This is a genomic window from Natronincola peptidivorans, assembly GCF_900111615.1.
In the GTDB taxonomy this organism is placed as follows: domain Bacteria; phylum Bacillota; class Clostridia; order Peptostreptococcales; family Natronincolaceae; genus Natronincola_A; species Natronincola_A peptidivorans.
Genome location: NZ_FOHU01000007.1, coordinates 1 through 115,343 on the forward strand (window position 1 = coordinate 1; position 115,343 = coordinate 115,343).

At 35.9% G+C, this 115,343-nt stretch carries 109 protein-coding genes, 1 pseudogene and 2 other annotated features (1 of these 112 running past the window's edge); of the genes and pseudogenes, 19 read left to right on the forward strand and 91 right to left on the reverse strand.

Annotation, left to right across the window (positions count from 1 at the left end; all coding sequences use genetic code 11):
* Nucleotides 1–380 precede the first annotated feature (380 nt).
* Complete coding sequence (locus BMX10_RS09015; protein ID WP_090442682.1) at nt 381–2,012, forward strand: MBL fold metallo-hydrolase RNA specificity domain-containing protein; 1,632 nt, start codon at nt 381–383, stop codon at nt 2,010–2,012.
* A 102-nt stretch (nt 2,013–2,114) separates the two neighbouring features.
* Here the strand turns inward: BMX10_RS09015 and BMX10_RS09020 are convergent, their stop codons facing one another.
* The 7 genes from BMX10_RS09020 to BMX10_RS09045 form a co-directional block, all read right to left on the reverse strand.
* On the reverse strand, nt 2,115–3,713 hold the full coding sequence (locus BMX10_RS09020; protein WP_170834754.1) for a sensor histidine kinase: 1,599 nt from the start codon (nt 3,711–3,713) through the stop codon (nt 2,115–2,117).
* A 221-nt stretch (nt 3,714–3,934) separates the two neighbouring features.
* On the reverse strand, nt 3,935–4,069 hold the full coding sequence (locus BMX10_RS18445) for a hypothetical protein (RefSeq protein WP_280140761.1): 135 nt from the start codon (nt 4,067–4,069) through the stop codon (nt 3,935–3,937).
* A gap of 162 nt (nt 4,070–4,231) precedes the next feature.
* A complete protein-coding gene (locus tag BMX10_RS09025) occupies nt 4,232–6,676 on the reverse strand; it encodes a homocysteine S-methyltransferase family protein (RefSeq protein WP_208976134.1) in 2,445 nt (814 codons plus the stop codon).
* A 166-nt stretch (nt 6,677–6,842) separates the two neighbouring features.
* Complete coding sequence (locus BMX10_RS09030) at nt 6,843–8,291, reverse strand: TrkH family potassium uptake protein (protein ID WP_090442688.1); 1,449 nt, start codon at nt 8,289–8,291, stop codon at nt 6,843–6,845.
* Entirely contained in the window at nt 8,242–9,648 is a 1,407-nt protein-coding gene (gene trkA / locus BMX10_RS09035) for a Trk system potassium transporter TrkA (protein WP_170834755.1), read from the reverse strand. Before trkA ends, BMX10_RS09030 begins: the two co-directional genes overlap by 50 nt.
* Nucleotides 9,649–9,985: 337 nt before the next feature.
* On the reverse strand, nt 9,986–10,828 hold the full coding sequence (locus BMX10_RS09040; RefSeq protein ID WP_090442694.1) for a L,D-transpeptidase family protein: 843 nt from the start codon (nt 10,826–10,828) through the stop codon (nt 9,986–9,988).
* Between the two features lie 151 nt (nt 10,829–10,979).
* Nucleotides 10,980–11,726 (reverse strand): FMN-binding protein, encoded by a 747-nt coding sequence (locus BMX10_RS09045; protein WP_090442701.1) that lies wholly within the window; start codon nt 11,724–11,726, stop codon nt 10,980–10,982.
* A gap of 305 nt (nt 11,727–12,031) precedes the next feature.
* On the opposite strand from BMX10_RS09045, the gene BMX10_RS09050 reads away from it, so the two are divergent.
* Entirely contained in the window at nt 12,032–13,105 is a 1,074-nt protein-coding gene (locus BMX10_RS09050) for an FAD:protein FMN transferase (RefSeq protein WP_244272683.1), read from the forward strand.
* A 60-nt stretch (nt 13,106–13,165) separates the two neighbouring features.
* Here BMX10_RS09050 and BMX10_RS09055 read toward each other — a convergent pair whose 3' ends face one another.
* From BMX10_RS09055 to cuyB, 5 genes are all read right to left on the reverse strand, one after another.
* Nucleotides 13,166–13,891, reverse strand: a complete 726-nt coding sequence (locus BMX10_RS09055; RefSeq protein ID WP_090442707.1) for an HAD family hydrolase — start codon at nt 13,889–13,891, stop codon at nt 13,166–13,168.
* A 235-nt stretch (nt 13,892–14,126) separates the two neighbouring features.
* Nucleotides 14,127–16,796, reverse strand: a complete 2,670-nt coding sequence (gene cphA, locus BMX10_RS09060) for a cyanophycin synthetase (RefSeq protein ID WP_090442710.1) — start codon at nt 16,794–16,796, stop codon at nt 14,127–14,129.
* Complete coding sequence (locus tag BMX10_RS09065; protein ID WP_090442713.1) at nt 16,793–17,635, reverse strand: cyanophycinase; 843 nt, start codon at nt 17,633–17,635, stop codon at nt 16,793–16,795. Before BMX10_RS09065 ends, cphA begins: the two co-directional genes overlap by 4 nt.
* A gap of 228 nt (nt 17,636–17,863) precedes the next feature.
* Nucleotides 17,864–19,477 carry a Na/Pi cotransporter family protein gene (locus BMX10_RS09070; protein WP_090442716.1) on the reverse strand — a complete coding sequence of 538 codons (1,614 nt, stop codon included), beginning with the start codon at nt 19,475–19,477 and terminating at the stop codon, nt 17,864–17,866.
* A gap of 248 nt (nt 19,478–19,725) precedes the next feature.
* On the reverse strand, nt 19,726–20,430 hold the full coding sequence (cuyB, locus tag BMX10_RS09075) for a cysteate racemase (protein WP_090442719.1): 705 nt from the start codon (nt 20,428–20,430) through the stop codon (nt 19,726–19,728).
* A gap of 274 nt (nt 20,431–20,704) precedes the next feature.
* Between cuyB and acpP the strand changes: the two genes are divergently transcribed.
* Together acpP and BMX10_RS09085 are read left to right on the forward strand one after the other, a co-directional pair.
* Nucleotides 20,705–20,935 carry an acyl carrier protein gene (gene acpP / locus BMX10_RS09080; RefSeq protein WP_090442722.1) on the forward strand — a complete coding sequence of 77 codons (231 nt, stop codon included), beginning with the start codon at nt 20,705–20,707 and terminating at the stop codon, nt 20,933–20,935.
* 265 nt (nt 20,936–21,200) lie between these two features.
* Nucleotides 21,201–21,617 carry a hypothetical protein gene (locus BMX10_RS09085; RefSeq protein ID WP_090442725.1) on the forward strand — a complete coding sequence of 139 codons (417 nt, stop codon included), beginning with the start codon at nt 21,201–21,203 and terminating at the stop codon, nt 21,615–21,617.
* Between the two features lie 85 nt (nt 21,618–21,702).
* On the opposite strand, the gene BMX10_RS09090 is transcribed toward BMX10_RS09085, so the two are convergent.
* From BMX10_RS09090 to BMX10_RS09105, 4 genes are all read right to left on the reverse strand, one after another.
* Complete coding sequence (locus BMX10_RS09090) at nt 21,703–22,065, reverse strand: Asp23/Gls24 family envelope stress response protein (RefSeq protein WP_244272684.1); 363 nt, start codon at nt 22,063–22,065, stop codon at nt 21,703–21,705.
* A gap of 29 nt (nt 22,066–22,094) precedes the next feature.
* Nucleotides 22,095–22,697, reverse strand: coding sequence for a molybdenum cofactor guanylyltransferase (gene mobA, locus BMX10_RS09095; protein WP_090442728.1), 603 nt, complete (start codon nt 22,695–22,697; stop codon nt 22,095–22,097).
* A 5-nt stretch (nt 22,698–22,702) separates the two neighbouring features.
* The gene (locus BMX10_RS09100; protein ID WP_090442730.1) at nt 22,703–23,020 is read right to left on the reverse strand and encodes a hypothetical protein; all 318 of its coding nucleotides are present in this window, start codon (nt 23,018–23,020) and stop codon (nt 22,703–22,705) included.
* A 166-nt stretch (nt 23,021–23,186) separates the two neighbouring features.
* On the reverse strand, nt 23,187–23,900 hold the full coding sequence (locus BMX10_RS09105; RefSeq protein WP_090442733.1) for an HAD family hydrolase: 714 nt from the start codon (nt 23,898–23,900) through the stop codon (nt 23,187–23,189).
* 200 nt (nt 23,901–24,100) lie between these two features.
* Here BMX10_RS09105 and BMX10_RS09110 point away from each other — a divergent pair, with 200 nt between their 5' ends.
* Nucleotides 24,101–24,847: an AzlC family ABC transporter permease gene (locus BMX10_RS09110; RefSeq protein WP_090442736.1), complete on the forward strand. Its 747-nt coding sequence runs from the start codon at nt 24,101–24,103 to the stop codon at nt 24,845–24,847.
* Between the two features lie 4 nt (nt 24,848–24,851).
* Entirely contained in the window at nt 24,852–25,160 is a 309-nt protein-coding gene (locus tag BMX10_RS09115; protein WP_090442740.1) for an AzlD domain-containing protein, read from the forward strand.
* Here BMX10_RS09115 and BMX10_RS09120 read toward each other — a convergent pair.
* The 18 genes from BMX10_RS09120 to BMX10_RS09205 form a co-directional block, all read right to left on the reverse strand.
* Complete coding sequence (locus tag BMX10_RS09120; RefSeq protein WP_090442743.1) at nt 25,152–25,898, reverse strand: metal-dependent hydrolase; 747 nt, start codon at nt 25,896–25,898, stop codon at nt 25,152–25,154. The genes BMX10_RS09115 and BMX10_RS09120 overlap by 9 nt on opposite strands.
* Before the next feature lie 138 nt (nt 25,899–26,036).
* The gene (locus BMX10_RS09125) at nt 26,037–26,693 is read right to left on the reverse strand and encodes a 3-oxoacid CoA-transferase subunit B (RefSeq protein WP_090442746.1); all 657 of its coding nucleotides are present in this window, start codon (nt 26,691–26,693) and stop codon (nt 26,037–26,039) included.
* A complete protein-coding gene (atoD, locus tag BMX10_RS09130) occupies nt 26,693–27,346 on the reverse strand; it encodes an acetate CoA-transferase subunit alpha (protein ID WP_090442751.1) in 654 nt (217 codons plus the stop codon). The genes BMX10_RS09125 and atoD overlap by 1 nt, the downstream gene beginning before the upstream one ends.
* Nucleotides 27,347–27,544: 198 nt before the next feature.
* Nucleotides 27,545–28,966 (reverse strand): sigma-54 interaction domain-containing protein, encoded by a 1,422-nt coding sequence (locus tag BMX10_RS09135; RefSeq protein WP_090442753.1) that lies wholly within the window; start codon nt 28,964–28,966, stop codon nt 27,545–27,547.
* A gap of 258 nt (nt 28,967–29,224) precedes the next feature.
* Nucleotides 29,225–30,472 (reverse strand): competence/damage-inducible protein A, encoded by a 1,248-nt coding sequence (locus tag BMX10_RS09140; RefSeq protein WP_090442757.1) that lies wholly within the window; start codon nt 30,470–30,472, stop codon nt 29,225–29,227.
* Nucleotides 30,473–31,059: 587 nt separating this feature from the next.
* The gene (locus BMX10_RS09145; RefSeq protein WP_090442760.1) at nt 31,060–32,265 is read right to left on the reverse strand and encodes a sugar ABC transporter permease; all 1,206 of its coding nucleotides are present in this window, start codon (nt 32,263–32,265) and stop codon (nt 31,060–31,062) included.
* A gap of 25 nt (nt 32,266–32,290) precedes the next feature.
* Nucleotides 32,291–33,823 carry a xylose ABC transporter ATP-binding protein gene (locus tag BMX10_RS09150; protein WP_090442763.1) on the reverse strand — a complete coding sequence of 511 codons (1,533 nt, stop codon included), beginning with the start codon at nt 33,821–33,823 and terminating at the stop codon, nt 32,291–32,293.
* Nucleotides 33,824–34,007: 184 nt separating this feature from the next.
* Nucleotides 34,008–35,069 carry a sugar ABC transporter substrate-binding protein gene (locus BMX10_RS09155; RefSeq protein ID WP_090442766.1) on the reverse strand — a complete coding sequence of 354 codons (1,062 nt, stop codon included), beginning with the start codon at nt 35,067–35,069 and terminating at the stop codon, nt 34,008–34,010.
* Nucleotides 35,070–35,361: 292 nt separating this feature from the next.
* The gene (locus BMX10_RS09160) at nt 35,362–36,447 is read right to left on the reverse strand and encodes a sugar ABC transporter substrate-binding protein (RefSeq protein WP_090442769.1); all 1,086 of its coding nucleotides are present in this window, start codon (nt 36,445–36,447) and stop codon (nt 35,362–35,364) included.
* Nucleotides 36,447–38,051, reverse strand: coding sequence for a response regulator transcription factor (locus tag BMX10_RS09165; protein WP_090442772.1), 1,605 nt, complete (start codon nt 38,049–38,051; stop codon nt 36,447–36,449). Before BMX10_RS09165 ends, BMX10_RS09160 begins: the two co-directional genes overlap by 1 nt.
* Nucleotides 38,029–39,555, reverse strand: coding sequence for a sensor histidine kinase (locus tag BMX10_RS09170; RefSeq protein ID WP_090442776.1), 1,527 nt, complete (start codon nt 39,553–39,555; stop codon nt 38,029–38,031). The genes BMX10_RS09165 and BMX10_RS09170 overlap by 23 nt, the downstream gene beginning before the upstream one ends.
* Nucleotides 39,556–39,566: 11 nt before the next feature.
* A complete protein-coding gene (locus tag BMX10_RS09175) occupies nt 39,567–40,574 on the reverse strand; it encodes a sugar-binding protein (RefSeq protein WP_090442779.1) in 1,008 nt (335 codons plus the stop codon).
* Between the two features lie 395 nt (nt 40,575–40,969).
* Nucleotides 40,970–42,031, reverse strand: coding sequence for an oxidoreductase (locus BMX10_RS09180; protein ID WP_090442781.1), 1,062 nt, complete (start codon nt 42,029–42,031; stop codon nt 40,970–40,972).
* Nucleotides 42,032–42,055: 24 nt separating this feature from the next.
* Nucleotides 42,056–43,012, reverse strand: a complete 957-nt coding sequence (locus tag BMX10_RS09185; protein WP_090442784.1) for an ROK family protein — start codon at nt 43,010–43,012, stop codon at nt 42,056–42,058.
* Between the two features lie 389 nt (nt 43,013–43,401).
* Entirely contained in the window at nt 43,402–44,238 is an 837-nt protein-coding gene (gene speE, locus BMX10_RS09190) for a polyamine aminopropyltransferase (protein ID WP_244272685.1), read from the reverse strand.
* Nucleotides 44,239–44,366: 128 nt separating this feature from the next.
* Nucleotides 44,367–45,281 (reverse strand): agmatinase, encoded by a 915-nt coding sequence (gene speB, locus BMX10_RS09195; protein WP_090442791.1) that lies wholly within the window; start codon nt 45,279–45,281, stop codon nt 44,367–44,369.
* Nucleotides 45,282–45,499: 218 nt separating this feature from the next.
* Nucleotides 45,500–47,119 carry a sodium:solute symporter family transporter gene (locus tag BMX10_RS09200; RefSeq protein WP_090442793.1) on the reverse strand — a complete coding sequence of 540 codons (1,620 nt, stop codon included), beginning with the start codon at nt 47,117–47,119 and terminating at the stop codon, nt 45,500–45,502.
* 648 nt (nt 47,120–47,767) lie between these two features.
* Nucleotides 47,768–48,370 carry a hypothetical protein gene (locus tag BMX10_RS09205; RefSeq protein WP_090442796.1) on the reverse strand — a complete coding sequence of 201 codons (603 nt, stop codon included), beginning with the start codon at nt 48,368–48,370 and terminating at the stop codon, nt 47,768–47,770.
* Nucleotides 48,371–48,585: 215 nt separating this feature from the next.
* Between BMX10_RS09205 and BMX10_RS09210 the strand changes: the two genes are divergently transcribed.
* Nucleotides 48,586–48,858, forward strand: a complete 273-nt coding sequence (locus tag BMX10_RS09210; RefSeq protein ID WP_090442799.1) for a hypothetical protein — start codon at nt 48,586–48,588, stop codon at nt 48,856–48,858.
* Nucleotides 48,859–49,091: 233 nt separating this feature from the next.
* Entirely contained in the window at nt 49,092–49,253 is a 162-nt protein-coding gene (locus BMX10_RS18005; RefSeq protein WP_170834756.1) for a hypothetical protein, read from the forward strand.
* A gap of 69 nt (nt 49,254–49,322) precedes the next feature.
* On the opposite strand, the gene BMX10_RS09215 is transcribed toward BMX10_RS18005, so the two are convergent.
* The 13 genes and pseudogenes from BMX10_RS09215 to BMX10_RS09270 all read right to left on the reverse strand — a co-directional run bounded on the left by BMX10_RS09215 (nt 49,323) and on the right by BMX10_RS09270 (nt 57,850).
* Entirely contained in the window at nt 49,323–50,033 is a 711-nt protein-coding gene (locus BMX10_RS09215; protein ID WP_090442802.1) for a DUF881 domain-containing protein, read from the reverse strand.
* 226 nt (nt 50,034–50,259) lie between these two features.
* Entirely contained in the window at nt 50,260–50,442 is a 183-nt protein-coding gene (locus BMX10_RS09220) for an alpha/beta-type small acid-soluble spore protein (protein ID WP_090442805.1), read from the reverse strand.
* Between the two features lie 65 nt (nt 50,443–50,507).
* On the reverse strand, nt 50,508–51,197 hold the full coding sequence (locus tag BMX10_RS09225) for a YczE/YyaS/YitT family protein (protein WP_090442810.1): 690 nt from the start codon (nt 51,195–51,197) through the stop codon (nt 50,508–50,510).
* Nucleotides 51,198–51,213: 16 nt separating this feature from the next.
* The gene (trpS, locus tag BMX10_RS09230; protein ID WP_456298992.1) at nt 51,214–52,206 is read right to left on the reverse strand and encodes a tryptophan--tRNA ligase; all 993 of its coding nucleotides are present in this window, start codon (nt 52,204–52,206) and stop codon (nt 51,214–51,216) included.
* 58 nt (nt 52,207–52,264) lie between these two features.
* Nucleotides 52,265–52,497: a binding site (T-box leader), on the reverse strand.
* 77 nt (nt 52,498–52,574) lie between these two features.
* Nucleotides 52,575–52,766: a hypothetical protein gene (locus BMX10_RS09235; protein ID WP_090442815.1), complete on the reverse strand. Its 192-nt coding sequence runs from the start codon at nt 52,764–52,766 to the stop codon at nt 52,575–52,577.
* Nucleotides 52,767–53,018: 252 nt separating this feature from the next.
* The gene (locus BMX10_RS09240; protein WP_090442818.1) at nt 53,019–53,249 is read right to left on the reverse strand and encodes a glutaredoxin family protein; all 231 of its coding nucleotides are present in this window, start codon (nt 53,247–53,249) and stop codon (nt 53,019–53,021) included.
* Nucleotides 53,250–53,435: 186 nt separating this feature from the next.
* Entirely contained in the window at nt 53,436–53,642 is a 207-nt protein-coding gene (locus BMX10_RS09245) for a hypothetical protein (RefSeq protein WP_090442821.1), read from the reverse strand.
* A gap of 384 nt (nt 53,643–54,026) precedes the next feature.
* Nucleotides 54,027–55,097: an ACR3 family arsenite efflux transporter gene (arsB, locus tag BMX10_RS09250; RefSeq protein ID WP_090442823.1), complete on the reverse strand. Its 1,071-nt coding sequence runs from the start codon at nt 55,095–55,097 to the stop codon at nt 54,027–54,029.
* A gap of 83 nt (nt 55,098–55,180) precedes the next feature.
* Nucleotides 55,181–55,372, reverse strand: a pseudogene (locus BMX10_RS18590) (hypothetical protein); the annotation flags it as partial.
* A gap of 125 nt (nt 55,373–55,497) precedes the next feature.
* A complete protein-coding gene (locus BMX10_RS09255) occupies nt 55,498–55,824 on the reverse strand; it encodes an ArsR/SmtB family transcription factor (RefSeq protein WP_090442826.1) in 327 nt (108 codons plus the stop codon).
* A 168-nt stretch (nt 55,825–55,992) separates the two neighbouring features.
* Nucleotides 55,993–56,253, reverse strand: coding sequence for a metal-sensitive transcriptional regulator (locus BMX10_RS09260; RefSeq protein ID WP_090442829.1), 261 nt, complete (start codon nt 56,251–56,253; stop codon nt 55,993–55,995).
* A 147-nt stretch (nt 56,254–56,400) separates the two neighbouring features.
* Nucleotides 56,401–57,087: a Crp/Fnr family transcriptional regulator gene (locus tag BMX10_RS09265; RefSeq protein WP_090442832.1), complete on the reverse strand. Its 687-nt coding sequence runs from the start codon at nt 57,085–57,087 to the stop codon at nt 56,401–56,403.
* Nucleotides 57,088–57,109: 22 nt separating this feature from the next.
* Nucleotides 57,110–57,850 (reverse strand): methyltransferase domain-containing protein, encoded by a 741-nt coding sequence (locus BMX10_RS09270; RefSeq protein ID WP_170834757.1) that lies wholly within the window; start codon nt 57,848–57,850, stop codon nt 57,110–57,112.
* A 188-nt stretch (nt 57,851–58,038) separates the two neighbouring features.
* Between BMX10_RS09270 and cooS the strand changes: the two genes are divergently transcribed.
* Together cooS and BMX10_RS09280 are read left to right on the forward strand one after the other, a co-directional pair.
* A complete protein-coding gene (gene cooS / locus BMX10_RS09275; protein WP_090442838.1) occupies nt 58,039–60,165 on the forward strand; it encodes an anaerobic carbon-monoxide dehydrogenase catalytic subunit in 2,127 nt (708 codons plus the stop codon).
* A 131-nt stretch (nt 60,166–60,296) separates the two neighbouring features.
* Nucleotides 60,297–60,482, forward strand: coding sequence for a DUF1858 domain-containing protein (locus BMX10_RS09280; protein ID WP_090442841.1), 186 nt, complete (start codon nt 60,297–60,299; stop codon nt 60,480–60,482).
* A gap of 72 nt (nt 60,483–60,554) precedes the next feature.
* On the opposite strand, the gene BMX10_RS09285 is transcribed toward BMX10_RS09280, so the two are convergent.
* From BMX10_RS09285 to BMX10_RS09320, 8 genes are all read right to left on the reverse strand, one after another.
* Entirely contained in the window at nt 60,555–61,550 is a 996-nt protein-coding gene (locus BMX10_RS09285; protein WP_090442844.1) for a molybdopterin molybdotransferase MoeA, read from the reverse strand.
* 11 nt (nt 61,551–61,561) lie between these two features.
* Nucleotides 61,562–62,584 (reverse strand): molybdopterin-binding protein, encoded by a 1,023-nt coding sequence (locus BMX10_RS09290; protein WP_090442847.1) that lies wholly within the window; start codon nt 62,582–62,584, stop codon nt 61,562–61,564.
* A gap of 206 nt (nt 62,585–62,790) precedes the next feature.
* A complete protein-coding gene (locus BMX10_RS09295) occupies nt 62,791–62,991 on the reverse strand; it encodes a hypothetical protein (protein ID WP_139176409.1) in 201 nt (66 codons plus the stop codon).
* Between the two features lie 136 nt (nt 62,992–63,127).
* Complete coding sequence (locus BMX10_RS09300; protein ID WP_090442854.1) at nt 63,128–64,039, reverse strand: ArsA family ATPase; 912 nt, start codon at nt 64,037–64,039, stop codon at nt 63,128–63,130.
* Entirely contained in the window at nt 64,032–64,919 is an 888-nt protein-coding gene (locus tag BMX10_RS09305) for an ArsA family ATPase (RefSeq protein WP_090442856.1), read from the reverse strand. The genes BMX10_RS09300 and BMX10_RS09305 overlap by 8 nt, the downstream gene beginning before the upstream one ends.
* A gap of 2 nt (nt 64,920–64,921) precedes the next feature.
* The gene (gene arsD / locus BMX10_RS09310) at nt 64,922–65,224 is read right to left on the reverse strand and encodes an arsenite efflux transporter metallochaperone ArsD (RefSeq protein ID WP_090442858.1); all 303 of its coding nucleotides are present in this window, start codon (nt 65,222–65,224) and stop codon (nt 64,922–64,924) included.
* A gap of 49 nt (nt 65,225–65,273) precedes the next feature.
* Nucleotides 65,274–65,642, reverse strand: a complete 369-nt coding sequence (locus tag BMX10_RS09315) for an ArsR/SmtB family transcription factor (protein ID WP_090442861.1) — start codon at nt 65,640–65,642, stop codon at nt 65,274–65,276.
* 134 nt (nt 65,643–65,776) lie between these two features.
* Entirely contained in the window at nt 65,777–66,175 is a 399-nt protein-coding gene (locus BMX10_RS09320) for an arsenate reductase ArsC (protein WP_090442864.1), read from the reverse strand.
* Between the two features lie 432 nt (nt 66,176–66,607).
* On the opposite strand from BMX10_RS09320, the gene BMX10_RS09325 reads away from it, so the two are divergent.
* Nucleotides 66,608–67,255 (forward strand): PHP domain-containing protein, encoded by a 648-nt coding sequence (locus BMX10_RS09325; RefSeq protein WP_090442867.1) that lies wholly within the window; start codon nt 66,608–66,610, stop codon nt 67,253–67,255.
* A gap of 54 nt (nt 67,256–67,309) precedes the next feature.
* Here BMX10_RS09325 and BMX10_RS09330 read toward each other — a convergent pair whose 3' ends face one another.
* The 5 genes from BMX10_RS09330 to BMX10_RS09350 all read right to left on the reverse strand — a co-directional run bounded on the left by BMX10_RS09330 (nt 67,310) and on the right by BMX10_RS09350 (nt 72,215).
* Nucleotides 67,310–68,572 (reverse strand): BPG-independent phosphoglycerate mutase family protein, encoded by a 1,263-nt coding sequence (locus BMX10_RS09330; RefSeq protein ID WP_090442870.1) that lies wholly within the window; start codon nt 68,570–68,572, stop codon nt 67,310–67,312.
* A complete protein-coding gene (locus BMX10_RS09335) occupies nt 68,569–69,372 on the reverse strand; it encodes a hypothetical protein (protein WP_090442873.1) in 804 nt (267 codons plus the stop codon). Before BMX10_RS09335 ends, BMX10_RS09330 begins: the two co-directional genes overlap by 4 nt.
* Nucleotides 69,373–69,594: 222 nt before the next feature.
* Nucleotides 69,595–70,449: a metal ABC transporter permease gene (locus BMX10_RS09340; RefSeq protein ID WP_090442876.1), complete on the reverse strand. Its 855-nt coding sequence runs from the start codon at nt 70,447–70,449 to the stop codon at nt 69,595–69,597.
* Nucleotides 70,450–70,469: 20 nt separating this feature from the next.
* The gene (locus BMX10_RS09345) at nt 70,470–71,216 is read right to left on the reverse strand and encodes a metal ABC transporter ATP-binding protein (protein WP_090442879.1); all 747 of its coding nucleotides are present in this window, start codon (nt 71,214–71,216) and stop codon (nt 70,470–70,472) included.
* Nucleotides 71,217–72,215: a metal ABC transporter solute-binding protein, Zn/Mn family gene (locus BMX10_RS09350; protein ID WP_090442881.1), complete on the reverse strand. Its 999-nt coding sequence runs from the start codon at nt 72,213–72,215 to the stop codon at nt 71,217–71,219. It lies immediately after the preceding gene.
* A gap of 190 nt (nt 72,216–72,405) precedes the next feature.
* Between BMX10_RS09350 and BMX10_RS09355 the strand changes: the two genes are divergently transcribed.
* A complete protein-coding gene (locus BMX10_RS09355; RefSeq protein WP_170834758.1) occupies nt 72,406–73,416 on the forward strand; it encodes a YeiH family protein in 1,011 nt (336 codons plus the stop codon).
* A 91-nt stretch (nt 73,417–73,507) separates the two neighbouring features.
* Here BMX10_RS09355 and BMX10_RS09360 read toward each other — a convergent pair whose 3' ends face one another.
* The 11 genes from BMX10_RS09360 to cls all read right to left on the reverse strand — a co-directional run bounded on the left by BMX10_RS09360 (nt 73,508) and on the right by cls (nt 84,992).
* A complete protein-coding gene (locus BMX10_RS09360) occupies nt 73,508–73,870 on the reverse strand; it encodes a DUF1667 domain-containing protein (protein ID WP_090442887.1) in 363 nt (120 codons plus the stop codon).
* Between the two features lie 3 nt (nt 73,871–73,873).
* Nucleotides 73,874–75,139: an NAD(P)/FAD-dependent oxidoreductase gene (locus tag BMX10_RS09365; RefSeq protein ID WP_170834759.1), complete on the reverse strand. Its 1,266-nt coding sequence runs from the start codon at nt 75,137–75,139 to the stop codon at nt 73,874–73,876.
* A gap of 35 nt (nt 75,140–75,174) precedes the next feature.
* Nucleotides 75,175–76,632, reverse strand: coding sequence for an NAD(P)/FAD-dependent oxidoreductase (locus tag BMX10_RS09370; protein ID WP_090442890.1), 1,458 nt, complete (start codon nt 76,630–76,632; stop codon nt 75,175–75,177).
* A gap of 249 nt (nt 76,633–76,881) precedes the next feature.
* Nucleotides 76,882–78,384: a glycerol kinase GlpK gene (gene glpK / locus BMX10_RS09375; protein WP_090442894.1), complete on the reverse strand. Its 1,503-nt coding sequence runs from the start codon at nt 78,382–78,384 to the stop codon at nt 76,882–76,884.
* Nucleotides 78,385–78,545: 161 nt separating this feature from the next.
* On the reverse strand, nt 78,546–78,881 hold the full coding sequence (locus BMX10_RS09380; protein WP_090442897.1) for a Lin0368 family putative glycerol transporter subunit: 336 nt from the start codon (nt 78,879–78,881) through the stop codon (nt 78,546–78,548).
* 32 nt (nt 78,882–78,913) lie between these two features.
* Nucleotides 78,914–79,288 carry a Lin0368 family putative glycerol transporter subunit gene (locus BMX10_RS09385; protein ID WP_090442900.1) on the reverse strand — a complete coding sequence of 125 codons (375 nt, stop codon included), beginning with the start codon at nt 79,286–79,288 and terminating at the stop codon, nt 78,914–78,916.
* 130 nt (nt 79,289–79,418) lie between these two features.
* The gene (locus tag BMX10_RS09390) at nt 79,419–79,985 is read right to left on the reverse strand and encodes a glycerol-3-phosphate responsive antiterminator (RefSeq protein ID WP_244272686.1); all 567 of its coding nucleotides are present in this window, start codon (nt 79,983–79,985) and stop codon (nt 79,419–79,421) included.
* 425 nt (nt 79,986–80,410) lie between these two features.
* Nucleotides 80,411–81,394, reverse strand: coding sequence for an acyl-CoA dehydratase activase (locus tag BMX10_RS09395; protein WP_090442905.1), 984 nt, complete (start codon nt 81,392–81,394; stop codon nt 80,411–80,413).
* Nucleotides 81,369–82,478, reverse strand: coding sequence for a CoA protein activase (locus tag BMX10_RS09400; RefSeq protein WP_090442908.1), 1,110 nt, complete (start codon nt 82,476–82,478; stop codon nt 81,369–81,371). Before BMX10_RS09400 ends, BMX10_RS09395 begins: the two co-directional genes overlap by 26 nt.
* Complete coding sequence (locus BMX10_RS09405; RefSeq protein ID WP_090442910.1) at nt 82,450–83,430, reverse strand: acyl-CoA dehydratase activase-related protein; 981 nt, start codon at nt 83,428–83,430, stop codon at nt 82,450–82,452. The genes BMX10_RS09400 and BMX10_RS09405 overlap by 29 nt, the downstream gene beginning before the upstream one ends.
* 59 nt (nt 83,431–83,489) lie before the next feature.
* Nucleotides 83,490–84,992, reverse strand: coding sequence for a cardiolipin synthase (gene cls, locus BMX10_RS09410; protein WP_170834760.1), 1,503 nt, complete (start codon nt 84,990–84,992; stop codon nt 83,490–83,492).
* A 160-nt stretch (nt 84,993–85,152) separates the two neighbouring features.
* On the opposite strand from cls, the gene BMX10_RS09415 reads away from it, so the two are divergent.
* Nucleotides 85,153–86,334: an MFS transporter gene (locus tag BMX10_RS09415; RefSeq protein ID WP_090442916.1), complete on the forward strand. Its 1,182-nt coding sequence runs from the start codon at nt 85,153–85,155 to the stop codon at nt 86,332–86,334.
* An 8-nt stretch (nt 86,335–86,342) separates the two neighbouring features.
* Here the strand turns inward: BMX10_RS09415 and BMX10_RS09420 are convergent, their stop codons facing one another.
* The gene (locus tag BMX10_RS09420; RefSeq protein ID WP_090442919.1) at nt 86,343–87,650 is read right to left on the reverse strand and encodes a methyl-accepting chemotaxis protein; all 1,308 of its coding nucleotides are present in this window, start codon (nt 87,648–87,650) and stop codon (nt 86,343–86,345) included.
* Nucleotides 87,651–87,845: 195 nt separating this feature from the next.
* Nucleotides 87,846–88,487: an HD-GYP domain-containing protein gene (locus BMX10_RS09425; RefSeq protein ID WP_090442921.1), complete on the reverse strand. Its 642-nt coding sequence runs from the start codon at nt 88,485–88,487 to the stop codon at nt 87,846–87,848.
* A gap of 284 nt (nt 88,488–88,771) precedes the next feature.
* Here BMX10_RS09425 and BMX10_RS09430 point away from each other — a divergent pair, with 284 nt between their 5' ends.
* Nucleotides 88,772–89,119 carry a helix-turn-helix domain-containing protein gene (locus BMX10_RS09430; RefSeq protein WP_090442924.1) on the forward strand — a complete coding sequence of 116 codons (348 nt, stop codon included), beginning with the start codon at nt 88,772–88,774 and terminating at the stop codon, nt 89,117–89,119.
* Nucleotides 89,120–89,140: 21 nt separating this feature from the next.
* Here BMX10_RS09430 and BMX10_RS18010 read toward each other — a convergent pair whose 3' ends face one another.
* Together BMX10_RS18010 and BMX10_RS09435 are read right to left on the reverse strand one after the other, a co-directional pair.
* The gene (locus tag BMX10_RS18010) at nt 89,141–89,317 is read right to left on the reverse strand and encodes a hypothetical protein (RefSeq protein WP_170834761.1); all 177 of its coding nucleotides are present in this window, start codon (nt 89,315–89,317) and stop codon (nt 89,141–89,143) included.
* A 571-nt stretch (nt 89,318–89,888) separates the two neighbouring features.
* On the reverse strand, nt 89,889–91,418 hold the full coding sequence (locus BMX10_RS09435) for an ADP-ribosylglycohydrolase family protein (protein WP_090442927.1): 1,530 nt from the start codon (nt 91,416–91,418) through the stop codon (nt 89,889–89,891).
* Between the two features lie 362 nt (nt 91,419–91,780).
* Here BMX10_RS09435 and pyrB point away from each other — a divergent pair, with 362 nt between their 5' ends.
* Nucleotides 91,781–92,716 carry an aspartate carbamoyltransferase gene (gene pyrB / locus BMX10_RS09440; protein ID WP_090442930.1) on the forward strand — a complete coding sequence of 312 codons (936 nt, stop codon included), beginning with the start codon at nt 91,781–91,783 and terminating at the stop codon, nt 92,714–92,716.
* Nucleotides 92,710–93,138 carry an aspartate carbamoyltransferase regulatory subunit gene (locus BMX10_RS09445; protein ID WP_090442932.1) on the forward strand — a complete coding sequence of 143 codons (429 nt, stop codon included), beginning with the start codon at nt 92,710–92,712 and terminating at the stop codon, nt 93,136–93,138. The genes pyrB and BMX10_RS09445 overlap by 7 nt, the downstream gene beginning before the upstream one ends.
* Nucleotides 93,139–93,436: 298 nt before the next feature.
* On the opposite strand, the gene proC is transcribed toward BMX10_RS09445, so the two are convergent.
* From proC to prdR, 13 genes are all read right to left on the reverse strand, one after another.
* Nucleotides 93,437–94,255 (reverse strand): pyrroline-5-carboxylate reductase, encoded by an 819-nt coding sequence (gene proC, locus BMX10_RS09450; RefSeq protein WP_408633593.1) that lies wholly within the window; start codon nt 94,253–94,255, stop codon nt 93,437–93,439.
* Nucleotides 94,256–94,259: 4 nt separating this feature from the next.
* Complete coding sequence (proB, locus tag BMX10_RS09455) at nt 94,260–95,054, reverse strand: glutamate 5-kinase (RefSeq protein WP_090442938.1); 795 nt, start codon at nt 95,052–95,054, stop codon at nt 94,260–94,262.
* A 9-nt stretch (nt 95,055–95,063) separates the two neighbouring features.
* Complete coding sequence (locus tag BMX10_RS09460) at nt 95,064–96,305, reverse strand: glutamate-5-semialdehyde dehydrogenase (protein WP_090442940.1); 1,242 nt, start codon at nt 96,303–96,305, stop codon at nt 95,064–95,066.
* 48 nt (nt 96,306–96,353) lie between these two features.
* Nucleotides 96,354–96,556, reverse strand: a binding site (T-box leader).
* Nucleotides 96,557–96,622: 66 nt separating this feature from the next.
* On the reverse strand, nt 96,623–98,641 hold the full coding sequence (locus tag BMX10_RS09465) for a methyl-accepting chemotaxis protein (RefSeq protein ID WP_090442943.1): 2,019 nt from the start codon (nt 98,639–98,641) through the stop codon (nt 96,623–96,625).
* Nucleotides 98,642–98,821: 180 nt separating this feature from the next.
* The gene (locus BMX10_RS09470) at nt 98,822–99,685 is read right to left on the reverse strand and encodes a TSUP family transporter (RefSeq protein WP_408633595.1); all 864 of its coding nucleotides are present in this window, start codon (nt 99,683–99,685) and stop codon (nt 98,822–98,824) included.
* A 44-nt stretch (nt 99,686–99,729) separates the two neighbouring features.
* On the reverse strand, nt 99,730–100,734 hold the full coding sequence (locus tag BMX10_RS09475; protein WP_090442948.1) for a proline racemase: 1,005 nt from the start codon (nt 100,732–100,734) through the stop codon (nt 99,730–99,732).
* A gap of 1 nt (nt 100,735) precedes the next feature.
* Nucleotides 100,736–101,203 (reverse strand): glycine/sarcosine/betaine reductase component B subunit, encoded by a 468-nt coding sequence (locus BMX10_RS09480; protein ID WP_090442951.1) that lies wholly within the window; start codon nt 101,201–101,203, stop codon nt 100,736–100,738.
* A gap of 13 nt (nt 101,204–101,216) precedes the next feature.
* Nucleotides 101,217–101,981 (reverse strand): proline reductase cluster protein PrdD, encoded by a 765-nt coding sequence (gene prdD, locus BMX10_RS09485; protein ID WP_090442954.1) that lies wholly within the window; start codon nt 101,979–101,981, stop codon nt 101,217–101,219.
* 78 nt (nt 101,982–102,059) lie between these two features.
* Nucleotides 102,060–102,788, reverse strand: coding sequence for a D-proline reductase (dithiol) protein PrdB (prdB, locus tag BMX10_RS09490; RefSeq protein ID WP_090442959.1), 729 nt, complete (start codon nt 102,786–102,788; stop codon nt 102,060–102,062).
* The gene (locus tag BMX10_RS09495) at nt 102,788–103,045 is read right to left on the reverse strand and encodes a CBO2463/CBO2479 domain-containing protein (protein ID WP_090442962.1); all 258 of its coding nucleotides are present in this window, start codon (nt 103,043–103,045) and stop codon (nt 102,788–102,790) included. The genes prdB and BMX10_RS09495 overlap by 1 nt, the downstream gene beginning before the upstream one ends.
* Before the next feature lie 55 nt (nt 103,046–103,100).
* Complete coding sequence (gene prdA / locus BMX10_RS09500) at nt 103,101–104,978, reverse strand: D-proline reductase (dithiol) proprotein PrdA (protein WP_090442965.1); 1,878 nt, start codon at nt 104,976–104,978, stop codon at nt 103,101–103,103.
* Nucleotides 104,979–105,026: 48 nt separating this feature from the next.
* Nucleotides 105,027–106,316 carry a proline reductase-associated electron transfer protein PrdC gene (gene prdC / locus BMX10_RS09505; RefSeq protein ID WP_244272687.1) on the reverse strand — a complete coding sequence of 430 codons (1,290 nt, stop codon included), beginning with the start codon at nt 106,314–106,316 and terminating at the stop codon, nt 105,027–105,029.
* A 377-nt stretch (nt 106,317–106,693) separates the two neighbouring features.
* A complete protein-coding gene (gene prdR, locus BMX10_RS09510; RefSeq protein WP_090442973.1) occupies nt 106,694–108,457 on the reverse strand; it encodes a sigma-54 dependent transcriptional regulator PrdR in 1,764 nt (587 codons plus the stop codon).
* 170 nt (nt 108,458–108,627) lie between these two features.
* Between prdR and rd the strand changes: the two genes are divergently transcribed.
* Nucleotides 108,628–108,789 (forward strand): rubredoxin, encoded by a 162-nt coding sequence (rd, locus tag BMX10_RS09515; protein WP_090442976.1) that lies wholly within the window; start codon nt 108,628–108,630, stop codon nt 108,787–108,789.
* Between the two features lie 174 nt (nt 108,790–108,963).
* Complete coding sequence (locus BMX10_RS09520; RefSeq protein WP_090442979.1) at nt 108,964–109,857, forward strand: DMT family transporter; 894 nt, start codon at nt 108,964–108,966, stop codon at nt 109,855–109,857.
* A gap of 133 nt (nt 109,858–109,990) precedes the next feature.
* Here BMX10_RS09520 and yihA read toward each other — a convergent pair whose 3' ends face one another.
* The 3 genes from yihA to lonB form a co-directional block, all read right to left on the reverse strand.
* Complete coding sequence (gene yihA / locus BMX10_RS09525; protein ID WP_090442984.1) at nt 109,991–110,617, reverse strand: ribosome biogenesis GTP-binding protein YihA/YsxC; 627 nt, start codon at nt 110,615–110,617, stop codon at nt 109,991–109,993.
* A complete protein-coding gene (lon, locus tag BMX10_RS09530; RefSeq protein ID WP_090442987.1) occupies nt 110,607–112,958 on the reverse strand; it encodes an endopeptidase La in 2,352 nt (783 codons plus the stop codon). Before lon ends, yihA begins: the two co-directional genes overlap by 11 nt.
* A 260-nt stretch (nt 112,959–113,218) precedes the next feature.
* On the reverse strand, nt 113,219–114,904 hold the full coding sequence (gene lonB, locus BMX10_RS09535) for an ATP-dependent protease LonB (protein WP_330387872.1): 1,686 nt from the start codon (nt 114,902–114,904) through the stop codon (nt 113,219–113,221).
* 167 nt (nt 114,905–115,071) lie between these two features.
* Between lonB and BMX10_RS09540 the strand changes: the two genes are divergently transcribed.
* Nucleotides 115,072–115,343, forward strand: partial view of a chromate transporter gene (locus BMX10_RS09540; RefSeq protein WP_090442993.1) — the 5' end (the start) only. Its footprint extends 277 nt past the window's final position; 272 of the gene's 549 nt are visible here — the first part of the coding sequence; it begins with the start codon at nt 115,072–115,074; its stop codon lies beyond the right edge, outside the window.

The window sequence follows — 115,343 nt, forward strand, 5'->3', positions numbered from 1 at the left end:
ATCCAGAAGGAAGCGATAATCTTGCATTTGAAACTTTAGAATTCTAGGGAGCTTATCAATCTTTAACTTCTGGTACTTAGGACTATTAGAGTCTTCAAAATTCAATTGGCGTAAAGGGATGTTTCTAGAGACAAAGATTAAAAGTGTATAAAGTTCTTTTTGTAGATATTGAATATATAGTACTAAATAAGATATAATGGAGTTCACAATGACCACCCTTTCTTTATTAATTGTGAGCTGGGAACTTCAATTATATCAAGAAATGGGGGGGCATTGTTTTTTTATACAAAAAAACTTTGAAACCTTTAAAATATAATGATTAGTTAGTAAAAAAAGAGTGTCAAACTTGACACTACGATCCTTGCAAAGGGGGCTGTAAAATGAAAATAGAATTTTTAGGTGCCGCTAAAGTAGTGACAGGTTCCAATATTTTAATCTCTACTGGGAAATACAAGATACTCTTGGATTGTGGTTTGTTTCAAGGTAGTAGGGATTTGGAAAGCTTAAACTATGAAGCCTTTCCCTTCAAGCCTAGTGAAATCGATTTTCTTCTGCTAAGCCATTCCCATATCGACCACAGCGGAAGAATCCCCAAGCTAGTTAAGGAGGGATTTCGGGGAAAAATTCTTTGTACCAAGGCAACAAAGGATTTAGCTGAAATCATGCTGGTGGATAGCGGCTATATCCAGGAAAATGATGTTGAATGGGAGAATAGAAAACGAAAAAGAGCCGGAAAGCCTCCTATAGAACCCTTATATACAGCTGCGGATGCTGAGATCAGCCTGCGATATTTTCAATCTGCTCTATATCAACAAAAAATAGCTTTAAATGATGATATATCAATACGTTTTAGAGATGCTGGTCATATCCTTGGTTCTTCCATCATTGAATTATGGATAACAGAGAGGGACGATACTGTAAAAATTGTTTTTTCTGGAGACATCGGCATGAAAAACAAACCATTAATTCGTGATCCCGAGATTATTGAGGAGGCGGATTATCTGATTCTAGAATCTACCTATGGTAATCGTATTCATGAAAATGTTGAAGAGAGAATGGAAAAACTTATGGAGATAATCAATACTACTGCTTTGAGAGGTGGTACTGTTATTATTCCCTCCTTTGCTGTAGGCAGAACACAAGAGCTTATTTATGAACTCAATAAATATTATGAGTATAATGATGAACTAGAAAACTTTCTTAGAATTCCTATTTATGTTGATAGTCCTATGGCTATCTCAGCTACAGAAATCTTTAAGCAGAACTCCTATTGTTTTGATGAAGAAGCAAAAAAACTTATACTTAGTGGAGACAATCCTTTGAATTTTGATAATCTTTATTTTGTACGAGATCATCAAGAATCTATGCGTTTAAATGAAGCCAACTATCCAAAGGTTATCATTTCTGCTAGTGGTATGTGTACTGCCGGTAGAATTCGTCATCATTTAAAGCATAATTTGTGGAAGGCAAAGAATAGCGTTGTTTTCGTAGGCTATCAAGCACAGGGAACCTTAGGAAGAATACTAAAGGATGGCGTGAAAAAAGTAAAGCTGCTGGGAGAAGAGATTGCAGTTTTAGCAGAGATCCATAGTATAGAGGGTTTTTCTGGTCATGGAGATCAAAAGGATCTATTGAGCTGGATTGCAGGATTCCGTAAAAAGCCAAGAAGAATTTTTCTAGTACATGGGGAAGAAGATGCTTCCACCACCCTTTCACAATTAATTACTTCAAAATATGGTATCCCTACTATTGTTCCAAACATGGGTTATACCTTCCAGCTAGAAAACGATATTTTAAAGGCATATTCAGGGGAAATACTAGAACCTATTCAAAGGAAAGAAAATATTCAGAAGGAGCTGCAGCGGGTATACGACCAATTTGAAAGCTTAGTTACTAAGACAAATCGTTTTATGGATGATGAGGTATTGCAAAAAGATTATGATAAAATAAAAAATAAGTTGCTCGAACTGCAAAGAGAACTGCTAGATGTCAGCATGCTTCTAGGTGACTAGCTAGAAAAGACCTTTTTACACTTAACTCCTAAAAAATACATTTATATTTATTATCTAGAAACTAAGCCCCTATCCATGTTTTTCATGGGCAGGGGCTTAGTTTTAATCATACAATACAGAAAATTCCAGGCTTATGCTTTCCCTTGTGGGCTGCAATTCTTCTATCATCGTATATTCTGTTGTATTTTTTAGCTTTTTTGGAAAGCTTAAAATGAATTCACTACCTTCTCCTGGGTGACTATTTACCTCAATCTTTCCTTCCATTAGCTGCATAAATCTTTTAACCAAAGATAGCCCTATACCCGTTCCTTCATTTAGCTTTTTTTCTGAACTACAGGAAATATAAAATCTGTCAAATATTTTATCTATTTCCTCTTCTGAAATTCCACTGCCGTTATCCTTGACTCCTACCTTTAAATACCTGTCATCCTCGTGTATATATACGTCTATCTTTCCTTCATACTGGGTGTATTTAACAGCATTTGATAATAAATTTAATAAAATTCTTTCATATTTTTCTATGTCTAAAACGATTCTTTTGGTACTGCAGGTGGAAGTAAAATTCAGCTGTATCTTTTTCTTTTCTACAACCGGCAGAATAGTTTTAACAAGATACTGGGTATACTTGACAAGATTAGCATTTACTTGTCTTAACTGCATAAACCCTGCTTCAGCTTTTGTAATGTCAAGAAAATTATTAACAAGCCTTAATAGTTTTCTGTTATTTCTTTGGGCTTTTTTTAACAGCTTTCTTGTCTTTTCATTTAATTCCCTTTTATAATAATCATCATTCAACATTTGAAAAATGGAGTGCATAACAGCAATAGGTGATCGAAGCTCATGGGAAATGGTAGCAAAAAATTCCTCCTTGGCTTTCGTTAAGGCTTCAGTATTTTCAAGAAGCACCACTTGGGATGTAATGTCCATTCCGATCCTTACGATATACATTTTGTCATTAGCACTATACTTTAGAGCAGTATGAAGCATTTGGTAATGCTTAGCTTCACCTTTAGGTGTTTTAAAGGAAATCATCTTCTCCTGGGTGGTCATAGGCTCCTTATAAATTTTCCCTAGTATTCCTTTAATAGCATCTGCACATGCTAAAGGCAGAATCTCACTAATGGTACTTCCTATTATGTCATTATGGTCAAGTGCTTTTCTTGTCATGGCTTTTAAGAACTCTACATACTCCTTATTTACAAATTCGTAAGTGCATCCGGGGTACGCAACTACAGCTACAGGTGTTGGCAAAGCTTGTATGATATTATTTATATATTCCTTCTGCTGTTGTATTTTTTCAGACTGCAGCATTAACTTTGTCATCTCATGAAGACATACAACTGTGTAAATTGCTTCCCCTTCCTCGTTACAAATAGGTTTGCAACTGAAACAAATATGCTTCCTTTCTCCTTTGCTGCTGATTGTACATATTTCATCATCAAAGCTTATGCCTTCTCTAACTTTTCCAATAATAAATTCATTGATATTAATATATGCATTATTCTTCTCCAGGTCATAGCTGTTCATTGCATCTTCCAGTACTCTACCTTCATAGGAAAGCATCTGACTGTAAGCATCATTCATCATGATAAATCTTCCCTCTTGGTCTAAAACAGCAATCCCTTCTGAAATCTTATTGAGAATAGCTCCCATTAATTCTCTTTCAGCTATCATATTTTTCCAATCAATATTTTTTTCCACCACCGCACCCCCTCTAGTGATTCGTGGCTTAATCATTAGAATAGCTTTTATTCCAATTCTTCTATTGTTCTTCAATTTCCTTATTCAACTTTTTTCCATTAATCCCTTTTTTTTCAGCGGATTTATATGTCGAATTTTTACTAAACAGTCTTAATCACACAAAAAAAGGCCCTTAGTCCTACTTGAGCCTCTTTATAGTCTTTATAATCTTTCATATTCTCTTAATTATTTTTCCACATTTCTAAGCGCTTTTCTCTATTTTCTTTCAATACCTTTTGGGCTTTATTTGATAAGATATTTTTGTCCTTTGGTTGGGTGGTATGATTCATCAACAATTTTACTTTTTTCTCCTTCAACAAAATACCCCTCCCTTTAGTAATCTATTCATAATGAGGATACATAGATTATTTTCTTCATCAAAGAAACTGATGAACTTTTTAACTATTTATACTTAGAAATGAATAAACATACATATATGTTTATAGTATATTCTTTTTTAAAGAAAGTCAATAGGGAAGTTATTTTTGTTGATAGGGTTCTATTTTTTTATTGTTATACATAATTTTATTGGCTGTTTTTACAGCTTCTATAGCATCAGCTGCATAATAAGCACCTATCTCCCTGGCATAATCTTCTGTCACAACGGCCCCACCCACCATCACTGGTATATGGATATTTCTAGCTTGTAAGGTTGCTACAACCTTCTTCATTTCCTGCATGGTTGTGGTCATTAAGGCACTCAATCCAATTATACTGGCATCTTCCTTTAAAGCTGTTTCGATAATAACCTCAGTGGCTATATCCTTTCCCAAATCGATTACATGAAATCCTTGGTTTTCTAGCATGATGGCTACAATGTTTTTCCCTATATCATGTATATCTCCTTTTACTGTAGCGATAACAACGGTGCCTAATTTTTTATCCGTGTCTTCCTTTACAAATTCCTTTAGATATTGAAATGCACTTTGAGCAGCTTCGGCTGCTAATAAAAGCTGGGGTAAAAAGTAGATTTGTTTTTCATAGTTTTCTCCCACCTTTTCCAATGCTGGAATGATACAGTTGTTTATGATCTCTACTGGCTCCATCCCTTCTTCCATCAATAGCTTTACTTGTGGAACTGCTACTGGCTTATCTCCTTGCTTAATTATTTTCATTAATTTCTCTGCTTCACTAGCTTTCTCTTTTTCTTTTGTTTCTTCTATTTCCTCTTTTGATGCTGTATTTTTATTTATATTGGACCATTGTATATAAGCTTTAGCATTTTTATCCTTTCCCACCAATACGTCAGTGCTTTTAATCACTGTCCAATTGTTATGATGATACGGGTTAATAATGGGTAAATCCAGTCCAGCCTGTAAAGCCATAGCTAAGAAAGCATTATTGACATAGCTCCTATTGGGTAATCCATGGGAAATATTTTCTACCCCAAGAACAGTTTTTACACCTAATTCCTTTTTCACTAGCCTAATGGCTTTTAAACATTCTAAAGCTAAATCCTGCTGAGCGCCAGCTGTCAAAACTAATGTATCAATATAAATATCTTCTTTTCTTAATCCCTTATCTAAAGCAGCTGTTACAATTTTTTCTGCAATCCTTACTCTATCTTCAGCCTTCTGGGGAATTCCTTTTTCATCCAAGGTCAAACCTACAACAGCTGCTCCATACCTCTTTGCCATATCTAACACTTGATGCAGTGCATCCTCTTTACCATTGGTAGAGTTTAGTAAAGCCTTTCCTTCTACTCCCTTTAACCCTTCCTCCATTGCATGATAGTTTACAGTATCTAATGCAATAGGGGCATCAATAGACCGCTGTATTTCTAAGACTGCATTTTTCATTACTTTACTTTCATCTAAGGTATCTACCCCTAGATTGATATTGATGATGTGGGCACCTGCCTCCACTTGTTTTGCAGCCTCTTGGCACAATACAGATGTGTTCTCAGATTTTATCATTTCAGTCAAATATTTTTTCCCAGTGGGATTAATATAACCACCTATTGTCCTAGTTTCATAGGTATCCCCTATGATTAAGGTTTTTCTAGCACTGGCTAGCTTAGAAAAGGATATTTTCTTCTTTTGTACAGGCTTCATCTCAGCTGCTTTATCAACGATTTGCTGTAAATGTTCAGGTGTTGTACCGCAGCAGCCTCCTATGATATTTGCTCCTAGTTGAATTAATCCTTCTACATAGCCTGCCATTTTCTCAGGAGATAAATCAAAAATAGTTTCTCCATCCACTAGCTTAGGTAACCCAGCATTTGGCTGCACCATTAAAAAACTGTCAGTTACCTGACTCATTCTTTTGATAATATCTATCATCATATCTGGGCCAAAGCCACAGTTGACCCCTAGCACATCTACACCTAAGGATTCTAGTACAGTAGCTACAGTTTCTGGATCCGCACCTGTCAGTGTTCTCATGTTTTCTTGAAAGGTCATGGTACAAGTGACAGGGATATCTCCAGCATCCTTTACTGCCATCACTGCTGCCTTTGCCTCCTTGATATCCGACATGGTTTCTATATTGATCAAATCCACTCCAGCTTCTATCAAGGCCTTTGCCTGCTGAAAAAATATCTGATAGATTTCCTCAAAGCTGTATTCTCCTAATGGATATACAAATTTCCCAGTAGGGCCAATGTCTCCTGCCACCAATCCTTTACCATAAGCTGCTTCTTTAGCAATAAGTACAGCTTGCCTATTGATTTCCTCTGTCTTATCACCGAGACCATATTGCTGAAGCTTTATTTTATTTGCACCAAAGGTATTGGTTTGGATAATGTGGCATCCTACTTCAAGATATTGCTGGTGAATGCTTTTAACTATTTCTCTATTATGTAGATTATATATTTCTGGACATTCACTGGTGCTTAGACCCATCCTTTGCAGCATTGTCCCCATAGCGCCGTCAAATGTTAAAACTTTTTTCTCCAGCATTTGTTTCAAATCTGATTTTTTCACCTGTCTACCTCCCTGTATATTTAATCTATATATTGCATATATTTTTCTTGTTTTATAACAATATAGCTACTTTTCCATAAGAAAAGTAGCTACAATAGTTTTGTGTTATATATGGCTGTTTATGTTATTTTAGTACATTAATTGTATTTCGTCAACATCCCTTTGCTTATATTCGTTCCTTCCAAAAAGCTGGCATTAATAAAATAAATATTGTATATAATTCCAATCTGCCAAATAGCATCATAAGAGATAGCAGCATCTTGCTGGCAACGCTAAAATCACTATAGGTCTGGGTAGGCCCTACAAAGCCAAAGCCCGGTCCTATATTTCCTAGCGTAGCCGCCACTGAACTAATAGAGCTAACCAGCCCAATTCCTTCTAATGAAATTAGTAGAGAACCCACCATTAATAATAATAGGTATAAGAAGAAAAAGCTGCTAACCCCTGCAATTACATCCGCAGATATCATTTTGCCATTGATTCGAATAGGAATTACTGCCCTAGGATGTAGTATTTTAGAGATCTCCCTTATTACCAGCTTTAATAGAATAAGTAAACGGATTATTTTAATAGATCCTCCCGTAGAACCTGCAGATCCCCCAGCAAACATTAGAAAGAATAAAATGCTTTGACTAAATCCAGGCCATTCCTCGTAATTTGTAGTTGTATAACCTGTAGTGGTGATAAAAGAACCAACTTGAAAGAATGCCTGCTTGAAGGTCTCAAATATATTGTCATAGACATTGCCATATAGATTTAAAGTTATTAATAAAACACTAATAGCTATGATAGATAAATATAGCTTAAGTTCAGAATTTTTATAAATCTCTTTAAAATTCTTTTTGTACAGTTCATAGTATAAAGAGAAGTTTACTCCAGAAGCTATCATAAATATAGCAATAACCATGACTACATAGCTGCTTTCATAAGCGCCTATACTGCTGTTGTAGGTAGAGAACCCCCCTGTGCCTACAGTACCAAAGGTATGTAGGGCAGATTCATATAGCGTCAGTCCTCCTGCTAAAAGAAGGATCATTTCCAAGATAGTAATTCCTAAATAAGCAGTATATAAAATCGTTGCAGTATTTCTCATTCTAGGTACCAGCTTGTCCGATACAGGACCAGGACTTTCTGCTTTGAAAATTTGAAATCCCCCTACCCCCAATGCAGGCAGCACTGCTAGGGTTAATACCAATATACCCATTCCACCTAACCAATGGGTGAAGGAGCGCCAAAACAAAATACTCCGAGGTAATACTTCAATATCATTAATAATAGTAGCCCCCGTTGTAGTCAGTCCAGATACAGTTTCAAAGAAAGCGTCTACCATAGAAGGAATACTACCATCCAATACAAAGGGTAAAGCACCAAAAAAAGAGACAAAAATCCATCCTCCGGCAACGATGCTTAAGCCTTCTCTAGCCTTTATTTGTTTAGAGGAGCTGGGAAATTTCCTCATCATTCCTCCCAATACAATTAAAATCAATATGGTGTACATAAAGGCTAGAACGCTACTTTCTTTATAATAAATTCCTACTGCTAATGGCAGCAGAAGAGCAACAGCTTCAAATAGCAGTAGATTTCCCAGTACCTTTAAAACTATTCCGTAGTTCATTTAATAGTCCCCCTTGAGGCCGATAAAAATATTTATTTAATGCCAGCACTTCAGATTGCAGACAAAAAACAATCACTCTGTCGCCTGGATGAATAATTGATTCACCATCTGGTATGATTACTTTATCCTCATGCAGAATTGAGCCTATAATGATGCCTTTTGGCAAACCAAGATTTGCTAGCTTTTTGCCAACAATCTTTGATTCTTTCCGGGCAATGATTTCTAGTACCTCAGCTTTTCCTCCTAATAGCAGAGAAATAGAGACCACCCTTCCACCTTGAATAAACCTTAGAATTTCACTGGCTGTAATCAAGATAGGATTTATAGCAACATCAATACCCAACTGTTCAATGATGGGTATATAATTGGAACGGCTTACTTTTGCAATAACCTTATTTACTCCATATTGCTTTGCTAATAATGTAATTAATAAATTTTCTTCATCTAAACCTGTCAGGGATACCAAAGCATCCATATCCGCAATATTTTCCTCCATAAGAAGGTTTATATCCGTACCGTCTCCATGGATCACTAAACCGCTCTTTAAATTTTCTGCTAAATACTTACACCTTTCTTTATCTTGCTCAATAATCTTTATATCGACACCATTATAGGTAAGCTTATTTGCTAAGTAATACCCAGCTTTTCCACCACCTAAAATCAGTACCTTTTTTACAGCTCTCATATCTATAGGAGCTCCATAGACTTTAGAAAAGTTATTAATACCTTCTTTTTGTCCCATAAGATAGATGGTATCTGTGGCTAGAATCTCTGTATCACCATGAGGAATAATCATCTCACCATTTCTGCAGATGGCTACGATTAATACTGGCCCTGCCATATCTAATTCCTTTATTTTTTTGCCATCTATCCCGGTTAGGTTTTGTACCCTAAAATCCACCATGCCTACTTTGCCTTTGGCAAAATTCTCCATGTATAGGGCCTGACCTTTTAACAAGTACTTAGCAACTTCTCTAGCCATTGATAGTTCAGGATTAACAATATAATCAATCTCCATATTCTCTTTAATAAATTCCACTTGATTAGCGTATTCAGGATTTCTAATACGTGCGATTACTTTTTTGCATCCTAATTTTTTCGCTATCACACTTACCAATACATTGGTTTCATCACTTCCCGTGACAGCAATAATCAAATCGCATTTCTCAATATGAAGCTGTTCCAGGGTCTGCAATTGAGCGCCATTTGCCTTAATAGTAAGCACATCCAAGTGATCGTTGATTCTCTGCAGAACCTGACTGTCAATGTCAATAACAATCACATCGTTTTCTTCCTGTGATAAGGATTCTGCTAGTTTATAGCCTAGCTTTCCCCCTCCAACAATTATTAAACGCATTATTTTCTTCCTTTCTAAAACGTTTTAGTCTTCGCCAATAAAAGACAATAATTAAAATAACTATATTATATTGTATAGTTATTCATCAGATAAGCAATCGTATATTCATTTAAAAAATCTGCTTTATCAGTAATGCATATAGCCTCTCTGTTTATCATACCATAAAGGTATGTTTTCTTTAATAGACTTTTTTGTCCTTTAATAGACTTTTTTGGCTCTTTTTTTGAATCCATATGCTATTATGACTATATTAGTTTATTGTATCATATAATTACGAGTTTGCGAGAAAAAATTAAGGATCATCTGAAGTTTTATGATGATCCTTTTAAAAACTCTCTTACGGTTCCCTGACTTCCAAGTATTGATCTCTTGCTAGCTGCAGTTCATTATAGGTTTCTACCCCCACAACACCATCTGCTACTATATTAAAATCCCTTTGGAAACTTGTTACAGCTTCTGCTATTTCTTCATCATAGATGCCATCTATTTCTCCATCATAATAGCCTAGCTCTGTTAAAGTAGTTTTTACTTCAAACACATCCGGCCCTGGCTCTACTCCTTCGCTTAGAACTCTTCCTGTAAATACATCTCCAATGATTTTTACAGGTGTTCCCAATGGAACAATATCATATAATTCATTGACATCTTCGTTAAACATCCTCACGCAGCCGCGGCTGGCAGCAGTCCCTATAGATTCTGGGGCATCAGTACCATGGATGCCATATCCCCCCCAAGGAACATTTATTCTCATCCACCGAGTACCAAAGGGTCCCCCTGGATTTGTTGTCTTTTGTATAATCTGCCAATCTCCTACAGGTGTAGGTGTAGAAGGCTTTCCTACAGCTACAGGATAGGTTTCTAGTGTCTCTGTAAATTGTTTAAGGGTTAATATTTTCCTCTCTAAATCTATCTCTATAGAATATCCCTCCGGCGGTATAGGATATCTCCTTTCAGGATCTAAACCTATAGCATTCCACGTATCTGGTCCCACGATTCCATCAGGGCTCAAGCCAAAATCTGCTTGAAAGCTTCTAACAGCTTCAAATAAATTTTCATCATATACGCCATCTATTTCATCTTCATAAAATCCTAAGCTTGTTAGTCTTTCTTGAACATGCATAACATCAGGACCCTCCATATAAGGATCTAATAATCTTAGATATCTACTAGACATTCTCATCAACATACCTCCTCTATTTACCATACATCCTTACTCTATAATACGTTGACTTCTTATAAAGTTGACAGTTGAAAGCTATTTATAGATTTTTTCTTAACAAAAAAACTTCCTAACCAAAGAATTTGGTTAGGAAGTTTTTTGTTTTTGTATATTATTTTCTTGCAGCTTCTAATGCATTTTCAACTGCTTCCATCCAGCCAGTACTTGAGCTTGTAGCTCCTGTATAGATTTCTACATCAGCACCATTTGCTTCAATAAATCTAGCTGGCATTTCTTCTAATGCCTCATGAAATGCTTCGAATGCATACTCTTCATCTTTATATTCTTCGTTATCATCTACAAATCTTGTTTCTTTTAATTCTACTTCTACAATTTTATCATTTTCAATCGTTACCCAAGCTAGCTTACGTCCTCTTTCACCTAGCTCAGTAGCCCCCATGAAGATACCATCGGAGTACTCAGCATCACTAGAAGCTTCAACTAAAGCTTTTTCTAAAGCTCTATCTAACGCTTGTGTCCATTTTGTACTTGAGCTAGTAGCTCCTGTGAAGACATCTACACCTTCAGTTCCATTAGCTGCTATATAAGCTTCTGTTAATTCTGCTTGTGCTTCATGGAATTCTCCATATGCATAGTCATCCCCTTTTTGCTCATTGAACCCAGTGTACTCAGTTAACTCTAATGCAACAATTTCATCATTTTCGATAGTAACAACTACTTTACCATATCCTCTAGGACCTGCATCAGATACTGCTTCGTAGGTACCATCATTATACTTACCTTCTACTACTTCTTCTGCTGGTGGTGCTGGATCTGGATCAGCAGTTGTAGGACTAGAGCAACCAACAACACTTACTACCATAAGCATTGCTAAAATTAGCATCAACACTTTTTTCATTAAAAATTTCCCCCTTGTTATAAGTACTATTATATTTTTTCTTCTGTTACAAGTTAATTATATATCAAACGAAATTGATTTTCAATAGTATTTTGTATTATTTTTTTTCTAAGATTTTCTATCTTTTAATAGTTGTTATTGGTTTGTGGTGTTGAATTTTAAATACTTTGATTCACCTCGCAATATTTTTGTTTCTTTTTTCTATAAAATGGCAATACTTCATGTGGTGTGATGCTATCTTTTGCATCCTTTACTTTTACATTTTTGCTTGCTATAATTATTTAGTGAAAGAGAGGTGTTTTATTGTGAAAATATTCATTCATAGAGCAAAGACCTTACTACTATTGTTGATGGTATCTTTTATCCTTATATCCTGTAGCGAAAAACCTGATGAGGTATTGACTGAGCAAAAGGAACAACAATTTGTTTTAAACACCCTTGCTGCTATACAGATATATAGTCCTTCTGATGAAGAGGGAAATAGAGCTTTAAGTAAGGCTTATCAAAGGGTTCACCAAATAGAAAATTCCATGAGTATTACCATTGAAGACAGTGATATTTATAAATTAAATGAAAAAGCAGGTATTGAGTCTGTTAAGGTATCAGATGAAACCCTTCAGGTATTAAAAAGCGGTATAGATTTTTATGAATTAACGGATGGTACCTTCAATATAGGTTTAGGTACATTAATAGAATTATGGAGGAAAAGTATCGAAGCCAGCGACTCTGATTATATTTCTCAAAAGCCTTCTATTGAAGAAGTTCAGTGGGCTAAAAATCATGTTGATCTACAGCAATTAGAAATTGATGGAAGCAAGGTTTATATTAGAGATCCACATATGATGATTAATCTAGGTGGTATTGCAAAGGGCTATGCCGTTGATGAAGCTGCTAGAATTTTAAAAGAAGAAGGTATAAAAAGTGGTTATGTAAATTTTGGTGGAGACATCTATGTGATGGGACCTAAACCTGATGGCAGCCCTTGGAGAATGGGTATTCAAAATCCTACTATTGGTGTTTCTGATGTAATCGCTAGTATTGAGTTAGTCAATAAGTCCATCGTATCCTCAGGCAATTATGAAAGATTTTTTATTGATGAGGAAACAGGTGAGCATTATCATCATATTATTGACTCAGAAACTGGCTATCCCACTGCCAATGAACTTGTTAGTGTATCTATCATCTCCAATACTTCCATGGAGGGTGATGTTTTTTCTACTGCTACCTTTGTTATGGGGCTGGAGGAAGGACTTCATTTCATTGAAAGTCTTCCTGATGTAGAAGGAATATTTGTTACTAAGGATCAAGATGTATATGTTACTTCTGGTATTAGGGATTCTGTTAGGATAGCAGATTCTTCATTTAGATTAGCTAACTAGATTATAGCAACAAAAAAGCTGTAGGACTCTTTCCTTCCTACAGCTTTTTTTAATTGTTGCTTATATGATATCTACATCTGCATTTAGTTGGTAGATCACATCTTTTCTTTCTATAATAATCGTAATCTTATCCTTTAGCTCCTGATCTGCTTTTACATTTAACAAGAGCTCCTTCGCTGGATTGATGGCCACTGGTTTTCCTACTAGCTTCATCATAGAAAAATCTCCATTGGTATCGCCATAGGAATAGCTCTCTTCTAAATCTATGTCATACATATCAGCAAATTCTAGTATAGCTTTATGTTTACTATCAGAATCCCACATTTGTATGATTTCTCCAGTAAATTTGTTGTTTTCATCTACCTGGTACTTAGTACCTCTATAGTCAGTGATATCATATTTCTCTGCCATTTTTGATACCAAATAGTCGGGACTTCCAGATATAAAGATAACCTTGTGCCCCTGTTCTTTATGCCATTCTATCTTATCTCTGGTATAACGATAGACTCTATCTCCCTTTATATTGATTACCTGATTGGTAATAAACTCTATATGCTGTTTGTTTTGTCCCTTCATGGAATCTAAGTATACCTCGGCTACATCTAATAGATAATCTTCATAGTTTCCACGTCTTTTGTCCCAGTCGTGAAAGGTCTTCTTAGCGATATTATGCCAAATAGCAGGATCTATCACTTCATATTTTATTAGTCTTTTAAAATGTGCTACCATCAAAGAATCTCTATATAGTGTTCCATCTACGTCAAAAAATGCGCCAATATTTTTCAATGCCATCCCTTCTCTCTAAAAAAAATAATATTTATCTTTAAATATACCCAAAACTACTTTAAATCTTTATTTTACTATAATAAATCATATGATAAAATATTACAACTAATTAGATAATTTATTATAGCATAATTAAGAATGGAATAAGCTTTAGAAGAAAACATAAAGAAAACCCATCAACCGCAGTATATTTAATAATACTTAGGGTAGTGGGTTTTGCGTCTGGATAAAATGGCTATGGACTAACCTTTGCTATGTTATTAGGCATCTGCACATCCATTGTAGCCGTTGATTGTCCAATATCTTTTCTGTTTTTAAAAGCTTCTATAGCACTGATTAATGGATGATAATTCTCGTAAAATACAACAATGATATCTCCTGCTTCTGCATTCTCCATTGCCTTTTTTAATGCACTAGTTTCACATAACTCTGTTTCCATATAACCATCATTTAACCCTCCAAGACTGCACCCTTTTTTTAGTATATCTGCTACCTCTCCAGCCTTTCTACCTCTTAGATCTTTATCCTCCTTAATATAAGCATAATCACAATGCTTTCCTGCTATTTCACCTACCTTTAAAACACTTATATCTGTTCTGTCTCCTGGTATCCCAATTACACCTATTAAGCGATTTTCTTTGATTTTACTTAATCCTTCTAACACTTTATTATACCCTTCAATATTATGTCCATAATCAACGATTACTTTAAAGTTCCTTACATTAAATACATTAAATCTACCGGGATTGTTTACAGTATCTGTGTAGAATTCGGTTAATGCCTTGTAAATTATTTTTTCTTCTATACCATATCCATGAGCAGCAGCTATGGCCGCCATGCTATTTTCAATATTATGTTCTAAAACCCCCCCAAAGGTGGCTGGGATTTCATGAACCTCTATAACAGCCCGTTCTTTTTTTCCATCAAAAATACAGATAGTTTTATCTCTTAGAAAAACAGCTTTCCCGCCAGACTTCATGTGATCTGTAACTGCTTTATTATTTTTTCCCTTTGTAAAAAAGATAATATTACATCTTACTCTTTCAGCTATTCTATCTACATAGGCATCATCAGCATTTAGGATGGCGTAGCCTTGTTTTTTCACCGCTTCAACAATTAATGCCTTTACATCTGCCATTTCCTCCAATGTATTGATACCATCTATACCTAAATGATCATCACTAATATTGGTAACGATGCCAATATCAGCAATATCGTATCCAAGCCCTTTGTTCACTATGCCTCCTCTGGCAGTTTCTAGCACTGCAACCTCTACTCTTTTATCCATCAGGATTGCCTGAGCACTTTTAGGTCCTGTAGTATCACCCTTTATTATTTCTTCCTCTTGCACATATACCCCTCCGGTACAGGTAGTTCCAACGATCAAACCTTTTTCTTTCAATATTTTTGCTAACATCCTAGTAGTAGTGGTTTTCCCATTGGTTCCAGTTACAGAAATAATTGGTATGGAGTGCCTTTGTCCCTCTGGAAATAAACTTTCTACAATGGCACTAGCTACATTTCTGCTCTTACCTTTAGATGGATAATGATGCATTCGAATGCCCGGTGAAGCATTTACTTCTATAATAGCGCCACCTTCCTCTAAAATAGACTTCTCTATATTTGGTGTAGTAATATCTACTCCTGCTACATCTAAATCAATCGCTCTAGCAGCATTTATAGCTAATCTAGCATTATCAGGATGAATATCGGCTGTTACATCTAAGGCGATGCCTCCAGTACTTAAATTGTCGTTTTCTCTTAGATATACAGTCTCACCTTTTTGGGGAATATCCTCTAGTTTTTTTCCAGTTTTATTTAATAGGAATAACATTACATCATCAATTTTAATCTTTGTTAATGGTTTTTCATGACCTTCTCCTCTAAGGGGATTTTGATTTTCTATATCAATTAATTCTTTGATAGTGTTTTTCCCATTCCCTATGATATGAGCAGCAATCCGTTCCGATACTGCTACAACCTTTTCCTGTACCACAGCAACACGATAATGCTTTCCCGGTATATATTTTTCTACTAGCACTTGCCAACTATAGCCTTGGGCTATACTAAAAGCTTTTCTTACCTCCCTCAAGGAATTCAGGTTTAATGAAACTCCCTTCCCTTGGTTTCCATTGTAGGGTTTCACCACAACCGGAAAACCTATTTTATCTATAACGTTTTTAACCTCTTCATAGGTATGGGCAACTTTTCCTTCGGGTACTGGTAATCCATGGATTCTTAGTATATGATTGGTTAGCTCCTTATCACAGGCGATATCTACTGCTATAGAATTGGTATTTCCTGTAATAGTTGCTTGTACTTTCTTTGCATACTTTCCATAACCCAGCTGTAGGAGGCTATGATTGCCAATTCTCATAACTGGGATTTTTCTTTTTTTTGCTTCCGCTGCAATAGCAGCAGTACTAGGTCCTAGTTCGTTAATAACAACTGCATTTTTAATTTGTTGTAATTGCTGATCTAAAGCTATTTCCTTGTTTTGCAAAATACTTTGTATAACTTCAAAGGCTAGATTTGCTGATTCTACTCCTGCGATTTCATGATCATAACCATAAATAATATAATATACAGTATCATTTTCTAAATACCTAGCTTTTCCAAAACTTATATCATATCCTAATAGTCTTTGAATTTCTAAAATAGTGTGTTCCATTACATGGGCTAGATAAGTACCCTTCTGCAGTCTTTTTACGAATCCACCCTTCATGCCATTGCTACATTTGTGTTCCTTTAATCCTGGTAACAATGATAACAGCTTTTCGTTAAAATTCTTAATGTCACATGTAGGTATATCCACATATTTTTCTATATCTACATCTACCCTTATTATTGGAAAATGCGCATATATATTTCTACCGGAGTATACCTTTGTCCTCACCAAATTCATTTACGATCCTCCTCTATTTCTTTTCTTTCTTGATCAAGGATGATGGCTGTTTTATTTTTTAAATTATATTTATATCCTGTGGGCAAAATATGCACCTTTACGTTCGTAATAGCCAATGGCTCATCTGGGTTTTGCTCAGAAATATTTGTATACCCTATATCTTTACCATCAACTATAGTAATAACACCTGAGCCAATTACTCTTAATTCTTTTTCTTTGTTAACAATAACGGCTGTATCTTCATCAATACCCAATCCTAGGGTATAGGGATTTTGTGCCACAGCCCCTAAAAGTCTACCAATTCTTCCTCTCTGATTAAAGTGCTGATCAATGATAACACCCTTTAAAAAGCCCATTCCAGGAGCCATCTTTACTGTGCATTTTCTCGGTGCATCCTCTTCGTCTCCCTCTACCACCATTACTTCACTCATCATAGAGGCACCAGCACTGGTTCCTGCGATAATCAAACCCTCTTCTATCTGTTTTTGTATATAATGATGAAACTCTGTTCCTCCCAATATACTAGAAATCCTTAATTGATCTCCTCCTACAAAAAAAACACAGTCTATATCCTTTAGACTTTTTACAATTTGTCGATGATTTGCTTCTTTTCTACTGGCTATATTTATGGTATCTACTCTATTGACTCCTAAATCATAAAACAGCCTTTTATATTCTTCTCCCACCTCCAATGGGTAATTGGTAGCAGTGGTAATCACCGCTATATTGGTTCTATCTTCACCAGATAGGCGTACAATTTCCTTTAATATTTCTTTATCGGTACGCTTATCTTCTCCTCCACCAATAATGATTAATTGAGTATTTCCTTCCTTTCCCATAATGTGCCCCTTTCAAATAAACTATTTTTAGTTTATCCCTTCAGCTTTTAAATATTCAATTATGTCTTAATAGAAGTGATAATTCCTAATTTTTTCTATTTTTTCCATAATTGTATATAAAAAAACAACCAAATTCTTAAAAATTTGGTTGTTTTTTTATCTTGCTAATATTTTAATAAGTCAATTTCTAGTTTTTTATTTATCTTCCATAAGCTACTTAGCTTCATTTCATTTTTTTGTTTTTACTTTATCCAATACTGCCATAGAGATATTAGCTGCATGGTCAGCAATCCGTTCTAGATTACTTATAATATCTAGGAAAATAACCCCTGAGGTTGGAACACATTGTTGGCTATTTAATCTATCAATATGATTTGCCCTTAAGGTTTTCTCCATAATATCCACTTGTCCTTCCAACTCAATCACCTTCATTGCTAAGCTTCCATCTAGATTTTTCATAGCAGTTAAAGCATTTTTATAGGCCTTAAATGTTACTGTAGCAATTTCATTTATTTCCTCTATAGCAGTATCAGAAAATATCAGCTGATTGTCTATTTTATATTGGGCTAGCTCCGCTATATTTTCAGCATGATCTCCAACTCTTTCTATATCATTGATGGTATTAAACAAACCATTGACAGTCTCTCTATTATCTAGGGAAATGTTTGTATTCGACAAGCTTACTAGATAAGCAGACATTTCTCGTTCCAATTCATTGACTACCTTTTCTAGCTTAAGGGTTTCATCAATTTTCTTTTGATTTCCTTCGATAAAAGCTTCAAGGGCACCTTCTAAGGATTTTTTTGCTACATTACCCATATGAAGGGCTTCTCGAATAGCACTTACGGTTGCAATAGAAGGTGTTGTCAAAAGACGATTATCAATGTATTTAATACCGTGACCAAGCTCCTCTTCCCCTGGAACAATTCTTTTTGCTATTTTCACTAGAATTCCGGCAAATGGTAATAACAAGAATGTAGTTGTTATATTAAACAATGTATGGGCGTTTGCTATTTGTCTTGGAATTTCATCAGGATTTAAATACGTAATAATCCTGTAGGTTGGTCCCTGTAAAAAGGCCACAAAAATTACAGTGCCCAACAGATTAAAGAGAAAGTGAAAGGCAGCTGCTCTTTTTGCTGTATTATTGGCTCCTATACTTGACAGCATTGCTGTTACTGTGGTTCCCATATTGATACCAAATAATATCGGCAGACCAGAGCTGATAGGAATCAGTCCTTCCATGGCTAAAGCTAGTAAAATACCTGTAGAAGCAGTACTACTTTGAACTGCTACGGTAATCAAAAACCCTGCAAAGATTCCAAGGAAAGGATGTTCTCCAAAACTTATCAACATTTCATTAAAAGGTTCATAGGTTCTCAATGGTCTTAAGGAATCTCCCATGAGCTGCATACCAATAAATAATATACCAAAACCAATAAAGGCCTCTGCCAGCTGTTTTACTTTACGGTTTTTGCTAAATAACCAAACCCCTACAGCAATTCCTACAATGATGGGTGCATATTTTTCAATCTTGAAGGTAATAATTTGGGCTGTAATGGTTGTCCCAATATTTGCCCCCATGATGACACCTACGGCTTGGGTCAATTTCATCATACCAGCATTAACAAATCCTACTACCATAACTGTGGAAGCACTACTGCTTTGTACGGTAGCAGTAACAATGGCTCCTACAATAACCGCCATAAACCTATTGGTGGTTAGCATACCAATAATTGCCTTTAATTTATCACCTGCGGCTTTTTGGAGGCCTGTGCTCATGACGTTCATACCATATAAGAATAAACCTAACCCACCTAGTAGCCCAAAAATGATTTCCATTAACATCCTCCCTTTTCTTCTGCTATAAAATAACCTTACACCTTAGCATTTACATACATAAGAAAATAATATACCCTCTCTATTAATTAAATGTTAAGGAATTGTTAAATTTGAGTTAAGTTTCTTAACATGAAATTAATGGAATATTAACCTAATACTCGCTTGCTATTATATCAGATGTCTCGATATATTTCTACAAAAAGAACAAAAAAGAGAAGCTGCATCAGTGAATTAATAGGAGTTTTGAACTATAGATTTTTTGCTAAGACAACCGCTGTTTTAGCAAGTACAGTCAATGGGTCAATCAGGGGAATATCTATATCCTTTGATGATAGAACCAATCCCACTTCTGTACAGCCAGCAATGATACCCTCCACTCCTTCTTCCTGTAGTTTTTCCACTACCTTAATGAACTTTTCCACCACTTCTACTGAAGTATTGCCTGCTTTTATGCCATTAATCCCATATATCGTATCCATCACTAAATTTTCCTGTTCCTTCTTTTCTGGTATGATCACTATCTTATTCTTTAATGCCTTTTGAAACAATCCCGTAGTAATAGTTCCAGTAGTAGCTAAAAGTCCTATCTTTTTCATGGAAGGGTATTGACTGTCGATATATTTATTTGTTTCCTTTAGAGCATTTATAATGGGAATGTCAATTGATTTTTCCAGCTCTTCTACAAAATAATGTGCTGTCATACATGGAATGATTAGAAAATCTGCTCCTGCAGTTTGTATTTTTCTGGCGGTTGCTACCATTTCATCAATAGGACTAATTCCATTTCCTAGTATTGCCCTGGTCCTGTCTGGAATCTTGGGATTACTGTCTATAATTACTCGAATATGTTCAGAATCAGTTTTTACTTTAGTAAATCTAATAATTCTTCTAAAAACATCACTAGTAGCTTCTGGTCCCATTCCTCCCAGTATACCAATGGTTTTTTCTCTCATACGCAACACCTCCAAAATGTAATCTAGGTATTATTTCTATAATTTTCTTCTCTTTTCCTTCTATAAATACATAATAAAAAAAGTCTTTCTTATTGTCTTAATTTTTTATAACTAAATATACACTTTTTTTATTTTTTATGGTATTCTAAATATAAACTTTTGCCTATAATATATAAGTAAAAGTTGTTACATAGTAAATTCAGAATATCTATTTAAATTATTTAAGGAGGTGAAATCCTGGATTGTACTATTATAATGCAAACCAGGAGGCTTTATGACATTTGAAAAAGTTAAAGAAATTATAGCTGAGCAGTTAGGCGTTAGTGATGTTGATTCTATTACACCATCTACATCATTACTGAATGATTTGGATGCAGACTCGCTGGATGCAGTAGAGATTATCATGGCTATTGAAGATGAGTTTGGTATTGAGATTCCCGACGAGGAAGCAGAAGGCTTTAAAAACATCGGAAATATAGTAGAATATGTTGACAATCATAAATAAAATACAGCTTAATTCATAGGTTTTTTTCCTGAGGATTGTAGTCTAAGTTATTTTATTTAATCTTTAAACTGTCCCTTGACAGAGGTCAAAGTTTTGCAATGATATGAAGGACAGCAGTTTTATCAGAATAAACCACTTGTTACCAGTAACAGGTGGTTTTTTTAGTTGTTTTCATCGGTCAAGTTTCCAAATGAGAAGCCTTTCATATTCTATTATTAAAGGAAATTAATGAATAAATCATATCTATACTATAGGAGGTTTTTTTATGGAAGCTAAAAAAGAAAATATGAAACACCCATCAATGGATGACTGTATGCATGGCCCTTATCCACCAGTGCCTATGCCTCCAGGTCATATGCCAGCTATGCCTATGCCAGGGGGACCAATGCCAGGTATGCCTATGCCTCCGGGCCACATGCCAGCTATGCCTATGCCAGGGGGACCAATGCCAGGTATGCCTATGCCCCCAGGCCACACACCAGCTATGCCCATGCCAGGTATGCCTATGCCGGGTATGCCTATGATGCCTGACATGCCAATGGATGAGCATCATTATGAGCATATGAAAAAGATGTACTATATGCATTTGCATATGGCTTATATGCATAAGGCAGAGGCTTATAAGCATAAAATGATGTACTATGAGCATCACCATGATTATCATGACCATAATGATTGCTAGTAGACTATTTGATTTCCTGTACATTTCAAGAAAAAACCACTGGTCTTTAAAATCTAGTGGTTTTTTTCCTTGTCAACTATTTAGATTATGTAATATTTATATCTTGAACAAAAACATTCACTTTAGATACTTGAACATCTGTCATTGATTCTACAGATTTTTTTACTTTTTCCTGAACTTTTCTTACGACCTCTGGAATCACAGTACCATAGTCCACTACAACAGAAAGATTAATTACTACCTGTGTCTCCTCATTTTCTATTTTAACACCCTTCTTTGCACTGGTTTTTTTGTTGAAAAGCTCTAAAATCCCACCAGGTAATCCACCTTTTATGGATATAATACCTTCCACCTCTTCAGCAGTATGACGAGCTATGGTCATGACGATATCATGAGCTATTTTTATTTTGCCCTGCTGGCCCATAATCTCCATAGGATCCTTAGACATACAACCATCACCTCCCTGGATTATTAATATTACTTCCAATCTTCTTGTATCTTTAAATAAGCATCATAAGTATTGACATTAAGAAAGCATTTCATATCCTTTGAAAACCTCATTATTGTTTCCTCATCTATGGTTTTTATTTTAACTTGTCCAAAAAAGCTTGTTATTTTATACCTTCTTTTCTCCAACAGCTCTTTTATAGGCTCTATACAGCCTTTTCCATAGATTGCATGTAGCGGCTGATAATGCCCTTCTATAAAGGGAATTACTATATCCTCTCCCTCCAACTGCTGAAGCATGTGTTGAATTAGATTCTGATCTAAGAAAGGCATATCGCAAGGAACAATAAATGCATAAGGATTTTTTGCTGCTAACAATCCTGTGTAAATGCCTACTAAAGAATTTTTTTCTTCTAATTTCATTTCATCCTTTACAAATAGTATATCCTTTATCATGGGATATTCTTCAGGATGATTGGTAATTACTATAATTTCATTAAATAATGGCTTTAAACCTTCAATAATCCTTTCTATCATTGTTTTGTCTCCAAGCTGTAACAATGCTTTATTTTGTCCCATTCTAGTGCTCCCCCCACCAGCCAGCACCACTGCTGATACACTTTCTTTCGTCATTTTTATCATCCACCCTTTTTTTGACTACAACCCCCGCAGCCTTTTTGACATTTATGCTTATTGTTTTTTGATACTTCACTGAAATCAGCTGACATATCAATATCTCTAGTTAAAAAAACTATATTTTCCTCTTCATTAAAAAAAACCACATCACAGTTTGTATTTCTACAAATATAATAGTTATCCTTCTGCACGAATCTTTGTAAATCCTGCTTAACCACAGGTTTTACTGCCATAAAATTAATATTTTTACTTTTTTCCTTGCATAATGGGCACTGTCTTTCTAATTCATCCGTTTGTCTATTGCATCCGCATGCTGTCATATTATTTTCCTCCAAACTCTTCATGTAGTACCAATAGTATATTATTGTAGAATAATAATTATTTAATATATATTGTATTAAACAAAATACATGTTTTGTAGGGGTAGGTTTCCACGCCGGGTTGGCACAGGGACCAACTCCTACGATGTGAAATCTTTAGTGCAAATTATATAGATGGCAGTGTCTTTACAAACTCATAAAAATCTTCATACTTTCCTATATAATCTATGCCTTCTATTTTTTGAGAACGTTGTATTTTATAATCTTCTATTAGGTAGGTTTTTATACCTAATTTTTTAGCTACCATATCTTCTTCTACATCATTTCCTACCATCATGCATTCCTCTGGTCTTCTATTAATTTTTTCTAGGATCTCTTCATAGAAATGTATATGAGGTTTGCAATAGTGCATTTCTTCAAAGCTTGTTATAAATACAAAATCTTCCTTATTTAAACCTGCCCATTGGATTCTATGCAAAATAGCCAGTTTAGGAAACAAGGGATTGGTGGCAACTACAAGTTCATATCCTTTTTCCTTTAATATAGTAATAGCATCAATAATGTTTTGATTTTGAGAGGCTGTTTCTTTTATTTTAGGAAAATCATTGATATAAAAATCATCAAATATAGGGTTAAGCTCTTCCGGTTTATGGGATACTTTACTAAAAAAATCTTCAAAAAAGGCTTCGGCATTTGTTTTCTCTTTATCTATATTCTTTACCATGTATTCTGTTGATCCCCATACAAGCTTTGCGAGTTCCTTAGGATGTATTAGATTCTGAAATTTCATACCTAATTCTTCAAAATATCTTTTTAGAAAATCCTCCATATTTAGTGGCAATAATGTTCCATCCAAATCAAAAAGTATTGTTTTTATCATGTTTTTCCCCCTTCATCAGTAGTTCCTGCTAATTCTATTATATACAAGCAGTATCCACAATACAATTGGTGTCCATTATTTTATTGATAATGGCTGTTGTTTTTTAAAAAGGAAAATGATATATTAAAATGTATGAAACATTGAAATTTGATAATTTATTAACGTTTTTTGTATTCTATAAACTTAAAAGGAGTTTTTCTATGGACACAAAAAATTCTTATACAGTTAACAATCCTTTAAATATTTCTTCGTCTATTGTCACTAAAAGAGCAGAATTTTTGAAGGGCATAAAAAAAGCCTTGCCCATTGTCATTGGTTATTTTCCTATTGCTGTTTCCTTTGGGGTTATTTCTGCTCAAACTGGAATCCCTTTATTCTATACAGTCCTTATGTCTTTTATGGTCTATGCTGGAGCTAGTCAATTCATGGCAGCGAATATGCTTGGAATGGGAATCCTAGGCTTTGAGGTTGTTTTTGCAACATTTATTTTAAATTTCCGTCATTTTATTATGAGTATGTCTCTGATGAATAAGCTTCAGCATCTTCCTATGCTGCAAAAAGTGCCTTTGTCCTTTGGTATTACGGATGAAACCTTTGCCCTGCTATCGATGGAAGGAAATGATGATGCTAAAGACATCACTAGCTTTTTTATCGCAGGTGTGATGCTTTCCGCCTACTTTTCCTGGGGATTAGGCACCCTCCTAGGAGGCTTATTATCCATGGTAATCCCTGCCTCCATCGGTGCCAGCATGTCTATTGGTCTTTATGCCATGTTTATTGGTTTGTTAATTCCTTCAGTAAAAGATAATTATAGGATAGGTATCTTAGCGGCTATCAGCGGTATATTATGCTATATTTTTAATATCTATCTCAACTCTGGTTGGGCTATCGTTATGGCTACCTTAGTTGGCAGCTTTATAGGCACCTTTATTGTACAAGGAGAGTGACAATATGCAATTATTTTTCATCATTTTGGGAATGGCAATCGTGACCTTTATACCAAGATTGCTGCCAGTTTTTATTATGAATAACCTAAAGCTCCCAGCTTGGGGAAACAAATGGTTAAAAGCCATTCCCTATGCAGCGCTAGGAGCATTAATATTTCCAGGTATCTTAACGGTAGAGGCAAATTTACCTATCGTTGGTCTATTGGGAGGTCTAGCAGCTATTTTATTAGCCTCTCTAAAGCTGCAGATCATATATATTGTGTTTGGTTCTATTGGTACTGTTATGCTGCTTAAATTTTTTATGCTACAATAGCCTTGCCAAACGAAATGCAATTAAGAAAGCAGCTAAAAAAATGATATTTTCAAGTTTCCCTCCGGTTTTTATGGTATAGGGAAACTTGATTCTTTTTTGACTAAATGGATAAAAAAGCATTACACCTGTTTTTGTAAGCATGTCGCCTATAATGTGAGACAGGATACTTACTGCAAACAATAAGCTATAATCCATGTAATCATAATAACTACTAATACTTTTGACCACTATATAGGTAATCGCCACAAATACAATAGAATGAGAAAGCCCACGATGCTTACTAAGTAATAGCAAAATCAAAATACATCCTATACCCACTAACGGTGGCTGTTGATAATAGTAACCTGCCCCTATAAAGCCTACCCCTATCATTCCCTGTACCAAATTCCTCAGGACATAATAGCCCTTCTTAGCAAAATCCTTTGAAAATACAGCCGCTAACAACAGCATAAACAAAACACCATAAAATATAGGTGTTTCTTTTAAGTATACAACCGTTATTGCTGCCAGTAGTATCAATACCACCAACCATATTTTCTGGATATGATTTGCCTTTAAAACACCAAATTTTCCTGCAAGTGCAGAGGTTCCCATATCTAAATCCGGTAAAAGAGCTGCTATTACAATAACCAGTAGAGTGATAGCATCTGGTCTATCTTTAAGATAGGAGGTACCTATAAGGGTAGCTGTAAACAATGCTGTTGTCAGACCTAGAGCTATGTGCGTTCTTGCTAGCATGCTTCCTACTCCTTTCCTACTACATAGTATTATTATAATGGGAACATATGTTTCGCGCAACTATATTAGAAAAAGAAAAAAAAAAATAGGTAAACCACACATCAAATGCTGTGTGATTTACCTATTATAGTGCTATTATTATAGACCTATATCCATTGTTTTTACATTTTCAGGGATAATTAATGCTGCTTCTGTTACCTCTTGAACATCCTCTACTGTTACACCTTCTGCGACTTCTTTTAAAACTAAGCCTTCTTTGGTTACCTCTATAACACAGATCTCAGTAACGATTAAATCCACTTCATTGACTGCTGTTAAAGGTAATGTACATTCCTTTAAAATTTTTGGTCTGCCTTTGGCAGTATGCTCCATAGCAATGATTACTTTCTTAGCTCCTACTACTAGGTCCATTGCTCCTCCCATGCCAGGAACCATTTTCCCAGGAATCATCCAACTGGCTAGATTGCCTTTTTCATCTACCTGTAATGCACCTAAAACAGTAGCATCCACATGTCCTCCTCTAATGATGCCAAAGGAAACAGCGCTATCAAAGAAGCTGGCACCAGTTTTCACAGTAACTGGCAATCCACCAGCATTTACGATATTGTCATCTTCCTGTCCTTCCTGTGGGGCTGGACCCATATAAACGAAACCGTTTTCAGACTGTAGAATAACCTCTACATCATCAGGAATAAAATCAGATACCTTCGTTGGCATTCCAATACCAAGATTTACTATATCTCCATCATTTAATTCCTTTGCCACTCTTCTAGCAATGATTTCTCTACTATCCATTATTTTTCCCCCTTTACAATATAATCAACAAAGATTCCTGGAGTTACCACGTTATTAGGATCAATCTCTCCTATTTCTACAATTTCTTCTGCTTCAACAATCACGATATCTGCAGCTGTAGCCATCATAGGGTTAAAATTTCTAGTGGCTCCCTCATACCACACATTTCCTGCCTTATCTACTTTGCTTCCTCTAATTAATGCAACATCTGCTTTAAGGGGCAATTCCAATAGGAATTGTTTTCCATCTACTTCAATTCGTTGTTTTCCTTCCTCTACAACAGTGCCAATTCCTGTGGGTGTTAAAACCCCCCCTAGTCCAGCACCACCAGCTCTGATTTTCTCTGCTAGTGTTCCTTGAGGAACTAAAGTAACATCTATTTCCCCAGCATTCATTTTTTCACCTGTAACCTTGTTTGTTCCAATATGAGAAGCAATTAGCTTTTTCACTCTATTATCTACAATTAACTTACCTATACCTCTTTCTGGCCTAGCTGTATCAGAGCAAATTACAAATAAATCCTTTACTCCCTTTTCAATCAATCCATCTACAAGGGTTTCTGGTGTCCCCACCCCCATGAAACCAGGAATCATAACCGTCATACCGTCTTTTACATTTTCTAATGCTTTTTCCAGAGTTACTATTTTGCTCATGTCACATCCTCCTCCTTATTATTTTTTATATAATTTATGTTTGCAACATTTATGCCAACTTTTAAAATCAATGGTCTTTTATGAAACCCTTTTTAAAGACTAGTAAATTCAAGTCTTCTACCTTCCCAATCGTTATTACGCTTAAAAAACTCCAGGAAACGTTTGATGCGTCATCACATCACTTTGAGGAATCTCCCTCTATAACTCAGGTTTTGATCGATGCATTTCTTCATCGTCTCGATGTTTTATTGCATCGTAGCTTAGGCTGTACTTCTTTATTTTTCTTACTAAGGTAGATTGATCAATGCCTAATTTTTTTGCTGCAGCTCTAGTAGATTTATAGTTTTTTAAAGCTTCTTTTATCAATTGTATTTCCAACTGTTTTACTGCATCCTTTAATTTTGCTGCATCCGTTGTAACCACCTTTTTACTCTTGAAGTTTAATATTTCGGCAACATCCTCCTCTGTAATTACCTCTTGATCTACTACTACAATCAGTCTTTCTACAATATTTTGCAGCTCTCTCACATTTCCTTTCCAATGATATTTTTCAAAAAACTCCAAGGTACTCTTTGTGAAGCTTTTTTGAAGATGATATTTCTTGTTAAAGATATTTGTAAAATAATCTATCAAAGGAATAATATCCTCTTTCCTATGCCTTAGGGGTGGGATTTTAATAGGCACCACATTTAATCTATAGTATAGGTCTTCTCTAAAGCTTCCCTTTCTTACCATTTCTTCAAGGTTTCTATTGGTAGCTGCAATTACTCTAGTATCAATTGAAATTTGTTTTGTACCACCTACCCGAATCACTTCTTTTTCTTGAATTACTCTTAACAGCTTGGCTTGTAAATGAATGGGGATTTCTGCGATTTCATCTAGAAAGATGGTTCCCTTTTCAGCTAACTCAAACATTCCTGGCTTTCCTTGCTTTTTAGCCCCCGTAAAGGATCCTTCTTCGTAACCAAAAAGCTCACTTTCCAGCAAATGCTCTGGTATAGCTGCACAGTTTATTTTTATATAACCGCCTTTGCAGCTGCTGGCATCATGAATAAGCTTTGCAATAACATCCTTTCCTACACCAGATTCTCCTAATATCAATATATTAGAGGTTACCTTAGAAGCCTTAAGGGCTAACTCCACCACTTGATCCATGGCTTTGCTATGAAAAATAAAATCCTCTTCTTTCTTTTCAGTGATTCTTTCTTTATCTAATGTTTGACTTTCTAAATGATATATTTCAGTTAAATCCCATACATTGTTGACGATTAACTTTATATTACCCTTTTCATCAAAAACCGGGACTCCTTTTGCCAAAAGACGCTTTCCCGTTTTTACTGTATACATAACTGTAGCAGCGGCTTTTAATTTCAACACCTGAATACTGGCAGATTCTGAAAAATAACCTTCCTTCACCAAGTCCTTCATATTCTTTCCAATTAATTCTTCCTTCTTTAGTCCCGACATTTTTTCATAGGTACTGTTTACTCTGAGGGTATTACCTTCCCCATCAGTAATATAGATACCATCACTAAGATTTTCTATGATATCATTCAGCATTTCTATATCTTGATTTGCTTTATGTAGTTTGAAATTAAGTTTCTCTATGGAATTCTTCATTATATCACCTTAATTTGTAATTTATATGTAATTAACAATCATATCAGTGTATTATTTAGTTATTATTCCTTTTTTTTCTTTATACTTATGATATCAAAAATATGAGGATTTGTCTAAATCATCACTTTATAAAATAGAACCCTAATCTACTCAACAGGGTTCTTTTATTATCTAAATTCTTGATGTTAAAGCAATTATTGTTTTTACTCCACTGAATATGGAGAGGATAGAGGTTTTCACCCTCTGATTTCCCTCCCTTTATTGACTGTAACCTTCTTCCATCAAGACTCTCCTTAACCAACACAAAGTCTGAGTTGTCGCAAAGTTCCTCAATTTCTGCCTATCACCCTTAAAAAACAGTTCTTTTGTTCGGGTCTTTCCCTTTAAATAAACTCCTACATAGATCAACCCTACTGGTTTTTCCTTTGTGCCTCCACCTGGGCCTGCTATTCCTGTTATAGATATCCCTATATCTGTTTTGCCAAGCTTTGCTACACCCTCTGCCATCTCAGCAGCGGTTTCCTGACTGACGGCACCAAATGCTTTTAATGTCTCTTCCTTTACGCCTAATCGTTCCATCTTAGCATGATTACTATAGGTAATGACACCCTCCATAAAAACTGAAGAGATACCAGGATGATTTACCAGTCTAGCAGCCAAGAGTCCACCGGTACATGATTCAGCAGTAGCGATTTTCAATTGATGATGAATCAATAGTTTTCCTACCGCTTCTTCTAGGGTAGTATCCCCTTCTCCATATATGTATTTTTCTACTCTACTTCGGATTTTTTCTTCTATTGGAACAATCAATCCTTCAGCTTCTCCTTTACAGCTTGCTTTTGCTGTAATCCTCAAAATCACTTCTCCTTCTTTTGCATAAGGAGCAATGGTTGGATTACTTTGATTCTCTATAATGTCTTTAATCTTTTCCTCTACATAGCTTTCTCCTATACCACATAATCTTAATACCTTAGAGACCAATACCCCATCTTGGTATTTACTTAAATATGGCAATACCTGTTGTTCTAGCATAGGAATCATTTCCCTTGGGGGGCCCGGCAAAAGAATTAATATTTTTCTATTTTCCTCAATAATGCATCCTGGGGCAGTCCCATGATGATTCTTTAAAATAATTGCTGCCTCAGGAATAAATGCCTGCTTTTTATTTCCCTCTGTAACCGGCTGATTTCTACGAAAAAGAAACTCTTTTATGCTATCAAGGGAAGCTTCATTAAGGATTAACTTCCTGCCAAAAAATTCTGCTGCCATTTCTTTTGTTAAATCATCCCTTGTGGGTCCTAATCCACCTGTAGCAATCACAAGATCAGCCCTACTAAAGGCTATATCATAAGCCTTCTTTATTCTATCTGGATTATCTCCCACCACTGATTGATGGTATAAAAAAATCCCCATATCCGCTAACCTTTTAGCTATGTATTGAGCATTGGTATTTACTATATCTCCCAATAATATTTCTGTTCCCACCGCTATTACTTCTGCCTTCATTTTTCCACCTCGTCTTATTTATTACATCTTTTACAGCCAGTTTCATATTATTAGTATAATCTTCTTTTATTGTATTAACAAGCTAGATAAAAAATAGCCTGCATACTATAAATTGAGACTTTCATTGGTTCTGTCTCATAATGTAAACCCTTTCTATTTAGCTGCATTCCTATTTTTTTTACAAAATCTTGTATCAATATTGATACTGCTTGCCCATAGTCTTTTCTTTAATCCTTGAAAGTATGCCACCCATTATGAATATTGCTTTGGTATAGTTTTTGCATTTTCTATTTTAAAAGGCTTTTTCTGAATTTTCTTTTAAATTTGAAATATATATAGAAAGTGATGATAGGTCCGGTAAGTGAGTACAAAAGAGAACTAATTTTTCAATAAAAAAGGAGGTTATTATGGGTATGAACAAAGGTAGAGGGATTGAGTAATACATCTGTTTATAGTACAGATTTTCTTATGCGATGCTTATATTATTGCATCTATAAAACAGCAAGGTGGCTTCTAAAAGCCACCTTGCTGTTTTCATGGGGGGAAAAATTATTTAACCTATATATTAAGAAGTAATAATAGCATATTTATGCATTTTTCTTACGGGAAACGATATCCACCCATACTGCAATTAATAATACCAAGCCTCTGACGATTAATCTTTGGGTAGTTCCCACATCTAAAAGTAACATTCCATTATTAAGAGTAGACATAACTAAGGCTCCAATGATGGCTCCTACGATGGTACCTTCTCCTCCTAATGTACTGGTACCTCCAATAATGGCAGCAGCTATTACATCCAGCTCCATTCCCATTCCACCAGAAGCTGCAGCTGAACCTACCCTTGCAGTAAAGATGATACCGCCGATAGCCCCTAATATGCCTGATGAAATAAATATCCATAGGGTTCTACTTTTGATATTGATACCAGATAATTTAGCTGCCTCTTTGCTACCACCAATGGCATATACATGTCGCCCAAAGGTAGTTTGTGTTGTAAGGAATGTATAAAACCCTCCTATGACCATTAAGATCATAATAGAATAAGGCATTCCTAGATAAAAGGCCATGATGGAAAATACTACTGAGATTAAAAGAATTACTAAGCTAAGTTTTACTACAAATAATGATTTAGGTAATATTTCAAAGTCATATTTTATTCTTTCTTTCCTACGATTAAATTCTAACCATAGATAGGCTGCAATCACCAGTGCCCAAATAATGACCGTTGTATCATGGGGAATCATATCCCTTGGTGTGCTTTCAAAGAAAAGAGTTGGAAAGTATCCCTGCCCGATTTTATTAAAGCTGGCACTTGTTGCTGTTGTCGCTCCTTTTGTAACCCCTATAATCATTCCTTCAAAAATAAGCTTTCCTGCCAAGGTCACAATAAAGGCCGGAACAGCACGATAGGCAACCCAGTAGCCCTGCCATAGTCCTATGAGTGCACCAACTGCCAGGGTAATCAGTATAGAAGGTACAAGTCCTATGCCATATCGAGCTGGCAGGATTGCAGCAATGGCGCCCGTTAAGCCAACTACAGCACCTATAGATAAATCAATATGTCCTGCTACAATTACCAGTACTACACCACAGGCCAATACGGCGATATGTGCAGTCTGTAGAAATAAGGTTGATAGATTTCTTGGAGTTAAAAATACATCGCTTAATAAAGAAAAAATAATCATAATACTAATTAGAGCTATGAACATGGTATATTGTCTAATATTGTTTCTAAGGGATAGCTTTATTATATCTATGGGATTTTGTTTATTCTCTGTTTTACTTATCATGAAATTAACCTCCTCTAATACATCATCATGATGTTGTTAAGTTTCCGCCAGTTGCATAATGCATAACATCCTCTTGACTTGTTCCCTGCCAATCTAGCTCTGCAGTAAACCTGCCTTCGTGCATTACTAAAATCCTATCACTCATCCCTAAAACTTCTGGTAGCTCTGAGGAAATCATAATAATGCTTACACCTTGCTCCACCAAATCATTCATGATGCTATATATTTCATATTTTGCCCCTACATCTATCCCTCTGGTTGGCTCGTCTAATATCAATATCTTTGGTGCTGCCATTAACCATTTTGCTATAACAACCTTTTGTTGGTTTCCTCCACTTAAGTTTCTTGTCTTCTGTTCAATAGATGGGGTTTTTATTTTTAAGGCATCTACATAGTAGTTTGTTGCCTTGATTTCTTCATTTTCATTGATTCCAACAATAGTGGATATTGTCTTTAAGCTAGAAAGAGTAATATTTTCTTTTACATCCATCATTAAAACCAAACCGGTTTTTTTTCTATCTTCCGAAAGATAGCATAAGCCTCTTTCAATAGCATCCCTTGGCTCCTTTACATCTGTTTTCTGATCTTCAATATATATTTCTCCGGATTTATTTATGCCATAGGCGCCAAATATACTCATCATAAGCTCTGTTCTTCCTGAACCCATCAATCCCGCAATCCCTAAGATTTCTCCTTTTCTCGCCTGAAAGCTAATGTTGTCTATTGCTTTTTTATCTGGTACCTCTGGATTGTATACTGTCCAATTCTTCACTTCTAATACTACATCTCCTGGGGTATGAGGCTTTCTAGGAAATAGTTGGGTTATTTCTCTACCTACCATCCCTGTTATGATTCTGTTTTGGTTTACCTCCTCATCATTAGAAAAGGTTTCTATGGTTTTTCCATCCCTAATAATGGTAATGGTATCCGCTATGCTTTTGACTTCCTTTAGTTTATGAGAAATGTAAATACAGCTTATACCTTCTTCTTTTAGTTTCTTGATGATATTCAATAGGTTCTCACTATCATCCTCATTCAATGCTGCAGTAGGCTCATCTAAAATTAAAATGTTAACGTTTTTTGATAAGGCTTTTGCAATCTCCACCATTTGCTGTCTACCTATACCTAGGTTGATTATCTTTGTATCAGGAGTTGATGTTAACCCTACTTCATTTAAAAGTCTTTGTGTTTCTGACATGGCTTTGTTCCAGTCAATGATTCCTAACTTATTGTGCTCACTGCCTAAAAATATATTTTCACAGATATTCATCTGCTTAACTAATGTCAATTCCTGATAAATGATCCCTACACCTGCTGCCTCACTATCGTTGGTATTGGCATATCTTTGTTCTTTTCCATTGATAAGAATTTTACCTTCATAGGTTCCATAAGGATATACTCCACTTAGAACCTTCATAAGGGTAGATTTCCCAGCACCGTTTTCTCCTACCAGTGCATGAATCTCTCCTTTTTTAACTTTAAAATTTACATTGTCAAGTGCTTTTACACCAGGGAATTCCTTCACGATATTCTGCATCTCCAAAATGTATTCACTCATAGGGCTATCCACCTTTCTAAAAAAGCTCCCGTTCCTGACCTTTTATGCAATCGCCATAGGAGGCTATATATACTTAAGCAGATGACGGAAATCTTTGATTTCGTCTGTCGCTTATGCAATGTGAAAAGAGGGAGGAATAACTATTAAGCTATTCCTCCGATAAAGTACTAAACAAAATTGATTACTACTGTAAATCTGCTTCTGTAATATATCCACTTCCTACTAATAATTCATGAACATTGTCAGAGGTAACAACATAAGGCTCTAACAATACAGAAGGAACTGCGAATACACCATTATCTACTTCACCGTTTGTAGCAACGGCTTCACCTTTTGCTAACTTGATAGCTATTTGAATAGCTTCTTCTCCTAGATCTCTTGTATCTTTAAAGATTGTCATTGACTGTGTTCCTTCAACGATTCTCTTTGCTGCAGCCACTTCTGAGTCCTGTCCTGTGATAGGAACTTCACCTGCTAAGCCTTGTGCCGCTAATGCTTGGATAGCTGCTCCAGCTGTACCATCATTTGGTGCTAAAATAGCATCTACTTCATTATTGTTTGCTGCCAATGCTGCTTCAACAATTCTTAGTGCATTTTCCGGCACCCAGTTTTCTACTGCTTGCTCTGCTATTACTTCGATTTTTCCAGCGTCAATTAGTGGTTGGATATACTTCATAGCACCTTGCTTAAACAGGGTAGCGTTGTTGTCTGTTGGAGCACCTGACATAATGATATATTTTCCTTCTGGCACTTGCTCTGTGATATACTTACCTTGTAATTCACCAACCTTTACGTTATCAAAGGATAAGTAAATGTCTACTTTGTCAGTATCAGTAATTAGACGGTCATAGGATATTACTGGAACACCTTCTTGATTTGCTTTTTCTACTAATGTTGCAACTGCTGATGCATCATGTGGTGCTAGGATTAATACATCAATTCCTTGAGTTAATAATGCTTCAACCTGATTGATTTGTTCTTGTAGGTTTGCATCAGAAACCCTAACAATCAATTCAATACCTGCCGCAGCAGCTGCTGCTTCCATTTTTTCCTTATCTCTTACCCATCTTTCTTCTCTTTGGGTAGGTAGAGATAAACCAACACGAATTGTCTCCTCTGCTGGTGCTGCTACTTCCTCTTCATCTGCTGGCTCTGTTGCAGGCTCCGCTGGACTGCTGCAAGCTGTAAATACTGTAAGCATCAATACAGCTACTAAAAATAATGATAATAGTTTACTTTTTTTCATTCTACAAATCCCCCTTAAATTTTTTATTTTAATTTATATTGACTTAATGTTTTTAAATCCCCTCATTAAATCAACACAATTAAAAACTAAGTTGTTGATAGAAACGTTTTCCAGTGCTTGCTTTTCCTTCTTCTTAATTAATCTGTATTGATAATTTCAACATTTCATACTGTTTTGCCTCTGTAGGATTTTAGGTTATTCTTTATTATTTTGTGTTCTTGCTTTTTTTCTTTATTTTGATAGTAATTTTTTGCCATAAAAAAAAGCGCCTATCGACGCTTTTGTTGTAATATCAATCTTTAGAAAGATTTCTATAAACTTCATCTATTCTATGAAATCCATCCTTGATAATGGTATCATCTATATTTTTTTTATCCACAGCAATTGGTTCCAGGACATAATATGGAACTTCATAGGTGCCATCATAGATAGTGTTTCTGATATTTGTTAATTCTCCTCCCTTTGCTAATTGTATAGCCATTCGTGCTGTTGCTTCAGCTAATTTTTCTATAGGCTTATACACCGTCATCAGTTGAGTACCCTCTACAATCCTTTGAGTAGCTGCTATGTCTGCATCTTGTCCTACCACAATCGTTTGTCCTGCCAGTCTGTATTGGGCTAGTGCTTGAATAACACCATCCGCTAAGCCATCGTTTCCTGCTATAATGGCATCAATTTTTTCACCTCTCTGTAGAATCTCATCCGTTACCTGAAAAGCATACTCCTTCATCCAATTAGGTGCCCATTCCTCAGCTAGAAGATTAATACTGCCATCCTCTATTTTTTGTCCGAGTATTCTATTGTATCCTTGTTTTATTTGCCTGGTGTTGTTATCACTGGTGGCTCCATTGATGATCAAAAGATTTCCATGGGCCATCTTGCCTAATACATGTTGGGCCATCAGTTCTCCCACTCTTTCATTATCAAAGGATATATATAAATCCACATTAGAGTTTAGCACCAATCTATCGTAGGAAATCACCTTTACTCCGTGTCTTTTTGCCAGCCCAACTGCTGCTGCTGCTTTACCATGATCATTGGGCACAAGCACTAACACATCAATATTTTGCTCCAATAAATACCTTACCTGCTTCAATTGATCTTGATCATCATTGTTGGCATTCAGTACAATAATATCTGCTCCTAGTTCCGTAACCTTTGCCATAAGGATATCTCTATCCTTCATCCATCGTTCTTCTTTCAATGTTCCTAGGGAAAACCCAATTTTTATGGTTTTAATTTCATCCTCTGATATGCTCTGCTGAATATTCTTTGTCTGGGTGTTTTTTAATAGCTCTACTGTTTGAAATACTAGTACCACTGCTATGATTGCAAGAAAAATAGCTATAATAGATTTCATTTTTATTTTCCTATGCATTATATCACCCCTTGTGATAATACACTATTTCTATATTCTGTTGGAGTCATTCCTGTAACTTTTTTAAATATTTTACTGAAATAATTTGGGTCACTGTATCCCACCATAAAGCATACTTCCTTTATATTTACAGTAACATCCTTTAGGATTTCTTTGGATTTTTGTATCCTTAAATCCGTTAAATAATCCACGAAATTTTTCCCTATAGATTCTTTAAAAAATCGGCTGAAATAATGATAACTCATATTCATATCTTCAGCTACATCATTAAGATTAATATTTTTATGCAGGTTTTTATCAATATATTTAATTGCTTTTGTAATTAGACCTTTTATCTCTTTTTCCTTTGAGTCCTCAAGATTTAAGATGGTTGTCTTTAAATAATTTGAATAGCTAAGCTTTAATTCCTCCATACTATTTATCTTTACAATTTGTAATAAGTAGTTTTCCTCTATTATAGAACTACTATTCATTATTTGAGGAATACTTCGCTGTATCAAAATTAACAACTCTATTAACTTAGACTTTACCTTATCCACATCCATTTCATAATGGCCTGTCATCCACCAGTAGATTTCCTCAAATACCCCTAGGGCCTCCTCCATATTACCTGTCAATATCTTATGTATTAGCATTTTTTCTTTACTAGCAGGATAGATATCTATGGAAGAAGAAGGTAGTTGAACATCTTCATAGTGAATAACTGTGTCTTGGTTGGATATACTGACAGCTATATAAGCCTCATTTGCTGATTGAGAAAAATAATCTATGTCATAGCTTTTACCTATACCGATTTTATAAGGAATACTAACAATTGGACGAAGTCTTTTTGCAATGCTTTTAGCATAAGTAATTGCTGCATTTCTTATTTGGTATGCATCAGCATCTTCCTCCACTGGTATGTAAGCTACTACTCTATCTAATAATGGGGGTGCCATTAAGCAAGGACACGCATTCTTTAACTCCATTTTAAAGGCATCATAAAACTTTTGCTTTACTAAGCTATTTTTTAAGTTATCTTCTTTTTTATCTAGTTTTATTTCCTCTAGAATTGCCATCATAACATAGCCTTTTTTTAGCTTCATACCAAAAATCTCTTCATAAAAGGTTATATCTTTTATGATATTACTGTTAAATAATTGAGAATACATAAACTGACCCTCTACATGAGGAAGAATTTTATCTATTTTTTCCCTCAGCATCATTTCTTTTTTAATAATTTCTCTTTTATGATAAATTACTTCGTGAATATCCTGCAAGGTCTTCATTACTTTGTGCTTGTTTAGAGGCTTTAGTAGATATTCAAATACCCCTAAGTTTACTGCATCCTTTGCGTGTTGAAAATATTCATAAGCAGTAATGATGACGAATAATACATCCTTATGGGAGGCTTGGATATGTCTTATAGCATCCATGCCATTAATACCTGGCATATGGATATCCATAAAGACTACATCTGGCTTTAGATTCAGTGTTTTTTCAATAGCCTCTCTACCGGATCTTGCTGTACCAACCACTTCTACTCCCTCTACATGCTTTTCAATGATAAATTTTAATGATTCAATCACGATATGCTCATCATCAACAATTAACAGTTTCACCATTTTCTAACACCTTCCCCTCATAAGGTATCTTCAATACAACCTTGGTGCCGTTGCCTACCCTACTATCTATTTCGATGATCTCTCTTATGTCATCAATATTATAAAAAAGTCTTAACCTATCAATAACATTATGCATACCTATACCTGTAGCATGCTTGTTGGCGGTGCGTTTTTCGTCCTCTGTTAAAATGAGGGCAAACACTTTTTCTTTCTCCATACCTATACCATTATCTATTACTTCTACTAAGATTTTATCTTGGTCAGCTTTTAGATTTAAGTATATTCTTCCCTTTCTTTCAAGATTTTCTAACCCATGGATGAAAGCGTTTTCAACAATTGGCTGTATAATAGTACAGGGAACCTTTACTTCTAATAAATTGTTATCAATATCTGTGAAAAACTCAATTTTATCTCCAAATCGTATTTTCAGGATGTACATATAATCTTTGACATAGTTTATTTCTTCTGCTAATGTCACTGGTTCATCCATTTTTCTTAAGTTATACCGAAAAAGCCCTGCAATTCTTTCGATGAACTCGGATGATTGGTCTGCCCCCTCCATCATAGCAAGCTGGGTAGCAGCATTTAATGTGTTAAAAAGGAAATGAGGATTAATCTGAGATTGTAAGGATTTTAATTCAGCGTCCTTTAAAAGACTCTTCATCCGAAAATTTTCCATTTCCTGCTGTTTTAATCTTGTCTCTACTTCTGCTTGCTTCTTTATCTCATCAATATAGATTTTGATACTAACTACCATCTTATTAAAGGCTCCTGCTAATACATGAATTTCATCATTGGTTTTAATGCTGATTGGTTGGATATCAAAGTTACCTTCTGATATTTCCTCAGCTGAATCAGCAAGCTCTATGATTGGTTTAGTCAATCTATAGGTAAAGAGAATTGCAAGGAAAATATTTAACATAATGGAAAACAGAATAAGAATAGCATTCATATAACTTATAAAGGTCATATTTTTTGTAATGTTATCGTATTTATCAGAACCATGCTGCAGCTTATTATCTAAGAGATTATTGATATAAAACTTAATGTGATCACTTATTTCAATAGACCTTGTAAAATGGGCAATATATTCAGAACTGATCCTCCCTCTTTTTGCTCTAACTGCATAGTCTGTCTCTATCAAAAGGTTGTCTACCATATTCCTTATGTTTTTTAGCTTTAAATCATCAGTATCATAGGAGGGATCCCTGTTAATATCCTCAATCTTTTCTTCGAGACTGTTATATATGGTGTAATAATTTAGCAGGGCATCGGAGGATTTGGTGGTTAAGTATTGTTCTACCTCTGTCATTAACAGCTGAACATCGTTATTTAGATCATTTAGATAAATATAATCAGTAATAATTGTCTTAAGTCCCGTCAAGACTATCCTGGCATTGTAGTAGGAAAACACACTAGTAATCCCTAATATCAATGTGGTTATTAGGAAATATATAATTAACTTTTTTCTTATCCCTGTAAAACGAAAAATACCTTTATCCATTTTTTCACCATCTATTCAAAAGTATCAATGATTTCTTCATATTCGTGAAGATTGCTTTGAGTAACGACTCTTACTCCTGTATCTATAAAGGTAGAGACATTGGTCTTTTCCTTGATATCTATAAGTGCCTTCAAGCTTTCGTAACCCATTTTATAAGGATCACTCATAACTGTCCCATAAATGATATTCATTTTAATATATCTTAAAATGTTTTCCATATCACCATAGCCAATAATTGAGATCTCTCCTACCTTATTATGATCCACGATAACTTGAGAAGCCCCTAAGGTATCAACATAATTAGTTGTCAGAATAGCATCCACTTCTGGTTGATTATTTATGATTGATTGTGTTATTTCTTCGGCACTTATTGTCCCAAGCTCTGAGGTATATATCTCTACCACCTTCATATTTGGATAGTCTTTAATATGACTTAAAAACCCATTGATTTTTAAGTTTTGGCTAGAGGTATCTAGCTCATAATCACTGCTTACGATAATAGCTATTTTAGCTTCTCCACCAGTAGCCTTTATCATTAGCTGCGCTGCTTCCCTGCCCAGTATAAAACTATTGGTCCCTACAAAAGCATTTCGATTACTGGTTTTACTGTCATTTTCAATAGTGACAAGGGGAATTCCCTTTTCATAGGCTTTATTGATCAATTCAACAACCCCGCTGCCATTTGAAACATGGGTAATAATACCATCCACATTAGAAGTAATAGCGATGTCTAGATATTTTAGCTCCTCCTCAGGATTATTAAATCGAGGTGCATTAAACTCTACCACTACATTGTAGTCCTCAGCTGCAGCTTCTATCCCCTGTCTAATTTGCTTCCACAATGGGTCCACTGAGTTTTGTCCAATAAAGTAGAAATGATATCTCGGCACCATTGAAATAGTACCCTGTTCTCTTTGGGATAGTTTATATAAAATTGCACCATTAATGATGATGATGATGAGTAAAATAAAAATAATATTTCTATTAATAAAATCAAAAACCACTTTTATTTTTTTCATATCTAAGGATTGCCTCCATTAAATTTTATCTAAATGTAATTATAATAGTTCGACAAATATAGTGTTATTCCTGTTAAAAGCATCTGCAAAACATTTCTTTACTAAAAAAAAGAAACCGTCCTTTCACTAGTTTAGTCATTGATTTATTTAAGCAACTAGGATAGACGGTCTATCATTTGTAGTGTGGATTACGGTAATAATCTCCTCTACTTGATTATGCTATTCATATTGAGTCTATGAATGATATTTCATTTTATCTCTTAACTTCATTTATACTGGAGGTAAGCCTCCTATTCCTCTATACTTTTTTGTATTTTAATGCTATTTTTTATCAGCATTCATACCACTTTGTTGGTTATAGTAATAATTTGTTGTGAAAAATTACAGATGATTCATTAAAGGAAGGGTATTGTACGCTTCTCTTTGTTGCTTTTTAATGCAAGCTCAATAATTTTTATTGTATCTCTTGCTTCCTGAGGCTTTACCTGTAATACTTCTTCTCCAATAATAGCTTTATATACATTCCTGTACAACTCTCTATAATCGCCTTTATTACTTTCTACCTTTCCTCTAAAATGACTGTCTGATACTTCTGTATTAAGGATGCCCCATATTTCCTCTGATTCTGTTCCCCATAGTTCATTATTATAAGGGAGTTCTCCTGCTTTTAATGCTTCCTCCTGTGGGTCCATCCCATACTTTACAAAGGAACCTTTGTCACCCAATACAATAAAGTGTGGTAATGCTTCTCTTACCAACATGCCTGCTCTAAGAACGGCCTTGTGTTTTTCATAATGCAATATAACGTGAAAGAAGTCCTCCACTTTTGCTTCCTCTCTTTGAATCCCTACATGAGCTGTTATTTCTTTAGGAATCCCGAATAAACACAATGCTTGATCAATCAAATGACTTCCCAAGTTATAAAGTATACCTGCCCCTGGCAAGCTTTCTTCTTTCCAATCATCTTTGTTTACTACATTTCTAAATCTGTCGAAATGGGCTTCATATTCTACAATATTTCCCAAGAAATTATTTTCAATTATTTTTTTAACCGTTAAAAAATCACTATCCCATCTTCTGTTTTGATTTACTGTAAGAATTTTATTCTGTTTTTCTGCCAGCTCTATCAATTCCTCTGCCTCTTTGGATGTATTTGTAAAGGGTTTTTCTACTACTACATGCTTATTAGCCAGCAAAGCCTTTTTTGCAAATTCTGTATGGGTAATATTAGGAGTAGCAATCACCACAAGTTCCAGCTCTTCGTCCTGCAAAAGACTGTCGATATCAGAAACAGTCTCCACACTAGGATATATTTTTTTGATATCTTCTATGGTTTCCTGTTTCCTTGCAACAATTTTTGTTAAGGATAGCCCTTCAATTCCTTGTATAATAGGTGCATGAAAAACCTTTCCTCCTTGGCCAAAACCAACAATTCCTACATTAATTTTTCTTTTCATAGCTTACCCCCTACTCGCCTATGTTTATCTAATAAGCTGGAGCTTAGCATACATAGCACTACCAATAATACCAGCATCATTTTTAAACTGGGCCAATTTGATTTCTGTAATATTCATGCTTTTTACATAGATATATTTTTTAACTTCTTCCTTTAAATCCTCTAGGAAAACATCCCCTGATTCAGAGATGCCACCTCCTATGGCAATAACATCAGGATCAAAGATATTAATAAAATTTCCTATGCCGATAGCTAAATAATGTATCATTCTATTTACAGTTTTTATTGCAATACTATCTCCTTCTCGTGCGCAGTCAAAAATAATACGTGCATTGATAGCTTCTAAGTCCCCTTCTACTCGATGATAAATCATGCTTTCTTTATTATCCTGCAACAGGCTTTTACAATGTTTTATAAGGGCAGTTGCTGAAACAAAGGTCTCTAGGCATCCATTGCTTCCACAGGTGCAATCATAAAAATTGTCTCCTACAATTACATGCCCCACTTCTGTACCAATACCATGACTACCAGAGAATACTTGATTGTTTATTATGATCCCACCCCCTAGGCCAGTTCCTAGGGTAAAAAAAATAGAGTTTTTTGTACCAGCTGTGGCCCCATTGGTATATTCTGCTACAGCAGCAACTGTTGCATCATTTTCTACGTATACCTTCATACCAGTTACTTCTTGTAGCTTTTCTCCAAACGGTACATTCTTCCAAAAGAGATTTGTTGCAAAATAAATAAATCCTTCTTCATTTGCTACTCCCGGCACCCCAACCCCAACTGCCTTAATGTCTTCTTTTTTTACTTCTGTTGTCTCCATCAGATTATGTATTAACTCTATTATTTTATTTGTTACCCCTTCATAACCCTTTTCTACAGGCGTTGCCCCACTATTTTTTTTGATAATACTTCCTGATTCTGTCACTAGTCCTACCTTTATGGAGGTTCCACCTAAATCCACACCGATATAGTACAATATAAGACACCTCTTTCACTGTTTTCATCGTAATCAATTTGTATTTTAGTATAGTATTTCTTTATATTCTTAAAAACTCCTTCAAAATTATTGAATTGTCAAAATAAAATAAGCCTTAACAATATCCAGAAGAGATACTCCCTATCCTTGATGGTATTCTTAACTAAAATTATAGTAATTTTCAGCTGTAGCTGTTGAAATTTTTTACCAGTCATCTCCTGAACCTTTACTTTTATAAGTACAACTGCCTTTATCATAGCTTCTAGATATTGAAAATTTACCTTTACCTACCTTTTCGTTGTAATAACTGTTTTATTAACTATATTTAGATATAGTAAAAGCTAGACCAAAATAACTTCTGATCTAGCTTTTCTTATGGGTTCAACTTGCTATTTATTAGATTCTAATACTTCCTTTATGAAATTTGGTAATGCAAAGCAAGCTTTAAATATATCATGGTTGTAATATTTAGTCTGTAGATCTTGTTTTTCAGCATCCATTCTATCATAAGGATCATACTTCTTGGATCCCATTGTATAGCCCCAAAGAAACCCTGGATAGGTAGGCGTAGTAGCAGTATATACTTTAGTAATAGGATATAACTTACTTATAGTATCGTATACTTTTTTGATTAGGTTTTGATGCAGAAATAGTGATTCACTTTGACATACAAATATACCATCTTCCTTCAATGCGTTATATACATTATGATAGAAATCCTTACCAAATAACTCTACAGCAGGACCTATTGGATCTGAGGAATCTATAATAATGACATCATATGTATTTGGATTATCTTTTATGAATTGAACACCATCCTTGGTGATTACATTTACTTTTGGATGATCATAAGAAACACTGGTTTCTGGCAAATACTCTCTGCAGGCCTCTATTACCTTCTCATCAATTTCACACATATCTACCTGTTTTACGCTTTCATGCTTTGCAGCTTCTCTAGCAGCACCACCATCGCCGCCACCAATAATAAGTACTTTTTCAGGAGCAGGATGGGTAAATAATGGTACATGGGTGATCATTTCGTTATATACAAATTCATCCTTAACGGTTACTTGGATAATATTGTCTAATACTAATGCTCTTCCCATCTCTTGTAGTTCAACGATGGCTACCTGTTGGAAATCTGATTTCTGTTGATATAAAACTTTATCTACTGTCCAGTTTAAAGAAAATCCTGAAGAGTGATGCTCGTTTAAAATGATTGGCAATTTTCTTCCTCCTTTAATACTTTTTTCCATTGTTATTTAAAAACAGGTAAATTATATCATATCTATTTCAGTATGTATATAATATGCTACTTGTTTTTCAAAATATTCTTCTTATTTCTTTAAAGCATCTACAAAATTCTTACATATTCATTTTTCTTTACATATACTGCACCCAAAACTTCATATATGGTTTTTAGTGCTGCCCAACTAGTAATATCAGAGGAATCTAGAGGAGGAGCAACCTCTACAATGTCCATTGCCTCCACCGGAAGTGATAAAATCATGTCCCTTACCAGCTCTATCAGTTCTCTAGTACTAAGTCCTCCGGCCTCTGGAGTACCCGTTCCAGGGGCAAAGGCTGGATCTAATACATCTATATCTAAAGTAATATAGATTTTCGTATAATCTTTATACTTTTCTTTAACAGTATTAATTACATAATCTATACCTTTTTTGTATACCTCCCTTGCACCTATAATCGTGATTTCTGGATGTTTTTCAAAGAACTTTACCTCTTCCTCCATGTAGGACCTTAGACCAATAAAAGTTAATCCCTCTGGCTGTATAGCATCTAATTCCAAAGCCCTTCTCTGGGTACAGGCATGGGACCATGGATGTCCATCATAGGTATCAATAATATCAGGATGAGAGTCAAAATGTATAATTCCTATTTTTTCACCTTTATTTACTTTTGCAAAAGCTGTTTCTAGTGGTATAGTGACAGCATGATCTCCCCCTATGAAGATGCAGAATTTTCCACTTTTTATAAGATTGGCAGCCTTTTCTTCTACTTCCTTAAAGTATTCTTGCCAGTCTAAGGTGATTTCAACATTGTCATCATCATATACTTTAAGATCTTTTAGTATCAATGCTTCTTCTGTAACTGGTGGTAAGATTCGAGACAATTCTCTAATTTTATCAGGTGCTTCCGCTGCACCCTTTCTATTGCTTACTGCACTGTCAAAGGGTATTCCTAAAATAACGACATCAGCTTTGCTAAAATCATCTGTATATAGCTCTCCCCAAGGTAAACGATACTTCATTTTTTTCCCTCCTTCTACTCATTACTGACTAGTATACCCTGTTTATTGCATATAAAATGCTTTGCCACCTTTTCATTTTAAAGAAGAGGTGGCAAATTCTTTCTCTCATATATTACTAAGATTATTGTTTAAGCCAGTGACAGTTTATGACTAAATAAAGAAACTTATGCTTCACTTCATCAGGAATAAAAATACCTTTAGTCTTAAGCCTCATTTTATTATGCTTTTTCTATCTTTTTATCCTTAGACCAGAAAAAGAGTTTATCATCCATTAATTCACCCTTAGCATTAACAAACGGTTTTGGTGGATCTGAGCTTTGGGTTTTTAAGGATACTGCAAAAATCAATACAAAGCCTACAATGGCAGCAGGGACCAATGCCATATAAAGAGCATCCCAAATCGCCCAATCCATCGCCACGCCAGCTTCGATCAATTCCTCTTCAAAATTAGCTTCCTTTGTAAAGGGAAGTAAAAGTGCAAAAGAAACTGCCCAGGTTGTTAAACCACCAAAGAAGGAGGCAATAGCACCTTTGCTGTTGGCTTTTTTCCAGAAGAAGCCAACCACATATGGTGCAACAATAGTTGCTAAGGAAACAGCACCGCTAAATACAATCAATTTATAAACAGCACCAAACATTAGTGCAATCAGCATAGCCACAATAGCTACTATGGGGATGGCTATTCTCATTGCTTTCAATTTATCCTTTTTGGTAACACCTGGTTTAAGGTGTTCATATAGGTTATGACCAATAAGGGTAGAAACAATTAAACAATTATCTCCCACAGTACTAATAATAGCTGCTGCTAAAGCTACAATAAAAATGGTTCCCGCCACAGGTGACATCATATAGTCAGCTACCCATGGTAATACCATCTCAGTTTGATCCAGGGGCAGTTCTAACCCGTAAGTGAACATAGCAATACCTATAGAAACAGGGATTAGACCTAAAACTAAGTATAAAACGCCACTAATGGCAAAGCCTCTAACGGCTGTTTTTTCGTCCTTAGCCGCCAATACTCTTTGTAATAACACCTGACTATTAATATCCCCTATACCTAGAGATGCCCAGGCAGCGATATAATACATAATTGCCAATAAACCCGCATACCATAAGTAACCACCATCGTCAGCGGCTACAGGAAAGATAGCGAAGGTTGGCAGCTCTCCCCAGTTCTCGGCAGTTGCCAAGAAGTTGCTAAAGCCGCCCACTTCTCCCATTACTACTGGGAACATTACCAGTAATCCCATGACAATTAAGATAAATCCAATAGCATCTACTCTTGATAATGCCCATAATCCTCCAAAGTACGTAACTAATGTTACAACAATGGTTGCAATCACTGTAGCTATTGTCATATTGAAGCCCGTGGTTAGATTTACAATGATCCCTAGTGCCACCAATTGTCCACCTAACCAGCCAGTAGCTGCTATAACCTGGATAATCATGTACAGCATACCCATTCTGGGGTTATATCTCTTATTAAAAAAGTCTACTACTGTACTATAACCAGCTCTACGGAGGCGAAAAGCAAAGAAAACCGCCACTATAAACATCATCAAAACAGGTCCAAATGGATCAAAAACAACACCTTGCAAACCAAATAAATAAGCTTCTCCTGCAGCACCCATAATAGCACCAGCGCAAATCCATGTTGCTACTATAGATGGCACCATAAACGGTAGTGTTAAGTTCCTTCCAGCTAGTGCCAGGTCATCCGACTCATGAATCTTACTAGAATACTTAAAGCCTAAAAACAGGATTAATACAATATAGGCAGCCAATAACCCCAATATCCAGTTAGAGGTTACAAAAACACTAATTAATGGATTTTCCACTATATCTCCCCCTTTAATTTTTTTGTTAGTCACTATTGTAATTCGTTTCAGAATAGTCTGATATTTTTTTAGCTTATCAGTTTATTTTACTATAATTTGTCGAATAATTAAACTACATTATTATTGTTTCTTCTATTTATGTGAGTGAGGATGTCTACCCACCAGAAACTAGCGGATAGATAGCTACCTCATCCTCATTACGTGATATACACATAAATGGTTCTTTTGCTTCATTCTTGGTTCCTAAAGCTAATTCTTCGTATATAAAGTTGAATACGTCCGTTTGCATATTAGATTAAATATTATCAATGTTGAGAAGATATGAAGGTTTTTTCTAGAAAAATCATTTTTCTAATTTAAGATTAATTTATCAACTGTGAGCCAAGAATCTCAATTTTGATACAGGTGAAAGCCAAATTGATGGTTTGAAAAGAACTAGGTAATTAAAAATCATAATTTCTAGACATAAAGAAAGTCCGCCACAAAAATAGCTTCTACTCCTTTTGCAATGGACTTCTTGGCTCATATGATATAGCGTTTTCTATTATTACAATCTATAGCTTTTAATTATGCAATTCTTTTTTATGATTTCTACCAAAGTTTTTTAGGGTTTCTTCTATCATTTCCAGTTTTTATTTCATCTAGCAGCTATTCTCCCTGCTTCTTTATGTACACAAACTGCATTGGTGCTCTTAAAATCCTTTCATAATCCTTTATCTTCCTAACTATTTTACCCCGATGAAAGGAAAAACTAGATATAGCCTCCCAAGCAAACACCCATCCTCCTACATAGAAGCCTTCTAATACTGTTATGAATACAGGACTTTCATAATCTATTATTACACTTTCTAGGATTGAGGCTATCAATATCAAAGAAAATGCTGTTACTACATATAATAATACTTTTTTAAATAAATCCTTTAAACATCTTCTTTCAGCCCTTAAATAGTGATTATACTGATGTTTAATACCTTTAACAATATTGACCTCTTTGTCATGATCCCTTTCATCCTCTGATACAGCAATTTTCAATTCAATGTCGTACTTCAATGGTATTTCCAGAGAGCATTCTTCTAAAAAAAAGATTAAGTCAGGATCCAAATCTCTTCTTTTAAAGGATGCATTATCCCATTCATTAAATAAATAGATATATTTTTCTAAAAGAATTTCTATGATGAGATTTCCTGTTATGGGGTTTTGTGGATATATTTCATTTAGAAATGTATCCTTTTCATAGTTTTTCCTTTTCATATTTTATCCTCTCACTTTTTATTAATCTACTTTTAAAATTAGCTTTTATATCAACATACCATCCCTAATCAAAGGTTTTTTTATTAAATTATGTAGTTTTTTCTTTATATACATAGTTGTAATATTGATTATGATATACTATAATAATATAATTCTATTAGAATTGTATACCTTTACTTATAAATCTATAATTGTTATAAGGAGTGTGATTTAGGATGGACTATGTGCATACTGGAGTTTTTCTCATGACAGAGTGGGTGAAAACTTTTTTAATCTTTACTATCGTTGATAGAATAATTGTCGGTCAAAAAATCATTGATAATTTTAAAAATCATAATACCTATATTGCATCCCTTTTGGTTGCAGCATTTTTGATTATTACTCGCACCCAACAATTATCTATCGGCTCCATGTTGTTTTGGGGAATTATCATTATGATTTGTTATCAAATAATTAAAAAAATAAAGGATGTCTTTATTAAATCTTGATAAAAAAAATCCTTTTACTACTATTTGGATAAATGCCCCCTAGAATTTACTTTGCTAAACAATTAAGAAATGTAAAACCTCCCTTAAATTGCATCTATATTTTTTGTTTTTTTTACAAAAAATATAGTCAATACAAACATATAATTCATCAAATATTATTTGTTTATAGTATTATAAATTAAGTCTTATTAATACACTACACAACAACCATCTTGGTTTAGGGAGGAATGATGATGCTTAACAGAATAATAGCTATTTTATTAATGGCCTTCACTATAACAGTTTTTAATATCCAAGAAATAAACACCTATAAAAGTCATGATTCAAAAACTTTGACTATTGAAGATACTATAGACTCTTTTAAGTCTCAAACAACCTTTCGAAAGATATGTTAGCAGCAACTATACAATCATACAACACACAAAAAAACAACAGGAGAAATGAAGTCTTGTTGTTTTTTTGTGCTAATTACCATTTCCAGTTATATCAAAAAATTGTATAGGCTTTTCTTTAGTCAGGGCTGGAATCTTCATTTCCTCTTCAAATTCTATAGTTGCATGAATTCCGTCTCCTTGCATTAAATCAAATAGTAAGGTTCTAAAATTTACATAACGACGAAATCCGTCCATATTTCCTATCGCTTTAATCGTATAAGGCGGTGCAATAGGCATTGTATTTACATTAATATGAATACCCGCTAGGGTTACTTCTGTTCTAGCAGTAATTCTATGATTATTAACAGCAATAACTTCAGCTCCAGACATCCTAAGCTCATTAATAAGATTAATTAAATATTTTTTTTGTTGTACAATGATGGCTATATTTTCTTCCAAAGTACTTTCTAAGGTTATTTTGATACCAGGCCCTATTGCTGCTTCATGACCTGCCAGCATCCTATTTTCATTTACCTTGGTCTTAAGGTTTTTTAATACAATATTTTCTGTAGCTCTTTCTTCTTCATAATTATTTATCTCTGTTCTTAATTCTTCTATTCTTGTCTTCATGTCTTGGTTAGCCTTCCTCAAATCCAAAACCTCTTGAACCTCTGTATCACCACTAAAGGGTAAGGGAAATTCTTCATTGATTTCCCCAAGCACATCTATATGGATACCTATAATTGTTCCAAATATCGTAAAGGCTACAAATGCAATAATAGAAAAATGGGGTTTTTTCAAGGTCTCACTTCCTTTAATCAACACAAAATATCGCTTCAATTTTCTCACATTTTTATCAATATTTTTTCTTCTTATTTTAAATAATAACTGTTCCTTAAAAAATAGTCAATAAAATCTAATCCTTAAAAAATTATTGTCAACTGCAAAATTATGAAAACCCAGCTGTCATAGTGTATCCGAAAATACAAGTATGTGCTGGGTTTTTAAAACAATCAAAAGATTTAAATTATGATCTTCCTAAATGTGTCAAGGATTTCTCTGCTTCCTCCACCATCTTTTTTACCATATTACCACCTACATGACCTGCATGGGTATCATTTTGCAACCCCAGTTCTCTGGCTACCTCTGTCTTAAAAGTATTTAATGCTTGTCTTGCCTCAGGCACTACAGGATTGTTTCTTTTTTTCATTCTTCATCACCTCTATATTTAGTATAGAGGCTCAATAAAATATTATTACTGGAAGGTTTTTGCAATTATTCTTTTGCTTTTATTTTTATATTTTTCCTTTGCTGCATCCAATTTTTTATCAACCTAATATCTTCATCAATATATCTATGCTTTATTTTTCTTATGTTAAATTTACATATCTTAAAGGCCAATTGAATAAAGTATCCTACTGATAAAGCCATAATCAAGGTTCCTATGCCTACTGTTCCTCCTAACAGATATCCTACAACTAAAACGGAGGCTTCGATACTGCTTCTAATAAGGCGCACGGATTGTGTTGTCCTCTTGGTGAAGGCCACCATGATGCCATCCCTTGGTCCTGCACCTAATCCTACTCCAATATATAAAGCGGAGCCAAGTCCAAGAAGAAACATACCAATGACTGCCATCACTAATGCCATTACAAAGCTGCTTCCTATCGGTATCATCTCCATTGACATAATAAAATCAATAAAAATACCTATAAATACGATATTAGCTATAGTTGCCCATCCTATTCTTTCTCCTAGGTAAAAGTTTATTGCTAGTAATAACAATCCCACAATAATACTAGCCTGCCCCAGTGTCAGACTTGTATTGATAGAAATACCCTGATGTAATACATCCCAAGGCTGCAACCCAAAGTTGGCATTTATAGTAGTGACAATACCTAATGCAAAGATAAATAGGCCTATATATAACCTTGCTATTTTTGGTAGGACTCCCTTTATTTTCATAGTATTCTCTCCTTCATTACACCAATCCTACTTTTTCTCTTACTTCTTGCATGGTTTTTTCTGCAATTTCTGCAGCTCTTTCAGCACCATTTTTGTATACTCCTATTATATAATCAGGGTTTGTCATATAGTCCTGATATTTTTCTTTAAAAGGCTTTAAACTCTCTACTACGATTTCTGCTAATTCTGTTTTAAAAGCTCCATAGCCTTTGCCTGCATATTTTTCTTCAACCTCTTGAACACTACAGTTCTGCAGCTTTGAATAGATGGTAATTAAGTTCTTGATACCTTTCTGTTCATCACGATATAACACTACATTTTCACTGTCAGTAACTGCACGTTTCATTTTTTTCACAATAACATCATTGCTATCCAGTAGAAAAATGGTTCCATTTACATTTTCATCAGATTTTGACATTTTATTCTCTGGTTCTTGAAGACTCATGATTCTTGCACCGACTTTACCAACATAAATATCCGGCAGCTGAAAGGTTTTCCCATAGGCGTTGTTAAATCGAATGGCTATATCCCTGGCTAATTCTATGTGCTGACGTTGATCCTCACCTACAGGTACCAAATTAGTTTGATACAATAAAATATCCGCTGCTTGAAGTACTGGATATGTATACAAGCCTGAATTGATATTATCCTTATGTCTTTCTGATTTTTCCTTAAATTGTGTCATTCTGTTAAGCTCTCCTAGATAAGTATTGCAGCCTAAAATCCAGTTAAGTTCAGTATGCTGACGAACATGTGATTGAAAGAAAAGGATATTTTTTTTATGATCTAATCCACAGGCTAAATACTGTGCCAAAAAAGATAAACAGGATTCTCTAAATTCCTTCGGATCATGTCGAATGGTTAAAGAATGTAAATCTACTATAGAGTAAAGACATTGATAATCATTTTCTAATGCCTTCCAGTTTTGTATCGCTCCAATGTAGTTACCTAAAGTTAAGCTTCCAGTAGGTTGTGCACCACTAAAAATCACTTTTTCTTTTTTCTCCATCATTTTGTTCCCTCCTACTTTATATTATATAAAAAACTCTTCATCTCATAAATTATCATTTAGAGACGAAGAGCTATTCTCCGCGGTACCACTCTAGTTAGTGTAAAACACTCCCTTAGCTGTTGAATGTATCAACCCTTCCCTAACGGTGGAAGTATCCGTCTTGACCTACTATGATTTCAGTCAGCACTCTTAAGTCCATTCAAAATAGTCTTTCTATCGATCTTTCACCATCATCGATTCGCTTTTTACTAAGGTACTATTTCTACTTGTCTTAATCATCGCTTTTCTTATATGTTTTTTTGTATTATAATTTAAAATCTATAGAGTGTCAATAAATATATTTTTTACGAAATTCAATAAATTAATTATCGATTCTCCTCCAATACTTCAATTCTTTTCTCTAAATCCCTTATCTTCTCAATAAGGTATTCCTCACTATCTACTGTGTTTTTAGATTTACCAAAATGCCGCAGCAGGATTACTGTCAGCGCTATAGGTGCTGCGAATAATACAATAATTAGTATTAAGTTGAAAAACTGATACAATATCCCCTGCATAGAAATCCCCTTCCTCAATATCACACTAAATATTATTCTCTTTTTATTATAGCATAATGTTAAAGAACCGTTAGGGTTTTTGTAAAAATCTGTTTTATAAATACTTTTTTTAACATCATTGTATTAAATCATTATTTATAATGTTTTTACAGATTATGCTATATGATATAGAATTGTGCGATGGATTTATGTAGGGTACTGTTGACTCTGCTACAGCTTTAAGGCAGAGCTTAATTGCTCTGCCTCCTTTATTTATCCTAATAGTTCTTCAATTTTATCTTTATCAAAGCCTACAACAGTTTCTCCGCCGATTTGAACCACTGGTACAGCCATAATCCCTTTTTGCATTAATTCCTTTCGAGCTGCTGGATCCGTCTGCACATTTTTTTCTACGAATTCTACACCTTTCTGTGAAAGAAACTCCTTCACTGTTCCACAATGTGGTCATGTGTTACTTGTAAAAACAATTACTTCTTGACTCATCATTATTCCTCCTCAATAGATTCTTTTTACTATTCATTAAATACCCTAATAAAAAAGCATTTAACAGACCTGTGCCAATAAAAACATAATACTATTTTCTCCAATTGACGCAGTCAACTTTGCTATGGTTCTATGTAGCATCTTACTTAACAAATGCCTTTATTATTTATATTATTACCATTTTTTTCATTCTTTTGTCAAATACTTTTTTATCCCTCTTCTTATTTCCTCTCTTGTATAGATAGGATTCCCAAATTCCTTCATGTTATAATACTGAATTAACTCTACAATAGCAGACATATTAAATTTGTTTACTTCCTCTACACCCTTAAAAAAATCATTTGCTTTATCCAGGTCTTCAATAAAGGACATCACATCTTTTCTTTCTTCCATACGATCACCCCATTACCTATATTCTAGTTTTTAGTGTGATACATTATAAAAAAATATATGCAATTTTTAGTAATAATAGTTTTTCCTCACAACAAAACCCACTACCTTAAGGGTATCTATCAATACCTACAGGTATTGATAAGCAATTTTGAGTTTAAATAAATAATACACACGTTACGGTTTCGCCCATGAATAACTCCTACAGCTCACTTCGATGAAAAATCCTACAATCTGCAACCTGGCTATCCTCAAACATACAGATTGCTTAACGTATTTCTCATCTACATTCACTGGGAGTTATGGTCATGTTCTGCAAATGTACCGCTTAGCATTATTTATTTAATCATAGGGTTGCTTATCTATAGTGGGTTTTTAAAATAAACTCTAGCTTCCCAGCTGTGATTCTCCAAACCAATGTCTTGTATTGTTGGCGATTCTTACTAATGCCAGCATTACTGGCACCTCCACCAGCACCCCTACTACTGTAGCCAAGGTAGCACCAGAATTCAATCCAAATAGAGCGATAGCCACTGCTACTGCTAGCTCAAAGAAGTTGCTGGCACCAATCATGGATGCTGGTGCAGCAATATTATGGGGCAATTTCCATGCCTTTGCCCACCCATAGGCGATTGCAAAGATGAAAAAGGTTTGGATAGTCAGAGGTATAGCGATCAACAAAATGTGTAGCGGATTTCCTAAGATAACGTCTCCTTGGAAGGTAAAAATGATAATTAACGTTAATAATAGACCAACAATGGTTACATTGTCAAATTTCCTTAGAAAAACATTCTCAAAATAATCTATTCCTTTTTCTTTTATAATATAGTTCCTAGACATATATCCACCTGCGAGAGGGATAACAATAAATAAAACAACAGATAAAAATAATGTATCATAAGGAACTATAACATCTGTTATACCTAGTAAAATTGCAACAATAGGTGTGAAGGCAAATAGAAGAATAATGTTATTGACTGCAACCTGGACTAAGGTATAGGCAGGATCACCCTTTGTTAAGTGACTCCAAACAAATACCATTGCTGTACAAGGTGCTGCTCCTAAAAGCACTGCGCCAGCTAAGTAGTCATTAGCTAAAGTCTCTGGGATAAAATTTTGAAATATTACCTTAAAGAAAAAGGCCGCAATTAAATACATAGTAAAGGGCTTAATTAACCAGTTTACTGTGCAGGTAACAATAAGACCCTTTGGCTTTTTCGTAGCCTCTACAATACTGCTAAAGTCTATTTTCAGCATCATAGGATAAATCATCAGCCAAATTAAAATCGCCACTGGTATAGATACCTGTGCATACTCAAATTGACTTAATACTTCAGGAACAATTGGTAAAAATTGTCCTATAGCTACACCTATGGCAATGCACAGTGCAACCCATACAGTCAAATAGGTTTCAAAGAATCCTAGTCCTCCTGACTTTTTCTTTTGATTTTGTGACATATAAACACTCCTTCTCAATTGTATTAAAGCTAATTTTTAGAAACACTGTATCCACTTAGCCTTCAGGGGAAGCATTAAAACAATTATATAATTTCTGCTCCTTCTAAAGTAAGCTTTTTCCAGCGTAATAATCTGGCTAGTTCTATTATTAATTCTCCATGAAAGGTTTTTATACGTTTATCGATATAAATCTGTATATTTTCTATAGGATAACAATAATAATCCTCCGGATTATCTTGGGGACTACCTAATTCTATAACAGGTACATAACGATCCCCACTATGACATCATCCTTTTTTACTATATCTTATGATGGCACTTTCACCATTGCAGATAATATACTCCACAGCATCCTTAGATATATTGATATGAAAATCCATATTTTTATCTAACATAAAGATCACTCCTTCTTCATCTGCTGATTATAACAATCCTGAGAGCTACCACATCCTCTTGCTTCACAAACCGTAGTGATTTCTTGCACTAGCTTACATAATTCATGGGCCTTCTGACTATTGATGGCATAGTACATCCATTTTCCTCTTCGATCAAGTCTGATTAAATCTGCTTTCTGCAACACCTTCATATGATGAGAAATAGTAGGCTGAGTTAATTCCAATTGTTCTTGAATGTCGTTAGCACATAACTCGCCATAGGTTAGCATTAATAAGATTTTTAACCTATTTTCATCAGATAATGCCTTAAATATTTCTACATATTTTTTCATCTAGTCCTCCCAATTATTCCACAAAGTATATTCTTATATTGGTACATAATCATATGTCTATGTTCAATTATTATAATAGTATATAATACAAATCCCTGTCAACCTATTTATTAGTGATTAAATCTTTTTGTAAATAAAAATGAGTCAAGCATTTTGACTCATTTTTATTTATTTTGCAAACTTAATCACTGTTTTTAAAATATTGTTTACTTCTTCCGGCGTAATATTGTCTTTCAGAAGACAATCCTTTGCATGCTCCTCCACAATCAAAGCACCAACTTTTTCTATAGAGGACTTTACTGCTGCAATCTGTAGTAATATATCCTCACAGGATTTATCCTCTGACACCATTTTTTCAATTCCTTGAATGTGTCCTTTTACAGTTTTAAGCCGATTTAAAATGTCCTTTCGTATTTGTTCCTGTTGCATTCTTTCACTTCCTTTATAGAGAATTAGCCACTACCAATTACTTGTTATATAGTTGTACACTTCCATTATTTCATTGCTAAACTATAGTCTGATGGGGAATACCCATACACAGCAAGCCTAAAATTCCAAACCTTATATCCACAATCCCTACTGAATCCAGTCTTTCAATTTCTCCATATTCTTTATAGTAATTTTCTTTCCTTCTATATCGATAGCTCCTTCTTTTTTAAATTGGCTCAAGGCACGACTCACAGTTTCTCTTGCAGTTCCTATCATATTGGCAAGCTCTTGTCTTGAGATATTTAACTTTATTTCTACCCCATCAGGAGTTTTTGTTCCATGCTCCTTGCCAAAGGTGATAAGATTTTTTGCTATTCGCATATAAGTGTCTCCCAATGCCAGCTCCTTTACCTTTTGCTGTGAATTAAAAAGCTTTTTGCTAAAAACCTTAATAATTTCTAGGGCAATTTCTGCATTGGTACGAATCAAATCTTCTAGGTCTTTGTTTTTGATCATGCCAATTTCTGCATCCTCTATTACCTCCGCTGAAGCAGGATAAGCTATGTCATTAAATAATGCTACCTCTGCAAAAACTCCTCCTGCTGATAAAATAGTAAAAATATGCTCCCTGCCATCTAGGGTTGTTTTATAGACCTTGACCTTCCCGGATTTAATAAAGTAAAAGGCCTCTCCAGGATCACCTTCCATAAAAATGATGGTGCCTTTTTTTAAGCTTCTCTCGATGGATATCTTGCTGATTTTTTCAATATCCTGCTGCTTAAGCTGGGAAAACACTGGTATCCCTTTTAAAATCTCTATGTTCATATTTTTCATGCTATCCTTCCCCCTTCCCCTCTTACTTTTCTGCCGCCACTACTGTAGCATAGCTTTCTTCCCTGTATTCTTCCTCCAAAAAGCTGCCATATAGCTGAATATTTTGAAAACCAGCTGTTTGAAGCATGCCCATTAGCTGTTGACTCTGTAATGGATATAGCGGTACGCTGTTGGAGTAGGTCTTCGTTGTATTTTCTTGTGCCACAACTAATTCTGTATTGAAATGAATAATTTTTTTCTCTTCTTCGTATTTATATTTTCTTATAAATTTTACCCCTGCATCTTTGTTTTCAATCGTGGGTAATCCATCAATATTGTATTTAGTAATTCTATCGTAATTGATAATTTGTAAAATCAAATACCCTCCTACCTTCAGGATACTATACATTTGATCTAAAGCCTGCTGGATTTCCTCTAGCTTTGTCAGGTGTACCAAAGAGTTTCCAATACAAAATACAGTATCAAAGCTTCCTTCTTTAAAATGGTTTTTTACTGTTTTCATATCTCCAGTTAAAGCTTCTAATGCCAGCCCCTTAGCTTTTACTTTGTCTTCCAACTGTTTAATCATCTCTGTATCAAGATCTAATGCTGCTACGAAAAATCCTTTTTCTGCAAGGGCTAGTGCATAATTTCCTGTTCCACAGGCGATATCTAATATTTTACCTTTAGGATTTGATGTCCTTTTCCTAATAAATTCCAATTGTGCATTTCCCATAGGAAAAACTATATCATAATACTTACTAAATTCTTGATAAAATCCCATATTATCTCCTCCCAAGTAGCTTGACCTGCATTTGATTAACTGTGGCTTTTTCCTATCATCTCTTGCTAAATCTTTAGCTTTCATTTTATTATAACCTATTCTTTTTAAAATACATAGTTTTGCATATTATTGAAAAAAATACTATAGATAAATTTTATTTATAATACTAGTACATGGAGGATGATTAGATGTCGGATTACAAGAAAGAAGATTTAAAAAACAGTACCAATCCCATTGGTAAGGGAAAGGTGGGATTAACTGCAGATGTGACTGGTGTCAGTGGTACCAATGATCCTACTTATCATGAGGATATTCATGATAAAGTAAAAATCAACTATGACAATATTAAGAAATCTCCCGCACCAGAAGAGGTCCATCAGTGGCAGAGGGAGCATATCAAAGTAGATGACCAAAGCCCCGAAGGTTACCCTTTAAATGTTATCGTAGATCCAGCAATGCGAGAAATGTATCAGGTAGTACATAATGCAACCTTAACCAATGTTTTTGATAGATTTTCTGAGCAACAGCCTCAATGCCGGTTTTGTGTGGAGGGCTTATCCTGTCAGCTTTGTGCCAATGGACCATGTAGAATTCATCCTAAGGCACCTCGTGGAGTTTGTGGTGTAGACGCCCATACTATGGTGGCCCGGAACTTTACCTACCGTCATGTGACCATAGGAACCTCTGCCAATATTTTTCACGCTCACCAGGCAGCCCGTACTTTGAAGGCAGCTGGAGAGCATCCTGAAAGTGGATTAAAAATCAGAGATGCTGAAAAGCTAAAGCAATATGCAGAGATGGCAGGCTTTAATCCTAATGATCCATTAGAAAAACTAGCTGTACAGTTTTCTGATTGGGTCATGGAGGATATTCATCGGCCCTTCCATGAGCCTTCCAAGCTAGTAGAAGCCTTTGCTCCTACAAAGCGGAAGGAATTGTGGAATAAGCTAGGTCTTTTCCCTGGGGGAGGCTATAGTGAAGTAGCTTTTGCCCAAACCAAATGTATGACCAATTTCACCTCTGATCCTGTGGATTTTCTATTGCATTGTGTCCGTCAGGGAGTAGCCAATGAGTATCAAGGACTATTTGCCTTAGATATCCTTCAGGAAATCTTAATGGGAACCCAAAAGATTGCAACACAGAAGCAAAATATGGGTCTTTTGAGTCCCGATATGGTCAACATCATCACCAATGGTCATATGCCTTTATTAGCCCATGTAGCCATCGAGATGGCTTCTACTGATGAGTGGCAGGAAAAAGCTAGGCAGGTAGGAGCCAATGGTATACAAATCTTTGGTCATGTTTGTGAAGGACAACAGCTGTTGAACTATGCTGGTACACAAAGCATGCGGGCCTATGGTGGTCAAGAGGGAGAATGGTTATCAGAAGAATATCTATTAGCAACAGGTGTAATTGACCTCTTTATGTTTGACTACAACTGTACAGTACCAACCTTGCCGGTATATGCAAAGCGTTTTGGTACCAAGCTGGTAAGCACCCATCCTGTTATCAAGCTGCAGGGTACAGAAACCTTGGACTTTGTACCAGAGAAAATGAATGAACAGGCAGAAAAAGTACTGAACATGGCTTTAGAAGCTTTCTCCAAAAGAAGAGATGAAAATAGAGAGGTTTATATACCTCCATATACCTCTGAATGTATGGTAGGCTTTAGTACAGAATCCATAAGAGATGCTTTAGGAGGTAGCTTTGATCCATTAATCGAACAAATTGCCAATGGTAATATCCGTGGTATTGCCACCATTGTTGGTTGTACTACAGCCCGTTATGGTCAAGGAGGAAGTAATATCTTTAAGATTACAAAGGGCTTAATCGAAAACAATATTTTGGTGCTATCTGGTGGATGCACATCCTCTGTTATGGAATATACAGGCTTGGCCCACCCATCTGCTGCTGAAGAAGCAGGAGATGGATTAAAGGCAGTCTGCCAACAGCTTGGTATTCCCCCAGTATTGTCCTATGGTGCTTGTGTTGATATTGGAAAGATGACTCATACAGCTATGGAACTGGCAGATGCCCTGAATGTAGATACTGATAAACTGCCTTTAGTAATAGGCGCCCCTGAGTATCTGGAGCAAAAAGCAGTTGCAGATGCTTGTACAGCCATAGCATTAGGATGGTTAGTCCATGTAGCCCCTGTACCATCTGTGACAGGCAGTGATGTGGTGGTAAAGACCTTAACAGAAACAACTGAAACCCTTGGATTAGGAAAGCTGATGGTTGAGCTGGATGCTGAAAAAACTATCCAAATCTATGTAGACCATATAGAGAAGAAACGAAAGGAATTAGGTATTTAATAGATAATCAGTCTCTTTATTCTCTATTGTGTGATAAGCATCACAGAAATTTGTGATATAAACTATGTTTTTTCATGCTAATAACCTTTATACTGATAGTAAATCAAGAAAAAATAAGGAGGCTATTACTTATGAAAATCACAAAGGATACATTAATCAGTGATGTATTAAAGATAAACCCTAATGCAGTTTCTATTTTGATGTCTTATGGTATGGGATGCCTTGGTTGCCCTTCCTCTCAAATGGAAACCGTAGGGCAGGCGGCAGCAGTACATGGTATCGATGCTGATGCCTTACTGGAAAAGCTTAATGCATAAAAGCCATACGAAAAATATAATTTTTTAGCATTAAAAAATCCACTATTTCTATATGAATGGTGGATTTTTATTTTATAAAGTATCCTCCTGCTCTATCCTTCCCATCATCTTTAGGATTACAGGTTTTACAATTTTTTCAAAAGCAGCATATGCTGCAGCAGGCTTTCCTGAGAGACCTATTAATAGTTTTTTTTGGTATTTTGCAACCACTATATATTTTGAAGAAGGCATTTTAACTCTCCAAAATAGCATGTCCGCTCCTATTTCTTGAAAAGCATCCTTCACCAAATCACAGTCCCCCACAGAGACTCCGCCTGTTGTAATAACTATATCTACTTTTGCTAAAGCTTCTTGAATCTTTTCTTTAATGATTTCTATGTCATCTATACATTTTCCTAACATGATTGGCTCCCCACCATTATTTTTCACTAGGGCAGCAATCACATAAGAATTGCTATTTCTTATTTTTCCTTCTATCAATGGCTGATGGATATCTATTAACTCATCTCCTGTAGAAAGGATGGCTACCTTTGGCTTTCTAAAAACCTTTGCATATGCCTTTCCTAGAGTAGCGAAAACCCCTATATCCTGTGCATCTATAACATCGCCTTGTTTTAAAACAATGTTTCCAACCTCCATATCTTCGCCGACTCTTACAATATTGGTGTTTGAGGGATAACCTTTATAAATAGTGACGGTTTCTTTGGTGAATTGTGTTTCTTCAAATTTTATAATTACATCAGCACCTTTTGGCAATTTAGCACCCGTCATAATACGTATAGCCTCTCCTTCACCTATCTCTTTAGAGGATACATGCCCTGCTGGAATAAAATCGATTACCTTCAGAGTTACAGGGAAGTCCTCTGTAGCATTATGAATATCATCTGATCGAACAGCATACCCGTCAAATGATGATTTTTTAAAGGGGGGCATATTCATGTCTGATACTATATCCTCTACCAGTACACCTCCTAAAGCATCTAGAATCGGTACATCAATGGCTTCTGTAGTAGTACTTTCTTTTAGCAGAACCTCTAGGGCCTCTTCTAAAGAAATATTGGTTCTCATAAACTTCCTCCTTAGCACTTACCAAAATGACAATTAGGGAAATTGCATACATTGCATTTAAGACATTGTCCCCCATAGCCCAAACTTATTATATCTCTTTTCACGATTTTTTCTCCAGCGAATATTCTAGGCAATAATAGATCAAATACCGTATTATGGGCAAACATTACACAACCTGGAAGACCTAAGACAGGTGTATCCCCTAAATAAGACATTAACAGCATCGCTCCTGGTAAAACTGGTGTTCCGTAGGAGATGATATCTGCTCCAGTAGATTTAATAGCTCCAGGCGTTTTATCATCCGGATCCACCGACATGCCTCCTGTTACGATGATGAACTCTAGTCCTTCTCTTTTATACTCCAGTATCGCTTTTTTGATAATTTCCATTTCATCAGGTACAATGGTCTTTTTAACTATTTTAGAATGAAATCCCCTCATCTTTTTTTCTATAACAGGACCAAATGTATCCTTGATCCTTTCTTTGTATACTTCACTACCGGTTATTATTAAGCCTACTGTAAGTTCGTTAAAGGGCTTTACCTCTATCAGGCTACCCCTTCCTTTTAATACTTTCTTAATTTCTACTATTTTCTTCTTCTTTATTACTAGAGGAATAACTCGGCATCCCCCTAATAACCCGTCCTTTTCAATAACACGATTCCCATGTATGGTGGCAAGACATATATCTCCTAAGTTGTTGATTTCGTAAAGTAGCTCTTTATCTATTTTTAACAACCCTTTTTGTTTAGCTATAATATTAATTTTCCCTTCATTGGTGTCGCTAAAACATACTCCATCGCCGCATACTAACTCTCCTATTATTAATGCCGCTTCATCCTCATGAAGTTCATCCTCCTGCAGCTCCATTGCATAGATATGCTCTTTCCCTATTCTCAAAAGTTTTTCTATATCCTCTTTTTTGATTACATGTCCTTTTCTAAAAGCCGCACCTTTAAACTCTCCTGGTACAATTTCTGTAACATCATGACCTATAACCATCCCTATTGCTTCTTGAGTTTTAATCCTTCTCATTGAATTCCCTCCACTCTCTTTTTAGGGTAATTATATTATTTCAAAATAGTACTGTTTTCATATCTACACAAGTATATATGTGCATTTGAGATGGCATAAAAATATAGAATCATTTTCTATTTCTTAGCATTATATTCCTTCTTTAAAGTATTTGCAAAGCCATTATTAGGCTGTTGAAAACCTACAATGGCTTTGCTCCTTATTGTTTAAATAAATTTTTTTACCTCTAAGTAGAGTCTATTACTATCTAATCCTCCAGCAGAAACAGCCTTTTCATTAATAAAGGTTATGGGTAATGGATATCCCTTCTCCAAAGTAGGTCTAGCATAGTCATAGGACTGTATGTCAGCCTCCATTAAATCTACGAATTCTATTTCTAATTGGTCCTTTAGATCGGTAGCTTCCATAGCCTTCACAAAATCTTTATAAAGATCTCCTATGGTTTGTTGTTGGTCCTCACCAGAACCGCAGCTTGTGCTGGGGCCTCAGCCGCAAGCTGCTTCAAATGGTTCATCCTTTACTCCAAAAACCTGTACTTTTACTTTACTCATTTCTATCCCCTCCATCAAATATTTTTTTTCCTATTTCAATTAACATTTCTAAACCCTTTATTTCGTCTTCAAACATTGGTACCTTTAATAATTCAGCATCTTCAAAAGTATTATTAATTTCTTCTATATATTCTAGCTGCATAGCTCTACGCTTTTTATAAAAAGGAGTCAAAGCCTGCTCCTCTGGTATAATTAGATTTGCCACCACTAGCTGGGTTTTTATATCTAAGGTTTCCAGTTCTTTAGAAGCTCTATAAGCTTCTATGATAGGGGTCTTTTCTGGGTACATAACAAAGGAAAAGGTAGTTGTTTTTTTATCCTTCATCATATCCAGCACCTTATCAAATCTTTCTTGTTGCTTCTTATCCTCCTCTGTCACATTTGTAGAGGCACCAGCCTTTAATTGAATCTGCTTACTCCAATCCATTGGCAGTTCCAGCAGCCTCAGGGTATGACCTGTAGGAGCTGTATCAAAGATAATTACTTGAAAATCATCCCTGCTAGCGAAATCCACAAATTTTTGAAAAGCGGCCATTTCCTCAGTACAAGGAGAATCTAATTCCTCCTTCATAGCCATAATGGTATGCTGATCAAATTTTCCTTCTGCATCCTGCAGCACCTTCTCTTTATAAGCTTGGGTAGCTTTCTTTTGATCAATTTTTACTGCATATAGATTCTCTAACCCATCTATTTTTGTGATTTCATCTGACACCGGTTTATCTAATACATTTCCAATATGTGCAGCAGGATCTGTTGTCATTAGTAGTGTTTTATATCCTTTTTTTGCTGTTTCTACTGCTGTAATACAAGCCATAGAGGTTTTTCCTACCCCTCCCTTACCAGAAAAGAAAAGATTTTTCCTCTCACCGTTTTGAGGGTATATTACAGTCTGTAGCCTATTCATTTTTATCACTTCCTACAAATAATTTACTTCCGCATTTTCTAAACATCTCTAAGCCCTTTAACTCAGCATCAAATAGCTCCATGGTTTGTATCTTTATACTGTTAAATATACTATTAGCTTTTTCTACATAATTTAATTGTCTCTCATGTTTCTTTTTAAAGAAAGGATTAATGGTTTCCTCTTTAGGGATTAGACCATTTATGATAACTCTTGTTGTTTTTATGCCAAGCTCCTGTAAATCATTAGAGGAACGTATGGTTTCCTCAAGAGAGGTTTCCTCAGGCTGCATCACAAAAACAAAATCTGTTTTGTGAAAATCCCTTAACTTACTAATAGCATCATCATACTTTTTTTTGCTATCTTCTATCAATGCCACAGGGCCCATACAGGTTTGCCCGCTGCCTTTAGCACTTTCCTCGATATGCTTGCTCCAATCTACAGGTAACTCTAACAGTCTTATGGTATGCCCCGTAGGAGCAGTATCAAAAATAACCACCTCATATTCATCTGTATCCATAAAATCAATAAACTTATCAAAGGCTGCCATTTCTTCTGTACAAGGTCCACTTAGCTGCTCCTCTGCCACCTTGATAAGATCTTCATCAAATAATTCTCGCATAGGGGCTAAAGACCGCTCCTTATACTCATCTGTTGCTTTATCTGGGTCTATTTCCATGGCAAATAAGTTATCTAACCCTTCAATCTTTGTAATTCTATGACCAATTTCCTGCTGAAAGACATCCGATAGATTAGCGGCAGGATCTGTTGTAACGATTAATGTCTTTTTTCCCTCATCTGCATAATGGACTGCAGTGGTGGAAGCCATAGATGTTTTTCCTACCCCTCCCTTACCGGAAAATAGTATGAATTTTGTTTCCAAATCTACTCAACTCCTAATTCTTTTTGTAGTTCTTCTAGTGTTGGATATTCACTGTGCTTGATAACTCTCCCATTGACTACAGTGATAGGCAATATCTCTCTTCCTTTTTCCTTTACCAGCCTATAAACCTCTTCATACTCTCTAAATTTTAAAGGCTGTTGCGTAATCATATACCTTTCTACCTCGAAGCCTTTTTTCTTTAAAATATCGATGTTTTCTGTTACCTTTACCAATTTTTCGTCAACACTTGGTCCACAGATCCCTGTGGGACAGCACATTGGCGGATCAAAAAATTCTACTTTCATTGTATTTCCTCCTTAATGTTATTGAAGTTTATAGTTACTATTGAATCCTTCACTCTATATCAAATAGGTTAATATTTTGCTTTATATCCTCACAGGTACCATTGTTTTCTTTAAATTTTTGCAGCCTTTCCGTATCTCTTCTATACTGCTTTTTTAGTATCTCAGCTAGATAATCATATAGCAGCTTATGTTGTCGGATAAATTTACTATCTATTTTATAATATACCCACTGAGCTTTTTTTTCATAGGTAATGATACCAGTGCTTCTCAATTTATTTAAATGTCTTGAAGCATTTGATTGGGTAATTCCTAATACAGCTTCAATCTCACAGACGCATAATTCTCCCATGATTAATAAATTTATAATCCGCCCTCTAGTTTCATCTCCTAAAGCTTTAAAAATATCTATCACATTCATTTTATCATCTTCTCCTTATCATTATATTCATCTATAATCATATAGTATTCATTCTTTTCTTATTTGTCAACATTTGATTTAAAATAAAATAAGAGCACATCATTTAATGTGCCCCCTTTGTTACAAAACTAGTATCATCCATTATTTTTTACTCTTTTGATTAAGTCCTCTACCTTTTCTTTTATGATATCCCTTGTTTTCCTATAGTCTTCTATTGGTCCACCTGAGGGATCTTCTAATCCCCAATCCTCACTATGACTGCAGGGTATAAATGGACAAACTACATTGCATCCCATCGTAATAAGAAAATCTACTTCCTCTGGTATATCACTTATCAGCTTGGGATAATGTTCACTCATATCCACTCCTGCTTCCTCCATCACTTGGACTGCTCCAGGCTTTACTTCTGGGTAGTCCTCTGTGCCTGCTGAGTATACCTCTAATACATCACTACCTAGTTTTTTTGCCCAACCTTCTGCCATTTGAGATCGACAGGAATTATGAACACATACAAAAGCAACCTTTTTCTTCATGATAACATACCTCCAAATTCTCCAGCCTTTTTTTATTATGATACTTTTTTCCCATAGCTATTATATCTAAACAATTTATTTTATATAATCTCAATTGTATCACCACATGATTCTATGTCAATTCCTTCCTCCATCATTTTACTTAAACTTAACAAAGTAACGTATATATACATAACCAAATGGAAAACCGCAGACCTGTGTGTTTCAAAATTGTGCTTAATCACTAACTATTTATATTATGCAAATAAAAAAATGTATATTTTAACTTCTTAGATTGGACATCTCTATATTTATTAATTATAGACATTTTCTATAAGAAACCAAATATCTATTAAAATATTTAATTTGATGGTAGAATAAGGATAGGCTACAATAAAAACTAGAGACATATACTATGTCTGCAGGCCATTTTCTTCATAAGGAGTTATAAAAATGATAATTGATATTCACATACATGAAAAAACCTATTCTGATGACAGCCTTCTATCCCTAAAGGAAATTATACCTCAAGCAAAGACAATGGGCTTAAACGGTATATGCATTACTGACCATGAAAGCATGGATATCGCCGACGAAGCCTATAGGCTTTCAAGAGAAGAAAATTTTCTTGTTTTGGTCGGGGCTGAGATCCTAACCTTTGAAGGGGATATGCTCGTTTTTGGATTACAGCAGCTTCCTAAAGAGATGATTCATGCAGCGGAGTTGATGGATATTGTCAAAAGGAATAAAGGAATTGCCATCAGTGCTCACCCCTTCCGCCAAAATAATCGAGGTATAGGATATAACAATAGAAAATTGCAAGGATTTTGGGGTATAGAAGCCTATAATGGAAGTACACCTCCCCACCATAACTTGCTGGCTCAACAGCTCTCTATGGAGCTTAATCTTCCAGCCCTAGGTGGAAGTGATGCCCATCACCTTCAACAGGTAGGCAAATATGCAACAAAATTTCCTGATGGTATTCGTGATGAACAGGATCTAATTCAGGCAATCATGGCTAGAGAGGTTTCTCCTGTAGCCTTTAGCAATGGTGTTTATCAGTCTATAAACTCTGTCAACACCTTTAATAAAGCAGTTTAAACAATATAGTCCCTCACCTTATTAATTTAAGTGAGGGACTTAATTATTACTATTTTATGGTTTTAGTTTTTTTATAGTTTTAGGGATATGATTTAGCCTTCTGCCACCTGGACGAAAGTTATAGAAAAGGGCTTTATCTGTGTAATTTAATACCATCTGCATTAAGTCATTACCCGTCATTCTGATACTTCCCTTAGTACAGCTTCTTTCACCAAAGCTGGCTACTTCGTCTACCCTCACATTTTTTCCTGCAAACATTATAGGTATAGCTTCGCCTGAATGAATCATGCCCCCGCTGCTGGGGGTAGTGTGATCTCCTGTCACGATCACCAGCATCTCTTGTTTTTTAACCGCCTCTACCAATGGCGCTATTTGTTTGTCTATTTCCTCAAGGACCTTTACCTTGTTGAAAGGATTTTTTGTGTGGGCTGCTTCATCTGGTTCTTTCGTATGTAAATGAAGGAATTCAAAGTCACTGTTTAATGCTGATCGAACTCCTTCCTGGAAGCTATTATAAGGAATATACTCCATGCCTAAAAGTTTTGCTATCCCATACATTAGCCTGCTGGCTCCGACAATAGCGCCCTTCATGCCATGCTTATCCTGAAAAGATAATAGGTTTGGTTTTTTACCTGCCCATTTTGTCAAAAGAAAATTAGCTGGTTTCTTTCCTTCCTGCACTCTTTTCTTATTTACTGGGTGATGCTTTAGCTGACGATAGACTTTCCTTAGATAAGTATTTATTGCCTGAGCTGTAATATAGGCTTTTTTCTCCTCTGTTTCAAAGGCCTCTACCTCCATCACATAGCCATCATCATAAAAAGGATCGCTATCAGAAATGGCTTCGCTAGCATTGTCTCCCTTTAAAGTCAAAACTCCATGAGGTCCAACGGAGTATTGCCAACAGAAGTAAATACCATCAATCATAGGTGGCAGCATGTCTTGCAGTTCCACTACTTCCTCCTTGGTTAGCTGACTGGTCCAACGTTCTTGGATGAATAGTCCTTCCTCTTCCTGCACTGATGCCCAAGAGGTAGCCAAATAGACGGCATTTTCCTCCACCTGAATATCCCTAGATAAAGCATTGATGATACCCCTCCCAGGGAATTCTCCCATGTCATAGCCAAAGAGGCAAAAATGAGCAGCTTCAGTACCCAAAGGCACACCTTGCCGCCAAGGAATCATCATACCAGTTTCCGCCATAGAGCATAGATTATCAAGGTTGGGTGTATAGGCAGCCTCAAGAGGAGTTCTCCCTCCCAACGCCTGCTGAGGTCGATCCCCTAAACCATCCAAAAGCAGCAGAATTGCTTTCATGCTATCTCCTCTATTTCCATGATGATTTTCACCATATCTACCTTACTGGAATCTTCTTTATTGACGATCAACTCTCCCAGTTGGATACATAGAGGCAATAAATAGCTTTCCAAAAAAGCCCTTACCTTCTCTTCATCATAGAGGGCTGTCCCTTCTATATCTCGATAATTCCCACTATAAATGCAATCAGGATGATTATCTCCCTCCTGCCAATTCCATCCGATTAGTCTTTCAACCTCTTCACCCTTATCCACATGTCTCAAAGGCATCAATAATTCTACCCCAAAATGTCTTGTAACTTCTTGATAGATATCAAGACAGCTCCCCAGCTGATTTACCTTCACTCTCCCATCATGATTTTCTCTTTCACCCGAAATGATTTTCCTTCCCAGCTTCAGAGCCATAGGGACCCGGAGAAGATGAAAGTATGCATGACATCCAATGCATGGTGTATAGAATCCAAATTTTCTATTAATCACTTCAACAAATCTGCCATTGATGATACTCCATAGATCAGGATTACTATAATAGATAAGAGGATGAATTTTTTTGTTATCTCCATATAGTGTCTTTACCCTTTCTACCATTTGCAGATAATTTTCTTCAAGACTTGTAGGATCTCCATACTCTGTAGCAGCAAAGGAGGCCACTGGAAGGATATCATTAATACCATTATCCTCCAATGCCTTTAGTATGGCGGCAACACTATCTCTTCCTGAAAACTCTCCAATGACTGTCTCCTTGGGTAATGCTTCCAGTATTTGCTGTATCTCTTTATCCTTGGTATTTTCTTTAATCAAGTGATATTCCCCCCTTTATATCTTGCAATTACTGTCATTCTATACTCCGTAAGATCCTTCGCTATTCCTCAAGATGACACCGGTTACAACCCTCAGATTTTTTTAATATCAACATTTATCATTAACATAGCTTAATATTTAACCACAGATTTTAGTAGGATTTTGTATTTAAAAGAACCTTATTCTCTATTATAAGGTTCTTCCACAATAAGAATCAAGTCATTATTTCTCTAGACTCTCTACTTTTGCACTTTTCGTAGATTTTGCTATGGTAAAGCTTTGTTTAAAACTTTTTAGTGTCACTACCACAAGTAAAATTCCGATGCTAGAAACTACAATGGTTCCTCCTGGGGCTAAGTCAGCATAAAAGGATGTAGTAAGACCAGTTAAAACAGCAATCAATCCAAAGACAAGCGAGTATAACCAGGCACTTTTAAAGCTTTTTGCAATTTGTAGGCTAGTAGCTACAGGGACTATCATTAGAGATGACACCAGTAAAATCCCTACGATTCGCATAGAAACTGCAATAGTAACAGCTATTAATATAATGAAATACAGATTCAACCCTTTTACTGGTACTCCTGATAAAGCTGCTGTTTCTTCATCAAAGGTAATATAAAACAATCCTCGATAAAGAAAAAGTATAGATGCCAATATGAAAAGGCTTAAAAATACTACTAAAAGAATGTCTCCTTCAGAAACCAAAGCAATACTACCAAATAGATAGCCAAATATAGCTGCGTTTCCACTTCCTAAACTGATTAAAATTGTGGCAACTCCTATACCCGCGGATAGTACAATGGCAATGGATAGTTCCGCGTAATCTTTATAGGCCTTTCTTAGTTTTTCAATCCCCAGTGCTGCTAGAACCGAAAAAATTAAGGCAGAATAAACTGGATAGAAGCCTCCCAGCATACCAGCAGCTACTCCAGCTAAAGCCACATGAGATAAAGTATCCCCTATCATGGACAACCTTCTCAAAACAATGAATATTCCGATGCTAGGACATATCAATGCTACCATGATCCCTGCAATAAATGCCCTTTGCATAAAACTATAGGTTAAAATCTCTGGCATATTTCTCTTCCCTCAGTTCTTTAATGTCTATGGTGTAATAGCTTTGCTTTTTCACCATAGACACTTTTAATATATTCTTCTTGATTAAAGGTTTTGGAATCATGGGTAAATACTTCTTGATTACCAAGACAAGCAACCCTATTGGTATGCTCTGTAATAACACCCAAATCGTGAGATACCATAATCAATGTGATCCCCATTTCTCTGTTGAGTTTATCCATTAAAGTATAAAATTTATCCTGTGAGGCTATGTCCACACCCACTAAAGGCTCATCCATAAAAATAACCTTGGGGTTGCTAATCAGGGTTCTTGCAATAAAGACCCTTTGCTGCTCCCCCCCAGACAAAGTACCAATAAGTCTTTTTTTGTAATCTGTCATATTAACAATTTCCAAAGCCCTATCAATTTTCTCATGATGCTTCTTCCTTAGAAATTTGAAAAATCCCATCTCATAGTAGAGGTTTGCAGCTATAATTTCTTCTACTGTTGCAGGAAACCCAACATTAAAATTTCGTACTTTCTGAGAAATATATCCTATTTTTTGCCAATCCTTAAACGCTTCTATGGGCTGTCCCATAATAGATATTTCTCCCTGCTGAGGTTTTAATAGCCCTAGCAATAGCTTGACTAATGTACTCTTTGCAGAGCCGTTAGGACCCACGATTCCCATGAAATCACCATCACAGATCGTAAGCTGTGCATCCTTTAAAACTGGTACTGTATCATATTGAAAGGACAAATTTTTAACCTCTACTATTGTTTTCATCTACTTCACCAAAGCTTTCTTTAAGGTTTCCAGATTTTTATACATAAGAGAAACATAATCCTCACCCGCTTCTCTAAGCTCCTTCGTTAATCCTTCCATATTGTATAATATCAATGGTTTTAAATCTGCTTCATTAGCCAAAACCTCTGCTGTTTTAGGGTTAGCTAGGACTTCAAAAAATATATATTCCAAATTGTTTTCCCTTGCCTTTTTTGTTAACTCAGCTAATCTTCCTGGACTTGGTTCAGCATGGGGAGAAACCCCAGCAACAGCTATTTCCTCTATACCATATCTATTAGCTAAATACCCAAATGCAGAATGGGAAACCAACATTTTTTTCTCCTGAATATTCTCCAACGCTTCTCTAAAAGCTTTATCTAATGCCTCTAAATCCTTCTGGAACATGCTGAAACTTTCTTCATAGTTATCTGTATTCTCAGCATCTATTTTAACAAAAGCGTCTTTAATCTTCTCCGAGATATCTTTTGCATTGATAGGATCTACCCAAATATGTGGATCATACTCTCCTTGGTCGTGATGGTGGTGATCCTCATGATCATGGTGGTGATGATCGTGATCATGATCATGGTCATCAAATTTAATCAGTTCTAATCCTTCACTGGCCTCTATAATGATGACATCCTTATTCTTTAGTATCTCTAAAACGCCATCAACCCAAGGTTCCATCCCTAGTCCATTATAGATAAATACATCTGCGGCTTCTATATCAGCAATCAATCTTGGAGAGGGCTCAAAGCTATGGGGGTCTGCTCCTTCAGATACCACTACCTGTACATCTGCTAAATCTCCGCCTACTTTTTTAGCAAAGTCATAGAAGGGATAAAAGCTAGCAAACACTTTAATTGGGTCCTTTTCTATTATTTCTGCTGCTATCTCCTGAGAGTCTTCTTCCTCCGTTGATGCTGCAGGAGTGCATCCTGTAACTACCATAGTTAAAATCATTAAAAATACGCCATATTTTAGTATTGTTTTTTTCATATCCTTACCTCCAATTTCTTAAATGCAAGTCTTTTGCATTTATAGTATTATTATATCCTTTTCTCCCTAAAGTAAACCCCTTCATGCAAATTATTACCAACTTCTCCATCTCTTAGACTTTACTTTGGATGCTCCTTCACTTAGAATGAAATGAGACTTCATTTAGAAGATATTTATAGGAGGGTTTCTGTTGCAAAAAAATATCAAAGGACTTATATTTACCATATTCATAGCAATATCTGCTACCATCACCAATCGTTATCTATTTGCTTTTATAGAAACATTAACCCTTGGAATTCTTTTCGCTATCATATGGAGAAATACGGTAGGAATAAGAACTGGTTATATTTCTGGTGTTAGTTACGCTGCAAAAGAAGTTCTTAAATGGGGAATTATTCTACTTGGCCTTCGTCTGAATTTTGTCACTCTATCTCAGCTGGGAGCCAGAGTCTTTGTTATAGTACTGACAGTGGTTGTCTTTGGACAGGCGGCTGCTTATTACTTAGGAAAAATCTTTGGTTTAAACAAAAAACTAGCTGTTCTTTTAGGTATAGGCTCCTCTATATGCGGCACTTCTGCTATTGTAGCTTTAGGACCTGTTATTGATGCAGGGGAAGAGGACACTACCATGGCCGCTGCTATTATCAGTATCATGGGAACCTTTGGGGTAATTATTTTTTCTTTTCTAGCTTTCCTTCTACCACTATCAGACATGGCCTTTGGGGTTTGGGCGGGAACCACCTTGCAAAATGTTCCTCATGCTATAGCAGGCGCCTTTGCACGTGGTGAGGCGGCAGGTGATGCAGGCACCTTAGTGAAAATGGGTAGAGTTGCACTATTGGCACCTACTGCCATTGTTTATAGCAGTATTTTTCAACAGCATGCCCATGACAAAAAGAAAAAAGCTAGAGTCCCCAGCTATGTTATTGGATTTCTTGTAGTAGGAATAATAGCTTCCCTCAATAATTATTTTCACTTGTTTCCTTGGAATTTTCCCATGGGCTCTTATGAAATCAATCTTTTTCAGATCCTTAGAGACTTAGGTAACTGGTTTGTTTTGATTGCTATGGTGGGGATGGGCTTGCAGGCAGATATCCGCAGCTTTAAAGCTGCTGGACTTAAAGCATTTGTCAGCTGTAGTCTATTATTTGTAATGATATGTATTTTCGGGCTGAGTTTAATAATCTTATTAAATCTTTAGAATACAAAACCATGTAATCTTTTCATTACATGGTTTCTTAAATTCAAGCTTTATTATGAACAGCCTTTATGATTCCCTTTCTCTCCTTGACCTACATGCTTCTAGAAGCGGTGATATCTACACCTGTATCCAATATATTGGCGATGATCACATCCCCCATCTTAACTGGTGCCTCAACCTCTACAGCGTTAATCTCCTCCATACATTCCTTTATGAGATATTTTGATATAACGCCATTGGTTTTTACTGGCAGCCTTTTTAAGTGAGCCCCCTTAATTTTCACAGTAGATGTTAAAACCCTAGTGGGGTTGGTAAATTCGTTGATTCCATACTCTTCTCCTCTTGGACACTTGTATCCTTCTATTTTGTATTTTCCTTCGGCTTCATCAATGGCTTCTATCTCCAGCTTGCATCCCAAAGGACAAACAATACATACCATTTCCTTACTCTTCATAGCTTATGCCTCCTCATTTTGAATTTCTACCGTGATTTTTTTAACCTCTTGTCCCTTTAAAATATGCATCGGTACCTTCACAGTTTCCATTTCTGCCGGCGTTGAAAAGACTTTCTTTATCTTTTTTATGGGTTTATCATCAGCTTTAACCACTATATGAATATCCTTATATATTTTATCTACTCTCATAAATAAGCTTAGTGCATTCTCAATATGATCCAATTTTATTCTTTGAGGAACTACATAACCTATACCTGTGCCAGCTTGGGTATAAACCTCTATACTATCTGAATGCAGCTGATTCTTTACATACTTAGCAGCGCTTTTTCCTGCCCTTTGACTTTCTTCTGTCACCCAGTCAACGATATCATGTACATGCACAACATTGCCGCAGGCAAATATACCTTCAGCCGAGGTTTCCATAGATTCATTGACTATAGGCCCTCCAGTAGCATCATCTAACTCTATTTCAGCACCTTTAGATAATTCATTTTCTGGAATCAAACCCACCGACAATAATAAGGTATCACATTCCACATATTTTTCTGTTCCAGCAATAGGTCTTCTGTTCTTATCTGTTTGTGCTATGATTACGCCCTTCAATCGATCCTTCCCCTCGATGCCAACAACTGTATGACTTAGTAGCAGTGGAATATTATAGTCTTCTAAGCATTGTACGACGTTTCTTGTTAATCCAGCGGGATAGCTTCTTCTGGCTAATACACCTAGAACCTCTGCTCCTTCTAAGACCATTCTTCTTGCCATAATAAGTCCAATGTCGCCAGTCCCTAGAATAACAACTTTTTTACCTACCATGTATCCCTCCATATTGACGAAGCGTTGTGCAGTTCCTGCCGTAAATACACCTGCAGGTCTTGAACCAGGAATATTGATCGCTCCCCTTGTTCTCTCTCTACATCCCATTGCAAGGACAATTGCTTTTGCGTCAATATCCATCAAACCATCACTGGTATTTATAGCTGTTACCTTTTTATCCTTTGTTATACTTAAGACCATCGTGTCCAGCTTATATTCAATACCCATTTCTTCTAATTCTATAATAAATCTTTCAGCATATTCCGGACCAGTTAATTCTTCTTTAAATACATGCAATCCAAATCCGTTGTGAATACATTGCTGTAGAATTCCTCCTAATTCTCTATCTCTTTCAATCACCAATATACTATCTATGCCATTTTTTTTGGCTTCTATGGCGGCGGCAAGTCCTGCAGGGCCTCCACCTATAACGACAACATCATAGTGCAACATAGTATTCCCCTCCAGTTTCCTTTTAATATCAATGATTAAGCCTCCTGCAATTGGACTTGTGGTTGTTTTGTAGCCTCTGTTAAAATATATGAATTCTTTCCGTCCTTTACTATTTCATTTATGTTTATATTCAATTCTCTTGCAAGGATTTCCATAACCCATGGACTGCAAAAGCCTCCCTGACATCTTCCTGAGCCTGGACGGGCTCTTCTTTTCACCCCATCAACTGTGGTTGCACCGGCATTTCTTTTGATAATGTCTACAATTTCTCCTTCAGTAATATTTTCACATCTGCATATAATCCTCCCATATCGTGGATCCTTCTCTATCAACTTCATCTTTTCTTCATCCGATAAGGCTGCAAACTGTACAGAGGGTCTGCGATTTGGCCTAAAATTCTTATTTATATTGAATTCACCAGCAATATCCTTTAATAAATTTACAACATATTCAGCGATAGCTGGGGCTGCAGTTAATCCTGGTGAATCAATGGCTGCTACATTAATAAACCCTTTTGCTCCTTTTGATTCTTCTATAATAAAATCCCCAGAAGGTGTTTTGGCTCTTAAGCCTGAAAAAGATGTAATCACCTCATTAAACCTTATTCCCTTCACAGATTCTTTTGCCTTTTCCTTTATAAAACCCATTCCTTCCTTACTGGTATCAAGAGCATCCTTACTGTCTACTGCTTCAGCATTTGGCCCTACTAGAAGATTATAATGAACTGTAGGTAAAACAACCACGCCTTTTCCATGTTTTGTAGGACATTGAAAGACAACAGTATTCACATGTTTGCCAGAGTTTTTGTCAAAAAGCTGATATTGTCCTCTATTAGGAATTATTTCAAAAGTAGGTGTGCTTACCATATTATGTATAGCGTCAGCAAATAATCCTGCTGCGTTAATTACATATTTTGTCTGAATCTCTCCACTTGCTGTAATCAGTCGGTAACTCTCCTCTAGCTTCTGAATATCTTTAACTTCGCTATTTAATCTTAACTCTACACCATTGTCAACAGCATTTTCTGCCAAAGCGATTGCAAACTCCCATGATCCTACAATCCCAGCTGTTGCTGCGTATAATGCCCCGGCTATATTATCACTCAAATTACTTTCTAACTTCTGTGCTTCTTCTTTACTCAGTATTTTCATATCAGGAACCCCATTGGCTTTCCCTTTCGCATATAACTGCTCTATTGTCTCCATGTCTTCCTCTTTAGTGGCTACTACTAAGGAACCTATTCTTCTAAAGGGCACCTCCAGCTCCCTACATAATTTCTCATACATCTCATTGCCTAAGACATTGAATTTTGCCTTTAATGTTCCTGGCTCTGCATCATAGCCTGCATGGACAATCCCACTGTTTGCTTTTGTTGTACCATTAGAAACATCATTGTCCTTTTCTAACAAAATAACTTTTAAATCATATTTCGATAATTCTCTAGCTATATTACTTCCTATAATACCAGCCCCAATAATAGCTGCATCGTACATTTTTATTCCTCCCTTTCCTTTCAGAGAAAGAATTCCATGATTTTTTTGTAAGCTCAAGAAAATAAAAGGGAGCCATGCTAATCATACCTATTTCCCAATAGATATATTTTCATGGCTCTCCATATCTCACCCATAATATTAAGTTATTATTCTTCACGTTTAACATAGACATCTGGTCCTATGAAGATACTATTACATATTATCTATCTTTTTTCAATGATTAACTTTCTCTATATCTCCTGCTTTTTCCTATTCTTCTAATTCCCACTTAAGAGCTCGGTTAACTGCTTTCTTCCAGCCTTTATAGAGTTTTTCTTTGTTTTCATCCTCCATAACTGGAGCAAACTTTCTCTCAACTGCCCATTTCTGAGCTATTTCTTCTTTACTATCCCAGAATCCAACCGCTAATCCTGCAAGATAGGCAGCACCAAGGGCTGTAGTTTCTGTAACCTCTGGTCTGTCAACCTCAACACCAAGGATATCAGACTGGAATTGCATTAAGAAGTTATTGGCAACAGCTCCGCCATCTACCTTTAATGTTTGAAGTTCAATTCCTGAGTCCTCTTGCATAGCCTCTAGAACGTCTCTTGTTTGATATGCAATGGATTCTAAAGTAGCTCTAATAAGATGCTCAGCTTTAGCTCCTCTTGTTAAGCCCACAATTGTACCTCTGGCATACATATCCCAATAGGGTGCACCCATACCTACAAAGGCAGGTACCATATAAACGCCATTTGAATCTTCTACCTTCGATGCAAGATACTCGGTCTCTTGTGCATCACGAATAATTTTTAGCTCGTCTCTTAACCACTGAACAGAAGCCCCCGCTACGAATATACTTCCTTCCAAAGCATACTCAACTTTACCATCAGCACCCCATGCTAGAGTAGTTAATAATCCATTGTTTGATGGTACAAATTTGTCTCCAGTATTCATAAGCATAAAACATCCTGTACCATAAGTATTTTTTGCCATGCCAGGTTCAAAGCACGCTTGACCAAACAAAGCAGCCTGTTGGTCTCCAGCAGCACCAGCGATTGGTATTTCAGCGCCACCAAAGGTTTGAGGATCTGTATATCCATAAACTGCGCTAGAAGGCTTAACTTCTGGCAGCATTGCAGCTGGGATATTTAATTCAGCAAGAATTTTCTCATCCCACTTTAATTCCTTTATATTATAAAGCATTGTTCTTGAAGCATTTGAATAATCAGTTACATGTACTTTTCCTCTTGTTAGATTCCAAATTAACCATGTATCAATGTTTCCGAACAATAATTCGCCTTTTTCTGCTTTTTCTCTAACTCCTTCTACATTATCAAGGATCCACTTAACTTTTGTTCCTGAGAAATAAGCATCTATCACAAGACCTGTATTGTCTCTAATATAACCTTCTAATCCTCTAGCCTTTAATTCATCACAAATACCAGCGGTTCTTCTACATTGCCAAACAATAGCATTGTAGACAGGCTTTCCTGTGGCTTTTTCCCAAACTACTGTTGTTTCTCTCTGATTTGTAATGCCGATGGCTGCTATTTCACGAGGGTCTGCACCAGTTTTTTCTAAAACTTCTCTAGCTACACCACTTTGGGAACCCCATATTTCCATTGCATCATGCTCTACCCAACCGGCCTTTGGATATATTTGTGTGAATTCCTTTTGTGCTACACCAGCTATTTTGCCATCATTATCAAATATTATTGCTCTAGAACTAGTTGTGCCTTGATCTAATGCTAAAATATACTTTTTTTCCATGTTTTCTCCCCCTTTTAAATTTGTTTTTTGAATGTACCTATAAATAGTATTCATATTGTTTTTGTAAGTAAAGAATTTCTTAGTAGTAGAATTGTAATTTTTGATTAATGAAAACCCCGCTAGTGTATGTTTACAATATCATTTATCATAGTAGCTTTTGATTAAATCATCATTGAAAGTATTAATCCTCCAATTGTCCCTCCGACGATGGCAAAGAAAGCATTTACTAAGCCTTTTCCTACATTGTCACCTGATAAAGCAGAAGCTACGAATAGTCCTGAAAATGCTGCAAAAGCCATGTCTACCCAAGCAGGCCCTGTTTGATACATCAATCCAACACCATGGTTCAGGGTCCAGGAAAGACCAACAATGAATCCAGCCGCCATATAGCCTCCTGCCATCCCCCATTCGTCTACCATTTTACCCCAAACTAATCTTATTAAAAATGGAAATATGAAACCTCCTGCCATAGTGGTAATCGCTAATGGTAAGGTCATTTTCTTTTCCTCCTCTCTTTATTATACTATTTTTATGCTGATTCTTCAGATGCTGCTGCTTTTTGCTGTTCTATATGCTTTTCTAGTTTGAAAGCAGTAAATCCACCAATCATTCCACCGATTAATACAAAAGCAAGTGTAGGTATAGATGCAATACCAGCTCCAGCACCTTGCTCAAAAACTACTCTCATAAAGCCAACTGTGCCAATGCCTAAGGCCATATCTACCCAAGCCCCGTCATTATTGTGAATGCCAACGTAATGATTGACTACCCACATGGTTCCAATAATAACTAGCCCAGCTAACCAGCCTCCAATAATGCCCCACTCAGCTGCAAAGGCACCCCATACAGTCATAACAAACATTCCAGCTATGGCTGTTCCAACAATAGTTCCCACATGTTTCATTTTTTCTCCTCCCTTCAAGAATTTATAATACATAGAGAATTACGTCTCTATTGTATTTCCTAAAAAAGTGCCATTCTATCCTTAAATCAATATTCATGCTTGTGTTTTGAAACAAGTTCTTCTGATTTTGCTACATATACCAAACCTCTTCTTTACTTGTGGAAATCGCCATGGCTCCTGCCTTAACAGATTGTATAGCGTCTTCTTTATTTTGAATTAGGCCGCCAGCCACTACAGCAGTACTAGTTTTTTCATGCACTGTTTTTATGATTTTAGGCATAATTCCTGGAAGCAGTTCCACTGCATCTGGTTTTGCAGAATGAATAGTTCTTATAGCTGTTTCCAGTGATAAAGAATCTAATATGAATAACCTTTGTATTGCAAAAATCTCCATTTCTTTGGCAATCTTAATTAGGCTGCTTTTTGTCGTTATGATTCCATCTGGTCCAATTTTTTCATTTATATACTTTAAAGCCATCATGTCTTTTGAAAATCCTCCCATCAAATCCAGATGTACATAGATATGCTTGTTGGCAGCCTTTACTGTATCAACAATTTCCTTTAAATTTAAAATATTACCTACTAGTAAAAAGATTATTTCTGAAGGGGATTCTATTGCCATCTGTAATTTATCTAAATCATTTACCGCTGCAATAATTGGATTATCCTGAGCCTTATGAAAAAAATGTTTTATCACCATTTATCCCCCTTATTTTCTTGGATCGTAAACATTTACCAAGAATTAAGCTCCTTTTCTTCCTGTGTTTCTCTTGTTTTCAGTCTTATCATTCTATGATTTTGCCCATTAAGTGTATGAATTTCTTGTAAAATATCAATTTCTTATATTGAAAAAGCTCTAATTATAAATGTTTCTTAAAGGTTTTTTCTTATATTAAAATTAGTTGTCCATATTGCTTCTAGTGCTATATCTTATGCTGTTATATCTTATTTTTAGAACAAGAATATAAAGATATTTTTAATGAATCATAATTTTTCTTAATGATGATTATTTATCTCCTGCAACTCCTCATAAAACCCACTAGTTCTTTGAAACTAGTGGGTTTTCCAGAAAGCAAACAACAAAAAACCTCTATATAGCTTTTTTATATAGAGGTCTAGATATCATGCCAGTTTTTCAGTTTCATTCTTCAATGCATTGTTCCATTTACCGCATTTATCTCCCCAACGGGCCATAATCCTACCATCCTGGTATATCTCTATTACCTCACACATATTGGCACAATCCTGGCATTCGATTCCCTTCACATTGTATCCAGAGTTGATGATTTCAAAACCGTTAAAGCTTGTTTGAGGATTTTTTACTGCATTCTCTTTTGCCAGTAGACAGCAGCCTATGGCCCCCATCACCTCATGGTGGGGAGGAACAAACACTTCCATTTCCAATGCTTCCTCAAAGGATTTCTTTATACCCACGTTGGCAGCTACTCCCCCTTGAAAAACAACAGGTCCTAAAATTTCTTTCCCCTTTGAAAGATTGTTCAGGAAGTTTCTTACTAATGCATCACACAGACCTTTAATGATATCCTCTTGATTATGTCCCAACTGCTGTTTATGAATCATATCCGACTCTGCAAATACAGCACACCTGCCAGCAATTCTAACTGGGTTTTTAGATTGCAGTGCAATTTCTCCTAGATCCTCTATTTCTATTCCCATTCTAGCTGCCTGTCTATCTAAAAAGGAGCCTGTTCCCGCTGCACATACAGTGTTCATAGCAAAATCACTGATAATATTGTCTCTTAATAAAATTATTTTTGAATCCTGTCCCCCTATTTCGATGATGGTCTTCACACCATCAACAAAGCTTAAAGCTGCTATACCGTGGGCAGTAATTTCATTTTTAACAACATCCCCACCAACAATCATAGAGGCCAAATGCCTTCCACTTCCGGTGGTCCCCACTCCTTTGATTTTAATATCCTCTTGCAAGCCAGCTTTTATTTCCTTTAGACCTCTTTGTATAGCATCAATAGGCTTCCCTTGTGTTTTTGTGTATACCTTCCCAAGAATCTCTTTATCTTCATCCATTAGCACGATATTGGTACTAACAGAACCAACATCAACACCTAAGTAACAATTCTTCACTTTCCTGTCTCTCCTTTCTGCGCCTTAACAGATCTATGAATGCCTCTAGTCTAGTAGTATATCCTGCCTCTCCTGTCATTTCATCTACGATTAGACACAGGTAAGGGATGTTATAATCCTTTTCCACTGTAGGTAGTATACTTTGGGCAACTATTTCTGGCATACAAGTTAAGGGGTATATTTGTATCACCCCATCAAATTTTCTTCTAGCATATCTTACAGTATAACCTATAGTTTCTCTTGCATGCCCACCAATCATCGTCCTCAAGTAAGGCTTTGCAGCCTTCCTAGTTTTGCCTTCACTGGTGAGCTTTAAAGGGTTCAAAAAAAGATGCTCTGTAAGCCAATGGCTTATTTTTAAAGATTTTTCTATTTCTACCCCCATTTCTCCAAGCTTTCTTTCAACATTAAGGTTTACAAATGGTTCAATAATGGTATAGATTTCCCCTACAATCCCCACTTTTAGAACTTCTCTACTAGGGTCTTCTTCAATATTCATGATGGATTCTTTGATTTCCTTAATTAACTGTGAGGTTTCTTTATAGCCGCAAACATTCCTTACCTCTTGATGAAATTTATCATAATAGATATCTACTTCTCCTATTGTCTTTTGCCTTGGTCTTTTATAGTGTGCCGCTGCATCTAAAGCATCTACCTGGTATAAAACCTGTACTCCCTTTCCTAAAGCTCTTAGAATTTTATATGGATTTCTGGTTTGAGCAAGTTTGTATATACGATTAATAAAGGTTTTATAGTCTCCTTGAGGTGGATCAAAGAGTATGAACTCCATATCATGTCCTAATTCCTTCAATATCTCTTTTTCTAGGATAGAATAATAGCCAAATCGACAAGGCCCGCAGCTTCCCGAAAACACAACAGTGTCAGCCCCATACTTTACACTTTCCATAAGGTTTCCTATATTTACCTTTAAAGGCAGGCAGATGGATTCTGGTGAGTGCTTTGTTCCAATATCTAAGGTGTTATGACTACATTGAGGCGCGATAACGGTATCTACCCCTAATTCCTCCAACATCACTTTTGTAGCAACATATTGATTACCCATGTGTGGAAAGGTTACTTTCATTTCTCTTCCTCCATTCAATCATGTCAATAAAAGCTTCAAGCCGTGTATTGACTCCCGCTTCTCCTGTATGTTCATCAACTGTTATCAATAAAAAAGGCATTCTTCCGTCCTTCCTAGCTTTTCTTTCTACTAACTCCTCTATAATAGAGTCAATTCCACAACCAAAGGAAGATAGATATACAATACCATCTATGGTTTTTGTGTCCGTAAGATGCATGGCGGTTCCCAGCAATTTTCTACCATAGCTCCAAAACATTTTTTTCTCCAATGTATCCGTATGTTGGTTAATGGTAGCATAATCCATCATCTCAGGGGTAATAATCTTGATTCCCATCTCTTCTAATTTATCAATTAAGCTCATGGAGCCGTATTTATCATAGATATTGTAGGAATGTCCCATCACAGCAATACTTATGCCTGATTTATTTTTATACCTTTCACAAAACTCACCATTGATAGGAAGATTGCCTTCCTTCATCCTGGCTTTATAGCTGCTATATTCTTCAACAGCTCTTTTATATGCCCTATGGATAGCAATAGGGTTTTTTGTAACATAGCTTCCGAAGCGATAAACTGTATTCATTAAGTGCTTTCTTGACCGATTGAAATTTATTTCTGTATCAATAATAGGTGGCAAGTCTTTTATAGAATGACTGACCATTTCTGGCAAACCACAGAACTTTGGACAAATGTATTCTTTTTCATAAACACTCATCATCTTTGGTACAAATAGATAATCCACTCGATCTTTTAAATCCAATACATGTCCATGAAATATTTTAACAGGCAAACAGGCTTCATCTACAGTATTTTTTACCCCTTTGTCTAAGATACTTTTATTGGTGGGACTTGATAAAATCACTTCCGCGCCTAACTCCTCGTAGAAGCTTTTCCAAAGAGGATAATAATCATAAAACCACAACCCTCTTGGAATCCCTATTTTTAGATGCATATAATTCCTCCCTTCAACATTTGTATATTATTTACAAAAGAATAGCATTGTATACTTTATTAGGTAAGGGGGATAATGAAACGTCCGATGAGTTCTTTTAATTTTTGAGCAAAAGAAGGATTTTCATAGTGAGCTAAAGTTATTTCTACACTTTTTTCTATGTAGGATAGAAAAGCCTTTTGCATTTCCATGCACAATGCTTCATCATAAATCATAGCATTTAGCTCATAATCCAGGTGTAGGCTCCTTGTGTTGACATTAGCAGAGCCTAAAGATAAAATTTTATTATCTACTAATACTGCCTTTGCATGTAAAAATCCATCCTCATACTGATAGATTTTCACTTTGCTTTTTAGGAGTTTTTCAAAAAAAGACGCGTTTGCCCAGCCTACAATGAATAAATCTGGTTTCTTGGGTACCACTATGTTTACATCTACTCCTCTTAATGATGCAGTTTCTATAGCCTTTAGCATACTATCACTAAGAATAAGATAAGGCGTAGCGATATAAACACTCTCTTTAGAAGAGGCAATCATGGAAAAGTACACTTGACTTATTTCATTCCAATGGGTATCATATCCACTGGTTACCATCTGCATTGGCAGTGTTTCTTTCACTTCTATCGTAGAAAAATTATCTTGGTTTTTTATTTTTTCCTCAGTAACATAGTACCAGTCAGCTAAAAAAATTTTTTGTATCCAATGGGCCCCTTCCCCTTCAATCTTAAAGGCAATATCTTCCCAATTACCAATTGCCTCATTCCTGCCTAAGTATTCATCTCCTAGATTGATTCCCCCTGTGAAAGCTGTTTTTCCATCAATGATAACCATTTTTCTGTGATTGCGATGATTTAGCTTCCCCTTAAGAATAGAAGTAAACACACCATCATAGGCTACCACCTCTGCTCCTGCTGTTTTTAGTTCCCTTATGAAAGTCTTGCCCAAACGTCGGCTTCCTAACCCATCATAGATGAGTCGAATCTCTACACCATTCTTTGCCTTATTTATCAATAATTCTTGAAACTTTTCTCCTATATGGTCATCTCTAACGATGAAAAATTCAATATGAATATGCTTTTCTGCCTGATTCATAGCCTCAATCATCTCATCAAAAATCTTTGTACTATCGTTTAATAGGGTCCCTCTATTATATTGGGTTAGAGGTATACCAGTATTTGCCTCAATCAGTATAGCTATTCCCTCCTGCTGAGGATCCAGCTCTGTCACCTTGTATTCTCTTTCTTTGGTCATCTGCATCAAGTCATCTAAATACCGACTCCTGTTTTCTTGATAATCGTTTAATAATTTTGCATTTCTCCATATTTGTATAGAGGTAAAGCCTATAAAAATAATAACAGCTGCTAAGCTGAAATGAAGGATTTTAATTACTGTAGAATTATTTATATACTTAAGTAAAAGCAAAATAATGGCTAAAATTGCAGTTATCCCTAATGCATAGGGATATATACCTAAAATGATGGGTTCTGGTATAATGACAAAGAGATTATAATAAACAATTGCTAAAAATAGTAGTCCCGTAATTATCATCAATATTTTTATCATGTCATCACATCCTTTAGCTTTACATACCAACATCAATAATATCATCTTCTCCTAAAATAGCTTTTAATATGCTTTTCATAGAGAGGATTTTTTGCCCATACTTTGTCTATACTAGATTTATGTTAAGGATCATACTATATCTAGTTTAGGAGTTGTAAGTATGTTTGGTATGCCTGGCCATATGAAGCTGAAAAAAGATATATGGGTATTATTATCTTCTATATTGATTATCCATTTAGCAGCTTATTTAATTGTACCTATTTTCCCTATATTATTGAAAACAGAAAAAAAACTAAACCCTTCGGAGGTGGGCTTAGTTATTGGTGCTGGCTCTCTATTTATTCAACTTGGTAGTATTATAGCTGGTCTTATTGCTGATAGATTAGGAAATAAGATTACTATTATTTTAGGAAATGCTCTACAGTTTATTGCACTCCTTGGTTTAGGATTATCTACCAACACCCTTCCTTTAATTGCTTTTTCAGGATTGAATGGTGTTGGCACAGGTATATACGTACCTACTGCAAAATCAGCAATCTCTTATCTAGCAACTCAAGAGGAAGCAACCACCGCATTCTCCTTAAGGGCGGTAGCCGCAAATATAGGCACTAGTATCGCAGGAATTTTTGTCTTATTTATAGCCACAAATATGAACTTTTTTGTTGGAGGGATCATTTACGGTATTCTCATCGTTATATCTTGGATTCTTTTGCCTAAGGGTTGTGGAGACCAGCCTTGTCCCTCTCTGCCTTTAAGGGATTATATAAATATTTTTAAACATAAAACTTTTGTAATTTTTAGTCTCATCTCTGCGTTAATCTGGGGAATCCATACCCAGTTAGCTCTATTGCTTCCCTTAAGAGGAGAGGCTATATTAGGAAATGTCAATAAAATAGGAATCATTTGGACCATCACCAGTATCATTGTAATTCTTTTGCAATCGATGATCTCAAGAGGTTTTTTAGAAAAACGCTCCCCCATGTTATCCTTAGTCATCGGGACAGCTTTGTTGGGAATTGGTATTACCCTTATTGGCTGGTCTAACACCTTTGTATCCTTAATCATCTACTCCATTATCTTTATTTTTGGACAAATGTTTATGATGCCTACTATGGATAATATAACAAAGCTGATAGCAGATCCTAGTCTTTTAGGAGCTTATTTCGCCGTAGCCAACCTAGCCTCCGGTGTGGGGGGAGCATTTGGAGCCTTTGCAAGTGGAAGATTAGTAGATCTCTATGGAATAGTAGATTCACCTATTCCTTGGGTTACCTATGGCATCTTAAGTGTAGTTACTGTACTTTTGCTGCAATTACCTAGTATGCGGAAGATTAAAGCTTAATCGAAGGATTATTTCGTCTTAAATTGTGCAACCAGCTGACCTAGTTCTTTACCGATTGCCGATAAATCCTGGGTAAGGCTTGTCATTTTCTTAAACTGACCTCTTTGTTCTTCTGTGCTGCCAGCCACTTCTTCAGTAACTGCTGCTGATTCTTCTACCACCGCTGAGATTTCCTGGATATTCGCAGCAATCTCTTGACTTATACCAGCTAAATCACTAGATAGATTATTCAATTCTTTTACTTGATCATTGCTTTCTATAGTGCCATCAATAATGCTAGTAAATGCTTCCTGAGTTTTTTCTGCTGTTTCTATACCCTTTTTCACTTCTTTTTCCGCATAAATCATTAATTTGACAGCTTCATCAGTGTGTCTCTGGGTATTTTCTATCAAGTTTTTAATATTTCCTGTTGCTTCTTGGGAATGCTCTGCTAATTTTCTAATTTCTTCTGCGACTACTGCAAACCCCTTTCCAGCTTCTCCAGCACGCGCTGATTCTATAGCAGCGTTTAGAGCCAAAAGATTGGTTTGTACAGCAATATTATTTATCATTTCTACTATTTGTGCCATCTCATGAGCATCTACTTTGAGTGTATGAATATTATTTCCTAGATCATTTGTAAGGGTATCAATCTCCCTCATGACCTCAATATTCTCTTTTACTGCTTTATTTCCTACTTCAGCTTTCTCCATCACTGTATCTGTTGATTCATCTAGCATTTTTATTTTTTCATCAATGTTTTGTATGCTTTTCACCATTTCGTCTACAGCATTTCCAATGTCCCCAACACTTTGGCTTTGTTCATTGGCTCCATTAGCTAGTTCCTGTGTGTTTTTAGATATAGCTTCGGTTACACCATCTAATTCTTCAGCTCTATTGGCTAATTCATGGGAGGTGGAGGTTATTCTTATGGTAGCATTCTGTATTTCTTCGACTAATGCCTTCAAATTATTCATTGTATGATTAAAGATATCTGAAAGCTGTCCAAACTCATCTTTTCTTTTAATCTGTATTTTTTCTGTAAGATTATTCTCCCCTATCCTTTTCCCTAGCTCAGTCAGATTATTTAGAGGCTGCTTTATAAATAACTTGATGATCAAGAAGGCTACCCATCCAGCTAAAAGAATAGAAACCACTGTGGATAATATGTTTGCTAGCAATATATTACTTACCATTTGTGATGCATATTGTATAAAAATTGAGTTTCCTGTATTTACTATAGTAAAGGCCACAATAATAAAAACAGTCAACTTAAACTGTATACCTAATCTAACTCTTCTCACGTTTTTCATCTTGGAAATATTAACATTAGCCATTCAAAATCCCTCCCAAAGTAAAATAGATAGTAAGCTTTAAATCTAAAGTACGCCATATATCTCAAGACATGAGATTTTTATAGTAAGGCTATGTACTTCCTTAAAACAAGCTTCTAAAGACCTATTGTTCTAGTGACGTTTTTCAAACCTCCCTTCAGCTTTCTAGTTTATTACCATACTTTCAATACTTAGCATTTAAAGTTTCATTAGTTGTTGTTTCTTCCAGTTAACTGTATTTCCTTTAAGAGTTTTATGTAATATACTATTTAGCAGACTATGACTGCTATCGAATAGGTCTTTTTCAATTTCATTTCCCTTCATATCTTCCATGACTTCTAATGCATTTGTAATTTTATAGTTTCTGTAAGCTCTTGGTTGTGTAATAGCATCAAAAATATCAGCTATCCTAATAATACGGCTAGGTAAAGGAATATCTTCTCCTGCTATCCTATCGGGATAACCTGACCCATCCCAATTTTCATGATGATATCTTATTATTTTTCCTATCTCTATATTTTTGCTATTCAAGGATGCCATACTTAAGAATAATTCTTGAGAGTAAATTGAATGTTTCTTCATGATTTCCCATTCATTGGGAGATAGCTTACCCTTCTTATTTAAAACAGATTGTGGAATTTTACTTTTTCCTATATCATGAAATAGTGCAGCTTGGTATAGACTTTGCTTCTCCATAAATGACAGTTCCATATCCTCTGCTATCTCTAATGCAATTCTTGCTACATTGGTAGAATGTATGAAAAAATCTAAAGAAAAGCCTTGATCTGTAATAATATCACTACAGGACAATACAAATCCTTCTCCTATCCTCTCCTCCATAAAATCCGCTCCTTAGAATAAGTTATGTCTTTTAATGCAATACTTAATGAAAAAGGACAAATAATTTAATCTCTAACAAAATTCACCATATTTTTCTATGCTTTTACAATAATAAACAATATCTAATACAATTGTATGTTATTGACAGAAAAGTGTCAATTCCTTTAGCATTGTTTTTTGTATCCACAGAATTATTATTCAATTCTTTTAGAATTTTTTTTAGTTCTTTAGGTTCATAGAAATATGTCCTTTATCTGATAAAGTTATAGTGAGGTGATCTAACTATGATCAATTATATATCTATAGGGAAGAAGATTCGTCAAGAACGAATGATGAGGAATTTTACACTGGAACAGCTGGCAGAGATATTAGACCTGTCGCCTTCTTATATGGGATTAATAGAACGGGGCCAGAGGGGAATTAGTATCGAAACCTTATGCAAGCTTTCAATTGCATTTAATGTTAGTACTGATTATCTGCTTTTTTCTAATGATATTGAAGAGGTAGCTAAAAATAACGTCATAAAAGATATCCTTCATCAGAAAATTCTTAGTTATATTGATAAGTACTCTGAGGAGGATTTAAAATTTTTATTAGAATTTTTACAATTAAAAAGTAAATATGATACTTAATATCAATGCTTGTGCAGGGGGCTATTCCCCCCCTGATTCATCTTCTTTTTTTTCTAATTCAATGGCGCTAACAACCCTATCTAGGATTTCATTTAATTCGTACTGACCACTGGTTATATCATCTTGTAGGTGAACTTTTATTCTGACATCATCATGGGCAAACATTTTTAATATTGAGACTATGTTTTTTTCTTGCATGGTATCACCTCCTATTAGCATCACTATAAAATAAAGTGAATATAGATTATAGCTTTTTATAATTTTATTGAATTTTCAAATTATATCCAATTAAAGCTCCCACAGGAGCTGCCCATATAAAGAATGTAAGCGTTTAAATCTCCTCTTTGCCTGTATTATAATGGGTATCGTGTTCGATAAAAAAAGTAGTTTAAATTAAAGTTATAGATAAGCAACCCCATGATTGAATAAATAATGCTAAGCGGTACATTTGCAGAACATGACCATAACTCCCAGTGAATGTAGATGAGAAATACGTTAAGCAATCTGTATGTTTGAGGGTACCGAGTTTGCAGATTGTAGGATTTTTCATCGAAGTGAGCTGTAGGAGTTACTCATGGGCGAAACCGTAACGTGTGTATTATTTATTTAAACTCAAAATCGCTTATCTATAATAATTTCAATAAATGAAGTAGGAGTAAAGACCTAGAAATGAACTATTATATTCCTGTTGACCAATATAAAAAACTTGAAGATTGTCATCATCTTCAAGTTTTTTGTATTGTAATAATCAACTTTTGTTCATCCTATCTTATTTTTTCTTGTTATTCTTTTTTATACTAGTAATTGCATCTATCACTTCTCTGCCTATTTCGTACTCTGGTGCTATTTCTACGGAGCGCCGAGCATATTTTTCTGCTCTATCTAGATCATCAAGGTTTAAATAGGTGATAGCTAGGTCACATAAAATCACTGGATGGTTCAAATCATAGGCCAATGCTTTTTTAAAGCATCTTAATGCATCCTCATAGGCTTCCTTCCCTAAAAAGTGTGTTCCAAGTCCTTCGTAGGCTTCGATGATGTGGAGCTTTATCTTTTCATTTTTCTTAATATCTGGATAGGCTCCTATCAAGTCCTCAAAATGTTTCACTGCCAGCTGGAATTCTTCTTGTTTATTGTATTTTATTCCCTCCCACATCAACTTGTCTATTTCGTCCTGCGACTTTGCTTCAGTAATATTTTCTCGCATTCTTCTATAGGGGTTGTTATTTCTGTTTTTTAAGGATAATTCAAATAATCTATCGGATAATGCCATCATTTCCTCAAGATTTTTTAGCTTGTTAATATATCCCTTTGGAATGTTATTAAATCCTAAGTAAGCCCCAGCTAAGGTTAAAGCTATGCTGGCTACAGTATCTGTGTCATTTACCAAAAGACATTGCTTCAATATTTTTTCGTAATCATTAGGGCTTTTTAAAAAGACAAACAAAGCAAAGGGTAAGGATTCCAATACATAGGCTCCACTTCCCCATTTTTCTCTTACTTCCTCAACTGACAAATCTTTTTCTATAGCTTCCATTAAGTCTATACTTATTCTAGTATATAAATTGGCAATTTGACTATTTTTTCTGGTACGATAAACTTGGGTTTCAATCCCTTTTATGCTTTTTCCACATGCAGTGACAAAGCTCAGTAAATCCTCCTTTTCCTTCAAGCCAAAGGGTGGTATATTGGCGAGATATGCTATTCCAGTGGAGTGGGCTATGCTGGATGCAATAGCCATCTGATCCATATGGGTGATTACTGCCTGTATTCCCGCCATAAGCTTTAGGGAAGTAAAATCTCCATAATTTATCAATGCTATGGGGGCACAGCGCATAGCAGCCCCATTCCCAGCTGATTCTGCTCCACTTTTATACCATTCAATTTTTCTGTCACGGTAATTGACAACAAATTCTTTAGTGGAGTTACCCATATGGGTTATACGCTGGCGGATAAATCGGTTTGCAATATCCTCCGGACTAAAGCTCTGATGGATAATCAGTGATTCTGACAGCATTATGGTCATTTCTGTATCATCCGTTATATTTAAGGATGCAGCATACTTATCTCCTTTTAAAAAATTGTTAATGTGTTCTACTTCCTTAGGAAGCAGTCCCTCTAAATAACTACCATAAGCATCACCTAAAGCAAGGCTTATCATGGCTCCTTTGATTTTATCTCTATATTCAATGCTTGATATAGGAATTAAGTCTACATTTTCATTGTATTCCATAAAATTAGGCATGTTTGCCTCTAGGATCAGGAAGTTATATATTTCATCTAATAATAAACCATACATACTGAACACCTCATAAAATTATTTCTTTCCAATGACTCATAAAGAATGTATTCTACAAAAGATGCGTTTTTCCTCCTAAATATCCCCTTCGTAAACCTATTGACTTTTTATTTTTGTAGTGATATAGTGGAGAAAATAAATAAACAGAGCCTTTAATTCGGTCCCGAGAGACTGAGAAGGAATAGTGCTTAGTGTGACATCTATGCTTGTATTTACTATACCCTTCGGTCTTGGACCGGAGGGTATTATTTGTTTTGAATGGGAAATAATAAGTTTTGTTATTGAAATACCTTTAATTTAGTCCTGAGAGACTGAAAAGGGAGTGACCAACTCCTAATCTTAAAAAACAAGGAGGAAATAGAATGAGTTTAATAGGCCGACATCTTATTGACCCAAATGATTTAACCTTAGAAGAAACTCAGCAGATTATTGATTTAGGTTTGAAAATTTATAAAAATCCTGCTGATTATGCAGATGTTTGCAAAGGAAAGATACTTGGTACTTTATTTTATGAACCCAGCACCCGTACTCGATTAAGCTTTGAATCTGCTATGCTTAGATTGGGAGGAACCATTTTAGGCTTTTCCGATGCTAACACCAGTGCTGTAAAAAAAGGTGAGAGCATTGCTGATACCATTCGTGTTCTAGATGACTATGCAGATATTTTAGTAATGAGACATCCTCGAGAGGGTGCTCCTAAACTAGCTTCTCAATATTCTACAGTATCCTTGATTAATGGTGGTGATGGTGGCCATCAGCATCCCACCCAAACCCTAACTGATCTTATCACCATACAAAACTATAAAGGCAAGTTAGAGAACTTAAAGGTTGCCTTTTGTGGAGATTTATTGTTTGGTCGAACCGTCCACTCTTTATTGAAATCCTTAAGTAGATACCCCAATATGAGCTTTATCTTGATATCTCCACCAGAATTAAAAATTCCCTATCATTTAAAGGATGAAATCCTTCATAATCATAATGTAGAGATTATCGAGACCAATTCTCTTGAAACCTATATGCCCGAAATAGATATTCTCTATATGACCAGAATTCAAAAAGAACGATTTTTTAACGAAGAAGAATATGTAAAATTAAAGGATAGCTTTATTCTTTCTAGAGACAAGCTAGAGAATGCAAAAAAAGATATGCTGGTATTACATCCATTGCCAAGAGTAAATGAAATCAGCTATGATGTAGATCTTGATCCTAGAGGAAAATACTTTGAACAAGCTAAGCTAGGTGTTTATGTTCGAATGGCCTTAATTTCACTACTTTTGGGGGTGATTGAACCATGTTAAAGGTAACAAGTATTCAAAAAGGGATTGTAATCGATCATATTACATGTGGAAAGGGATTAAAGATTTTCCAAAAACTTAATTTAGACAAAATAGATGCTCCATCAGTTTTACTTATGAAGGTACCCAGTGAAAAGCTTGGAAAGAAAGATATTATAAAAATCCAAGATCATTTAGACATAGATTTTACCATTCTCGGTTTGATAGATCCAAACATAACAATCAATATCATCGAAAATGATAAAATTGTTGAAAAGAAAGATTTAAAAATTCCTAAACAAGTCACTGGGATGTTTAAGTGTAAAAACCCTCGCTGTATCACTACTGTTGATGATTATGTAGAGCCAGAGTTTACTTTGGTGCCTAATGGTAAAATACAGTATCGTTGCAGTTATTGTGAGGAGTTAACTGAGTATAGATTATAGAAATAACTAAAGGGCGGGTATAAAAACCCGCCCTCAGAATGAAGACAAAGTCTGAAACTTACTTGCAAACCCGATTTTTAGAACTTAAGAAAATGATTAGCGAAGTTAAAATAAAAAGAGCGTAAGATAATTAGATAAGAGTTTTCAACTGTTTGAGCGAAGCGAGTTTTGAAAACTCCTGATTATCTTTAAGCTCATTCCAACCTTGGTCCTGAGCGGATTTGCGTAGTTCTAAAAATGTTAGGGTTTGTCTACAAGCTGAGGGCGGGTATAAAAACCCGCCCTTTCTTGTTGCTATTTATTTGCCCGACATTTTTTTCGCTTTGGCTGTACATGCCTCCATAGCTTCTATAACGCTACCTCTAAAGCTGTTCTGCTCTAGTGCATAGACTGCTTCTATCGTGGTTCCTCCAGGAGAACAAACCTGATCCTTTAATTCGCCAGGATGCTTTCCTGATTCCAAAACCATTTTTGCTGCTCCCATCACTGCTTGGGCAGCATATTTATATGCCTTTTCTCTTGGCATTCCCTGCAGCACTGCACCATCTGCTAAAGCTTCAATAAACATATATACATAGGCTGGACTGCTGCCGCTTACAGCTGGTATCATATCCATCAGGCTTTCATGAATAACATCAACTTTCCCTATGCTTTGAAATAGGGTGATGATTTCCTCCAATTCCTCCTGACTAACCTGATGATTTGGAGCAACTGCCGTCATACCTTCTCCTACAAATACAGGTGTATTGGGCATGGTCCTAACAATTTTCATTGGAGAATAAAAGTGTTTTTGTATTTCCTTGATACTTACTCCAGCAGCAATTGATACTATAATTTGATTTTTTGAAATATCACCCTTTATCTCCTCTAACACAGCTCCATAGATATTGGGTTTTACTGCTAAAATAATAATATCGGCATTGCTGATGATTTCACTATTGCTTTTACATAGATTGATGTTGTAGTTTGCAGCCATTTCTTCAGCTTTTTCTATGGCTTTATCGCTGACATATATTTTTTTATTGATGTCTTTAAAGCTGTTGACGATTCCCTGCACCATAGCATTGGCCATATTTCCAGTTCCTATAAAACCAATGGTTTTGTTCAACGTAATCACCTCTTTAGTTTTTTGGCCAAAAAATTGTTGCTTTTTCTTTGTCCTCTAATAATTTTAATAAAATGTTTTCCTTCTTTCCATTCGTTAGAATCATAGGTATACCATAGTCATTTACTGTTCTTGCCGCTTCTATCTTTGTTGATATACCTCCCGTCCCAAAGCTGTTTACATCGCCAATCTCTATATTCTTTATTAGCTGATTAATACTTTTTACTTCCTCCACAAGCTTAGCACTCTTGTTCTCCTTAGGATTTTTATCATAGATGCCGTCGATATCACTAAAGAGTATAAGTAAATCTGCATTCCAGAGATTTGCCGTCAAAGCCGCTAGGGTATCATTATCTCCAATCCTTATTTCATCTACACTGACAGTATCATTTTCATTGACAACGGGTACAACACCTTCGTCTACCAGCGTAAAAAGAGTATTCCTGATATTTAACGTTCTGTGTGCATCACAAAAATCTTCTCTTGTTAACAGCATCTGACCAATGTGCAGCTGCTGGGTTTCAAATGCCTTTCTATAGGCATCCATTAGCTCTACCTGTCCTATGGCACATAAAGCCTGTTTATAATGCATATCTTCCTTACGCATCCATTTTCCTATTGTGGATACTCCTGCAATCCTTGCTCCTGAAGAAACAATTACAATCTGCTTTCCCTGCTTCATTAAGAAGTTTACTTGTTTTGCAAGACCTTGTAAAAACTCTCTGCAGATAGTTCCATCTGCATTAGCTATGGTATTACTGCCGATCTTGATGACAATCTTTTTACTGTTTTTTATTAGTTCAGCTATCATAAAATTTCACTACCCTCTGATTTGCCCATTTCCGACAATCGTATATTTTATTGTTACTAATTCATCTAGCCCCATTGGTCCTCTAGCATGCATCTTTTGGGTGCTGATTCCCATTTCTCCGCCAAAGCCAAATTCTCCTCCATCAGTAAACCTAGTAGAGGCGTTGACATATACAGTGGCCGCGTCCACCTGTCTGAGAAAGCTATTGGCATTGGTGAGATTTTCTGTTAGTATTGCTTCCGAATGCTTTGTACCATATTGATTGATGTGTTCTATTGCATCCTCTAATCCTGCTACTACTTTAACTGCTAAAATATAGTCTAGATACTCCTCAGCCCAATCTTCCTCTGTGGCAGGTTTTGCATCAATAATCTCTTTTGCAATACTACAGCCCCTCATCTCTACCTTATGGCTAATTCTTTCATATAGCTTTGGTAAGAGATCGCTAGCAACTTCTTTATGCACCAATAGACTTTCACAGGCATTACATACGCCGGGTCGCTGTACCTTAGCGTTTTCTATAATATCTACAGCCTTTTCAATATTAGCACTTTCGTCCACAAAAATATGACAATTTCCTATTCCTGTTTCTATGGTAGGAACAGTAGCATTCTTAACAACCATATCGATTAAATCCTTGCCGCCTCTAGGAATAATCAAATCAATGTATTCATTTAATGTCAGCATTTCCTTTACGACTGCCCTATCAGCATCGTCAATTAAACTAATAACCTCTTCTGATATTGGACTATTCTTCAGACCTTCTTTGATAGCCTTTACCAATGCTCTATTAGAATGTAAAGAGGTAGAGCTTCCCCTAAGAAGAACACAATTCCCACTTTTTAAGGTTAAAGCAAAGGCATCCACAGTTACATTGGGTCTTGACTCATAAATAATTCCGATGACACCTATAGGAACAGTCATTTTGCTAATGGTTAAACCATTTTCCAGGGTCCATACATTATTGCTTTTCCAAACTGGATCCTTTAAATCAATAATCATATGGATACTTTCCACCATGCCGTTGATTCTATCCCTTGTTAATCTTAACCTGTCAATCAAGCTTTCCTTCATGTTGTTCTCTCTAGCTTTTTCAACATCCTTATCATTTGCCTCTAAAATAGTCTCCTGATGTTGTAGTAAGCTTGTTGCCACCTGTTTTAAAGCTTCATTTTTTGATTTTGTATCAGCAATTGCTAAAGCTTCCGATGCTTTTTTTAGCATTTTGCATTGTTTTATGATGGTAGACATATACCTCACTCCTTTACAAATTTTTGTAACAAAAAAACCCTCATCCCTAAAAGGGACGAGAGTTTACCCGCGGTACCACCCAAATTAACCAAATTGGTTCACTTATCGTAATCGTAACGGGATTACCACCGTAATGATTTTATCATCATTTGCTCCAGAGCGGGTTCAAAAGGTTAGTTTATAAGGCTCACACCAATACCTTACTCTCTGCGAAACATTACCTCTTTACTATTCTCCTTCAACACATTTTCCGATGTTATATTTGAAAATCATTATATACAAAAACAAAATAACTGTCAAGGAGTATTTCATATAAACTATATTTTGAATTGGGTAATTAAATGATTTAGTTCATTAACCATTTCATTTAATTGCTCCATGGAAGAAGTGATTTCTTCAACAGAAGCCATTTGTTCCTCGGTGGAAGCTGCCACTTCCTCTGTATTGGCGGCAGTATCTTCAGCAATAAATTTAATATCCTGGATCAATGTTGTGGTATTAGTAAACATTTTGTTTAAATCCATCATAGCTGTTTCAAGATTTTTAAATAAATCTTGATTTTCATTAATAGTGGCTACGATGCCTTCAAAAGAATGCCCAACTCTTTCAACAATTTGCTGTCCCTTGTCTACCTGGCTTGTACTGTCATCAATAGTAATAATTGCAGCTTTGCTTTTTTCTTGAGTTTCTTGAATTAAAGTTGTGATGTTCTCTGCCGATTTTACAGATTGCTCCGCTAGATTTCTTATTTCCTCTGCCACTACTGTAAATCCTTTACCTGCTTCTCCTGCTCTAGCCGCCTCAATTGCCGCATTTAATGCTAAAAGATTGGTTTGATTGGCAATACCATTAATAACATCTACAATTTTCCCTATTTCTTCTGATGTAGCACTTAGATTTTTCATGGTAGTGCTAGAAACATGAGAGGATTCTTTTATGGCTTCTATTTGTTGATTCATCTCCTGCATTTCTTTTCTACTCTTTTGTGCTGATTCCACCATAGACATAGTGGATGTCTTTAAGTCTTCAATATTTCCTACAATATTTTTTATCTTATTGGAAACATCCTCTACATTTTTCTTAACATGATTTGTTTTCTTTACTTGCTCCGAGGCACCTGCTGCTACCTCCTCAGTCGCCTTAGCAATCTGGTCAGATACAGTAGCATTTTGCTGCGCTGAAGCTACAAGCTTATCACTAAAGGAATTCATATTATTGGAGGTAACCATGATTTTTTCTATCATATTCTTTACATTCTTTACCATGATAGAGAAAGAATTCGCTAAGCTTCCAATTTCATCCTTGGACTTCACTTCTATTTCCTCAGTTAAGTCCCCTAAAGCTATTTTGTCTGTTGAAGCAGCCAATAATTTAATGGGCTTTGCAGTCCTTTGTACAGCAATATATATAATTATTATACTCATAATAGCAATTATAGCGGCGACGATTATACTTCTTAGGACCATTTGTCGCACCGCATCTTCAACAGTTGCCACCGATAGACCCATATTAATAGCGCCAGTAATTTCTCCTGCATTATTCTCTATAGGAAGAATCACTTCATAGATATCCATACCTCTTTCCTCTGAAGTGAAGATGCCGGTATGTTCTTGGCCTGCTTCAATGGCTCGTCGTTCTCCCTCATAATTAAAGATCATTCCTACTCTTTCAGGGTTGCTGTGGGCAGTTGCTTCAAAATCCCTATTTACTACAAAAGCGTAGACGACATTTTCCTGCTGACCTATGGATTGTACTATGTTCTGAATGCTAAACCCTTGCCTCATTTCCTCTACAGCATCAGCTGAAATGCCTATTTGCACCGCTCCACTGCCATCTGCTAAGGAAACACCACCATATTTATAATATCTTTGGTCTACCTCACTTTGTCGAATATCCTCAGCTATTTTTTCTCGACTACCTTTCAATACCTGTTGCATGGCATGGCTTTCACCATAGACATAGCCTATATTTGCTGGCATATTAGAATATATTATTTCCCCATTTCCATCAATCACATTGATCTCTTCTAAACCAGTTTTTCTGGACAATTCCTCTAGTGTTTCATCACTATAGCTGTTCATGGCAGCAATACTGAAGGCAGCATCATATAAGTAGTTATTTAGTATATCGTCAACACCTTCATCCATTATTTCCTGCATGTACGCCTGATACTTGATTCCCTCTACCATTTCCTTCCCATTTAACTCCATCAGTTGATAGAGATTGTTCTTAGCCGTTTGAACAGAAAGGAAGGTGATGGAAGTAATGGCTATAATTAAACAAATAATAACATAAGTAAGTATTTTTCTAGCTATAGACTGATTGTTTCTTTTCAACGCCAAATAACCTCCTTTATTTCTTCTATTGTTTTTGTAATAAAGTCATAATAAATCTACAATCCCTATACACGAAAATAGAGTTTCAGAAGCCCTATACATACTTTTATAGTATTTAGGGCTTCTAAAACTCAGTCATGCAACTATTGTATATGAAATTATTTTTAAAGGGCTTTTAAACTACTTTGCTTCAGCCTCCGCTGACTTAGCAGCTGATCTAAGCATTGTTACTGCTGTGTATATAATAACAGCAACTACAAGCCATCTAAGAACATCCATTGGTAATGATGTTACTAAATATGCAGCTACAAATACTGCTGGTACTCCGCCAATTGCAAGACCTAATGCAGCCTTCATATCAAATGCTTTGTTTTTAACAAACTTCACACTAGCTGCAGGCATAAGGTATGCACAAGAACCCATCATGATTGGGAATGCAACTAATGGACTCATCCCTAATGCATAAACTAGTGCCATAGCAGGTGCATAAAGACCAATACCCAATGTCATTAAAGCGCCAAGGATAAAGTTCACTACAACTGCGATCACTAATTTTGCTCCAGTTAATCCAACTGCTTCTCCACCTACTGGCATAAGATCAAGCATTCCTAATAGCATAAATCCAACAGTAACTAATAAAGCGATTCCCATTCCTAGCTGTACCTTTCTCTCAGGTAATCCTGATACGATATCAGCTCCTAAAAAGGCCCCTGCTACTGCTGCGATAAGCATTAACGACAATGTTAATGGTTCAACTTCTACTCTTTGAATAAAGATGAAAGCCATTACAACTACTGGTAAAGTATGTCCTACATTTAAGGTTCCAGGGATAATTCTATCCTGTACCAGCTTTGCTCCCTTAAACCAAGCAGTTGTTGGTGCAAAGGAACCGATTCCTAAAGTATCGAAGAAATTCGTTACAAAACCAACGGCTAATAAATGTGGTGTAGGAGCCCCTGCTTTTTCTTCCTTGATTCCCTTTACCCAAACAATAACAAACCATAATGTGAAAAGTCCTAATACACCTAAAATTACATTTGCCAACATAATAAAAACCTCCTTTTAAATAATTGATATAGTATTATTGCTTATAAACAGAAACCGTATTTCAAAGGATCTTCTGGGTCAATGACAAAATGATTAAATCCAGTAATATATGCACTACCTGTTATTTCTGGTATGATTGCGTCATAGTCACCTACTTTTTCATGTCCCACAATTTTTCCTTTAAATATCGTTCCTGTAATACTCTCATAAACGAATTCTTCTTCTTCACTAAATTGACCCTTAGTAAATAATGTTGCAAGCTTAGCACTGGTTCCTGTACCGCAAGGAGAACGATCCAACTGCCCTTGTCCGAAAATAACAGCATTTTTATAATGAGCTTCTGGATGGGTAGCTTCATCAAAGATTTCTACTAAATCTACTGAGTTAATATGTGATTGTTCTGGATGCTGAACCTTTACAGTACGATTTACAATGTCTCTGATTTGCAGTCCAAGCTTGATCAGTTCATCTGACTGGGCGGTTTCTACCTTAACACCCAATTGCTTTGCATCTATGATTGCAAAAAAGCTTCCGCCAAAGGAAATATCTAAGGTTACCTTTCCAATTTGAGGTACATCTATGGCAACATCTGTTTTGTATAGGAAAGAAGGTACATTGGTAATGGATACTTCCTTCGCTTTACCATTTTCCACTTTTACTCTGGCCTTGATTAAACCTGCTGGAGATTCCATAGTAATAAAGGTGTATGGCTCCTCAACCTTTACCATGCCAGATTCTACAGCTACAGTTGCAGCACCTATAGACCCATGACCGCACATATTTAAGTATCCGCCGCCGTCCATAAAGATAATGCCGAAATCTGCTTCTTCGATTGTGGTATTTGTAATGACAGAACCAAACATATCATTATGTCCTCTAGGCTCATGCATTAAGGAAGTTCTAACATAATCTAAGTTGTCCTCTAAATACTTCTTTTTGTCTGCCATCGTTTTTCCTGGTATTTTTGGAACACCACCTACTATGATTCTTGTAGGCTCTCCCATGGTGTGGGAATCAATGGCGTGAATGCCTTTAATAAATTTCATATTATTCAACCTCCTTCATTTTAAGTTTCAAAAATGCCAACGCTTTTCTTGCATCTAGATAATTAGGGTTGTTTTCTCCCACTACCTCTGTTTCGATGCCTGCTTGGGATTTGTTAAAATCTACAATGGTATCCATATAGTCATTTTTCACTACAAAATTCGCTTGTGTTCCAACGAAGCTTAGTCCTACTACAGGAATGCCTCTGCTGCCAATTTCTTCAATGGTATTGGCATAGTCAACGTGACTATTTCCCCAGCCATCTATAGAAATGATAGTTCCGTCCACCCGCATAGCCTCCAGCCATGCTGCTGTCCGTTTTCCTACAAAGTACTTTTCTTCATTATGCTGAGGTGTTCCAACAATAATGATGCCTACTAGATCGATATCATCATCCTTTGAAACTACATCCAACAGTGGATCTCTAAAATGATGCAAGGTTGTTTCCTTGGTTGATGGTCCTATACCCATTTAATCACCTTCTTTAAGTCATGGCCCTAAGGGCACCATCTCTATATTCATTAGGACTTAATATAATTGGTACATTTCCTAAGTCGATAATAGCTCGTCCCCCGTGAAAACCACTGGGTTCATTAGGAAGTATTTGATTGTCATACATAGCCCCTTGTCCTGCTACCTGTTTAACAATGGCTACCTTTTTCTTGTTTATTTTTGCTTTGTCATAAAACTCATGCTTTTCAGTGTACCGCTTGCCATCTATTTTCTTCAGCTTATCTCTGATACTTTGGATAAAGGTATCACAGACTTTATGTGCTTCTAAAATCGCAGCTCGATTGGTTCCTTGACCTTCCTTTAGGGTAACATCAAAGGAAATAATATAGTCATCCATTGATGGTGTGCCAGCTCTATTTAGATATAATTTCTCCTTTAGTATCCCTTCTGAAGAACCAAATTCAGCTACCTGTGTTCCAGCTTCGTCTACTCCTGTCAGCATCACATATACACCTGTCAACGTATGGGTAATCCCCTCTCCCAGCTTTCCTAAAACCTTAGTTGAGATAGGCATGATATCCATAATGCTATTGGTCCATTGATCATGCTGCTGAGGAGGTATGATTTTAACCTTTATTTCTTTTATGCTTTGGGTTTTTGTTACTATTTTGTCAATTAAGTCCAAAGAAAAGCTCAGGGTTTTGTCATCAATTTTTGTTGTGTTCTCTATCTTTACATTCTTTATATGAAAGGTTTTTATCACCAATCGTCTTAAGGTTTTTTCCTGTTTATTCATTGAATTCACCCTTATTTTCTTGTATATCTAGCCTATCTTTTTTCTTGAGAAGATAGGCTAGATTTTGTTTTATTATGTCTATACTTTTGCTACATACTCATATGGTAGTGGTACAATTTTTCCTGCACTTGGTATTTCAATTAATTGCTTTAAAGAATCCTTGCAAATAGCTTTTTGCATTTCTGGGTTATTTGGTTCTCCAGCATTTGCGCCCATTGGTACCAGTGGAGCTACCGCTCTCGGTGTACCATTTTGTCTAACAACTGGAGGTAAAGCCGCAATGATAATTGTAGGAATCCCCGATTCCTCGATCGCTCTCTGTACAATAACAGCAGAACGGTGGCAGGTACCTCAGCCAGCGGTTAGGAGTACCGCATCTACTTCAGCTTCTTTTAATCGTCTAGCAATTTCTGGTCCTGCTTCTTCTCTAAACTTGGTTTGGTCGCCTCCGCCACCCATGAAACCAAAGTTTACTGGAGAGATAGCTTTGATAAAGCCTTCTTCCACCAATTCTCTTATAGGATCGATTGGGAACATACAGTTGATGTCCTTATTTACATCTCCATTATCATATCCACCATGAGATACCATCATTTCACTCACTGGAGCAGCTCCTGGAATTGCTCTAACCGAAAAATCTCCAGCTAAGTTGAATCTTTTATCAGATTTTAAGTGTACTCCTGCTGCTGTAACTAAGGCTACTGTCATATCCTTTAGCTCTTTTGTTACAGGTGCCCATACTGGCGGAGGAGTAATCGGTACGAATATTTCTGATTGTAGGCCTTTTACTACTGTTAAACTAGCCATTATTCTACCTCCTTCTTTTCTCTATTTCTTTTTTCTATGTTACTGATATATTTTTCATTGATTTCTTCGCTGATGATCTCAACAAAACTCATTCTTAATGCTACTTCTTGTCCTACTTTGATTGGATGATCACTAATCACCATTCTCATAGGAACCTTTAAAAATCCTAATCTACCTTTAAGATCAACAGATATGGCGCCATCATGAACTTCTACTACGATTCCTTCTATATAGATAATCTTGTCTCCATATTTCATCTAATCACCTTTTCCTTTATTACTTTCATCCTTTTTCATGGGTGCCTTTTTCTGTCTACTCTGCTTCGTATATTTCTTTTCTTTTCTTACTCATTGGTAGGACTTGCTCGTTAGCAACTAGCTCTACTTCCTTACCTACCTGTTGCTGAATCATGTCAATGTTACTTTCTTTTACATTGGCATTGTATTTTCTTTCTGGAGCCTTTACTTCTTCTCCAGCAATTGCAGCCTTTAACATTGCTACTGCTCTTACAGCATCTTCTTTGCAAAGAGTGTTGTTTGAAAGAACTTCATTTTCTATACCTTGTGTAGATTTGTTTAAGTCAACCATATACTTCATGTATTTGTTTCCTACAACTAGTGCTCCCTGCTCTGCACAGAAGGACATTCCTACTACTGGTATTTCTCTCATACCTACTTGTTCATGGTGGCTGGCAAAATCAATGTGATTGTTTCCAAAACCTTCAGTGGTGATGAAAGCGCCATCAACATCCATCGCTTCTACAATCATTCCTAGTCTTTCAGAAACATAGAACTTCTCAGAGTTTACTTGTGGAGATCCTACAAAGATAACACCTGCTAAATCTAGTTCTTCATCCATCATTACTTCTGCTACCAATGGCTCTCTCCAATAATGTCTAGAATTCTCTTTGGATGCAGGCCCTATACAGGTTAAAGCATGAATTCCACCATCAAGCACTTCTAGTGGAGAAAGCATTACAGGTACGTTTCCTAAATCTACGTTTGGCTTTCCACCTATAATCCCTACTGGCTCTACAGGAAGGATTAAATTATCATGCATTGCCCCTTGACCCATAACTTCTTTAATAATAACTACCTTCTTTTTGCTTGGTCTTCTATATTGAACCAATTCCTCTTCTTCTACAATTAAGCTTTCATCTGCATTTTTAAGAGCTTCCCTAATTTCTTGAGTAATATAATCTGTAGCTTTATGAGCAGCTAATGGTCCTGGTCTTTCCATGTTGGTGTTTTCTTTTATAACAACCTCTGTTTTGATAAAGATTTCACCTTTGTCAGGTGCACCAGGTCTTCCCCACATGATATTGGCTTCTAGTTCCCCTTCAGAAGAACCAAATTCACCGATTTGTACACCGTTTGCATCTGTTCCAGTTACAACAACTACTACTCCATCAATCACTCTAGTGATACCTTCTCCTAGCTTGCTTTCACCTTCCTTTGTTGCAATCGGCTGAACATCCATGATGGTTTCACTGTACTTACCATAATCTTCTGGAGTAATGATGTCTACTTTGATAGAGTTAACAAGTTTGCTTACATTTACTGCATCATCACAAACATTTTCTCTTATATATAAAGTAGTTCCCTCGATTTTTGTTTCAGGTCCAAATACTACCTTTTCAATTTTGAAATGTTTTTTCACAAGCTTTCTGATGGCTTTCGCCTCTAAAGCTGCCTCTTTTTCCACTTTGGCTGCTGTTGCTGTCTCAACTGGAGTTTCCACTGCTGCTGCAGGCTGTGATACTGTACCCATAGCACCTGCTACAGATAATGGTATTTCTAGGTTGATGTCCTTGCCTTCTCCAATGTGGATTTTTACAACGCCGCCTACAGCTTGCACTACTGGTGCTGCTGCAGCTGCTGGAGCTGGAGCTTCAGCCTTCACTTCCTCTTTTACTTCTTTCTTTTCTTCTGCCATTACTTGCACTCCCTCTAATAAATCAGGTGTTAGTGGTGTTAATGAGTCAATTGTTTTTGTAAGCTTTGCTCCTAAAACCTCCCCTATTTTAAGGCAGTTTTCGGGTATTTGCAATAGTCCTGAATCTTCCAAATCAGGGAAAATTGCTGGATCTTCAAGATTGCTGGCTTCAAGAACTGTTCCTGCTTCTGTTCTACAACATACTACTGCTACATCATTTGCATGCTCCTTCGCAGTCTCTGGAGTTATTGCCATTTAAATCGCCTCCTATCCATATTCTTTCATTAATTAGTTTTAATATATTTATTCATTTTCATTTCTTCTAACAAGTCTTGATCCTACAGCTCTAAGTACATGATCTGTACTATGATAAGTTGGAACCCCTAACCTAGGAGCTACGTTCATCACTGTGTTGGTTCAGTCTCCACAGGTGCCTGTTAAAAGAACTTGTATCCCTTTTTTCTTCATATTGAGAACCTTTTCTGCTTGTCCAGGACATATGCCTGGTTGATCACAGCGGTATCTACCATTAACTTCTATCATTCTTTTACACTTTTCTTCTGCTACCACCTCAGCCCCCATGGCTTTGGCAATTTCCTTCAGTCTTTCCTCTTGAGCTCCACATTCACATGCTAGGATACCTATTTTTCTAGTTTCCTGTGGGAAGGGCATGGAAACCAAAATCCCACCTAATGTTTTGGTGATAGGAGAGGTTTCTTTTCCTGGAGTTCCTGTGTAAGGTCCTCCCAGTGTAATCTCTCCATAGGGCTTTACATAACCGCCACAAAGTTCAATATACTTCCCTACTGGTTCTCCCAGAGGTACATCTAAAAATACTCTTCCCTTTTTAGCATCCTTTACTCTCCCAGCTACTGTTAAGTCCTTCGTAATATAAGGCTTTCTTAGTTCAATAGCATTAGTAATATGCTTTAAGGTTTCTACATTTTGAATTACTGCTTTTGCTTCCATCGGCAGTTTTCCTGGCTCTAGTTCAATGCCTAGAACCTCTCTGACGATTACTCTTTCATCGCCGGATGGATACATATCAGGTAAGAACTTCACTTCTATATCTGGCTCTATAGAAGAAGCTTTTTTAAGAGCTCTTACAGCTTTTTGATATTTAGCCTTGATGGCAATGTAACCCTTTGAAGCATTGGTGATTTCCTTAATATACTTAAGTCCTCTCACCACTATCTCCGGCTCCTCCTCCATCAGCTTTAGATTGTGGCCCAAGATTGGCTCACACTCGGCACCATTGGCAATCACATAACCTCCCTCAAGGTTGACATTTAGTTTTACATGGGTTGGGAAGCCTGCTCCACCTGCACCTACAATACCTGCTTCTTTAATCGCCTCTAGTTTATCCTCAGTGGCTTTGATCTTTATATAATCATGGGCTTGGTCCTCTTTAGGCTGAATGGTGATAGCTTCCTCAGTGATGGCTTCAATAACACCGTGTACACTGGCATGAATGTTTGCTCCTAAACCCTCTGGAACAGCTATCAATTGTCCTTTTTGAACCTCATCTCCTACATGGACAAGCGCTTTACAAGGAGCACCCACATGTTGTTTTAATGGCAAAATAATTTTCAACTTTTTCACCTCCTTGAATCTCACTTTATATTATGAGCAATTACCGTGCCAATTTTTATTGCACTTTATTTTTCTACAGATTTTTTCTATAGCAATCATTTCCATTGTTGCTATTTCAAGACTTTGTTATTTAATTATCTTTGTATTTTGTGAAATATAGTTTTTTGTTAAGGTTTTTCTTCTCCCAAAGGTGTCCATGGTCTGACACTTATTTGGGAAAGGTATCACTAGTTTTTCTTTTAAACATTGTCGAAATCTGTTGAATTGAAGGTTTTTTCTATGGAATCAGTTCGCCAAAATTCAAAGCGTCAGTGTGTTGACGCATGTCAACACACTGACGCTTGTTTGAAGATTCTACTTTTATTTTGTTAATATTTCTATAAATAATCCACTAAATCATAAAATTTTATTTTATAGTATAAGGTGCTCCTGGGAATATTTAATAGCTTTGCAGCCTGCGCTTTGTTGCCTTCAGCTGTCTCCATAGCCTTTCTTATGATACCTATTTCAATATTTTTAACATTCTCTTGTAAATCATATCCTATCTCAGTTTGTGTTTTTTCTGTTTCACCCTGTAGCTGCTCTGGCAAACTGTCTACACTTATTTCTCCATCCTTTGAAAAGACTACTAAATGCTCTACCGTGTTTTTTAGTTCTCGAACATTACCAGGCCAATCATAATGCATCAGTGCTTGGAAAACTTCAGGGGTTATTTGAGGTGCAGCAATATTATTTTCCTTGCAAAACTCTTGGATAAAATGCTTTACAAACATAGGAATGTCTTCTTTTCTCTCTTTTAAGCTTGGCATCTCTAAGCCCACAACATTTAATCGATAGTACAGATCCTCTCGAAAGCTGCCTTCCTTCACCATCTTCTTTATATTTCGATGGGTAGCAGAAATAATCCTTACATCGATGTCGATAGGCTTATCTCCACCTACTCTCACCACCTGTCTTTCCTGTAATACTCTCAAAAGCTTTGCCTGCATATACAAAGGCATATCTCCTATTTCATCTAAAAATAGGGTGCCTTTATGGGCTAGCTCTACTTTTCCTATCTTTCCTTTATTCAATGCCCCAGTAAAGGCGCCTCCCTCATATCCAAACATTTCACTTTCAAAAAGGTTTTCTGGTATGGCACTGCAATTAATCGCTACAAAAGGTCCTTTTCTCCCGCTTGCTTGATGGACTGCCCTTGCAAACACTTCCTTTCCGGTACCACTTTCCCCCATAATCAATACACTGCTATTGGTTTTTGCCACCTGCATTCCCTTTTGAATCCTCTCCTGTATAGCATCACTTCTGCCTAGGGTTTGTCCAAAGGAGTATTTATCTTCATTGATTTTATTTACTTCCATTTGTAGGTAGTCTAGCTTCTCTTTAGTGGCTTCCAGCTCTAAGGATAGATTCCTTACCTCTGTTATATCTCTGTCGGTGGATACTGCCCCTACAAATTCTCCACTGATAAATATAGGAATAGCGCTGATATTGACATAGCTTCCCTTCCTAGGACTATGGATAACATTCTCAACTGATTTTTTATTTTCTAATACCTGTAATAGCAGACCGGTTGGGAATAGTTCCTCCAGCTTCTTTCCTACGATTTCTTCTTCCTTTACCCCATAAAGCTTTTCGGCTTTTCCACACCATAATATCACGATGCCTTCCTTATCCACCACACATACAGCTTCATGCAGGTTATCTAATATATAGCCAAAGGTTTCCCTCATCTCATCAATTTTTGAGTAGACCTTATTTAAAATGTCTCTTACTCTTATGATTCCCACCAGCTTATTGTTATACATTACTGGTAATCTACCAATGCTTTTTTTCTGCATGATATTTCTAGCTTCTATCGCTTTGGCATTTCCTTCTATAACAACAACATCCTTGATAGCGAATTTTCCTATTGCATCATCAAAGCTATTCTTTTTAGGAACATCCTTCAATATTTGCATGATATCCATAAAGCTTATAATCCCGCAAAGCTTTTCTTCTTTATCTATCACTAATATGTCCTGAATATTATTATCCAACATTTTTCTCATGGCATCTCTCAAGGATGTATCTTGATGAAGCTTTAGAAAATCCTCTGTCATAATGTCCATTACCGTATAATTGTCCAGTCTATCTAATAACATAGCACCCTCCTTATAATAAGCAGTGTCAATATCCTTCTCCTACATTATATAGGATGTTTTCATAAGTTTCAAAGTTTTAATGTTTAGCCCTATTAGATAGGGGGTATAATCCAATTGTAATTACATAGAATAAATATTATAAATTATCTTGAGGAAGGAGTTTTGTTGAGATGCAAAAATATGTATGTGTACCATGTGGCTATGTTTATGACCCGGAGGTAGGAGATCCAGATTCAGGTATTGCTCCCGGAACAGCTTTTGATGATATTCCTGATGATTGGGTATGCCCAGTTTGTGGTGTTGGTAAGGATATGTTTGAACCAGAAGAATAAGATTATTTATAAAAAGCCACTGTTGTGGCTTTTTCTTATATACAGGATTGCCTCTAAGCATAGAAGATATGCTTTTTTTATTTTTAAAATATATTTTGTTTCTTGGTAAAATATTATAGAATAGAAGGAGTGGAAGGATAAAAAATGTACCACTATTGAAGGGAGTCAATCAATATGTCAAAACAGTTAAAAGCAGATTTAGCATTGCTGGGGGTTACCATAATATGGGGGTCTTCCTTTATTTTGTCTAAAAACTCATTAGATCATCTAGCCACCTATAATTTCCTTGCCATTCGTTTTATCATATCCGCCTTACTATCCTCTATCATTTTTTATAAAAATATCATCAGCATAAAAAAGGATACTTTAAAATATGGCTTTTTAATAGGAATTATTTTATTTACAGGCTATGCTTTCCAAACAGTAGGGCTGAATTATACCACAGCTTCTAAATCTGGCTTTATTACAGGATTTGCTGTAGTTATAGTTCCAGTATTATCAGCATTGCTGTTAAAGCTCAAGCCTGAAAGGGCATCAGTAATAGGGGTTGTTTTGGCCTTAATAGGCTTAGGCTTCCTTACCTTAGATACTACACTTTCCCTCAATATTGGCGATTTTTATACTTTTATCGGTGCCTTAATGTTTGCACTTCATATTATCACTGTAGGAAAATATACAGTAAAGGTAGATTCTATTGCCTTGGCTATCATACAAATCGCCACAGTAGGTATACTTAGTCTTTTATTCACCTTTACCATAGAGTCTCCTATCATACCGACAGGAGCAGAGGTATGGACCGCCATCTTGATTCTAGCAGTCTTAGCTACATCCGTTGCTTTTATTGTTCAAAATGCTATGCAAAAATTCACTTCTCCTACCCACACAGCCCTGATTTACTCTGGAGAGCCTGTATTTGCTGCTATGTTTGCCTATATCCTAGCAGGGGAAGTTTTAACAAAGAGCGGCATTTTTGGTGGTGTATTGGTACTAATGGGTATGATTATAGCTGAGTTAGATTGGAAAGCAATCTTCCTTAAACAGAAACAAAAAAGACTTCAAAACAGTTAAAGTTATTGCAAAATCAATTTTTCTTTGTTGTAAACCAAAACCCCAGCACCCTCACGTACATATACGCTACGGTTGCTGGGGTTTCTTGCACCCTAAAGCTAATTAGCACTTTAAAAAATCTATTCCAGATATATTATTGCTTTGGCGCTTCCTCTATCGTAATAGGCAATTGTCTGCTGGTAAATAAATCTGCTATACTATCCCATAAAACATCTACACCCTCTTTTTTTAAAGAAGATATCGGAATAATTTTATCTTCTTTCGACATCTGCAGTTTTTGGCGAATAATTTTAAAATGTTTTTGTCTTTGTCCTCGAGGTATTTTATCAGATTTAGTTGCAATGACAATGGTGCCAAAGCCGAAATGCCTGATCCAATCATACATCATCTTATCATCATTAGAAGGTTCATGGCGAATATCCACTAGAAGCATTACCTCCTGTAGATTTTTTCTAGTGCTTAGATAGGTTTCTATACTTTTTCCCCAAGAAGCCTTTTCACTTTTTGAAACCTTTGCATATCCATATCCCGGCAAATCTACTAGATAAAACTCCTTGTTGATGACGAAAAAATTGATGGTTCTTGTCTTGCCAGGGGTACCGCTGACCCTTGCTAGTTTTTTTCTACCCAGCATTGTATTGATAGTAGAAGATTTTCCAACATTGGATCTTCCCACCATTGCAATCTCCGGTAATAAATCCTCTGGGTATTGAGTAGGGACTACTGCACTGGTGACAAAGTCAGAGGTTTTAATCTTCATTTTTTTCTCCCCTTTTCAGTGCATGCTCCAGCACCTCATCCATATGCTCTACAAAGACAAAATCCATTTTTTTCTTTACATTGTCAGGCACATCCTCTAGGTCTCTTTTATTGTCTATCGGTAATAATACCTTTTGTATCCCTGCCCTTTTTGCAGCTAACACTTTTTCCTTAATGCCTCCTACTGGCAACACCCTACCTCTCAAGGTGATTTCCCCAGTCATGGCTACGTCCTTATATACTGGAATATCCGTTACTGCAGAAATCACTGCTGTTGCCATGGTAATTCCGGCAGAAGGACCATCCTTTGGTGTAGCACCTTCAGGAATATGTATGTGAATATCAAGATTGGTATGAAAATCTGAATCTATGTCTAATGCTTCTACTCTTGATCGGATATAACTAATACCAGCTTTGGCAGATTCCTTCATTACATCCCCTAGCTGTCCCGTCAAGACCAGCTTACCATTTCCTCGCATAGGTGTTACTTCTATAGAAAGAGTATCTCCACCCACCATGGTCCAAGCTAAGCCTCTAGCAATACCAACTTCATCTTTTTGGCTGATCATCTCATATCGATAAATTGGGTTGCTTAGATATTTTTTTAGGTTAGCAGGTGTGATTTTAATTGTTTTTAGCTTTTCCTCCACTACTCTTTTGGCTACTTTTCTACAAAGATTAGCAATCTGTCTTTCTAGGTTCCTTACCCCTGCTTCTCGAGTATAATAGTTGATGATATCTCTTAATGCCTTTTCAGATACCTGTAGATTTGCAGGCTTTAAACCATGCTCTTTTATCTGTTTAGGCAATAAATACTTTGAAGCGATATTTAACTTTTCTTCTTCAGTATAGCCAGCGATGCGGATAACCTCCATACGATCCAAAAGTGGTCTTGGTATCGTATCTAAGGTGTTAGCAGTAGTTATAAACATTACTTTGGATAAATTAAATGGCATCTCCATAAAGTGATCGGTAAAATCATGATTTTGTTCAGGATCCAATACCTCTAACAAGGCAGAAGCTGGATCTCCTCTAAAATCACTGGCTAATTTGTCTACTTCATCTAATAAGAATAAGGGGTTTTTTGTGCCAGCCTGTCGAATAGAGGAAATGATTCTACCGGGTATCGCTCCTACATAGGTTCTCCTATGCCCCCGGATTTCTGCTTCATCCCTCACACCACCTAGGGACATTCTGACAAATTTTCTGTTTAATGATCGGGCAATGGATTTAGCAATAGATGTTTTCCCCACTCCGGGAGGTCCTACTAAGCAAAGAATAGGTCCCTTCATAGATTTTGCCAGTTGTCTAATGGCTAGGTATTCTAGGATTCTTTCCTTCACCTTTTTAAGTCCATAATGATCTTCATCTAAGATAGCTGAAGATTTTTTTAAGTCTAATCTATCCTTGGTTTCCTTATTCCAAGGTAGATTTAAAGCCCAATCTATGTAGTTTCTGATAACACCTGTTTCTGCAGAGGCTGGTGATAGCTTCAACAATCTATCAATTTCCCTCTCTATTTTTTCATGAACATCCTTAGGGAATTTCAGTTTTTTCAGTTTTTCCTTGTAATCTGCTACTTCTTCAACAACCCCTTCATCTTCCCCTAATTCCTTCTGAATAGCCTTTAATTGTTCTCTCAAGTAGTATTCTTTTTGTACCTTATTAATCTGTTTTTTTACGCGACTATTGATTTTCTTTTCTATTTGTAAAATTTCAACCTCTTCCAATAGAATCTTGTACAATTTTTCTAATCGCTCTAATGGATCAAACGCTTCTAAAATCTCTTGTTTCTGGCCAGGCTTGATAAAAACATTGGAGGCAATTGTATCCGCCAATCGCCCTGGCATTTCAATCTCAGCAATGGTAATAAGGATTTCTGGTGAAATCTTATTGCTGATATCTACATATTCCTCAAAAGCATCGATAACACTACGCATCAAAGCCTCTGTCTCACTATCAGTGGTTACTTCACTTTGATAGCTTCTTTCCTCTATTTCCACTTGAAAATATGGGGTTTCTTGTAATACATTTACAATCTTTCCTCTAGAAATCCCCTCCACTAAAACCCTTATGGTATCCCCAGGCAGCTTTAGCATTTGTTTGATTTTTGCAATAGTTCCCACTTGATAAATATCATTTAAAGAAGGAGCAGTGATCTCAGCTTCTTTTTGAGAAACTAAAAAAACCAGCTGATCATGCACCATGGCTTCCTCTAAGGCATTGATAGACCGCTCTCTCCCTACATCAAAATGAATTACCATATATGGAAAAACAGTTAGGCCCCTTAAAGGTATTAGAGGCATTGTTCGACTTGAAATGTTTGTTTCTTTTTCTTCCATACCATCGTCTCCTTTTATCAAATTACACAGTTGATTATTATTATAACTTTTTATACTGCTTTTTTCAATATTTTACCCTAATTTCCATTATTATATCAAGTATTCAAGAAAAAAGTAAGTAAACTACGTCCAGACTACTAAAAGTCTTATTACATCTAAGTGGAAAGAAAACCTAGCCACCGCAATGTATATAGAAATACATAAAAATGACTGGGTTTTTCAAATATTGAAAATATGGAGACTTGTCAGCAATTGTGATTCTATTCTTTATCTTTGTTTCCTAGTGCAGCAGCAAAGTCCACTGTCTCTGCAGGAGAGATGACATTACTTTTCTTAGACTTTATTTCCATTGCCAATTTAACAACCTCTGTAACATGATCTACGGGAATAACTTCTATATTTAATTCCTGGAATCTTTCCTGATAGTTGTCTTTAGGTATTAGTACCCTTGTACATCCTGCTTCCTTTGCTGCATTTATTTTGGCAGTGATGCCTCCTACGGGTTTCACAGAGCCTCGAATAGAAACTTCTCCCGTCATGGCCAAATGATTATCAATAGGTTGATTGGTAATAGCTGAGTATATGGCTGTTACCATAGTAATCCCTGCAGAAGGCCCATCGATAGGTACACCTCCTGGAAAATTGACATGAATATCATAGTCCTTAGGATCTACCTGAAAAAACTTTTTAATCACTGTTATCACATTATCTACCGAATCAGAGGCAGTACTTCTTTTTTGAAAGGATCTTCCTGGAGCATTGGTTTCTTCTCTATCAATAATACCAGTAACAATAATCCTCCCCATTCCTTTAGTAGGCAGTTCTATAGCAGATACTTCTATCTCTATCATCATTCCCATATTGGGACCATAAACAGCTAAACCATTGACATATCCAACTGATGGTTCTTTTCCCACTTTTTTAGCAGGTCTAGGACTATAGTTTCCACTTTCTATCACCCATTGGACATCCTGTAGAGTTATTTTTTTTCTTTTTTCTGTCAAAGCTAACCCGCCTGTTATTTGGATGATGTTTACAGCCTCTCTTCCATTGGTAGCGAATTTTTTTATTTCCTCTACTGCTCTTTCCTCTATATCAAATTCACTTTTTTCACAAGCATTTTTCGTAATACTTCCTATTTCCTCTGGAGTAAGTGGACGAAAGTACACTTCAACACATCTCGATCTTAAGGCTGAAGATAAATCTCCAGGGGATTTTGTGGTTGCCCCTACTAACCTAAAATCTGCTGGTAATCCCTTCTGAAATATTTCATGAATATGCTGTGGAACATTTTCATCCTCAGCATGGTAGTAGGCACTTTCTAAGAAAACCTTCCTATCCTCCAAAACCTTCAAAAGCTTATTCATTTGAACAGGGTGTAATTCTCCAATTTCATCTAAAAAAAGCATTCCTCCGTGGGCCTTTGTTACAGCACCAGGCTTCGGCTGAGGAATTCCTGCCTGTCCTAATGGTCCTGCTCCCTGGTAGATGGGATCATGTACTGAGCCCATTAAAGGATCTGCTATTCCCCTGTCATCAAACCTCAAAGTAGTAGCATCCATTTCTACAAACTTAGATTTTTGACTAAATGGCGATATCTCGCTTTTTTTTGCTTCCTCTAATATTACTCTTGCAGCAGCAGTCTTTCCTACCCCAGGAGGACCATAGATAATAACATGCTGAGGATTTGGACTGCATAGAGCTGCTTTTAATGCCTTTAAACCGTCTTCTTGACCTACTATATCCTTAAAACAAGAGGGTCTGGTATGCTCCGATAAAGGTATCGTTAAAGCATTCTCTCGTAGTTCCTTTAGTTTCTCAATCTCTTTTCTTGATTCCTTTTCTATAGCTGCTTTATTTCCTTGTTGATTTTTCAAAAGGCCCAAAAAGTAAAGTCCAATAACTACAGCAAAAAAGAACTGGACTAGATAAAAAACATTTGGCAAAATATGACCTCCTTTCATTGTCCTATGATTTTAGTATGTACATAGCAAAGCTATTTATCCTGCAGGAAAAGCTGTCATTATAAGTAACTTTAGGTAATTTCATTCAAATTTTAATATCAATTTGTGTTATACTATTATTATTGAATACATCTGTAGGAGGCTATAATATGAAGGAGTATTTCAAGTTGTTCAGTATCTTTTTTCGAGTTGGCGCCTTTACCTTTGGTGGTGGATATGCTATGATTCCAATTATCCAAAAAGAGATCGTTGAATCTCATCAACTAATAGATGAACAGGATTTTCTAGATATCATTGCTGTTTCTCAAAGCTTACCAGGACCGGTGGCAGTCAATACAGCGGTTTTTGTAGGGTATAAATTGAAGGGAATATTTGGGGCTATAGCTGGTCTATTAGGAACTGTGTTGCCTTCTTTGTTGGT

What these genes read in the sequence shown, in the direction of transcription:
- BMX10_RS09015 (WP_090442682.1), top strand. Translation starts at nt 381, where the DNA reads ATGAAAATAGAATTTTTAGGTGCCGCTAAAGTAGTGACAGGTTCCAAT.
- BMX10_RS09030 (WP_090442688.1), bottom strand. Translation starts at nt 8,291, where the DNA reads ATGAACTACGGAATAGTTTTAAAGGTACTGGGAAATCTACTGCTATTT.
- trkA (WP_170834755.1), bottom strand. Translation starts at nt 9,648, where the DNA reads ATGCGTTTAATAATTGTTGGAGGGGGAAAGCTAGGCTATAAACTAGCA.
- BMX10_RS09040 (WP_090442694.1), bottom strand. Translation starts at nt 10,828, where the DNA reads ATGAGAATGTCTAGTAGATATCTAAGATTATTAGATCCTTATATGGAG.
- BMX10_RS09045 (WP_090442701.1), bottom strand. Translation starts at nt 11,726, where the DNA reads ATGAAAAAAGTGTTGATGCTAATTTTAGCAATGCTTATGGTAGTAAGT.
- cphA (WP_090442710.1), bottom strand. Translation starts at nt 16,796, where the DNA reads ATGAATTTGGTGAGGACAAAGGTATACTCCGGTAGAAATATATATGCG.
- BMX10_RS09065 (WP_090442713.1), bottom strand. Translation starts at nt 17,635, where the DNA reads ATGGGAAAGGAAGGAAATACTCAATTAATCATTATTGGTGGAGGAGAA.
- BMX10_RS09070 (WP_090442716.1), bottom strand. Translation starts at nt 19,477, where the DNA reads ATGGAAATCATTTTTGGGCTACTAGGTGGGTTAGGTTTATTCTTATAT.
- cuyB (WP_090442719.1), bottom strand. Translation starts at nt 20,430, where the DNA reads ATGAGAGAAAAAACCATTGGTATACTGGGAGGAATGGGACCAGAAGCT.
- acpP (WP_090442722.1), top strand. Translation starts at nt 20,705, where the DNA reads ATGACATTTGAAAAAGTTAAAGAAATTATAGCTGAGCAGTTAGGCGTT.
- BMX10_RS09085 (WP_090442725.1), top strand. Translation starts at nt 21,201, where the DNA reads ATGGAAGCTAAAAAAGAAAATATGAAACACCCATCAATGGATGACTGT.
- BMX10_RS09090 (WP_244272684.1), bottom strand. Translation starts at nt 22,065, where the DNA reads ATGTCTAAGGATCCTATGGAGATTATGGGCCAGCAGGGCAAAATAAAA.
- mobA (WP_090442728.1), bottom strand. Translation starts at nt 22,697, where the DNA reads ATGACGAAAGAAAGTGTATCAGCAGTGGTGCTGGCTGGTGGGGGGAGC.
- BMX10_RS09100 (WP_090442730.1), bottom strand. Translation starts at nt 23,020, where the DNA reads ATGACAGCATGCGGATGCAATAGACAAACGGATGAATTAGAAAGACAG.
- BMX10_RS09105 (WP_090442733.1), bottom strand. Translation starts at nt 23,900, where the DNA reads ATGATAAAAACAATACTTTTTGATTTGGATGGAACATTATTGCCACTA.
- BMX10_RS09110 (WP_090442736.1), top strand. Translation starts at nt 24,101, where the DNA reads ATGGACACAAAAAATTCTTATACAGTTAACAATCCTTTAAATATTTCT.
- BMX10_RS09115 (WP_090442740.1), top strand. Translation starts at nt 24,852, where the DNA reads ATGCAATTATTTTTCATCATTTTGGGAATGGCAATCGTGACCTTTATA.
- BMX10_RS09120 (WP_090442743.1), bottom strand. Translation starts at nt 25,898, where the DNA reads ATGCTAGCAAGAACGCACATAGCTCTAGGTCTGACAACAGCATTGTTT.
- BMX10_RS09125 (WP_090442746.1), bottom strand. Translation starts at nt 26,693, where the DNA reads ATGGATAGTAGAGAAATCATTGCTAGAAGAGTGGCAAAGGAATTAAAT.
- atoD (WP_090442751.1), bottom strand. Translation starts at nt 27,346, where the DNA reads ATGAGCAAAATAGTAACTCTGGAAAAAGCATTAGAAAATGTAAAAGAC.
- BMX10_RS09135 (WP_090442753.1), bottom strand. Translation starts at nt 28,966, where the DNA reads ATGAAGAATTCCATAGAGAAACTTAATTTCAAACTACATAAAGCAAAT.
- BMX10_RS09140 (WP_090442757.1), bottom strand. Translation starts at nt 30,472, where the DNA reads ATGAAGGCAGAAGTAATAGCGGTGGGAACAGAAATATTATTGGGAGAT.
- BMX10_RS09145 (WP_090442760.1), bottom strand. Translation starts at nt 32,265, where the DNA reads ATGATAAGTAAAACAGAGAATAAACAAAATCCCATAGATATAATAAAG.
- BMX10_RS09150 (WP_090442763.1), bottom strand. Translation starts at nt 33,823, where the DNA reads ATGAGTGAATACATTTTGGAGATGCAGAATATCGTGAAGGAATTCCCT.
- BMX10_RS09155 (WP_090442766.1), bottom strand. Translation starts at nt 35,069, where the DNA reads ATGAAAAAAAGTAAACTATTATCATTATTTTTAGTAGCTGTATTGATG.
- BMX10_RS09160 (WP_090442769.1), bottom strand. Translation starts at nt 36,447, where the DNA reads ATGCATAGGAAAATAAAAATGAAATCTATTATAGCTATTTTTCTTGCA.
- BMX10_RS09165 (WP_090442772.1), bottom strand. Translation starts at nt 38,051, where the DNA reads ATGGTGAAACTGTTAATTGTTGATGATGAGCATATCGTGATTGAATCA.
- BMX10_RS09170 (WP_090442776.1), bottom strand. Translation starts at nt 39,555, where the DNA reads ATGGATAAAGGTATTTTTCGTTTTACAGGGATAAGAAAAAAGTTAATT.
- BMX10_RS09175 (WP_090442779.1), bottom strand. Translation starts at nt 40,574, where the DNA reads ATGAAAAAAATAAAAGTGGTTTTTGATTTTATTAATAGAAATATTATT.
- BMX10_RS09180 (WP_090442781.1), bottom strand. Translation starts at nt 42,031, where the DNA reads ATGAAAAGAAAAATTAATGTAGGAATTGTTGGTTTTGGCCAAGGAGGA.
- speB (WP_090442791.1), bottom strand. Translation starts at nt 45,281, where the DNA reads ATGAAGTATCGTTTACCTTGGGGAGAGCTATATACAGATGATTTTAGC.
- BMX10_RS09205 (WP_090442796.1), bottom strand. Translation starts at nt 48,370, where the DNA reads ATGAAAAGGAAAAACTATGAAAAGGATACATTTCTAAATGAAATATAT.
- BMX10_RS09210 (WP_090442799.1), top strand. Translation starts at nt 48,586, where the DNA reads ATGGACTATGTGCATACTGGAGTTTTTCTCATGACAGAGTGGGTGAAA.
- BMX10_RS18005 (WP_170834756.1), top strand. Translation starts at nt 49,092, where the DNA reads ATGCTTAACAGAATAATAGCTATTTTATTAATGGCCTTCACTATAACA.
- BMX10_RS09220 (WP_090442805.1), bottom strand. Translation starts at nt 50,442, where the DNA reads ATGAAAAAAAGAAACAATCCTGTAGTGCCTGAGGCAAGACAAGCATTA.
- BMX10_RS09225 (WP_090442810.1), bottom strand. Translation starts at nt 51,197, where the DNA reads ATGAAAATAAAGGGAGTCCTACCAAAAATAGCAAGGTTATATATAGGC.
- trpS (WP_456298992.1), bottom strand. Translation starts at nt 52,206, where the DNA reads ATGGAGAAAAAAGAAAAAGTGATTTTTAGTGGTGCACAACCTACTGGA.
- BMX10_RS09235 (WP_090442815.1), bottom strand. Translation starts at nt 52,766, where the DNA reads ATGCAGGGGATATTGTATCAGTTTTTCAACTTAATACTAATTATTGTA.
- BMX10_RS09245 (WP_090442821.1), bottom strand. Translation starts at nt 53,642, where the DNA reads ATGGAAGAAAGAAAAGATGTGATGTCCTTTATTGAAGACCTGGATAAA.
- arsB (WP_090442823.1), bottom strand. Translation starts at nt 55,097, where the DNA reads ATGTCACAAAATCAAAAGAAAAAGTCAGGAGGACTAGGATTCTTTGAA.
- BMX10_RS09255 (WP_090442826.1), bottom strand. Translation starts at nt 55,824, where the DNA reads ATGAAAAAATATGTAGAAATATTTAAGGCATTATCTGATGAAAATAGG.
- BMX10_RS09260 (WP_090442829.1), bottom strand. Translation starts at nt 56,253, where the DNA reads ATGCAACAGGAACAAATACGAAAGGACATTTTAAATCGGCTTAAAACT.
- BMX10_RS09265 (WP_090442832.1), bottom strand. Translation starts at nt 57,087, where the DNA reads ATGAAAAATATGAACATAGAGATTTTAAAAGGGATACCAGTGTTTTCC.
- BMX10_RS09270 (WP_170834757.1), bottom strand. Translation starts at nt 57,850, where the DNA reads ATGGGATTTTATCAAGAATTTAGTAAGTATTATGATATAGTTTTTCCT.
- cooS (WP_090442838.1), top strand. Translation starts at nt 58,039, where the DNA reads ATGTCGGATTACAAGAAAGAAGATTTAAAAAACAGTACCAATCCCATT.
- BMX10_RS09280 (WP_090442841.1), top strand. Translation starts at nt 60,297, where the DNA reads ATGAAAATCACAAAGGATACATTAATCAGTGATGTATTAAAGATAAAC.
- BMX10_RS09285 (WP_090442844.1), bottom strand. Translation starts at nt 61,550, where the DNA reads ATGAGAACCAATATTTCTTTAGAAGAGGCCCTAGAGGTTCTGCTAAAA.
- BMX10_RS09290 (WP_090442847.1), bottom strand. Translation starts at nt 62,584, where the DNA reads ATGAGAAGGATTAAAACTCAAGAAGCAATAGGGATGGTTATAGGTCAT.
- BMX10_RS09295 (WP_139176409.1), bottom strand. Translation starts at nt 62,991, where the DNA reads ATGGAAGCTACCGATCTAAAGGACCAATTAGAAATAGAATTCGTAGAT.
- BMX10_RS09300 (WP_090442854.1), bottom strand. Translation starts at nt 64,039, where the DNA reads ATGAATAGGCTACAGACTGTAATATACCCTCAAAACGGTGAGAGGAAA.
- arsD (WP_090442858.1), bottom strand. Translation starts at nt 65,224, where the DNA reads ATGAAAGTAGAATTTTTTGATCCGCCAATGTGCTGTCCCACAGGGATC.
- BMX10_RS09315 (WP_090442861.1), bottom strand. Translation starts at nt 65,642, where the DNA reads ATGAATGTGATAGATATTTTTAAAGCTTTAGGAGATGAAACTAGAGGG.
- BMX10_RS09320 (WP_090442864.1), bottom strand. Translation starts at nt 66,175, where the DNA reads ATGAAGAAAAAGGTTGCTTTTGTATGTGTTCATAATTCCTGTCGATCT.
- BMX10_RS09325 (WP_090442867.1), top strand. Translation starts at nt 66,608, where the DNA reads ATGATAATTGATATTCACATACATGAAAAAACCTATTCTGATGACAGC.
- BMX10_RS09330 (WP_090442870.1), bottom strand. Translation starts at nt 68,572, where the DNA reads ATGAAAGCAATTCTGCTGCTTTTGGATGGTTTAGGGGATCGACCTCAG.
- BMX10_RS09340 (WP_090442876.1), bottom strand. Translation starts at nt 70,449, where the DNA reads ATGCCAGAGATTTTAACCTATAGTTTTATGCAAAGGGCATTTATTGCA.
- BMX10_RS09345 (WP_090442879.1), bottom strand. Translation starts at nt 71,216, where the DNA reads ATGAAAACAATAGTAGAGGTTAAAAATTTGTCCTTTCAATATGATACA.
- BMX10_RS09350 (WP_090442881.1), bottom strand. Translation starts at nt 72,215, where the DNA reads ATGAAAAAAACAATACTAAAATATGGCGTATTTTTAATGATTTTAACT.
- BMX10_RS09360 (WP_090442887.1), bottom strand. Translation starts at nt 73,870, where the DNA reads ATGAAGAGTAAGGAAATGGTATGTATTGTTTGTCCTTTGGGATGCAAG.
- BMX10_RS09365 (WP_170834759.1), bottom strand. Translation starts at nt 75,139, where the DNA reads ATGTTGCACTATGATGTTGTCGTTATAGGTGGAGGCCCTGCAGGACTT.
- BMX10_RS09370 (WP_090442890.1), bottom strand. Translation starts at nt 76,632, where the DNA reads ATGTACGATGCAGCTATTATTGGGGCTGGTATTATAGGAAGTAATATA.
- glpK (WP_090442894.1), bottom strand. Translation starts at nt 78,384, where the DNA reads ATGGAAAAAAAGTATATTTTAGCATTAGATCAAGGCACAACTAGTTCT.
- BMX10_RS09380 (WP_090442897.1), bottom strand. Translation starts at nt 78,881, where the DNA reads ATGACCTTACCATTAGCGATTACCACTATGGCAGGAGGTTTCATATTT.
- BMX10_RS09385 (WP_090442900.1), bottom strand. Translation starts at nt 79,288, where the DNA reads ATGAAACATGTGGGAACTATTGTTGGAACAGCCATAGCTGGAATGTTT.
- BMX10_RS09400 (WP_090442908.1), bottom strand. Translation starts at nt 82,478, where the DNA reads ATGAAAGTAACCTTTCCACACATGGGTAATCAATATGTTGCTACAAAA.
- BMX10_RS09405 (WP_090442910.1), bottom strand. Translation starts at nt 83,430, where the DNA reads ATGCATCTAAAAATAGGGATTCCAAGAGGGTTGTGGTTTTATGATTAT.
- cls (WP_170834760.1), bottom strand. Translation starts at nt 84,992, where the DNA reads ATGATAAAAATATTGATGATAATTACGGGACTACTATTTTTAGCAATT.
- BMX10_RS09415 (WP_090442916.1), top strand. Translation starts at nt 85,153, where the DNA reads ATGTTTGGTATGCCTGGCCATATGAAGCTGAAAAAAGATATATGGGTA.
- BMX10_RS09420 (WP_090442919.1), bottom strand. Translation starts at nt 87,650, where the DNA reads ATGGCTAATGTTAATATTTCCAAGATGAAAAACGTGAGAAGAGTTAGA.
- BMX10_RS09425 (WP_090442921.1), bottom strand. Translation starts at nt 88,487, where the DNA reads ATGGAGGAGAGGATAGGAGAAGGATTTGTATTGTCCTGTAGTGATATT.
- BMX10_RS09430 (WP_090442924.1), top strand. Translation starts at nt 88,772, where the DNA reads ATGATCAATTATATATCTATAGGGAAGAAGATTCGTCAAGAACGAATG.
- BMX10_RS18010 (WP_170834761.1), bottom strand. Translation starts at nt 89,317, where the DNA reads ATGCAAGAAAAAAACATAGTCTCAATATTAAAAATGTTTGCCCATGAT.
- BMX10_RS09435 (WP_090442927.1), bottom strand. Translation starts at nt 91,418, where the DNA reads ATGTATGGTTTATTATTAGATGAAATATATAACTTCCTGATCCTAGAG.
- pyrB (WP_090442930.1), top strand. Translation starts at nt 91,781, where the DNA reads ATGAGTTTAATAGGCCGACATCTTATTGACCCAAATGATTTAACCTTA.
- BMX10_RS09445 (WP_090442932.1), top strand. Translation starts at nt 92,710, where the DNA reads ATGTTAAAGGTAACAAGTATTCAAAAAGGGATTGTAATCGATCATATT.
- proB (WP_090442938.1), bottom strand. Translation starts at nt 95,054, where the DNA reads ATGATAGCTGAACTAATAAAAAACAGTAAAAAGATTGTCATCAAGATC.
- BMX10_RS09460 (WP_090442940.1), bottom strand. Translation starts at nt 96,305, where the DNA reads ATGTCTACCATCATAAAACAATGCAAAATGCTAAAAAAAGCATCGGAA.
- BMX10_RS09475 (WP_090442948.1), bottom strand. Translation starts at nt 100,734, where the DNA reads ATGAAATTTATTAAAGGCATTCACGCCATTGATTCCCACACCATGGGA.
- BMX10_RS09480 (WP_090442951.1), bottom strand. Translation starts at nt 101,203, where the DNA reads ATGGGTATAGGACCATCAACCAAGGAAACAACCTTGCATCATTTTAGA.
- prdD (WP_090442954.1), bottom strand. Translation starts at nt 101,981, where the DNA reads ATGAATAAACAGGAAAAAACCTTAAGACGATTGGTGATAAAAACCTTT.
- BMX10_RS09495 (WP_090442962.1), bottom strand. Translation starts at nt 103,045, where the DNA reads ATGAAATATGGAGACAAGATTATCTATATAGAAGGAATCGTAGTAGAA.
- prdA (WP_090442965.1), bottom strand. Translation starts at nt 104,978, where the DNA reads ATGGCAATAACTCCAGAGACTGCGAAGGAGCATGCAAATGATGTAGCA.
- prdR (WP_090442973.1), bottom strand. Translation starts at nt 108,457, where the DNA reads ATGTTATTAGATAGACTGGACAATTATACGGTAATGGACATTATGACA.
- rd (WP_090442976.1), top strand. Translation starts at nt 108,628, where the DNA reads ATGCAAAAATATGTATGTGTACCATGTGGCTATGTTTATGACCCGGAG.
- BMX10_RS09520 (WP_090442979.1), top strand. Translation starts at nt 108,964, where the DNA reads ATGTCAAAACAGTTAAAAGCAGATTTAGCATTGCTGGGGGTTACCATA.
- yihA (WP_090442984.1), bottom strand. Translation starts at nt 110,617, where the DNA reads ATGAAGATTAAAACCTCTGACTTTGTCACCAGTGCAGTAGTCCCTACT.
- lon (WP_090442987.1), bottom strand. Translation starts at nt 112,958, where the DNA reads ATGGAAGAAAAAGAAACAAACATTTCAAGTCGAACAATGCCTCTAATA.